Consider the following 115,343-nt stretch of genomic DNA (forward strand, 5'->3'; position numbering starts at 1 on the left):
CAGGTTTGTGCCTTTTTTATGGACTAAAGTATTGATTTTTCAAGGTTCAGCACACCAATCGGTGTGGGAAGTTTGAGTATTTTAATATATGCACCTCACTGAAGTGTCTGCACCATCCCAGAATTGTCCATTTCTCCCAATTCAGCAACCTCCATAGCCTTTCCAAACTTCCCAATTTCCCCCTGATACTTCTCATCCGCCACATGAGTATCAATGTCAATCGTTGTACTGTAATGTTGATCTCCATGATGCTCTGCACCACCTTCGGCTGCATATCTGCCTCAAAGCATCAGCTACAGAATATGTGACATATGGTCGGGAAATATAAATCCTCAGAACACAATGTTTTCATTACTAAGAAGTTTACTTCCAAATTTCTCCCCTGCCCATGCCCCGATATGGCATCTGCATTCTGCCAAGCGGGACAAATAAGCCGCTAATCCAAACGCCAGAACTTCCATTTTCCATCTGTCAGCCGTTCGTTTTTGTCAATCTTCCAACTGTCCTCTGTCTGTATGACCAGGCATCGGTACTGGCTGAGAACCACATCATCACTTTCGCTGTACACATAAAACTTTTTGCGGGTAATCTGTTCCACGTCAATCACCTGGTAACCTTGATAGGGCAGGACAGACGAATCGCTGAAAGAGACTTTCTGGCCCACATCCACGCCATTGTACCCGTGCGCCCTGCAGTAATCCAGATACCGCCCTGTGACCAGACTGGTTCTGCGCTGCCCGCCCTCCTGGCTCACCTTATAAAAGTGCCTGACTGCCTCCATCGCTTCCTCTACCGGTTCTGAATCAAAAACCAGCTCTTTCTTCCAGTTATTTCTCTGGGCAGCTCGAAACCTGGCAACTCCATTTCGGTCATGCCCACAGATGATATTGAGATTCCTGTTCACCGCCAACTGGGGCAGCGCCGCCCCGGTCACCTTCGTATCGCTGAGGTTCAGATATCCCAAACGCGGGAAAGACAGCAACAGAGGAATATCCTCATCCTGAAAGCCAGTCCCCTTTAAATCCAGGCGCTCAAGCGGCGATGCGTTAGCAGCTGCTACCACTGCGCCTGTGCATCCCGGATTTCCCGCCAGCACCAGGCCGCTCAGTTTAGGTGTCCCCCTGAACCAGTTCATATCAGTGTCTGATATCCCACAGTTTTCAAATGACAGATATCGGAGGGAGAACATCCCTGCCAGGACGGACAGCGCCCCTTCTGCGAATTCGCAGTCTTTCATTTCTATTGTATCCAGTGTTTTCACATACTTTGACAAAGGATAGAGATCCTCTGCCCTGAACCGAACCCTCTCGTATGTGATTCTCTTTAATTTTGCAGGCCATGGAATCTCCAAATCCTCTGCCAGCCCGCTTTTCAGATGCCGGATGATTAAACCGCCGCCGTTACAGCTGATAAATGTCTGCCAGCTGGGTGCTGCCTTTCCCATAATCTGTATTCCTCCTGCCGACTTTTCTACCTTGCTTTTAATATTTTCATGATCTATCATTCTATTGTTGTTTATCTGATCTCTTCTTTACATTTCCAGTAATGCGTTTCTCGTACTTATCTTGAAATGTTATAGGATCTGTGCCAACTTTTTCTTCCGTTATATCACAGGATGATAAAAACTCCATCTCCACCAGTCTATGGCATAACGCTTCATTGAATTCGGTTTTATGCAAACTATATTTGTGTCTTGTTCTGGAAGAGAACTGTCCATATACACCGCCCAATTCCCCAAATTTCTCTGCTATTTCATCCAAACTAAATACTTCCATTTGAACATACAGGAATTGATACTTGTCCTGCTTGTCAAGCACCTGCCATATTGCTTCTACATATTCTTTTGGCAATATAAAATTTAAATCTTTTGCTAACAACGCAAATTCCTTATCTACATCCATTGGCTCAACAAAGCTTAACACCCTCAGCAGATTTTCCTTATTAAGAATTTTAAGTTCTATAATCCCTTTTATATCTGTCAAATCTATATTGCATTGCTCCATACATGCAAGAAAAACTGAAACATTTTCACAAATAAACTCTATCCCTAAACTCTGAGAAATCCCTTTCATCTCCAGCAATTTCTCTGGAGTAAATTTGAAATAGTGATTTTGAACTAATATTTTTAATTTATTTTCTGAAAACTCACTAAGCTTATTTGTAAATTCGTCTAACCTGCATTTTATAATTAGCTTTTCAAAACTTATATCCGATAAATCTGCAGTTATCAACTCCTTAATAATTTCATCGTCAATCCCTTCACCGGCATCACTTCTTAATATTGTATCTACATTTTCGTCAAAATATGGCAAAAGGGCTTCGGTTAGTCCAAACAATGCATGATAGTCCAAATAATTATCCCACGATGCATCCGTTCTATTGTTTTGCAGAAGACAATCCCATATTTCCTGTTTGCATTTATCCTCAAAATCCTCTAAGCAATCCGTCAATTTGTTCCAATATGCCAAATGCTCCTTTTCAATTACTTCAATGCATAGAGTTGCATCTTCTTCGAATATTCTTTGCAGGATGGCATCTACAGATTCTTTTTCTTCCTCGGTATTGGATTCTTCACCGATAATAAAGACACGAACATATCCCGGAAACACATCATGCACATATTCCAACAAAGATTCATTATTTAATCCGCAAAGCCACTGATAATTACATTTAAATAACTTATCATCGCTGTCCTCATCTCCCAATGCCTTACATAGCGCTTCCATTATGGAATGAGTAAGTTCAATATACCTTTCTCTTATGATATCATCAATTATATTCTTCTCCAAGTCAGCCATATTAAGCTTATTAAATCTTATGCCTAATTCATCTATGACCTGCTTTATTTTGTTCCAGGGAACACCGGCCAATTCATGCAGAATATTCTCTTGATCTTCAAAATACTCTTTTACCACACCCTCACTATAAATTCCGCTCTCTTCATCTTCGTATCCTACATTGTTGTTTTCTATATCATATACATCACACGCATTAATCATCAGTTTAAAGTATAGATTCTTCTTTTTTAACGATAATTGTTCATCGTACATAAATTCTGTCCAAATAAGAGGACTTGCATGGCATAATAACCGAATAAATTGTTCTATATTTATTCCTCTGTCAATATAAGCCTTAATAAACTTTAAGCTTACCTTTGATTGATTTACCAATTGCTTTATAAAAGCTAGTTGTTTATCGCTATTGCAATCATGGCCTATCAAATAATCTGCCAAATCATAATTCAATGCTTCAACCTGCCCAAATTCATAGTCATACAAGCGGTCTGTTACATTGGCACAATGCTTTATAGCAAATGAAAAATCGTTCTCGCCTTTAAAGTTTCTAATCCATAAAATAAAATTTAACTCTTCTTTCGTAATACTTCCAGGATGGAAATAATTTATATAATCTGCGTAATTCTCGTTAATGTAGCCATGGCGAAGCATAAACATCAAAAGATTATTGGCCCGTACATTTTCTGGTAAAACTTCTTCTGGTGCATTGCTCTCAAGCAGCTGCTGCACTGTCTTTGCCCTAAGTGCTGCAATTGCTTTTTCAAGTTTCTCTATTTCTTTTTTTGTCTCTTCTGTAGGTTTGTTATAAAATTTTAATTGTCTATCGTATCTTGTAAATAACTCTTTCATGCGCTCAGTTAAATCCTGAACATCAGTAAAAACTTCCTCTTGTCTATCACTGTAATTATCCGAACTAATTGGATAATAATATACCCTAAGCTGCCCTTTTCTTATTTTTGCAAAATTAAAAGAATCCTCCAACATCTGATTATAACTAAAAGTATTATTTGAAACTTTAATTAGTGAAATAATGCCTCTATTTTTTATCAATTCAGACAATATTAAAATCTTGATCTCTTTGATTGATTTTGCAATATCTTGCCGTAACTGCATTATCTCTGTTTCGAAGTTTGTCTTTTCGGTATTAAGCTTGTCCTGCATCTTTTTACAAGCCTCTGCTTTATACAGAAACGCATCCTTCACATCTCCGGCTTCTGATTCCAGCAAAGCAAAATCCTTAGGAAATAAATTTTTATATATCACAAGAGCCAGCATATTTTCGTCATTTAATGACACATCCTGGCTTTCCTTTATTGTTTTCTTATAAATCCAAAATTCATTGACAATGCTAATCAGAATGCGCATATCGCCAATATATGGTGATACCAGCGTCACAAATTTTTGTGACACATCATGTTTCGGGTACTCTTTATCATCTTTTCTTCGCTCTCCCATTCCAAGCAGGTTACGCATTACTTCACCGGAATTAGTGGAATTGATAACAGGAATAACCGGTATCAAAAAATCAAAAAACTTTGTCCGCTCTGTCTCCTCCTGAAAAAGATCATCCCTCACAGCATATACAAAGGTAATTTTTCCCTTTTTCTTTATCACATCATACTGATTTAAGATAGTATTGATTTCCCTCAACTTAATAAAAATCGATGTGCTGTTAAAACGATCCAAGTCTTCTATAAAAACAACATCATATTTTGTTCTTTCAAAAAAATACAGCATCTCATCTATGTTTCTGTTGAGTACAGAATCATCCGAACTTTCTTCTCCTTGTGCACTTATATCACCAACGCTGATTTCTTTAATTGTAAACTTTGACATAATATAGCGGATGATATAGCCAACTCCTAAAAGAGCAATCACAAACGCTATGAAACGCGCTACTGCCTCTTTAATGGATGCGATTCCGTCTCTATATGTTGTGAAAACACTTACCACTTCATCAGGGAATAGCAAATATATTCCGGAAATAATGGCCATTACCAAAAACATGATTCCTGTTATGTATTTCCAAAGATTCACATGATGCAATTTCCGATAACGGCTTAGCGGTATTTTAACCGCATCGACTTTATAAAAAAGCTGCTTGAGTATTCCTCTTTCAAGTTCATCCTCAAATTCCTTTTTTGCATTTTGAGCATCAGTGTAGTTTTTCTCATCAAACAATTGTTGTACTTTATCCCATGATCTGCCATCAAAAGTGGCCAAAGAAAGGCCAATAGCTTTACACTTGAGGTGCCGTTTTAAATATGAATTAATGATACTGCTCTTTCCAGCACCGTAAGGACCTGTTAAAGCAATATTTTTAATCTTGGGATTTGATATAGCCCAATGAAGCGCTTTTAAGCTTTCTGCTTCGCTATCCAGACTATCTATTGGCACCAAATCAGAATATATTGATTTCTCATTATTTAAATCGGAAAACAACTTATTTTTTAACTTATTGAATAAATTTATATCCATGTATTTCTCCCATTTCCGTATATTCTACCCCTTATCACAATACTTTGCCTGCAGCGTCCCTCACCTATGCCACCCAGTCCTTCATCCGCAAAAAAACAGAACAGCATCTGCAGTCCCTGCTCCATATGGGGAGGACCGCCTGGCTTTTGCAGATACTGTAGCTTCCCCCAATATCTTCATTCTGAACCGCTTGCCTCTTTCCCACCGGCAATGCTTCCTGAACCGCCAGCTCCCTTATCCTGCTCAAGCAGCACCGGAAACGCCAGATTCTCCTGATGCACTGCCCTCTCTGACAAACTTTCAAAACTTTCAATGCCGGAAATCACAGTCCTGCATCTCTCCCTGTCATCCTCCTGATCCGAAAGTGCAGGAACGCCCTCCCCCATCAGCCCCACTTCATAGGCAAAGCCCCAAATCTTCCGCTCTGCCTGCAGACTGGCGGAACCATCATAAGGGAAGTAGCTTACATCGGTTACCCTACCGTTTCCCTCTTGCCAGTGCAGGGTAAAACTGCTGAAATGATTTTCCGCATCCAGCCGGAAACGCATCTTCGGGAACTGTCTGGACTGGCCTTCCCATGATGTTTCCTGATATTTAACAGTCAGCAGGTATTGACTGCCCGAGGCCATAGGGATGTATTTATACTCCACTTCTGTCGGATCCTGCGTAAGCAGCTCCATAACAAATTCCCATTGCTGCTCCGCATAGCTGTCAGCCTGCAGCTCATCCCAGCCCATCTCCCGGCAAGCCGCCGTCATAACAGTACAGTCGCCCCTGGTACCAGAGATATTTCTTTTCCACTCCCTCATGCCACGCCACGGTATACTTTTCCGTATGGTAGAAGTCGTAGCTCACTATGTCCTTGTCCAGTTCAATGTTGTATCCTCTCCAATCGGAAAAATCGGCCTGTGCCACCCATGCACAGACCTCCTCATAGACTGCCTGCGCTTCATTGCCGGAATAGCTCTGTTCACCAAAAGCCTCCTGCCTCGGTATGGCAACCATATGGCAGGCTGTGAACAAGCAGCATGCTACCATTATAATGAAAAAATATTTTCTTTTCTCTTTCATTTTTGTGATTATGCCGGGGCACAGCCCAGCTTTCCTCCTTGAGTTTCTTTGATTTACGCCCCGGCACAAACGATAATGAATGTTGGTCTCGCAAATATTTTCTTTTTGGGTGCTTCTGTTTCTCCATTTATTGTTTTATACTGGTTCTGGTATCGGTATACTACAAAGCACGTCATAACGTCTGGAGTTCCAGAAGCCGAATTTTTATAAGTTGCAGCCTTCTCTTTTGCACAAACGATTGGCGCTTTCAAGCCCGGATACTTATGACCTAAAATCCCGCTGAAAATTATAACAACACCCTACTCTGTGGGGAGGGCAACCCCAAAAGCTTCATAAATGAGTCTCTGTTCCTTTGTTACCGGATATAGTATCCGCCTGTTGTTAATATCCTGTACCCGCAGTTTTGCCAAAATATTTAGCACCTCCCTCATAGTATAGTTTTTATACATATCATGTTCCACCATCGTTTTATTAATCTCTGCCATTAGTATGGAAGCCAGAAATCCGACAAACAGTTTCCCCTGCATCGTGTTATCACTATGGACCCGCAACCTTCCTAAGTCAATGCTGTTTTTAAGACGCAGAAAACTTTTTTCCACAACATCCTTATCACGGTAAATGCACATTGCCTCTACAGCTTCCTTGATGTCATTGCTGATTAACACCACCCATCCCGCAGTATACAGGGCCTTTTCCAATACATCGCTGCGGATGCTGACCGTATATCCTGACGCCTGCTTTTCCGACTTCCTGATATTCAGATATTTCCGGCATTCCTCATCCGCTATGTATTTTTCAGGATGCATGACCGCCTTCTGTCTGAGCATGGAAACTTTTGCATATAGATCCTCCCGTATTCCAAAAGCCTTCTTTGCGTTATAGTAGATATGGGTATAAACTTTATGGTCTTTATTCCACGCCCGAACCTTTGTAACCGCCCGCAATGGATAGCCGTTCACAACAATGGTATTCTCTACACGGTCAATATCTTTGCGTTCGCTTTCTATTTGCTTCTTTGCGAATGCGCAAGTGAATGGTATGGAAATCAGAAAGTTATGTGCCGGCCTGTGTTGGCCGCCCAACAGAAAATTGACATTTGGGGAGCTGAAAAAGCCCTTATCCATAACAATTGTCACCGAATGCCTTCCTGTGGCAGCTTCAAACCGGGAAAGCGAGGTTATCAGAGTACGTACATCCTTATGGCTTCCGGCATACACCGTCTGATGGATTGGTAATCGGCTCGTCTCCCCCATCATCATGCATAGATTGATTTGGGGAAGCTGCTCATGGTCACGGTTATATCCCCACTCCACGTCTTCGATCAGTTCCGAATAAGAGGATTCCGACGTGATGTCCAGCGCCAGATATTCCTTGTCATCATGGGCAGCGTACCAGTTCCCATAAAAGGCTTCTCTCTCCTGCGCCGGGAGGGACATCAGCAATTCACTGATACGTTGGGACGAGAGGCTGCCGACCGGATAAGACTCCGTATCCATCAGCCAATCCTTACAATACATAAGAGGGTCTCCTGTGGATATCATGTAACAGGCCAGAGTAAAACACTCCATCCAGCAATCCGGAAGGGATTCCTTTAATGCCTGGAGCAATCCGTTCCGTTCAGATATCTTTGTATATAAATAGTAGGCACCATAAGAACGTATGGAGGATTTGCGGATATCTTTTACGGAAAACAGCTTTTCTGATTCCTGGCACTGCATCGGAACCTGTGCGCCGCCGCTCTTAAGCTGTTCCAGATATTCAGGTTTATATATTTTTTGACCGGTTACCGGGTCAAATCTTGCCGATTGGCTTTCGCTTTTGACGCGGCTGCCCGTTCTCATTGCGGTATCCTTCCGCAAGATAGATGTATTGGTATATGCCGACTATTTGAATCACCTCGTAACTCATTTGGACCTCCCATAATCAATGTTGTTATACACTATAACAACATTAAACAGAAGAAGCAAGCTATAATTGTACGAAAACCATATGAAAATGGTGTGTTTTCAGTATTTTTAAGGCAGACAGATGAGTTACGTGGCTGTTGTTATAATTTTTTCCGGGAGCCTAGGTTACTAGAGAGTTGAAAGTTCTGTTTTGCACGCTAGATGTTGTATTACTCAGAACAGCATATCTACTATATATTGTATAAATTTTCCGTAAACATGAGAACTTTCAACTCGCCAGTATACTTAGAAGAAATAAGCAAAGATTTCAATCCATAGCTAAATTTCTTCCTTCGTAGACAGTTTGTCCCAAAGAGACATATGCAAAGAAATCCGGAAAAGAAAATTTCCATTGTACATAATTTGAATCCCCATACATGTCAAGATTTGATAAAGTTAAGTCAAGAACCATTCCTCTATAAATATATCACTAATACAATTTGTCATTGAAATATCATCTAACTCAAGAAATTTTTTAACATTCACTTCTATAGGTACTTCTTTTTTTAATACTTTATCCTCTTCATCTATGTCCTCTATTATAAAGCCTAAGTCAATCCTATAAATGCTTTGATTTTTTAAATAACCACCTATATATTCGTACTTTGTATATTCAAAATAGACTCTTTCTATCTCTTGATAAATTTTTGCTGACACAATATCAGGATCAATATAAGTACCATATTTTTGTACTAGCTTTGGCAATATTTCAATAGCAGAATATGTATCATCTGCTTTATAATATGGTTTCTTTTTTTCATCATCAATCACTTCTATTGCTTTATCTATAGAAACTGCAAAAAATTCTCTCCTGGGATTTACTCTATAAGAATCCAGCTTTCTATGTATCTCTTTTTCAAATTCTATATAATTGCGAACATAAATTTCAGATAATTCTACTCAGAACTATCAAAAAACGAATTATTTCTTATCGTAATTTAAAACATAATCTTCATTTCTTGTTCATTTTTCATCTTCCATATAGCCATAGGATGCTCCCCTATATTCTGTATGATCTCATCATCCTCAAACAACAATTCCGGTCTATACTCCCCAGTTTCAAACAGTTCCCGATATTCCTTTTCCTCTGGTGTCAAAACCATAAGTTCCTTAATAAACTTTTTGGCTTCCTTCTTACGTTCATCTAAATTAAAATTATCTTTTTTCCGAAGCACTGGAAATAAATCACGCCTAATCTTAGAAAATTCCACTCCATCAATCGCAGATGTATTAAAAGTCTTATTGATCATATCTGCCGATATGGATGCATAAAAAATAATACATTTACGAAGTAATTCATATTCCGATCCGTCAAACAAGCCAAAATAAATCATATTATTGAAATCATACAAATCTCTGGCTGCTGCCCGACTCATAAGCGCATTTGCTTTTGCGGCAAAGATCTCTATAGGTTCCAAAGTCCGTACCATTACATCTTCCTCAAAAATATCCGTTACAACCTTTCTCTCTACTGGAGCAAAAATGTGAGATCACAGGGAGTAATTCAACTCCAATTTTATATTATCCCTGTTGCCGCCGGCATTTTGATATTGGAACAGCATAGAATCCAGGCTATGACTATACCTAGAAGATCCTGACAGAAAATATCCTTCCTCTGTCATATAGTTTTCCAGCATTTTTGTGATTTTCTCTCTGGCTTTTTCCATATCTCCCAATGGCAGATTAGGTGTAAAATCCAAGTCTAAGTCAACAGACAGTCTTGGCAGATTGAAAATAGTCATGTTGATCGCTGTTCCGCCTTTTAAAGCCAGATGTTCATGCAGATATTCATCTGTATTCAAATAGGTCAATATCTCTTTCAGCCTTAACACTTTTTCAAATGTGTCCCGAACAAATCCATACTGCTTTGCCATTTGTCCAAGTTGTCCCTTATTATAATTCATGCCTGACTCCTTCATTTTTCAAATAATACATCTGTTCCGGAACTACAAGCCGCCATATAGCATTATATTTTCCTTCCTTGTAATCTTTCGTCAAATAACGTTTACTGCGCCCAATCCTATCCTGACATGTCTGAAAGAACTCATTTGATAATCCAATGCGTTCCTGTTGACTTTTCAACAAAAATCCTGCTTTTTGATATAAAAACTGATTATCATAACATTCTAAATAGGCAAGCATACGTTTTTCTCTAAGAACAGATACTGCTTGAATATTATCAATCACTTCTTCCAGTCCTGCTATTTTATCCAAATCCTTAATACTGTCAATCACAGTCCGTTCCTTATCTGTTATTCGCACACCCCCACTGTATTTCACTGTTTCAACTCCCTCATTACATTTAGAACACACATAACAAAACGTGTATCCATCAAATTCAAAGTCCCGAAACATCGTATTGGAAGATACATAAACCTCATAAAAAATCTGGTCACTAATTCCATAATATTCCATTGCCGAATGATGAGAAAGATAAGATGTAGGTGTGATCGCTCCTGCAATTTGATAACGGTTCGCCAATGGTGCATCTGTTTCTCCACTAATGCATGTGTAAAGATTATTTCGTAGCAACGCTTAACAAGGGCACACAGGCCATAGTATAAAGCGCAGAGAGAAAGATTTTCAGATTTTCCACTCAAACGAAACGCGGTTGCTGGTGGCCTGGACTTGAGAGAGAATGATGTCCGTCACCTGCCGTCGGTCATCAAAGTCAATCGTGTTCCAGTTCTCCAGATGGGCAGACAGAAACTCAATTTTCTGTGGAGAGATTGTTTCCGCGTTCAGTGCCGCGATTTCCTTTATCAGCCGTTGGCGGCTGGCGTCCAGCTCCTCGATTTTCCCGTTGGCATAGGACAGCAGAACCGCATTGGCTCCGGTCAGGGTATTCAGCAGTTTTTCAATTTCGTTCTCCACCTGGGCCAGCTCCACATTCAAGGCGGTCAGCTTGGGATTGACGGTCGTTGCTTTTGCGGTCAGGGTTTGAAATTCGGAGAGCTTCTTCACCATCTCCCCATAGACAAATTGCTCAAACTCCGCCGTCCGAAGCGTCCCGCAGCCCTCACAGCTTTTGTTGTCCGCCCGCTTGGAACACCGAAGATACTGCGTCCCTGCCGGGTTGCCCACGCTCATAAGGGCATACCCGCAGCGCCCACATTTGATTTTTCCGGCCAGCCAGGTATTCCGGGCCTTACGCCCTCCCTGGAACGTGATATTTGCCAGCAGCTTCTTCCTGCACCGCAGCCAGGTATCGGCGGAAACAATGCCCTCACTGGGAGCCAACACAAGGATCTGTCCGCGCAGGTCCTTGTTTTTTCGCTCCTGCACGTCCCGGCCCTGGTAGAGATAGCAGCCGTTGGTCCCGGCGAAGTCCGCCGCGTCATTGACCACCACGGCCCCCTGACCCTTGAAAAATTCGTACAGCTCCAGGTCGGCCTGGGCGTAAATCGGGTTGCGGAGCAGTTGGGAGATAAAGCCCCGTTTCAATTCTTTGCCGTAAATCAGGATATTGTTTTCAGCAAAGTACCGGGCAATATCCCCGAACGACGTGGACGGCTCGGCGTACATTTCAAACATCAGGCGGGCAATATTCGCCGTGGCGGGGTCCGGGATCATCATTTTCGTGCGGATACCTTGGAGGGTGGTAGGCTCCAGCTTGAAGCCATAGGGGGCGGCACCGCTCATGTGGAACCCCCGCTGACATCGGGAATAGTAAGCGTCGGTCACGCGCTTTTGTATCGTCTCTCGCTCTAACTGAGCGAACACGATACAGATATTCAGCATGGCCCGGCCCATCGGGGTAGATGTGTCAAACTTTTCCGTAGAGGAAACAAACTCCACGTTGTACTCCTGGAACAGTTCCATCATGGTTGCGAAGTCCAAAATGGAGCGGCTGATACGGTCCAGCTTGTAAACCACCACCCGGCGAATTAAGCCCTGTCGAATGTCGGCTAAAAGTTCCTGGAATTTTGGCCTGTCCGTATTCTTCCCGGAATAGCCCTTATCTTGATAATCCTTGTGGTTCCCACCCCTTAACTCGTACTTGCAAAACTCGATTTGGCTTTCAATACTGATACTGTCCTTGCGGTCCACAGACTGTCTGGCGTAGATAGCGTCGATACGGTTTTCCATGATAGCTCCTTTCCTGTCGGGAAATGGAGCTGTCAACCTTTACAAGTATATTATACCAAAGACAGCCCCAGGGCACAAGGATGTGGGGAAACGCAGAAAGGCAGCACCCGGAAAAGTGCTGCCCTTCAACCTTGCCCCACTTCTGGTCACGGTGGCCAGAAGTCCAGCGAGGATAAATCCATTTCGATCCATGATTGCGCCGAATTTGCCACGCGCCCCGGCACAGGGGAGCATCCCAGGCCGCCGACGGCTCCGGCTGTCATAGCTCCGCAATACTGCGAAGCTCCCCCGCAAGTCCATGGGAGGGCGTGAGCAAGTTTCATTATCCCCCGCGCTGTCGTCGCGCCCGGCTTGCCAGGGCCGGGTCAAAGGTTCGCGCTGATCGCTCGGCCCACTTCTCTCACCTCCTTGAGCGGGCTGTCCTGGCGGCGCGCCTTTTGTCGCTGTTCACGCAGGTTTTGTGCCTGGAATACTGTGTATTCAGTTGTCCTCAGTGTATAAGTCTCCTCATACATCAGGCGGGTTTTGGCCGATTTCGGGTACACCTCAATGAAAATTTTTCAAAATTTCTGAAAGATTTTTTAAGCCCCGGCGGATACTGTCGCAAACGGCGCTCCCCTCTACATTTTCGGCCCTGGCAATCTCAGATTTTTTCTTGCCCAGAATGTAGTGGGCATACACCCTTCGAGCCTGGATGGGCGGGAGCTGGTCAAGAGCGGCGTAGAGTGCGGAGCGGTTTTCCTCGTCCAGAATGATTTCCTCCGGGGTCAAGGGTGGGAACATCACATCCGGCTCAAAGCCGGGGTCAACGTCCAGGGAACACTCGTTATGCTCCCGCTTGCGCCGTTTGTAGCTGTCACACTGACGGCCCCCGGTAGAGAGAACGACGGCGATTTCGTCGGAAACTTCCAGAATGATATTCTCGGTCAGGTGGGGATAGTAGCGGTTCAATTTGATGGTTGTCATATGTAACCTCCATTTCGATATTGGTGGAAGGGGACAGATCGAAATGGAGGGGCGGGGAGCGACAGCCGGGGCCGCCCCTGGCCTCTGGACACCGTGTCCAGAGGCTTCGGAATAGAGAAACGCCCGCACAGCGCAAGGCTACACGGACGTACCGGGGCGACAGGATATTACAATTTTCGCAGTTGCGGCCAGGGCTTCCCTTTAGAAGGGGAGGGCTTTTTTGACAGGTCAGGGAGGTGGACAATATAGAAAGACACGACAATACCTCCTCAACGGTTGCCGTATCTTTCAAACGGAAAGAGCCGATAACCGCATTTTAGTCTGCGTGTTATCGGCCCTGCGTCTATGCGTCTGGCTCTTTGATAACGCTTATTTGTAGATTTTTTGCACTAACTAAAGTTTCCTTTTTGCACTTTGGGCAGTAAAGGGGATAGTTTTTCAAAACACTGTCTTTTCTTATTTTATCACGTGTTTTGCTGCCGCAAATGGGACAATATATCCATTCGCTTCTTTTGTTATGTAATAGATTTCCCAAGTTCATAAGCGGCAGATACTTCGGGTTTTCCCTCAATATCTCCTATGTCTCCGTTTCCTCCGGCAAGAACATGGCCGAGATTATCCCACTTCAAATGCTCCATCAAGTGATTATAGTAAAGAAGAACATCATCAAAGCCGCAGCCTTCCGCAGCCATCAGCAGTGCAGAAGCCCTGCTGTGTCCCCGCAGAAGATTGCCGTCCCCCTCTTCCAAAGCAAACAGGCGGTCAACGGCAGTTCTGATTTGACCGCTCATGTTCCAGTAATAGAGCGGACTTGCCAGCACGATCACATCGCACTCCCGCACCGCCGGATAAATTTTGTCCATGTCATCCCGCTGGACACAGGGACACTCTTTGCTGCTATGTCCACCAAAGCAGCCTTTGCAGCCGTGGATGCTCATGCTATCCAGAAAAAATTCTGTTACAGTATGGCCGACGCTCTCCGCGCCATTGGTAAACGCTTTAACCAGCGCGGAGGTGTTTCCGTTTCTGCGGGGACTGCCATTGAGAATGACAATTTTCTTGGGCATGGTGGTTTTCCTCCTTAAAACTTCTCTGCCAGAGCCGCCGCCTGTTTACATCCGTCTGTCTTAGCAATATCACCGACATTCAGCACGCCCGGAACCAGAACCTCGCCCACCATCTTCCACTTCATCAGTGCGGCAGAGCGTTCTATGGGGACGCGCACACCGTCAAAGATGGACATATCATCTTCTTCACAGCAGGCAATCACAGCACACTCCTTGCCCGCAATATCCTTGCCGCCCACCACAAAAGAGAACAGGCGGTCAATGACGCCCTTAATCTGTGCGGGAATGGAATACCAGTAGACGGGCATGGAGAAAACCACTGCGTCGGCCTCCAGAATAGCGGGGGCAATCGCGTTGAAGTCGTCGTCAAAGGAGCAGGCTTTTCCAGTCTTAAAGCAGGTTTCGCAAGCCCGACAGCCGCCCACATTTTTCAGCGCGGCATCAAAGCGGGTAACAGTATGGCCTTTCGCCTCTACCGCCTGGATGAACGCCTCCGTCATGGCAAAGCTATTGCCCTTCTTTCGAGGACTGCCAGTAATAACAACAATTTTTTTGCTCATGCAAAATACCTCCTGATTTTGTGGGCTTGACTTTACCCACATCTGATAGTATTATTGTAGCAAGAATTAAACTGAAATCAAGTACGCACATATAAGTGCGATACTTACCTGGAGGAAAGTGTACTATGGGCGAACGCTGCATTTCAAAAGAGTGTCTTAACGATACAGGTTTCAGCTATACTCTGTCTTTGATCAATGGCAAATACAAAATGACAATCCTTTATACCTTGATGGAATTCAAGGTCGTGCGGTTTAACGAAATGAAAAAATATATTGGGGAAATTTCCTATAAGACGCTGAGTTCCACACTGAAAGAGTTGGAAAATGACCAATTGGTACATAGGGAGGAATACCCGCAAATTCCACCTAAAGTTGAGTATAGTTTAACAGAGCGTGGGAAGTCCCTTATGCCCATTTTGGATGGAATGTGCGAATGGGGCGAAAAAAACAGACTTCCGACCGCATGATTAGCGGCAAGCAGGGCAAGTGTATAACACTTGCAATTTTTGCTTCGCAAAAATGCTTGTTGGGGTGCCCCCAAACCCGCCGGAAGCCTCTGGACACCGTGTCCAGAGGCTTCCCTGTCTGCGGCCCCGTCGCTGACGCTCATGGGCCTTATGCCCTTACAGCGCCACCACCTCCGAAAGTTTCTCCAGCAGTTCAGAGAGAGGCCCCCATAAATCCGCATAGTCTTTTTGCAGGGTCTTGATTTCTTCGGGGTAAACTCCGCCACAAGTATTCACCCTGACGGCGATTTGATTGAGATTATTTGCACACCGCCTTTGCAGGGAAACGATCTCTTTGACTGGCGCAAGGTCAACATGGAGCACATAGCCGTTGAGAGCCATTTTTCTCATATATGCTGAAAGGTTGCGAATACCCACGTCTGCCATGCGCTCCTGGATTTTTGCCTGTTCATCCGGGGACAGCCAGACACAGACGGACGTGCTCCGAATACGCTTTTTCCCAGCAACCGGCGTTGACTGGTTTTCAGGGCTGCAAGGCATTGAATTTTGACCGCTCATAGATACCTCCCATAAATTCAGATGTTGACAGTATTTCGATAAATCGGGGGTGGGGAATGATACTATACCAGCCCCTACGAAACCGGATCTGGAAACCCTTGCGGGGTAAGGCGTTGAGATTGCTAATTTTCAACACATCAGCCGTGGAAAGACAGCGGTTTGAGAGGAAGCGGTTCGACCCTATCCCCCCGCCCTTTCCCTATCCAGGGAAAGGGGGCGGCTCTGGAGGATATATCCCCCGTCGCGCCTTAGGAGGTAGCACAGCCGGGACAGCCAGTCAAGGGTGCGGAGCACCGCCGCACGGCGGCGGCTTTGCCCTTGACAGGCAGTCCCGGCTGTGCTATGGGTGGCGCGGCGACGGGGGATACATCCAGCAGAGCCGCCGTGGACGAAGCGGGGGAAATGGGCGTGGTCACTTCTGGTCACGGTGTCCAGAAGATATACAAAAACACCGCTCCGATTTTTGTCGGAAGCGGTGTTTTGCGTAAGGTTGACAGTCCATTGAATTGTTGTGTTTTTGTGTGCTCTTGTTAAGGAAAGATATCTTTACTACAAGACCACTCTTTATCAAACGCTTTACCGCCGAACGCGCACTTTCAATGTTATCATAGTATTGACTTACATATTCCATTGTGAATACTGGATATTTTAGTAATTCAAAATATAATTTCATACTGCTTTACCGTTTATTTTTTATTTAAAATAGTTTGTTTTCAAACTGTTTTGCTACATTCTTAATTTATAGTATAATAATTTTTTCTTTCTGTCAAGTTTAAAATATTGTCAAAACAGTTTATTTTTAAACTATCTTTCACAAATACATGCATATTCTGCAATCCAAATCTCCATCTCCATAAAAGAAAAAGAGCCCCAGATCTCTCTGAAGCCCTCCAACTTTTCCTATTAAACTTAATTTGGCTATATTACATAGCCCCCATCTGCTTCGCCACTTCCTCCGCGAAGTTCTCTTCCTTCTTCTCCAGGCCCTCGCCCGTCTCAAAGCGAAGGAATTTCTTTACAGCAATCTTCGCGCCATTGGCCTTTGCCACTGCGGCAACATACTGACCTACGCTCTGTTTTCCGTCTTCCGCCTTTACATATACCTGATCCAGAAGGCAGATTTCCTTTAACTCTTTATTGATACGGCCCATCACCATACCGCTGATGATCTTGTCGTTCGCATCCGGCTTTTCGTTTTTAGCGGCTGCTGTGAGAATCTCTTTCTCTTTTTCGATGTAATCAGCGTCCACCTCGTCGCGGTTTGTGTACAGCGGCTTTAAGGCAGCGGCCTGCATGGCCACATTTTTAGCCATCTCCTTTACCGCGTCATTGACAACATCTGTCTCCACATCCACTAACACGCCGATCTTTCCGCCAGCGTGGATATAGGAGGCAATAAAGCCGTTCGCCTCTTCGAGCTGTGAAAATCTTCTGATCTTCATGTTCTCGCCGATGACAGAGATCTGGGAGGAAAGCGCTTCCGCCACGGTCAGGGACGGATCTTTCTCCCACTTTTCAGCCAGAAACGCGTCGATATCCGCTGCTGTTGTGTTCAGCGCCTGGGCTGCAACATCTGCAACATAGCTCTGGAATTTTTCGTTCTTTGCAACGAAATCCGTCTCAGCGTTTACCTCTACGACAACCGCCTTCTTCTCATCAGAAGACAGCGTTGTCATAACAATACCCTCTGCCGCGATACGTCCCGCCTTTTTAGCGGCGCCTGCGAGGCCCTTTTCTCTTAAAAACTCAACTGCTTTATCCATATCGGCGTCTGTAGCTGCAAGAGCTTTCTTGCAGTCCATCATACCGGCTCCTGTCATCTCACGTAACTCTTTTACCATTGCGGCTGTCACTGCTGCCATTTTCAATCCCTCCGTAACTATTCTGTTTTCCGGCGAGGAAAGGCCCGCGCCGGATTGTGCTGCCATTTAACAGGTTCAACTCTATATTATCTAAATCTCAGGGCCTTCCGCCATATCGAATTATTCACTGACATGCCCCGCCGGATACCGGCTCTTATACGTTCTGCTCGGAATCCGCGTCCATCTCGCCGTTGAATCCGTCAGCCTCCGCTTCGCCCTGTCTCGCCTCGATCACAGCGTCCGCCATTCTGGATACGATGAGCTTAACCGCGCGGATCGCATCGTCATTGCCCGGAATCACATAATCTAATTCTTCCGGATCGCAGTTGGTGTCAATGATGCCGATCAGCGGAATGCCGAGCGTGTGAGCTTCCTGAACACAGATTCTCTCCTTCTTCGGATCCACAACAAAGATGGCATCCGGGATTCTCTTCATCTCCTTGATACCGCCAAGGTTCTTCTCCAGCTTCTCCCACTCCTTCTTCAGAGCGATAACTTCCTTCTTGGGAAGAACATCAAAGGTTCCGTCCTCGGACATGGCCTCAATCTGTTTTAATCTGCCGATACGGCTCTGGATCGTCTTAAAGTTGGTCAGCATGCCGCCCAGCCATCTCTCATTTACATAGAACATACCGCATCTCTCAGCCTCTGTGCGGATCGCATCCTGCGCCTGCTTCTTGGTGCCGACAAACAGAATCGTACCTCCGTCAGCCGTGATATCTGCGACTGCCTTATACGCCTCGTCCACCTTGACTACAGATTTCTGTAAATCAATAATGTGGATTCCGTTTCTCTCTGTGTAAATATACGGCGCCATCTTGGGGTTCCATCTTCTGGTCTGATGTCCAAAATGTACTCCTGCTTCCAGTAACTGCTTCATTGAAATAACGCTCATATCTCTTTTCCTCCGTTTTGGTTGTTCTTCCGCTGTCATCTCATGCTTCCTCTGGGACTCCGCTCATGTAAAAATACGGGGCACCGTCCTTAAGAATCCGATCAGCGTGTTTTTTGACTGTTCTACTATAGCATACAGAGCGGTTTCATGCAAGCAATTTTTACAGAGGCAGGCCGTATGTAACCCCCCGCGGAAATAGATTCAATGGCTAAAAGCCGTTCTTTATTTCATGATTTATAAAACAAAAATACCATATAGCCAAAAAGCCTTTTAATAAAATAGATATAATGCACAATTTTTTTATGGATTTTTCATAAATCATTGATCTTCCATTAGGGATATGTTACAGTAAAATTGTAAAATATGATTCACTTTATGAGCGTATTTTCGTTTCAGATTTGTCTTTTTTAAGTATTTATCGCAGCATTTTATTTCACTGATTTTGTAATGAACAAATCGGCCATTCAAGCGCTGCCGGACTGGGAAACCAGACTCCTTATCATACATCTGCAAGCGAATCTGCGGATCAAATTCCGGAAGATCATTCCGAAGCAGAAACTCTGCCGCAGATCTGCGGCGACACCCCTTGCGTACCGGACGGCAGGCATACTCACATTGAATCCGCAGATTTAACGGTTCAGACAACGCCGGACGGAATCGCTGCTTTTATGCAGCATGCATACCAGCCGGACGGGATGTACAGAGGCTGATTCAGGACCAGCCTCTGTACATCCCGGCGCAATCGGGCTGGCTGGCAGCGGCAAAAAGAACCGTTCAGACACATATGCGCAGCAGGCGCGCCGGTCGGAACGGTTCCTTTTACTTTTAACACACGCTCTAAGCTTTCCGGAAGCCGGCGCTCCTTAAAAAGCGCCCAAACGCCTCTCTTCCCTCGGCGTTACACTTATAAACGCCCGCGTCCTCCAATACTCTCTCAAATACAAGGCCCACCTCTTTTTTGAGAATCTCATCCACATTGTCCGCTGTGATCTTCTCATATTGGGGAAGAAATTCCTCCACCCAGTCCGCATGCTTTACAAGCTCCGGATTTTTCCTGATATCCGCGCCTTTTACGATCGCCTCCCCCAGAGCGGCCAGCTCCTCCTTAAGCCTTGAGGGAAGCACCGCCAGGCCCATCACCTCAATCAGGCCGATGTTCTCCTTCTTGATGTGATGAAGCTCCTGATGGGGGTGGTAAACGCCCAGCGGGAATTCCTCTGTCGTGATGTTATTGCGCAGCACCAGATCCAGCTCGTAAAACTCCCCGTTCTTTCTGGCAATGGGTGTGATCGTATTGTGCGGCTCTCCGTCCGTCTCTGCATAGATAAAGGCCTCCTCGTCCGTGTAGCTTCTCCAGGCGGATAAAATCCTGTCGCCCAGCTCGATCAGGCGGTCCGGATCCTTGGCCCTTGTCCGGAGCACGGACATGGGCCAGTACACAATTCCCGCCTCCACATCCGGAAATTCATCGTTTGCATAATGCGCTTCGACAGGCGCTTTGGCCATGGCAAATGTATAATTCCCACCCTGGAAATGATCATGGCTTAAAATCGATCCGCCCACAATCGGCAGATCCGCGTTTGAGCCCAGGAAATAGTGCGGGAACAGCTTTACAAAATCAAAGAGCTTAATAAACGCCGCCTTCTCAATCTTCATCGGCGTGTGCATCCCGTTAAATACAATGCAGTGCTCATTGTAATAAACATACGGAGAATACTGGAAGCCCCACTGGCTCTTGTTGATTGTGAGCGGAATGATGCGGTGGTTATTTCTGGCCGGATGGTTTAAGCGGCCCGCGTAGCCCTCATTTTCCATGCACAGAAGACACTTGGGATACCCGCTCTGCTTCGCCAGCTTCGCCGCAGCAATGGCCGCCGGATCCTTTTCCGGCTTGGATAAATTGACTGTGATATCCAGCTCGCCGTACTTTGTCTCCACTGTCCATTTCATATCGCGGCAGACGCGGTAGCGGCGGATATAATCCGAATCCTGGCTCAGCTTATAGTAGTAATCCGTGGCGGCCCGGGGCGACTGCGTGCGGTAGATCTCCCAAAAACGATCCGTCACCTCGCCTGGCCTTGGCATCAGGCAGTTCATGAGCCTGGTATCAAATAAATCCCGGTAGGCGATGCTGTCTTCCGGAAGAACCCCCTCTGCGTGGGCGTAATCCATCAGCTCTTTAAGCGTCTCCTCCAAATTCACCTCGCCACATTCCGCTTGCGGCTCTTCGTACTCATCCATGTGAAGAACGTCAAGGATCTGGTTAGTGGCATAGATCCGATCCCGCTCTGTAATCAGACCTGTGCCGAGGCCGTATTGGATTAATTTTTTGATTGCTCCGTAAACCATTTTGCTCCTCCTGTTATGGGCTGTAATAGTAAGGAATTGTAACCGTCCGGCGGGCCGCGCAGGTTAGAACGCCATTCGCAGACTGTCCGGGGGGATGGTTACAGTGATTCATTTTTTGTAACAGTTCAGACAACCTGAACTGTTACGGCATCTGCCCGTGGAAATCGCTTCGCGATGGGACATATGCCTGCTGCCGCCACGTTTCCGTACGGTCAGCGCAGCAGGCGCGCAGACCTGCCTGAACTGATACCATTTTTTACAGTATAGCACAAATCAGGGGGATTTACATCTGCTTTCTTACAGGAATGAGGAATACCGCGAGAGCCGTTCCACCACGATCCCTCCCAGGCAGCCTATCACACAGCCCGCCGCCGTGCCAGCCGCCAGAAGCGCCGGAAGGTAGTACAGAAGGCTTGCGCTCTCCAGAACCAGGCACGCCACCGCGATCTGGCCGATATTGTGCGCCGCGCCGCCGGCTACACTGACGCCGACGCACCCGAAACGATCCGTTTTCTTCAGGATGGACATAACGAGAAGGCTGAGGGCCGCGCCTGCCAGCCCGTAGAGCATCATAGAGAGGTTTCCGAAGGTAAATCCTGTCAGGATCACGCGGACCAGCGAAATCCCTGCCGCCGCCGCCCCGCCGAGCAGATAAAGGCTCACAATGGCCGCCAGGTTCGCCAGTCCCAGCTTTACGCCCGGCGCGCCGAAATGGATGGGGATCAGGCTTTCCACATAGCCGAACAGGAAGGCCAGCGCTGTCATCATGCCGTACAGCGCCATTCTTCCTGCTTTGGTCCCCTTTTTTTTCGTATCAGGAGCCCTGTCCTGACTCCCCGGGCGCATTATAAAGACTCCCCGGGCGCGCTGTCCGGCGCATCGCTTCCGGACGGCTCCTGCGTTCCCGCTTCCGGCTCTGCGCCCTGCGCCGCGTCAGGCCGGGCCGCGTCCTCCGTGTCCGAGCCGGAAGGATCCGACGGCGCTCGGGAGACGTCTGTCCCGCTCCCATTATCGTCGTCCTCACGGCTGGCGCCGCTTTCCCTGCCGCCGTCGTCGTCATCCTCCCCGTCGTCCTCCGTCTCCTGGCTTTCCAGGAGCTCGTCTGCGATGTCAGGCGTGTCAAAATAGCCCCTGACGCTTCCGGTCGCGCCGCCTTCCCTCACGGCCACGCCGCCCAGCGTGAAGCTGTAGTCCCGTCCGCCCTCCAGCCCTTTGACGGAGATTCCGCAGGAATCCGGGCCTGTGTCTTCAATGCGGGCCGGATAGCTCTGGCCGTTCTCGTCCGTCACGGAAATGGTCGGATTTTTCCACTTGACCTTTTCACGGAATATGACGTTTAAATAGCCGTTCTCAAAGTCCACATAATCGATGCGGACGCGTTTTCCCCCTGTCTCGTCCTCCACAAAGCTCTCCGTAGTTTCCGGGAGCGTCAGGGCCGGCTCTGTGGCGGCTGTCTGCGACGCGCTTTCCGCTGGCGCGGATGTATCCTGCGCCGCGCTGCCCGGCTCCGGCGACGCGCTCTCAGAGGACGCCTCCGGCGTCTCCTCCCATGTCGTCTGCGATGCGGGCGGACGGCTTTCAAATGAGGATTCCATACCGGTTTCACCGCCTTCCCGCGCCCCGGCGTCCGCTTCATTGCCGCCGCGCACGCTGTAGGAGCGCTCCGCGATCTCCCTGGCAATCTCTTCCATGGTCATGCCGGAAAAGGCTTCCATCTCCTCATGGCTTAAATCATTTTCCTCGATCAGCTCCCAGAGGAAATACGCCTTCCCGTAGGAGATGCCGTATTCCTGCGCCAGCTCCTGCACCTCGCTTTTATCCAGGGCCTGCTGATCATAGACCACGGCCTGTACCTTGTGCTCCTCCAAGGACGCCTCGATGTCAATCACCACATCCTGGCGCAGGACAGCCGCTTTTTCCGTATCCTTATTCGCCACAGTCACCAGAATCGCATTGTCCAGGTCGTCTAAATAGCCATGGCGCACCATGGATCCTATCAGCGCGTTCACCGCAATATCCAGATCGACATTCTCCAGATCCATGTTGTCAAGCACCTCGCGGGCGTCTGCGTTCAATGCTTCTGCGCGCAGCACCTTATCCCTCCGGTTCACGGACAGCTCGATGCTGGGGTTCACGTCGATCCCGATCACGGAATCCACTCTCCGGTTCTGGTAGCCCGCTACGCCCCCGCTCACGACCGCCAGCGCCAGGCACGCGGCCGCCGCGAGCGCGGCTGTCCTCATCCTCCTGTAAAGCCTTACGGTTTTTGACGGCCCGGCGTAAATCTCCTGGGGCGTCGTGAAATCAATCCTGCTCAGAACATCCGGAGTCAGGGCTTCCACTGCCGATCGAAGATGCCCGGCTATCTCGTCATTATTCCATTTAAGGTCCGAATGATCGGTCAATGTCCTTCCTCCTCTCTCAAATGTTTTTGCAGTTTCTTCATGGCGCGATTGTACTTGGACAGTACGGTGGGAAGCGGAAGCTGCAAGGCCGCCGCGATCTCCCGGTGCTTCATCCCCGCTGTTGTATGTAACAGCACAATCTGCCGTTCCTCCTCGCCGAGGATACAGAGCGCGGCGTGAAGCACGAGCTTATCCGCCGCGTCCTCAATCTGAGGACAGAATTCCCCTGTCTCCATCTCCGATAAATCGGCAAGGCCGATATCGGCCACATGCTTCTGATCGCGGAACTTCATATAACAGAGATTTCTGGCGATGGTAAACATCCAGGCCAGGGGCTTTCCCTGCGACTTGTAGCTTCCCGCGCTGGTCCAGACCTTTAAATACGTCTCCTGCATGACCTCCTCCGCATCCTGCGGGCTGCGCATTATGGATAAAATGAAGCCGTATATCGTCTTATCTGTATTATGGTAGAGCCGCAAAAATGCATCCTGATCCCCTTTGGCGACCAGTAAAAGCAGCTTCTCGTCGCTCATCCTGTCATAAGCGGCCGGCTCGTCTAAGGCTGTCAATATCCCCATCAAAAACATGGACCATGAATTCCTTTCTACTTGTTTAATGCACCAAAACCGTATCTTATTGCATGCTTTGGAAATTTTTCCACCTGTGCGGTTGCAATCCAATGACTTGCCTGCATGTCATTTATAGCAATGCAGGCGAGACGTCGGATTAGCGCAGGTGGAATTTTAATAACGCACATCCGCCAGAAACAGCCCCTGCGGCGGGGCGGTAAATCCTGCCAGCGAGCGGTCCCCGCTCTCAAGAACCTCCCTGACCGATTCGGCGCTCCGCTCATGGAGCCCCGCCTCTATCAGCGTCCCGGCCATGATCCGCACCATATGGTAGAGAAAGCCGTCCCCCGTAAAGCGAAGCTCCACCCGGCTTTTCTCTGTCCGGATCTCCGGCAGATCCAGTGTGCGGACCGTGGATTTCCTGGTCCGCTTCAGGGAAGAAAACCCCCTGAAATCATGCCTCCCGGCCAGGAAGAGGGCCGCGCGCTCCATCGCGTCTGCATCCAGCGTCCTTCCCAATATGTAAACATATTTCCGCTGAAATACATCGGCCCGCTTTGCCGTCTCAATCCGGTACAGATACGTCTTTGACACTGCGTGCAGGCGGCTGTGGAAGCGCTCCGGAACATGATCTGCCTCCAAAACAGCGATATCCTCCGGCAGATACCGGTTCAGCGCATCCCGCGCCGCCTCCGGCGTCCATTCCTTCCCCTGACTGTCCGGGGGAAGATAGAAATTGGCCGTCTGCCGCAGGGCATGCACGCCCGCGTCCGTCCGCCCCGAGCCATACACCTCCACCGGCTGTCCCGTCATCCGCTCCAGGATGCGCTCCAGCCTTCCCTGTATGGTCCTGTCCGTATTCCCCTGCTTCTGCCAGCCGTCATAGCGCGTCCCGTCATACTGAAGGACAATCTTTATATTAGTTCCTCTCACAGTCTCCTCAAACCTCCCTGCCGCGCCCTCTTTAAATCCATCCGCCAGTAAGCCCGCGGCCGCTGCGTTTCGCACGGCCGGCGCGGTGAAGGCGCACGCCGATCTGAACGGTTACCCACGAAATACAAAGACCGGCCGCGACGCCGCACATATCGAGCCATACGTCGCTTATCTGCCCTGAACGGCCTTCTGTAAAGAGCTGAAGCGTCTCGTCCACAAAGGGAATCATAAACGCAGCGGCCTCATGGATCTTCCTCACTATTACTATCTTCCCGCAATCCAGTGTTTTCATACTCCGAAACAGCAGAATTCCCATCAGCGTGTATTCCGTAAAATGCGCTCCCTTGCGGATCAGATGCTCTGTCAGCCAGGACACGTCCCTCATCCCAATCGCCCCCAAAAGCGCATGGATCTTTGCCATCACAAAACCGCTCTCCGCCGAGGATCTCGCCGCCGGCGTGAGAGAATTTGAAAAAATAAACGCAATATAAAGGATCAGGACTGCCTGCCAGATATAGCGCCTCGCCTTACCCATTCCCTCATCTCCCCTTCAAAATGCCGCACGCGTCCACAGCCGCCAGCGCGCATTCGATGGCCTCCTCGTCCTGTACCAGCGCCATCCGCACATAGCCCTCGCCCGAGGGGCCAAACGCGCTGCCAGGCGTTGTCAGCACGCCGGATCTCTCAAACAGCTCCTGCACAAACAAAAGCGAGCTGTCAAACCCGGCCGGGAGCCCGGCCCACACAAACATCGTCCCCGCCGGCTTTTCGATCGGCCAGCCGATGCGGCCAAAGCCTTCGCAGAGCAAGTCGCGCCTTCTCTCATACGCGGCCCTCGTCGCCGCCACACACGCCTGATCCCCGGTCACGGCCGCAACCGCCGCCTTCTGGACAGGGAGAAACATCCCATAGTCCATATTGCTCTTTAACGTTTTCAGACGCCCCACTACTTCGCGGTTCCCGATACAAAAGCCCACCCGCGCCCCGGCCAGGCCGTACGTCTTTGACAGGGAATTAAATTCCACGCCCACCTCCTTTGCCCCCGGAAAGGCAAGGAAGCTCCCGCATGTACGGCCGTCGAACACCAGCTCGCTGTACGCGTTGTCGTGCAGCACAATGATCTCGTATTTCCTGGCAAAGGCAACGAGCTCCTCATAAAACGAATCCGGCGCCACGGCCGTTGTCGGATTATTGGGGTAGGATACGAGCATCAGCTTCGCCGCCCTGGCCGCCTCCTCGGGAATCGCCTTCAAATCGATGATATAACCGCGCTCCCTCTTCTGCTCCATATACACGAGCTTTGCCCCCGCCAGCGACGGCCCGTCGGCAAAGACCGGATAACAGGGATCCGGAACCAGAACCACATCGCCCTCGTCCACAATTGACAGCGCAATATGCGAAAGCCCCTCCTGGGAGCCCAAAAGCGAGCAGATCTCGGTTCCCGGATCCAGGGACACGCCATAGCGCCTCTGATACCAGGCGGCTGCCGCTTCCAAAAGCTCCTCTGTGTCATTGATCGCATACAAATAATTCTCAGGCACAAGGCATTCCTCGCTGAGCGCCTTTAAAATATGGGGCGCCGGCGGAATATTGGGAGCTCCGATGCTCAGATCCACGATCGCCCCTCCCTTTTTCGCCCGCTTATCCCTCATCTGGGCCAGCATGGAGAACACGCCCTCCCCAAACCGATCCATCCGTCTTGCAAATTTCACGTTTTTTCCTCCTGTATATTTCTGGATTTTTAAAAAAATAATAGGTGACAAAATCAAAATGATCAGGTATAATACAAAAGACGCAGTAATCACTGCCTGTCCGGAGACGTACCGAAGCGGCCGTAACGGGGCTGACTCGAAATCAGTTTACCGGCGTTGAGCCGGTACGAGGGTTCGAATCCCTCCGTCTCCGCTTTTTACATATCGAAAACTCCCCACAGCCCGCTGCGGGGAGTTTTTTTGTTGGTCTTTATTTTTTCACGGTTCATATCCCGATGATCTGTTATAAAATTAATGGCGGAATATGCGGGCCGGGGAAACCGTGAGGGAGCCGCCTTACTCCTGCGCCCCGTCCTCCGGGAAAACGACCGTGAGCATCATCTTAAACGCCTCCTGTGCATAAACTGCATGCGGCTTCTGTGCCGGCATGACCAGCGCCTCCCCGGCATGGACCAGATAGTCCGTCCCGTCCACCGTAAAGCGCCCGCATCCCTCCAGCACGGTTACAAACGCGTCTCCCTTTGAATCGTGCGTGGATATCTCCTCGCCCTGTGCAAACGCAAACAGCGTCACGCTGACCGCCCGATTCTGGGCCAGCGTTTTGCTCACAATCTGGCCCTGCGCAGCCTGAACCTGCCCGGCCAGGGAGAAGACCTCCTCGTGATGTACATTTTTAATGAACGGATATTTCATCAATGTCTCCTTTATTTCTTATTCTGCAAAATATGCGTCAATCCCGTTGGCAATTCCCCCTGCGATCAGCTCCTGGTACTCATCCTGGGCCATCTTCTGATCCTCCTCGGGGTTGCTCATAAAGCCCATCTCCACATGCGTGACCGGAATCTCGCTCCAGTTGATGCAGCTCATGGTGTCTGTCTCCTGCACGCCGCGGTTTTTAAAGCCGGTCGCCGCGCAGATGCTGTCCGTGACCTTTTTTGACAGGGAATAGCTCTGGCTGTGCAGATCGCCGTTGTACGGATTGTTCGCCGTCTGGCACATGGACAGCGTCCCGTGAACCGTGGCGTTGTCAAGCGAATTGGCGTGGATTCTCACCAGAACTGACGCGCCGCTGCGGTTCGCCATCTCCGCCCGCTTGGCATTGCTTAAATTCACGTCATTGCTCTCGCGGATCATCACCACCTGATAGCCCCGTTCCTCCAGGATCCGCTTTACCTTAAAGGCGACTGCCAGGGTCAGCTTATATTCCGGGATCCCGGTTGAAACGCCCTCTCCTCCGGCCTCGACCTTGGCCTTCATGGTCGAGGAGCCGGGGCCGATCGGCTCCTTTTCCGGGTTTGCCTTTGTCTGATGGCCTGCGTCGATGGCAATGATCCGCCCGTTGAACGCCGCCGGCGCTTCGATGGACCTTGCCGGCGCGGCCTCCCCGTTTTCAAAGGCGGATACGCTCTCCGCCCAGCCGTCGGCCGGCCCGGACGCGCCGGCCTTCATGACAAACTCCGACAGCACATAGCATGTCCGATCTTTATAGAGAATCCGGCTCCACCCGTCGCTGTAGCCGGTCCGCTTCACGCTGTCTCCGCGGTTTAGCTGTGTCACCACCTCGTACTCTGTCCCGCATCCGGCGCGCACATTTACGAGATCCTGCGTGATCACAACCGTCTCGTCCACCTCCGTGAACCCGTTTGCCATGGTGATGCCGCTGTCCAGGGAGCTCACATCCGCCACGGCCTCGCCGTCCGCGGCCATCGCGCTTCTCTCATCCTCCAGCGTTACGCTGTGCGTCACAATCCCGTCTCCCGGAGCGCCGGCGCTTTCGCCCTGCGCCGCCTCCCCGCCATTTTGCCTTTTTATATCCCCGGCCTCCCGGCCGCTTACCGTTTCCTGTCCATTTGTCAAATCAATCTCTTTATAGGCCGCGCAGCCGGAAAGGCCGGCCATGGCCAGACAGGCGCAGAGCAGAAGACCCGCCCTCCTGCCGCAGAATTCTTTTATCATAAGATGGTTCCTCCTCCGACCACCAGATCCCCATCGTAAAACACCACCGCCTGTCCCGGCGCAGCCGCCCTCTGCGGCTCGTCAAATATACACTCCACCCGTCCGTCGTCTGTCTCGCGGATCAGGCAGGGAGCGCCCTTATGGCTGTAGCGGATCCTGGCAGTCACCCGCATCTCTTCCCCAAACAGGCCCTCTATTGCCATCCAGTTTACATGGCTGCAGAAAAGCCTCTCTGAAAATACATCCTCATTTTCTCCAATCACCACCTCATTTGTCTCCGGGCGGATCTCTGTCACAAAGACAGGGCGTCCCATCGAAAGGCCCAAACCCTTTCTCTGCCCCACGGTGTAATGGGTGATGCCTTTATGCCGGCCCAGTATGCGGCCGTCTTTATCGATAAAATTGCCTTCCTCAATCCGGCAATCCGTGTTTTCCTGAATAAATTTTGCGTAATCATGATCCGGAATAAAGCAAATCTCCTGGCTGTCCGGCTTCCCGGCCACTGTAAGGCCCAGCCGTCCCGCCATATCGCGGATCTCCTCTTTTGTATATGAACCGACCGGCATCAGCGTGTGCGAAAGCTGACGCTGGGTCAGATTATAAAGCGCATAGGTCTGATCCTTGGCCGCCGTGACGGATTTCTTCACCGCAAAACGGCCGTTTAAAAGCTTCTCAATCCTGGCGTAATGGCCGGTGGCAATATAATCCGCCCCGATCTCCAGGCTGCGCGCCAGAAGCGACTCCCATTTCACAAAACGATTGCAGGCAATACAGGGATTGGGAGTCTTCCCCGACACGTATTCCCGCACGAAATAATCCATGACGTGTTCTCTGAACTCTTTTTTAAAGTTCATCACATAATACGGGATCGACAGGCGCTCGGCCACTCTTCTGGCGTCCTCCACGGCGCTTAAGCCGCAGCAGCCCCCGTTTTCCTCCATGGCCTCCGGGCTCTCGTCCTGCCAGACCTGCATGGTCACGCCAATCACGTCATATCCCTGTTCCTTCAAAAGCCAGGCAGCCACGGAGGAGTCTACCCCTCCGGACATGCCGACCACTACTTTTTTCTTATTCATCCAATTCCAATCAATACTCTTCGTCCGTCTCTTCTTCGCCGATATCGCTCTTTGGCTGTGAAAGCCCCTCTATCTCAATGCCATGCTTTTTCGCGTAATCCCACAAAGCGGCATGAATGGCTTCTTCTGCCAGCAAAGAACAGTGTACCTTAACAGGAGGCAATCCGTCAAGCGCTTCCATCACCGCTTTGTTCGTCACCTGCATGGCCTCGCGGATACTCTTTCCCTTCACCATCTCCGTGGCCATGCTGCTCGTGGCGACCGCGGCGCCGCAGCCAAAAGTCTTGAACTTCACGTCCCGGATGATCTGATTATCGTCAATATCCAGATAAATCCGCATGATGTCCCCGCATTTGGCGTTGCCCACGGTTCCCATGCCGCTCGCGTCCTCTATCTCTCCGACGTTCCTTGGGTTCTGGAAATGATCCATTACTTTTTCTGAGTACATATAAAATGGCTCTCCTCTCTGTCCTTTGATCCGTTATTGTCTGTAACGTCCAGGTTGTCTGAACAATTACTGTTTTTTCCCGTTCTTCTTCATATAATCCTCATAAAGAGGCGACATAGAGCGCAGGCGGTCCACAATCCGTTTGATGCTCTCCACCGTCGTATCAATCTGCTCCCGCGTAATCTCGTCGCTCACCGTCAGCCGCAGGGACCCATGGGCAATCTCATGCGGAAGGCCGATTGCCAGAAGCACATGGGACGGATCAAGGGAGCCTGACGTACAGGCAGAACCGCTGGAGGCGCAGATCCCGTCCATATCCAGCATAATCAGCAGCGATTCGCCCTCAATAAACTGAAACGCGAAATTGGCGTTGTTCGAGAGGCGGTCCGCCGGATGGCCGTTCAGCCTCGTGAAAGGCACTTCCTTCATCACCCGCTCAATTAAGTGATCCCGGAGCGCGCGCTCCTTTTTCGTCCTCTCCTCCATAGTCTCCATCGCCATCTCCACCGCTTTCCCGAACCCGGCGATCCCCGGCGTGTTCTCCGTGCCGCCGCGGCGTTTGCGCTCCTGCGCGCCGCCGTGAATAAAGGAACGGCTTTTTACGCCTGTGCGGATGTAGAGAAAACCCACGCCCCGCGGGCCGTTCAGCTTATGGGCGCTGGAGCTTAACATGTCAATGTGGTATTCATCCACATCGATCGGGACGTGGCCAAATGCCTGTACCGCGTCTGTGTGGAACAAAACGCCCCTCTCCTTTGCGATCGCGCCGATCTCCCGGATCGGCTCAAGCGTCCCGATCTCATTGTTTGCAAACATAATTGAAATCAGGATCGTATCCGGCCGGACAGCCTTCTTTAACTCCTCTAATTTTACAACGCCAAACTCATCCACATCCAGATACGTCACCTCAAAGCCGCGCTTCTCCAGGTATTCGCAGGTGTGCAAAACGGCGTGATGTTCGATTTTACTCGTGATAATATGCTTCCCCTTATCCTGGTACGCCTCTGCTGTCGCCACAAGAGCCCAGTTGTCCGATTCGGTTCCGCCGTTTGTAAAATATATTTCATTCGTCTTCGCGCCGAGCGACTTTGCAATCGTCTCCCTGGCGTGTGCAATCGCCCTCTTCGGCTCCGCCGAAAACTCATAGACAGAGGAGGGGTTGCCGTAAAATTCCGTGAAATACGGAAGCATTGCCCCGACAACCTCCGGCTTCGTCCTCGTCGTCGCCGCGTTGTCGAGATAAATTACTTCTTTCATGTTACAAATCCGCCTTTCTTCTTTTTTGTAGTAATAAAGGTAAAAGCTTCATCTACGGTTTCTATTATATAGCAATTTTTAGAAATTACAAGCAAGAACCATCAACGACTGTTAAAAAATTGTTCAGCCTGTGGAAAGCCGCCCGGACGGGGGCTTCCTGTTGTATCATATGAGGCGGCCTGGGATAAGGTGAGATGTAATGAATATTTCATATACATTTGGAAGATGTATTTCAGCAAAAAAGCATATCAGGCTCTCTGAACTGTTACCGCTCCAGCGACCTTTCGCCCGTTTTCTATTTACAAATCCCCCCTGTTATGATACTCTTAAAACAATAAAAAATAATCAATTCTGATTAAATCCGGAGGTAATGCATGAAGATTTCGACCCCAAATAAACCTGTTCAGACAATAACCAACAAAATTAAGCGCGGGAACATTTTGTTTACCCACAAGCTCCAGAGACGCGAGGGAGTGTGGAACAGTTCTCAGAAATCGCTTCTGATTGATTCCCTTTTGAGGGGATATCTTATCAATCCCACATACACCGTTATTGAGGACGGCAAGCAGTATGTGATTGACGGAGTTCAGCGCTTATACAGCATTGCCAGCTTTATTGCAGACGGCTACAGGCTTTCCAAGAATCTCGATCCGATTGTGATTGACAACGAGTCTTATGAGATTGCGGGCAGGAAGTTTTCCAGGCTGGATGAAAAGGTGCAGGATGAGCTGATGGCCGCGCAGCTTCAGGTGTGTGAAATTACGGATTACACGGATAAGGATGTACGGGAGATGTTCCGCCGTCTGAATTCCGGCAAACCGCTGAATGCGTCGCAGAAAATGACGCCCGATATGTCGGACGAGCTCAGCGACGCGATATCCGGGCTTGTCTCGCACCCGTTTTTTGAAAAGACCTTTTCCCCGACGCAGCTTAAAAATTCGACGGATCTGTTGGTTGTGATCGAGCTTTTGATGCTCACGGAAAAAGGCGGGGAACAGGCTCCTGTGTCCTTCCGCAAGGCGGACAGGCAGAAGTTTATTGCATCCTATAATGATAAGGTGAATGAGGATACGGTAAACCGGATCCGGCAGGCCCTTGACAGGCTGGACGGGGCATTTGAGGATTCGGTCCGCTTAAAGCAGACTTCTGTGCCCATGGCGTGCTACGGCATGTACCGCGTGCTGAATGAAAACAGAAACGCAGAGCGCTATCTTGAGTGGCTGCGCGAGTTTATCGATTCATATGACTCGAATGAGGAATACATACGGTTCTGTAACGGCGCAGGCACCTCCAGCGCGGATATGGTAAAGGGCAGGCTCGATTATTTTGACAATGCGGTCAATCAAATGTAAGGCCGCCGCCGCTTTGGCAGCATTTTTTGCCGCGCGGGCCTTTCTTTGAACGCCCGTGTGCAGACAGCTAAAAAAGGTACGTGCGCTATGAAGAAGCGCACGTACCTTTTTTAGCTGTCTGCACACGTTTCGGCGCGGAAAACCAGGCGGCGCAGACTGAAAGCTACCTATCAGGGATTACACCGCTTACACGGTTCATATCCCTGTGAAATCAGGCTTTCGCGGCTTTCGGACGACTTTTTCCGGTTGACGGCCGGAAGGGAATCGCACTCCGGCCTGTGAAACTTTTTGTTTTTTGTATTCAGGATATAGGCTGGCTCTTCCCCGCCGGACGGCCCGCCCCCGTTCTCCTCTTCCTCCGAACCGCTCTTTTCGCCTGCTCCCTTTTTCCCGGAAGCCGCCGAGCCTGTGGGCTCTCCTGCCTTCCAGGTTTCCGACGGCGGGACGTCAAAACGGATCTCCTTCCCGTCGGAGACGGCAATGATCGTTCCTTCCTCGTCCGTGCGGTAGACCTTTACCCCGTTCATGCGGAAGGTGTTCAGAGTCTGGGCATGCGGATGCCCGTAGGAATTGCCCTCCGCGCAGCTTATCACCGCGCACGACGGCCTCACACGTTCAAAAAATGCCTCTGAGGTGGAGGTTTTGCTCCCGTGATGGCCTGCATGGTACACATCGGCAGACAGGTCGCCGATGCTTTCCGCCATATCCTGTTCCGCCTCCTCCTGCGCATCCCCGGTGAACAGAAAACGGTTATCCCCGTTCTGAATCATCAGGGCAACCGACGCATCATTGGGGTTCCCATATTTCCCTGCCGGGCCCAGGATCCGGATGCTGGCCGCGCCGAGCGCATACTCGGAGCCGACCTTTGGCGTCTGATACGACAGCCGCTTGTATTCCAGGGCCTTTATGAGCTTTTCGTACGTCTTATTATCCTTTTTATAATCAGACATAAACACCTGTCCGATGTCAAATTTCGTGATAATGACCGGAGCGCCTCCGATATGATCCGAATCCGGATGCGTCAGCACCAGATAATCCAGCTTTTTTATACCCTGCTTCTGCAGGTAGTTCTGGATCGCGGTTCCCTGGCTGTCGTCGCCGGCGTCGATCAGCATCGTTTTGCCCTCACAGATAATCAGTGTTGAATCGCCCTGCCCCACATCAATAAAATGCGCCTCCATCCGACCCGGCTCGCGCGAAACAGTGTCGGCGGGGACTGCGCATGACGCGCAGCTTACCGCGAATACGAGCAGGAGAAACAGCGCGCAAAGCTTTTTTATATATCTCATAGCCGCATCAGTGATGGAACAGACGGATCCCGGTAAAGGCCATCACCATACCGTACCGGTTGCACGTCTCGATTACCTGGTCGTCGCGGACAGAGCCTCCCGGCTGGGCGACATAGCGCACGCCGCTCTTATGGGCGCGCTCAATGTTATCCCCGAACGGGAAGAAGGCGTCCGATCCCAGGGCGACATCCTGCATCCGGTCAAGCCAGGAGCGCTTTTCCTCCCTGGTAAATACAGGCGGTTTTACCTTAAAAATCCTCTGCCACGCCCCGTCTGCCAGGACATCCATGTACTCCTCTCCGATGTAGACATCAATCGCGTTGTCGCGATCCGCCCGCTTGATCCCGTCCACAAACGGAAGCTCCAGCACCTGCGGCGCCTGGCGCAGGAACCAGTTGTCCGCCTTCTGCCCGGCCAGCCGCGTACAGTGAACGCGGGACTGCTGCCCGGCGCCGATGCCGATCGCCTGGCCGTCCTTTACATAGCAGACCGAATTCGACTGCGTGTATTTCAGGGTAATAAGGGAAATCATCATGTCCACCTTCGCGCGGTCCGGAAGCTCCTTATTTTCCGTGACAATATTTTCAAGAAGCGCGCGGTCAACCCGAAGCTCATTTCTGCCCTGCTCAAAGGTGATGCCAAATACCTGTTTTTTCTCCGCCGCGGCCGGAACGTAATCCGGATCAATGGCAATCACGTTGTAATTTCCGTTTTTCTTGGATTTCAGGATCTCCAGCGCCTCATCCGTATAGCCCGGGGCAATCACGCCGTCCGAAACCTCCCTCTTGATAATACGGGCCGTGTCCGCGTCGCAGACATCGGACAGAGAGATAAAGTCCCCAAAGGACGACATCCGGTCCGCGCCTCTCGCCCTCGCATAGGCGCACGCCAGCGGCGAGAGATCCCCCATATCATCCACCCAGTAAATCTTTTTTAACGTCTCGTCCATGGGCAGGCCCACCGCGGCGCCCGCCGGGGATACGTGCTTGAACGATGCCGCCGCCGGCAGGCCCGTCGCCGCCTTCAGCTCCCTCACAAGCTGCCAGCCGTTAAAGGCGTCCAGAAAATTGATATAACCCGGACGGCCGCTCAGCACCCGGATAGGGAGCTCCCCGCCGTCCTCCATGAAGATACGCGACGGCTTCTGATTCGGGTTGCACCCGTATTTTAACTCCAGTTCATTCATATGGTTCCTCCTTGTCGTAGGTTAAACATTGGGGTTCAGTAACCGTACCGGTTGTCTGAACTGTTATGTGTTTGTAACCGTTTAGGTTGCAATAGCATTTGTTAAGATGTATGTGAGCTATGGTTCATTGCTAAGGGGCCGCCTGCGCCAGCTTCTGTATCCAACGGAACCCCGCTTCCGCTCGGAGAAAAGCGCAGCGGACGCTAAGCTCGAAAAGCCTCGCTAAGCGCCGGCGGTTTTCTACGGGTTCCTAATGGATACAGAAGCTGGCGCAGGCTACGTTATCAGCGGGCCTGGCGTCAATCTCATCCCGCCGAAAGCCTTGTAATACGTTTGTCTGAATTGTGACATACTTAACATAATTTTTTTAATATTCTGTTCTTAATAATAATTTAATTTTTATTGACAATCCGGGAATTTGTCTCCTGTGCGGCCAGATCGATATAGCGCACAAAAAGAGACACCTTATTTTCCGCATCCAGGCTGTCCCAGATAAGCTCAGTGAATTCGTCGATATCGTCCAGGACCGCAATCCGCTTCGGCTCGCCCTCAAAGCTTGGAAGGGGATCGCCGTCGTGCATATAGGTGTGGATGAAATGGCCCTCTCCCGCAACCGGATTCTCATAGGCAAAGGTATAACGGCAGCAGGAAGACGGATCGCCGTCGCTGCTCTTTAAAATGGACATGGCATAATTAAAGGCCCCGTTTTCCATATGCATGATCCCGGATATACGCGGCGTATAGTTCGGGGCGTCCGGCTCAAACTCACGGCAGCGCAGGGACTGTTCAAAGGTAAGCTGCTTATCCATCCCCTCATAGATCGTGTCCGTCTGATCGCCGTTGGTCACGATCGTCTTATTTCCCAGGACGCGGACCGGCGCATAGATAATCAGGCTCGGATCCGACAGCTTAGCCGGGTCAAACGCCTGGGTGCGGATCCCGTTCCCGTCCTCCACAAAGATGCGGTTTCTGCTGTTCTCGCTTCTGCCCATAATAAAATAAGCGGCCACGGCCTTCTTCCCGTCGGCAGAACGCCCCAGCACAATCCCCCGGCCGGGGTAGGAATTACGTTTTAATTCTTCTGCAATGGATAACATCTTCATACTGGTTTTAAACCTCCTACTCATGTCAAATGCGGTGCGTCAGCGGCATTCGGCGCTGAAAGCGTGTGGTTTCAGGCTTTGCCGTCTTTAATGATAGCATATTGGTATGTGGTTCTTCAAGGACTATTTGTGCGGATGGCGGAGGATGCGTGATAGGATGCGTGAAAGGGCCGCCGGGGATAAAACTTAAGAAAATTGCAATACTATTTCCCAACATTTTACGTTACAATGGAGATGCAGTTCAGATAAACCCCACCACAAAAGGAGGCCATATACATATGAGAAAAAAAACCATCCCCATCCTGATACTCGCCGCCCTGTCCGCCATGGCGATTTCCGGCTGTAAAAAAAGGGAGCCTGTGGATCTCTCCTCCCTGCACACCACGGAAGCTGTGGAGACGGAATCCATGAAGGAAACTTCCCCGGTTAAACAGACCGACGCCCCTTCCGAAGCGGTTTCTCAGGCGCCGTCTGACAGCGCTGCCTTAAAGACAGAGCTTAAAACCGAACAGATCGGCAGCTCTTCTGTGCAGTATCCGCAGATTTCCGGCATGAAGGACAGCTCCAGGCAGGAGGAGGCGAACGCGATTTTAAAGAACAACGCGCTGGCTGTCGCAAAGGCATTCCCGGATCAGACGTTTTCCGTGAGGGCGACGGTCGAGGCAGTCAATTTAAAGCGCGTCACGGTTTCCTACAGGGGAAGCGCAGCTTCCGGCTCGGGGGGAGAAGAGCGCTTCTTCTATACTAATACCCTTGATCTGGATACCATGGAAAATCTCGGGCTTCCCGACTTTACGGATGCGTATACCGTGGCCGGCTATATCGTGTCCGGCGATTATAAGCTGTCGGATGCGGCCGGGAATGAGGAGGGCATCCGCAGCGAGCTGAACGCGTCGGACCGCACGGTGGAATACTACTATAATAAGCTTAAGGCAGCCGATTTTTCCGCGGGCGGTGAGGGGTGGCCCGAGATATTCAGCTATGAAAAACAGGGCGTCGTGTATGTAAGCCTTCCGGTCAGCCAGGCCGCCGGCGGATATGTGCTCATCCATTACAGTCCTGACAACAAATAGAAAGGCAGGCTTTCCTATGAAAAATGTAACGATCCTTGATCACCCGCTGATCCAGCACAAGATTTCCATTCTCCGGAACAAGGCGACCGGAACCAATGAATTCCGTTCTCTAATCGAGGAGATCTCCATGCTGATGGGCTATGAGGCCCTGCGCGATCTGCCCCTGGAGGATCAGGAGGTGGAGACGCCGATTGAAACGTGCATGACCCCTATGCTGGCCGGCAAAAAGCTGGCCGTTGTCCCCATCCTCCGGGCCGGGCTCGGCATGGTGAACGGCATTCTGGCCCTGGTTCCCTCTGCAAAGGTGGGGCACATCGGCCTGTACCGGGACGAGGAGACGCACGAACCCCATGAGTATTACTGCAAGCTTCCGACGCCGATCGAGCTGCGCACCATTGTAGTCACGGATCCCATGCTGGCTACCGGCGGCTCGGCGGTGGAGGCCGTCCGTTTTATCAAGGAGCACGGCGGCCGGACCATTAAATTTATGTCCATCATCGCCGCGCCTGAAGGATTAAAGCGCCTTCACGAGGCGCATCCGGATATCCAGATCTACACAGGCCATGTAGACCGCTGCCTAAACGGCGACGCTTATATCTGTCCGGGCCTGGGCGACGCCGGGGATCGGATTTTCGGGACAAAATAGTCAACCGGGCGGCGGCAGCCATATCTTTTGCCGCCGCCCGATCCGGCCGTCTCTTCAATCTTCCTGATCCAAATTATCAAACAGCTCGCTGTCATAAAATTCCCGAATCGACATATTGAAGCCTTCTGCTATCTTCTGGATATTCACAATCCCGGGATTTTTGCTGCGCCCATTGATGATACACTTCAGTGTGGACGTTGGCATCCCTGTCTTATAGGCCAATGCATATAAAGTGAGCCGTTCCCGTTTAAGAAGCTCACGGATTCGTATAATTGTTGCCTCACGTACCTGCATGCTGCATCCTCCTGTCTTTCGTATGCACATAGTTTATACGAAAAACAGGAGAAAACCGGGCGATACATCGTCCTCAGCGTAATCTTATGGCAATTTTTTCCAGATTTTTTTTGCCGGCCCGTTTTGATCTGAACCGGCGAAACCCTTGTATTTACTGAAAAGTGTATTTTTAATGCTGTATACATCTATTATTCCAGCTCACTCATCCCCGTATACAGGCTGTAGTATCTGCCTCTCTGGCGGATCAGCTCTTCGTGATCCCCCCGCTCAATGATTTCTCCGTGTTCCAGCACCATAATGGCGTTGGCGCTGCGCACGGTGGAAAGGCGGTGGGCAATCACGAGCGTGGTCCGATCCCGCATCAGGCGGTCCATCCCATGCTCAATATGGCGTTCTGTTCTTGTGTCCACAGAGCTGGTGGCCTCATCCAGGATCAGGATCGGCGCTTTGGAGACAGCCGCCCTGGCAATGTTTAAAAGCTGCCTCTGGCCCTGGCTTAGGTTTGCCCCGTCGCCCTCCAGCATCGTGTCATACCCTTTAGGCAGACGCATGATGAAGGAATGCGCCGACGCTGTTTTAGCCGCCTCCACGACCTCCTCGTCCGTGGCCTCGAGCCTTCCGTAGCGGATGTTTTCCATCACAGTTCCCGTAAACAGATGCGTATCCTGCAAAACCATGGCGATATTGCGGCGCAGCTCACCCTGCTTCATCTTCCTCACATCCACCCCGTCCACGGTAATACAGCCGGACTGAATATCGTAAAACCGGTTAATCAGGTTGGTGATCGTCGTCTTTCCCGCGCCGGTGGATCCCACAAAGGCAATCTTCTGCCCCGGGCGGGCGTACAGGCTGATATCCTTTAAAATTACCTTTTCCGGATCATAGCCAAACGTTACATGCGAAAGCTCCACATCGCCCCGGATGGGCTCCAAAGAAACCGCGTCCGCCTCATCCTCTGGCTCCGGCTCGGCGTCCATCAGAGCAAACACGCGCTCCGCCCCCGCAAGAGCGGAAAACACGTTGCTCACCTGCATGGAAATCTCATTGATCGGCCTTGAAAACTGACGGGAAAAGTTTAAAAATACCGTAAGCCCTCCCACGTCGAAGCCGCGCAGGACGCACAACAGTCCGCCGATACACGCGGTCAGCGAATAATTGATCTGGCTTAAATTTCCCATAACCGGCCCCATGATCCCGCCAAAAAACTGGGCCTTTATCTGCTTATCCCGCAAATCCCGGTTCAGCCACGAAAATTCCTCTTCCGCGATCGCTTCATGGCAGAAGACCTTCACGACCTTCTGTCCATTGATCGTCTCTTCAATATAGCCGTTCAGCGCGCCGAGCGCCGACTGCTGGGCTGAGAAATATTTCTGGCTCCGGCCGGCCACATAGCCTCCGGCTTTCATCATCAGCGGGATCATGGCCACTGTAATCACAGTCAGGTACACATTCGTGTAAATCATCAGGGCCAGCGTCCCCAGGATGCTCAAAGCCCCGGAAAAGAGCTGGACCAGCGTGCCGCTGAGCATGTTCCCGATGGTGTCCACATCGTTCGTAAAACGGCTCATCAGATCCCCGTTACTGTTCGTGTCATAAAAGCGCAGGGGGAGCTTCTGCATCCGCCCGAACAGCTCCCCGCGGATCCGCTCCAGCGCATTCTGGGCAATGGTCAGCATAATGCGCGACTGTGCGTAATTTGCGCACACGCTTAGCAGGTACACGGCCGCCATCACCGTGAGCGCCCCAAACAGCCCCGCCGCATCGCCGCGGCTTCCGTCCACAGGCGCTATATAGCGGTTGATAATAGGTCTCAGCATATAGGCCCCGGCCAGATTCGTGACAGAGCCGATCAGTACGCAGAGGAAGGCCGCCGCCATTCCCGCCCGGTCCCGTTCCAGATAGGACATCAGCCGCTTAACGGTTTCCCTGCTGTTTTTCGGCCGTCCCCCGCCGCGCGCCGCAGCAGCCCTTCCGGGGCCGTGCTTTTTCATTGGCATACGCTCGGTACGGTTCCCATAACGCCGTTTCAGGCTTTGAATCCGTCTCTCATCCATTAATCTTTGCCCCCTTTCCCGCAGCTTCCGGCCGCACTTCCGCCGATTTCTTTGACGGCGCTTCTCCAGCGCCTTCTCCGGCCTCTTTCTCCGGCCGCGCTTTTCCGGCTGTCTCCTGCGGCGCGTTTTCCGACAACGCCCCGTACTGCGTCTCATAGATCTCCCGGTACGCGCCGCACGTCTTAAGGAGATCCTCATGGCTGCCCTGTCCCGTGATGCGCCCGTCCTCGAGCACGATAATCTGATCCGCGTCTTCAATTGAGCTTAACCGCTGCGCGATAATGAATTTCGTGGTATCCTTAAGAGCGCCCTTAAACGCGGCCCGGATATGCGCCTCGGTCGCGGTATCGACCGCGCTCGTGCTGTCATCCAGAATGAGGATCTTCGGCTTCTTGATAAGCGCCCTGGCAATGCACAGCCTCTGCTTCTGGCCTCCGGACACATTTACGCCGCCCTGGCCCATCTCCGTGTCGTATCCGTCGGAAAAAGACGTGATAAACCCGTCTGCCTGGGCGTGCCTGGCCGCCTCGCGCAGCTCCTCTTCTCCCGCTTCCTCATCGCCCCATAAGAGATTTTCCTCAATGGTCCCGGAAAAGAGGACATTTTTCTGCAGCACCATCCCGACGCCCTCCCGCAGATGCTGTAAGGAATAATCCCTCACATCAATCCCGTCCACCAGCACGCGGCCCGACACGGCATCGTAAAGCCTTGGGATGAGCTGTGCCAGAGATGTCTTGCCGCTTCCCGTCGGACCGATGATCCCCACTGTCTCGCCGCCCTGTACCGTGAGGTTAATGTGATCCAAAACCGTTTCCCCGCCCGCCTCATACGAGAAGCAGACATCCTGAAACTCGACCTTCCCCTCTGTCACCACCGCGTCCTTCCTCGCCGCGCCCTCATCCGTTAAGTCAATGGGAGCTTTCAGCACCTCGTCAATCCTCCGGATCGAGGCTGCCGCGCGGGAGCTCTGCAAAAATACCATGGACAGCATCATGAGCGACATCAGGATCTGCACGATATATGTGGTGAACGCCGTCAGATCTCCCACCGGCATATCGCCGGCAATGATTAAATTCCCCCCGTTCCACACCACGGCAATGGTTGTCACATTCATGGCCAGCATCATCACAGGCATGGTGGCAATCACAATCCGCATCGCTTTAAGGCTGCTCTCCTTTAATTCCCCGTTCATGCGCCCGAAGCGCTCCTTCTCATAGTCCTCCCGGACAAAAGATTTCACCACCCGGACATTCGTCAGCACCTCCTGGATCCCGTTATTTAGGGCGTCCAGCCGCTTCTGCATGAATTCAAAGCGCGGGTATGCGGTCGTAAGGATCGCCGCGATTGCGGCTGTCAGAAGCGGGATCACGATCAGAATGATCACCGCCAGACGGGCGTTCATGATAAACGCCATGATCAAAGCCCCCGCCAGCATGCCGGGCGCGCGCAGCATCATCCGCAGGCCCATCATCATCACATTCTGCACCTGCTGGACATCATTCGTCAGCCGCGTCACCAGAGAGCCTGTGCTGAAATCGTCAATATTTTTAAATGAAAACTGCTGCACTCTGGAAAACACATCCTGGCGCAGATCGCTGGTAAAGCTGATCGACGCCTTGGCCGCAAAATAAGCGCCTAGAACGCCGCCCGCTGCCATAAAAACCGTGGTCACGAGCATCAGAAGCCCGATCTGCAGCATATAGCCCACATCCCTCTGCGCGACGCCGCGGTTGATAATAAAAGACATCAGCCTGGGCAGCATAATCTCCCCAAACACCTCTGTCAGCATCATCAGAGGGCCGATGATAAACGCGCTCCGGTACGGGGCCGCATATTTTTTATATCGTTTCAGATTCATATCATAGCCTCCGTCTTCTATTCCTGCAAAAGATGTTCCAGATTCAGGCGGAGCCGATCCAGATATCCCTCAAACCGTTCAAAATCCTCCTCGCCAAAGCCCTCAAACAGGGCGTCCTCCAGCTTATGAAAGACCTGGCAGCTCTCCTCCACCACCGCCCGCCCCTTGGGGGTAATGCAGATCTGGTTAAAACGGTTGTCGCTCTCATTGGAAACCCGGCTGATATAGCCTCCCTTTTCCAGCTTCTTGAGCGAAACCGCGATCGTCGCGGTCGAGACATTCTGATGGCCCGCAATCTCCTTCTGCGAGGCGTTTGGAAACCGCGCAATATACATCAAAATCTGATGCTGGCTCCTGTAAACGCCTGATTTGTTCAGCTCGCGGTCCAGATACATCCGGTGAAGCTTGTTTGTCATCATGTACTTCTTTACGAGCCGGTAATTCCTTGATTCATAATTCATCAGGCCGCCGCACATGTTAAAACCTCCTCTCTTTGAGCGCCGAAACAGGGTGAGCCTGATTCGGCGGAAATAATTAACTTTATAATAATTAGTTAGTTAATTTTTGTCAAGGGGTTTTGGGAGCAAAATGGGCTCTCGGGTTACGTAACCGTAATAGTTCAGACAACCCGAACTGTTACACGTAACCGCCATTTTTCTTTTGTTATATTTATTTTAAACAGTTCCAATCGCAACCCGTCCGCGCTCACATCAACCGCCCCATATTGAACGGTTGATAGGAACGATACAAACCGCTATAATAAATCCTGATACCGTGAGTCATGATTATATCAGCTCATACAACCTGAACGGTTACTCATGATTTACAGGAAACGTTATAACTGTCCATGAAAGGAAGGATACGGCAATGCAGGAAAGCAGGCTATTTAAAATCATATACCATTTACTTGACAAGGGGCAGGCCACCGCCCCGGAGCTGGCAGAAAAGTTTGAAGTATCCGTCCGCACTATTTACAGAGATATCGACGCCTTAAGCGGGGCCGGCATTCCCGTTTACTCCGAAGCCGGCAGACATGGCGGTATCCGCTTAATGAAGGATTTTGTCCTGAACCGGGCCGTGCTGTCAGAGGGAGAAAAGCAGGAAATCCTCACGGCATTGCAGAGCATGCATGCCGCCGGGAATGCGGACGGCGGCCAGACCTTGCAGAAGCTTTCCGCCATGTTTCATCTCCACGCGGAAAACTGGCTTGAAGTCGATTTTTCCAGATGGGGGAATGCCGGCTCTGACAAGGAAACCTTTGAGCTGCTAAAATCCGCCGTCATCCACTGCACAAGCGTCAGAATCCGCTATGCGGGCTCTTACGGCGCCATAAGCAGACGGACCGTGCATCCGTATAAGCTTGTCTACAAATCAAAAGCATGGTATCTGAAAGCGTTCTGCACGGAAAAACAGGGTATGCGGATCTTCAAATTAAACCGCATTATTGATTTAGAGATGTTACATGAATCTTTTACACGCCGCGACATCCCGGAACCGGCCGACGCCTCCGGGCCGGACTGCCATCCGATCACGCTGCGTTTTCCGGCGGAAACAGCATACCGCGTTTACGATGAGTTCGATCCCGCGCAGATACAGAGACTGGAAAACGGCGATCTCATCGCCTCCGCCGACATGCCCGCAGACGCGTGGCTGACCGGATTTCTGCTGTCATTCGGAACGCAGGTGGACATCCTCTCACCCGCTTATCTGAGGGAGGTCATCGCCGAACAGGCAAAGCAGATCTATGAAAAAAACAAACCCTGACAAAAGGTGTCAGGATATATATGCTATCATCCATACTGTAGTCAGACATAACCGTTCAGACAGCGGGAGGAAGACGCCACGCCTGAACCGGCGTACCGGCAGAGCGCGTCTGAAAAACGCTCTGCAGCAATACACAGAATATACACGTAAAAACGGAGGTAAAGAAATGAGTGAAATGAACCGGAAATTTTGTCAGTGCTGCGGCATGCCCTTGGGAGACACGGACGGGCTGTACGGAACCAACGCGGATGGCGGCAAAAATGACGAATACTGCTGGTATTGTTTTCAAAACGGCGAATTTACGTTCAAGGGTACGATGGAAGAAATGATCGAGCTGTGCGTCCCCAATATGGCTGCCGCCAACCCCAATATGACCGAAGAGCAGGCAAGAAACGCCATGCGTGAATGGTTCCCGACCTTAAAGCGCTGGAGGTGAGAAAACAGCGGCATGCATTATGTAAGGGCAAAAGGAATCCTGTCTTCCAAAAACGGAATGAACCTGTACCGCGGCTGCACCCACGGATGCATCTACTGTGACTCCAGAAGCAGATGCTATCACATGGAGCACGCCTTTGAAGACATCGAAGTCAAGGAAAATGCGGTTGACTTATTAGAAAACGCCCTCAGGCGCAAGCGGAAAAAATGCATGATTGGCACAGGCTCCATGACCGATCCCTACATCCCTCTGGAGATGGAAACAGGACATCTCCGAAAAGCGCTGCATCTGATCCTGCAATATGGATTCGGATTTACAGTCATCACAAAATCAGACCGCATTTTACGCGATCTGGATCTTCTGCAAAAGATCAATGAAACGACAAAATGCGTTGTGCAGATGACTGTAACGACCGCGGATGAAGAACTGTGCCGGAAAATCGAGCCGAATGTGAGCTCCACACGAGAGCGTTTTGAGGCCTTAAAGCGGCTGCGTGACGCGGGCATCCCCACCGTTGTATGGATGACGCCGATTCTGCCGTTTATCAATGATACAAAAGAAAATATTTCCCGTATCCTGGATATGTGCGGGGAGGCAAATGTATACGGCGTTATCTGCTTCGGCATGGGACTGACGCTCCGGGACGGGAACAGGGAGTATTTTTATGAACAGCTTGACCGCCTGTTTCCGCGGTTAAAGGAGAGATATATACGGGTATTTGGAAATCAATATGTGGCCGAAAGCCCGGACAGTTGTTGTTTGATGAGACTGTTTCATCGGATGTGCGGGGAACGGGGGATTGTTCATGATAATGAAGAGATATTTCGGTATGTGAACAGGTTTGAGGAGAAATGTGCGGGAAAGCAGTTGAGTTTTTGGGGGTGAGGTTTTCTGGGGGATTGAGCGGCAGAGTTATGCGGGCCGTGGTTTGTTGTGAACGGGCCGCCAGAGTCAGCGACTATATCCAACGGAACCCCGCTCCCGCTCGGAGAAAAGCGCAGCGGTACTAAGCTCGAAAAGACCTCGCTAAGTACCGGCGGTTTTCTACGGGTTCCTTATGGATATAGTCGCTGCCTCCGGCTACATAACCGGCAGGCCATGTATCTTTGATCGCATCGTTCGGTTACGGCAGAATAATCAAAAAGTATACTCTTAAGCTTAAGTAAATTACATTGCTGTCTGAACCGCTACTGAACAGTGATATTCTGTAATATTTCCATATTCAAATTGCAATAGACTTTACTCTTTGATTATGATATACTATTGAATATGATACTCCGCGCACGGCCTGATTTGACGACCGGAAACGCAACTTCATGATCGATATTCCACAATATGGGAGGTATATATGCCCAGTAATGCTGAGATTGCCAAAGAAACGATTGAACAGTTCAAGAAAATCCAACGATATATGATAGCAGCAAAAAAGGAAGACGCCAAAGAAACCTATGCTATCTTGAAAGAGGAGTACCTCTCCTTAAAAGCCTTACTGAATGTGATTGGTGTAAATCTGATCGATATTGATATAGTGAAAGAATAATTTATTTATAATAATTCAATGAATATTTAACCGTTATATTTTATGATTTTGTCAACAAAAAATTAGTTCTTTCCAAATTTGTTAATTCGACAAACATTTCATGGTATGAATGCAATTATATCATGTTTTTACATGATGGTAATAATCTTTTTAACTAAGTTTTGGAAAGAAGCAAAAAATTGTTTTTATGCTATAGCCATGATGAGCCATATTATTTGTTGTTTTTATTATAGCGTGGCGTGTATGTAGCCAGAGTCCGATTCCAAACCCATAAGGAACCCGTAGAAAACCGCCGGCGCTTAGCGAGGTCTTTAAAGGGCTTAGCGTCCGCTGCGCTTTTCTCCGAGCGGGAGCGGGGTTCCGTTGGGTTTGGAATCGGACTCTGGCGGCCCTCTCACAACAGACAACGCCCCGCAGCAGTTCCCTTCACTTAACTAAATCTTAAAATTCTATCATTTTTGCGCGCTTTCGCCGCGGGGTGCTTGTCGTCTGCTTTTGGATAGCCTAATAAGAGCTGCATGACAGCATAATAATCTGTGCGGATTTCCCATTTACGCAAAATTTCCTGTCCGTAGCTGTCTGCAAAAGCTGTCCAGCCTTGCCCGATATAACAGGAGCCAATCCCCAAAGAGTCCGCTGCCAGCATCATATTTTCAGCGGCAACCGCACAATCATCTGCGGAAAAGAGAAAATTTTTCGGGGCAAACATTGTGATGACAGTCGGCGCGTCATAAAAAGTATTTACCAGCCCAGGGTCGTCTGCAATACTTGGCTGTTCTTTAGATACATAGTTTTTCGCCGTTGCCATATGGGGATTGGAGTTTGCCCGTTTGATTTTCCCTAACCGTTCATTCACTTCTCTGTCCTGGCATACTGCAAAAATCACTCCCTGTTTCCCGCCCGCGCTGGGAGCATAAAGCCCTGCCTGTAATATCTGCTGTAAAAGTTCTTCATCTATCTGCCTTTCGTCAAAACGCCTGATTGCACGGCGGTGTAAAATAGTCTGCATTGTTTCATTCATCATCAAACAACCTCCTTCCAGCATTGCGGATCAGCCGCATAAAAATTCCCGCCTTTACCACTTGCGACCGCGGGACAGCCGCGGCAGAATGCGAGCAGCTCACACTTGGAACACTTCTCAAATTTTGTATAATCACGATATGCTTCCATTTGACAAACCCAGATATCCGCAAGACGGTCATTCAATACATTTCCGACTTTGCTGCCCTGTACCCGGCGGCAGGCGTAAACATCTCCTGTTGGTAAGATTGTCATGTGACAGTTGCCACAATTACAACCGCCGTATATCATGCCGTCCTGCGCGTCCTCCGGGATTTTGAAAATCTCTTTTTCATACTCATAAAGCGTCCAAAGGTGGTCTTTTTTGTTAAAATAGGTGTGACAGCCTTCCGCCTCATATTTCTGAAATTTGTTATAACATATATCAAGCAGTTCCCGGTATTCAGGCGGAGAAATACCAGTATCTTTTTCTTCATTAGTAGGGCAGTAACGGGCAAAAGCAAACACATCGGCGCCAGCAGAGACAACCGTATCAATTATATCGGGAACTTCCCTGATGTTCGCGCCAGATACCGTAGTCATAATGACAGAACGAATCCCCGCCTTTTTAATACAGGCAATTTTTTCAAGAGTACAGTCAAAAGAACCCGGTTTGCGAAACCAATCGTGGGTATCTTTCATCCCGTCAAGGGAAAGCTGGTATTTTTGACAGCCATATGATTTTAATTTTTGGCAAGCCTCATCTGTTAAATGAAACGGATTTCCTAAAATCGTAAATGGGATTTCATGCTCTTTTATCAGAGAAAGAAGCCGCCAAAAATCCCGGTGCAGAATAGGGTCGCCGCCGGTGATATAAAAATAAGGCAGCCTTCCATAAACCTCACAAAAATCAAGACAGTTATAAAAAGTTTCCTTCATTTGCGCCCAATCCATTGTATCCGGCTTTTTACAAGGATCCCCGGAAAAAATGTAACAATGTTTACAGCGCTGGTCGCACTCGTCCGTAATATGCCACTGAAAAGCAAAGTATTGTTTCATGTTGTTTCCTCCGTTTGACAGCCTTTCATATTTATCTAAAACCGATAATATCGGATTTTGTTTGAAAGTATCCCCGACAGGACAACAGCCCCGCAGGCAGAACCGCAAGCAGCGGGCTTTTCTTCCGGCTTATCGCCAGCTCCGCAGGCAGATGCAGCAGATTTTTCATTCCAACCAGTTAAATTTGAGAGCGCCATTTTCAATACCTCCATTGTGAATTCAGGAACCTTCCTGTTCCCTGAGTACATTGTACGGCATGATGAAAGCGAAAAAAAGTACGCACAAATCTATTACTTAGTCACCTTTTTGTAACCCCTCTTGAACGAAATCGATTGTTATATTATAATTGGGATGCAACATTCTTTTTTAAACTTTTGAAGGGAGTTATTTTATGCTGACAAAGGAAGAACTGCCGGAATGTCCGGTAGCAACAACTGTACAGCTTATCGGAAGCAAGTGGAAACTGCTTATCCTGCGTAACCTTTTACAGCGTCCGTGGCGTTTCAATGAACTAAAAAAATCTTTAGAGGGTATCAGCCAAAAAGTTTTAACAGATAGCTTGCGCTCAATGGAAGCAGACGGAATTATTACCCGCACTGTATATCCGGAAGTGCCGCCCCGTGTGGAATACGCCTTAAATGATCTAGAGCGTGTTTGAAAATTGCCTTCTGGTAGCTGTGCGTGCCACTTTGTGGGAGATTTGTGCCAAATGAACGCGGCGTAGTGGGCTACGTTAAGTGAATTTGGCACAAATATACCGCGAAGTGGGGCGTGCAGATGCCAGGAATGAATTTTCAAACACGCTCTAGGACGGTCTATGCGCCCTATCATCATGGCCATGGAAGAATGGGGGATAAACTATAAAAAACAACTTCTCTAAATGATAGTACAGCATTGCATTAATCCGCGAGTAAAAAACACTCGTGAATTAATGCAATGCTGTACTAAAGAATTGTAAAAAATAAGGAATTACCACAAAATAACCTGTAGTAAACCGTGATGCTCCCGGACTACCCGGGCCATACTACATACGAATACAAAGCCTCCGGCACTCCTCCTCCAGCTCCCGGATTGCTTCCCGTCCTTCCACTACGCTAAACTGCAGCTCATTCACATATGTCCCAAACGCCTCCAACACCTGCGCCTCCCCCGCGCGGCCGTTTAATCCACAGTTTGCAGGCTCCAATGCCATGGCGTAGTCGCAGGACGCGCGGCTCTTCCACTGGGTCATGAAGGGAAGGCTGCGGACATTCCAGCGGATGCAAAGCGCCAGCTCAAGACCGTCGTTCACGACAGCGCCAAAGGTATTCCCCTCGGCGTCAGCGGCCAGGGTGTACTGGAACACCTGCTCCGGGCAGCCGTCCTCTGGGCCTTCCATGCGCAGCCTGTCCTCCATCCCCCGCTCCGCCTCGCTGTCCCTCGGCGCGCAGGAGAGCTCCGGCACAAGGATCCGCGCTCCCGGGCTTAAAAAAGGATATCCGGCGTTGCAGTGGTACAAAATCAAAAGCGGCTGCGGCTCAGCCCCCTGATTTTCGATAACATCCACAAACCGTATCCAGGGCGATCCGTATACGGTTTCCACACTCCGCCTCAAAACCATATTTTCCCCAAACAGCCGCGCCTCGCGCATCTCGCCCGTAACGCGGATCCGGTATTCCCCGCCGTCCCAGAAAGCATCCATACTCACCTTCTCGGCCGGAGTCGTTCGGATCCGGCCATGGGTCGGATAATCCGTGCCCCCGATTCTCCTGCATCCGTGCACATTCCCGAGCCCGCACGTAAACATCGCCCCGCCCATGATCGAATAGACCGCCTCCTCGCCTGCCGTATCATAGGCATTCCTCCCCTGAAGGCCGGGCTTTGAGAGAAAGCTCATATTCATCCCCCTGTACCGCAGCCACGCCGGATCCAGACATTTATCCAGCATCAGCGGAAACTCCAAAACACCGTTTTCCACCAAAACACACCGCAGCCCCGAAGCCCGCCCGTCCTGATATTCAATCCGCCTCACGCCCGCAAGCTGTTCCATATTTCCACAAAGCTTAAGCAATTCCTTCCTTTTATCCACCGGATCATCCCCTCCCGTCCTCTGTATTCACAACCCCTGTACACACTGAGAAAACCGCCAGCCACCATCACATGGCCCGCGATAACATAGCCCGAGGCAGCTTCTGTATCCATAAGGAACCCGTAGAAAACCGCCGGCACTTAGCGAGGTCTTTTCGAGCTTAGTGTCCGCTGCGCTTTTCTCCGAGCGAAAGCGGGGTTCCGTTGGATACAGAAGCTGCCTCTGGCGGCCTTCCCACGATGGAACCACGGCCCGCACACATTTCGCTGCCGGATTCCTCAAATAAATAACATGATGTTGAAGCCAAAACGCCTTTCGATCCCTGATGTCTATGAAATATACAAATCACTCCGCATCCGGATACTCATTACAAAGCAGACGATACGGCGCCTCATCCTCCTCAATCTCCGGAAAACGCCCCATTTTCTCATAAAACCGATTATCCGTATTGTCATCGTTACACTGACTGACCTCTCCTAAGAGAACCGGTCCGCCGCCCTCTTCCACCTCAAAATCATGGTACAGATACGGATAAATCGTGATGCTCTCCCCAGGCGTAAGCCGCACCTGCGTCCCGGCCGGAACCACCATTTCCCGGCCGTCCACATGAACATGCACCTCGCTCTCCTTATCCAGGTCCTCATCCTTTGTGGAATTATACACGCGGATCAGCACATTCCCGCCGCCGCGGTTGATGATATCCTCCATTTTGGACCAGTGGAAATGCATGGGGGAATACTGGCCCTCTTTGATATATAAGAGCTTTTCCGCATACGTTTTTGTATATTTATCCCGCATGGCCAGGTTTCCGTTGCGGATGGTGATCAGGGAAAAACCCACCTTGTTGAAATCCCCCAGGCCATAGTCCGTGATATCCCAGCCAAGCATATTATCGCGGATTTCGTCATAGTCATGGCCTTTTTCCTTCCATTCCTCCGGAGTAAAATGGCAGAACGGCGGTATCGCAAACCGGTATTCGCCTATCATGGCCTCCATTTCCTTCAAAGCCGCGTTGATCTCACTTCTCTTCATCGAATCATTCTCCTTTCATCGCTTCACTTCATACGGAATCAGCAGAAACGCCGGCTTTACAACTCCGGCGTTTCGCTGTGTATCCATTAAATTCGGGTCAGGCTGCCATCAGCCGCCCCATCATTTCGTCAGTACGGAAACTCCCGTATCCTGTACGGCGCCGCCCAGGGACTCGCCCTCTAAGGCTTTTACAGCCGCCTTCACACCCTCTTCGCCCATCACATCCGGGTTCTGGGCCATGGTGCACAGAAGGTATCCGTCGCCAATCAGGTTCATAATCGCATCAGACTTGTCAAAGCCCACGCCGACGATGTCGGACTTGCCGGAAGCTTTGATCGCATTTCCGGTTCCGGTCGTGGATCCCTCGTTGCAGCCGAAGATTCCCACTACGCCCTGCGTGATGTAGTTCTCTGCGATGGTCTGGGATTTTGCCGCGTCGCCCTCGCCGTACTGAGTCTCCATCAGTTCAAAATCGGTTCCCTCAAAAGCCGAGCGGAAGCCCGCTTCTCTCTTTACCGTCGAATCCGTCGCTGCGTTTACATTTACAATGCCGATCTTGCCGGATGTGATGCCCGCTGCCGTTAAGGCTTTGATCATTTCCTCTCCGGCCGTCTTTCCCGCCGCCTCGTTATCAGTGGAGAAGGTTGCCTCTGCGTCTACGTTTGCCGGAGAATCCACGTAAACCAGCTTTACGCCTGAGGAAGCCGCCTCTTTAAGGGCAGAGGAGATGGCGTCCGGTCCGTTGGCCGCCACGATGATGGCGTCATAGCCGCCGGCTACCGCATTGTTCACACACTCGATCTGCTGCGCGTCGTCCTTGGTGTTCGGGGACATGAAGGTTACGGATACGCCAACTTCCTTGGCTGTCGCCTGCGCGCCCTCGTTTAAGGTTACCCAGTGCTGGTCAATGGAGTCCATGGTGATTAAGGCAATCTTCCATTCCTTGCTGGCTTTCACATCCCCATCGGAGGTCCCGGCCGCCGCAGCCGCCGCGCCGCCCGCCTTGATGGCAGATACACCGGTATCTGTTACCTTGCCGCCTAAGGATTCGCCGTTAATGGCCGCCACGGCTGCCTTCACGCCCTCTTCGCCCATCACATCCGGATTCTGGGCCATGGTGCACAGAAGATATCCGTCGTCAATGAGATTTAAGATCGCGTCGGATTTATCAAAGCCCACGCCCACGATGTCGGACTTGCCGGAAGCCTTGATCGCGTTTCCGGTCCCGGTCGTGGATCCCTCGTTACAGCCGAAGATTCCCACTACGCCCTGCGTGATGTAGTTCTCTGCGATGGTCTGGGACTTCGCCGCGTCGCCTTCGCCGTACTGAGTCTCCATCAGCTCAAAGCCGGTTCCCTCAAAGGCCGAGCGGAAACCCGCTTCTCTCTTTACCGTGGAATCCGTCGCCGCGTTTACATTTACAATACCGATCTTTCCGGAGGTAACGCCCGCCGCCTCTAAGGCTTTGAGCATCTCCTCGCCGGCCGTCTTTCCGGCCGCTTCGTTGTCAGTGGAAAAGGTTGCTTCCGCGTCCACATTGGCCGGGGAATCGACATAGACCAGCTTTACGCCTGAGGAAGCCGCTTCCTTAAGCGCAGAGGAGATAGCGTCCGGCCCGTTGGCGGCCACGATAATCGCCTGGTAGCCGCCGGCCACCGCATTGTTCACGCACTCGATCTGCTGCGCGTCGTCCTTGGTGTTCGGGGACATGAAGGTTACGGTCACGCCCAGCTCCTTGGCCGCCTTCTGAGCGCCCTCGTTTAAGGTTACCCAGTGCTGGTCAATGGAGTCCATGGTGATCAGGGCAATCTTCGTATCGCCGGAAGCCGCCGGGGCCTCTTCCTCCGCCGCCGCGGCCTGTGTCTCGGCCGGAGCCGCCGATGTCTCGGCCGGCTTGGAGCTGCTGCAGCCGGCCAGGGAAGCCGCCGTAAGCGTCAGGCATCCCAGGAATGCAAGTAACGATTTCTTCATAAAAAATTCCTCCTTATAAAATTTATAATCAACCGCCGCATCACGGAGGCCAACTATTCAACGATTCGCTGCCGCCGGGCGCGCGGCCCGGAAATGGCGCTCTCTGGTATCAGGACGATTTCTTCCCGAAATTGCCGGAGCGCACCACCACGTCCAGAAGCACGGAGAACACTACGATAATACCAATCACCAGGCGCTGGATGCCCACCTGCGCGCCGATCATGTTCAAGCCGTTTTCCAGCGTCTGCCATACGGCCGCGCCGGCGAAGGTGCCGAGAAGAAGGCCCGTTCCGCCCAGGGGTGAAATGCCGCCGATTACGCCGGCCGCCACGCCGTACATCTCATACATGTTTCCGGCCTCCATATTGCCCATGCCGGCCTGCGCGCACAGGATTAAGCCAACCACACAGGCGCATACCGCGCTGACCAGGTACGCCTTGATCGTCGTGGCAACCACATTCACGCCGGACAGCTTCGCCGCGTCCACATTGGAGCCGATCGCGTAGATGTGGCGTCCGGTCCTTGTCCTGGACAGCAGGAAGAAGAAGATAAGGAACAGGATCAGCGCAATCCAGAAGGTATTGAAGATCCCGAACGTCTTGCCGTAATAGAAGAAATTCTGGAAGCTGTCGCCCGCCTCTTTCCCGATACCGGTGGCAATGGCGTCCGTGTTGCGGTTATTGTTTACCATATAGGCCGCGCCCCTTGTCACGAACATCGTGCCCAGCGTGGCGATAAAGGGCGGGAGTTTGAATTTTCCCACCAGGATCCCGTTCACAACGCCGCAGCACAGGCAGCACGCCAGCGCCGCCAGCATGGCGACAACCGGGGAAATCCCCATGGTCATCAGCGTGGCGCTGATCATGGCGCTCATGCCGACCATGGAACCGATGGAAAGGTCGATATTTCCGGTGATCAAAAGGTAGCTCTGCCCCACGCCGATCAGAAGATATTTGGACATGGAACGCAGAAGGTTCATCACATTCTGTCCGGAAAATACGTTCCGGTCAATGAGCCCGAAGGCTATGTAAATTATCACCAGGCCGGCGAATGCCGTCACAACGGCGCCCATGCCCCTGGCGCTCAAAAAACGCTTTACCGCGCTCTGTTTGTTTTCATTCATCACTTTTTCCTCCCTTTAGCCGACCTGCTTCTTCTCAAACTCGGTCGCGTACTTTAAGACCTCGTTCTGCGTGGTTTCACGGGCCATGACCTCCCCTGTGATCCGGCCGTCGCACATCACGATCACCCGGTCCGCAATGCCCAAAACCTCCGGAAGCTCGGAGGACACGAACATAACCGCGATCCCCTCCTGTTTCAGTTTGTTCATCAGGTTATAGATCTCCACCTTTGCGCCCACGTCGATTCCCCTTGTGGGCTCGTCAAAGATCACCACCCGGGAATTTCTGGCAAGCCATTTTCCGACCACAACCTTCTGCTGGTTTCCGCCGGAAAGATTCGCTGCGTTGATCTCCACATTGGGCGTCTTAATCATCAGGTTTTTCACCGCCTCCTCGCAGAGCTTATCCTCGCGGCTGTTGCGGATAACGCCCAATTTGTCGCACACCAGGTCGAGATTTGGCAGCGCCAGGTTGTGGCGGATGCTGAGCTTTGTGCAGAGCCCGTCCTTTTTCCGGTCCTCCGGCGCGAGCACAATGCCCGCCTTAATCGCATCCATGGGACAGCTAATCCGCACCTCTTTCCCGTCCAGGAAAATCTGGCCGCCGGTCTTTGGATCCACCCCGAAAATCGCGCGCGTCGTCTCCGTCCGCCCGGCCCCCATCAGGCCGGCAAAGCCCACAATCTCCCCCTCATAGAGAGAAAAGCTGATGTCGCGGACCTGCCTTCCGGCATTTAAATTTTTTACCTCAAAAATCTTTTTCCCTTTTTCGCACTCCACCCTCGGGAACTGCTCCTTGATCTCGCGCCCTACCATGTTTGCAATGATCTGATCCATGGTCATGCTGTCAAAGTCGCCGTCCGTGATATACTGGCCGTCGCGCATGATGGTCACGCGGTCCACGATGGCCTTCAGCTCGTCTAAGCGGTGGGAAATATACACAATGCCGCACCCGTCCTCCTTGAGCTTGCGGATGATGCGAAACAGCTCGTCGATCTCCTTGGCCGTCAGGGCTGAGGTCGGCTCATCCATGATGAGGACTTTGGCGTGGATGGAAAGCGCCTTGGCAATCTCCACCATCTGCTGTCTGGAAACCGGCAGCTCGCCCACAATCTGGCGCGGATTGATATCGATCTTCAAATCGTTCAGAATCGCGGCGGCCTCAGCCTCCATCTCGGCATTCTTAAGCATCACTGTGCCTACCCGCTCCCGGCCCAGGAACATATTTTCCGCCACAGACAGATGACGGCACATATTTAATTCCTGATGAATGATCGCCACGCCCACCTCCTGAGCCTGCTTCGGCGTCAGGTTATCATATTCCTTCCCAAATATGGTCATGGTCCCGCCGTCCTTTGTATACACGCCGCTGAGAATCTTCATCAGCGTGGACTTTCCGGCGCCGTTTTCCCCCAAAAGAGCCATGACCTCCCCGGAACGGAGCTCAAAATTTACATTGTCAAGCGCTTTCACGCCCGGGAAGGTCTTGACAATGTTTTTCATTGATACGATTACTTCTTTCATCCGTTTTCCCGCTTTCTTACCTGTTTGGAACTGTCGCAGCAGTTCAGGCGCGCTGAACTGTTTTGAAATTCCTGATTATACGGAAATTTCCGTTTGTTTCACGTTGTTGTCCCTTCACCGCGGCTCCATCGCGACGCTTAAGGCCGCCATATCGCCCAGCGACTCCCCGAGCATGGCGGGCAGCACCTGGCAGGCCCGGCGGCTTTTTTCCAGCGCCTCTCTTTTCAGGATCTCCTGCATGGCTTCCTCCATGAGATGCCCGGCCCTTGCGTAGATACTTCCGATCACGATCCGCTCCGGATTGAGCGTGTCGATCAGCATGGCTAAAAGACGTCCCAGGTACGCCCCGGTCTGCCTCCAGAGGGCCAGCGCCTTCTCATCCCCGTCCGCCGCCATGCCGGCCAGATCAGCCGCGCTTCCGAGGCCGTACTGGGCCATGCCGCCGCCGCTTAAATAGCCCTCGTACGATCCGGCCTTCCCATAGCCTGCATGGCCCTCTTCAAAAAGCCTCACATGGCCGACCTCCCCGGCCATGCCGCAGGTCCCCTCGTAAAGCCGCCCGTTCAGAATCAGCCCGGCGCCGAGCCCTGTCCCGAAGGTCAGGAAAACCATGTTTTTACAGCCCCTCCCGGCGCCGAACCTCCACTCCGCCACTGCGCAGGCGTCCGCGTCGTTGCGCAGGTTCGCAGGGACTTGAAACCGCTCCTTAAGCATCGCGGCGATCGGAACCTCATCCCACCCCGGAAGGTTCGGCGGCCCCAGAATCACGCCCTTTCTGCTGTCAAGCGGCCCTCCGCAGCTCACCCCAATTGCGGCGGCGCGATCCGCGCGCAGCTCATCCGCGCTCTCAAAAATGCGTTTCAGCGTCTCATCGCGGCCCTGTGTGGGAAAGCGGAGCTTTCTTACGATCTCTCCCCTCTCATTTCCCAGGACCACCGCGCATTTCGTTCCTCCGATGTCAATTCCAATATATTCTTTCATAAGCTTTTCTCCGTTGTATTTAGTATAACATAACAAAAATGCCCCTTTAAGGGGGCATTCTTTCGGTTAATGTAGACAATCTTTTGATCTTGAAATGGCAGCTTTACTGCTGGCTGTCGTTTCATGAAAATAAATCGGAATGTGTTCCTGTCCTGTACAATCCCAAATATTCATTATTCTGGCAGTATATTAACAGCCAATCCGGGGATATATGACATTCTCTATATCCCGCATTATTTCCCGTTAAATTGTGATCCCTGTTTTTTACGTGCAATGGTTCAGGTATCTGCAATTTGGAAATAATATGTTCCAATAAAGAGAAATCCTATCCTCTTCTCTGACAGATTTTTAAATCTTTTTTTATTTTACCTGAGTATTTTATTTTCAGCATTGTATCAATCCTTCAACATCACTTATAAAAAATCGTGTGCCGAACCATCAAATACCTCCCCTCCTCCATTTTTTAATTCCTCTATTGCTTCCACAGTTTCTTTATTCGGGATCTCCGCATCCGGTATCGCCGCGCCTTCTAAAACTCCTATGATATAGTACATTTTGCTTTCCGGCACTCTGTCTAAAAGTTGGATTGCTAGTACAGCATTGCATTAATTCGCGAGTGCTGTTTACTTGCGAATTAATGCAATGCTGTACTAGTTCTTTACTGCTCATAAATCAGCCCTTTTTTCCTGTTACTTTCTCAAATTTTAAATGCGTATCACAATTGAAATACCCTGACAAATTATATTCTATTTCGTGGATTTTACAAGCCGGATCCAAAAACAGCCCTACCACTCCACCTCCCCAAACTGATCCTTCTCATATGACGCCGCGCACGCCCCATGCTCCGCCACCAGCAGGCGGTCCGATATTTCCAGCGTATCCGATATATTCGCCGTGAGGATCAGGACCGCTGTCCCCATCTTCAAAATCTGGCGCAGAAGCCCCAGGATCCGCATGCGGACAAACATATCCCCCTTGGCAAGCGGCTGCACGCACACCAGCGCCCGCGGCTTCAAAAGCTGCATGCGGTAATACACTAAAGCGATCTGTTCCTCAGGAGGCAGGCTGCCGACTGAAGACTCAAACAGCGACTCCCCCGCCGCGGCCGCATACTCCCGCCGGACGCTCCTGTAAATTCTTGCGGGAATGATGCTCCGCCGAAGCTTCCGGTCCAGGAGAAAGGTCAGGTTTTCCATATACGTCCTCTCCGGAAACAGGAGGGACTCCGCCGCATTTTTCGGGACAATGGCAATTCCCGCATCCAGATAATGGGCCGCCCTTTTCGGCGTATAATCCGCCTCATCCAGTATGATCCGCCCCTGGCGGCACGCCAGGGCGCCGGTCAGAAGACGCGGGAGGTCCTCTGTAATCCGGTTGTCCATATCTAAGATCGTCACGCATTCTCCTCGGTGCAGGACAAAATCCAGCCCGTTCAGGCTTCCCGCATACACATTTTGAAACTGCAGGACTCCTTTCGCAGCATCCGGCGCGCTCTCACCGCGCGGAACAAACCATTCCGTAATATACGGCGCGATGGCCGCGTCGGTCATTTCGTCCCGCTCAAACACCTTTATAATCCGTCCGTCAGAAAACAGGGAGGTCCGGTCCGCGATTCGGAACAGCTCCTGATGATGGTTTCCGACATACAGAACCGAAACACCGCCGCTCCTCACCCTGCGCAGCACCCGCTGAAACTGCGCCAGCTCATACCGGCTTAAAAAATTCCCCGGATTATCGATGATCACCAGGCGGTAACCGAGCAGAAGGGCCTTACCCAGCTCCACCAGGCACCGCTCCAGGCAGCTCAGCTCTGCCACCCGTTTTCTCAAATTCACCTCAAGGCCATGTTCCTTAAAAAGCACGTCCGCCTGCTCGCGCAGGACGCGCTCATTGATGAAATACTTCTTAAAGCCCCGGCGCAGCACAAACAGGTTGTCAACCACGCTCAAATCCTTGACCAGATGGCTTTTCTGCTCGATTACGGACACCCGGTTCGCCGCCCCGTCGCTGGACGAGTAGCTGTTGACAACGCGGCCGTCATACCACACGGTCCCAAACGAGACAGGGTGATTATGGCAGATTAAATCAATGAGCTGATCATGGCCCTTATTGCTGCGGGATATCAGCCCCATAATCTCCCCCGCAAACATCTGGAAATTCAGGTTGTCAAGGAGCGCCTCGCCGTTCTGAATCAGGCTGATGTGATCCATGCGGAGTAATTCATATTTCATGGGACTCCTCCAGAACCAGGGGCAGCGTGATCAAAACATCCGTCCCCACGCCCTCCCGGCTGTAAAAGATGATCCCGTACTCCTCGCCAAACAAAAGCTTTAACCGGTTATTGACATTAACCACCGCAATGCCTCCCTTTTGGGCCGTGTCCCTGCTCACATCATCAAGCGTCAGACGGCGCAGCTTTTCATTGAGCTGCTTTACCTTTTCCTCCGGCATGCCCAGCCCGTCGTCCGATATGCGGATCCGCATCCGCTGATCGCTTACGCCGATGCGGATGGTTAAGCATCCCCTGCCGACTTTTCTCTCGATCCCGTGATAAATGGAATTTTCCACAATCGGCTGCAGCGTCAGCTTCGGCAGCCGGTACCGCAGGATATCCGGGTGGCTTAGGTCATCGTCGTGCTCATACTCAATGCTTAAGGCCAGCTTATCCCCAAAGCGGAACTGCTGGATATAGTAATAATTTTCCACGTTGGCAAGCTCATCCTCCAGCGTCACCAGATGCTCTACCTGGGAAATGGTATAGCGGAAAAAGGTGGCCAGCGCCTCCGTCATCTCCGCCACGCTGTCAAGCCCCCCGATCAGCGCCTCGCTGCGGATCCCCTCCAGCGTATTATAGAGGAAATGCGGATTGATCTGGTTCTGCAGCGCCAGATATTCCGCCTGTTTCTTAGAAACGCTGATCAGATTATTCTTGTCAATCATTTCATTTAAGCGCAAAACCGCCTGCTCGCTCTCCGGGGTAAGCGGATGGCGCATATGGAACAGATCATTTAACACATAGCCTCTGGAAAACTGCTCGTAAATCTTCTTTGTCTCCTGATACGGCCTCACGATCATGCGCAGGCAAAGCGCTGTCAGGACAGCCGCAAAAAGGCTCAGAAGCGCCGCCGGAAAAAGCCCCAGGCCGCGCTTAAGGCTCATGCCCCATATGACGCCCAGGCAGGCAAAAAGAAGCGATATGCCGGCGCAGGCGGCCAGATACATCCTGTAAGACAGATAGCGCATCTTATTCATGAATACAGCTTTCTATACTCATTCGGCTTAAGGCCCGAGTATTTCGTAAAAGATTTGGTAAAATAGCGCACATCGCTGTACCCCACGCTCGTGCAGATATCCGCGACCGTGCGGTTCGTCTCCTTAAGGAGCCGCCTCGCCTGATCCATCCTCACCCTGGACACGTATTCCAGAAACGTAAAGCCCGTGTTTTTCTTAAACACCGTTCCAAAATACGCCGGGGACAGACCCGCCAGGCCGCTGGCCTGCTCCAGCGTCAGGGATTCGGCGTAGTGCTCGGCCACAAACTGCTTAACAATGCGGATCGGCCGGTTTTCGTCCTGGCGCTTCATCTTCGCCGCCTTTTCATAGGAAACCGTGATGCTGCGGATCAGGTAATCAAACAGCTCCGAAGCAGAGGCGCAATTTTCAGCCCCGCTTACAAAGCGCTCCAGAAAGTCATCCTCCACGGGAAGGCGGTAATTCCTCATAAAAAACAGGTAAAGATTGCAGGCTTCCTTTGTCATCTGCAAAATCTCATGCCCTGTAATCCCTTCCATGGCCAGCATCCCGGTCTTTAACTCCATCATCGCGTCCCGCACGGAAAAGACCTCCAGGCTTTCCAATGCCTTAGACATCCTGTGGTTAAACTCCGCAAACTGTTCGCTCCCTGCAAACGCTCCCCCGCCCTTTGACTTCCCCTCCAAAAGCTTTCCCACGCCCGCCACCAGGCGTTCCTCAATCAAAAGCCGGGCATTTTTAAGCGACTCGTCCAGGGACGCGATCGCCCCCTGCGCCTCCCCCAGCGCCATGGTAGCCGCAAAATCCCGCAGGATCCCGCCCTGAATCCGCATCTCATCCATCAGAAGCTTCATCTGACGCCGGACGTTCCCCCTCTGCTCCCGCTCATAGTTCAAAAGGGCATAAAACGAGCTGCCAATCGCGGCGATCTCATAATCCCGGACCCACTCTTTCAAAAGCCTTGCCGCTGCGCTCTGAACCTTTTCTTCCATGAACCGGAGATTCTTCCTGTCGTTAAACACCTGCCCGTCCAGCTTTAAAATGGCCATGCAGAACTCCTCCGGTAAAAAGGAGAAGTGAAACTCCTGATTGATCCGCTCCAGCGGATATCCCAGCCTCTCCCGGTTTCTCCGGCAGGCCACATCGCCCACAAATGCCTGGCGCAGCGCCTCGCCGTCGTTCTTAAGCGTCAGCCTCACCTGCTCTTCACGGCTCAGCCGCTGCGTCGTCTCCGTCAGCTTTTCCCCAAGCTTTCTGAGAGCCTCCGTAAGCTCATCCCTGCGTATGGGCTTTAAGATATAGGCCCCGACGCCGTAGCGGATCGCGGTCTGGGCGTATTCAAAATGCCGGTACCCGCTGATGATAATAAATTCCATCCCGGGATTGCATTCCTTCCCAAGGCGGATCAGATCCAGCCCGTCATACCCCGGCATCCGGATATCCGTGATCACAATATCCGGCCGATCCCGCCGGATTTTCTCCAACGCCTCAATCCCGTTCTCCGCCGTCCCCGCCACCCGCATCCCCAGCCCGGGCCAGTCCACCAGCTTTTCAATGAGCTGGCAGATCTTTCGCTCATCATCTGCAATCAACACGTTTAACATCTAAGATCCCTCTCCTGGTAACAGTTCAGATAGGTCTGCGCACCTGCTGCGCTGACCGCACGAAAACGCAGCGGCAGCAGGCATCCGCCCCATCGCGAAGCGATTTTCAAGGGCAGATGCCGTAACAGTTCAGGTTGTCTGAACTGTTACCTCTCCTATCCTATAACTCAGCGGATAATCCGCTCCGCTCTGCCTCTTGCTCTGAAACCTTTTCTTTGTTTATGATAACATGTGAAAAAGGGGAATGCAAGAAATTACTTTTTATCATTTCCTGCATTCCCCGGGGATAACGCCAGCTTCCTACCACTCCTTCACAAGCTCGGTTCCCCAATCCACCGAAAACGGCCCGTTCGCCTGTCCCGCAAGCGTTTCCACGAGCCCGGCCCTCTGCGCCGCTCTGCTGTCCGGATCCTCCAGCGACTCTTCCGCCCAATACGCATAGCCATACAGATAACTCTGATTAAAGCTGTCCCAGGAATCATATAACTCCTGCGCCTTCACAGCCGCCTCAAGCATCTTATCCATCGCTTCCTCATATGTACAGTACCCGGCCGCATAGCCAAATCCCATAATTGTTCCCACGCGGCTTAAATCCCATGCGGCAACGGCAGACTCTCCATACGCGGACCAGGCGTCGTATGCCGCCATAAGGCTTTCCCTTTTTCCCGCGCCCGCCTCCTGCGCCTTCACGGCAAACTCCTCGCGGCTGGCTGCGTCCGTCCCGCCGTACTGCTTTAAAAACTCAACCGCATCCCGGTTATGCCCCTCTGACATCAGCCAGTCCGCCGTCTCATAGAGCTCCTCCGCGCTGTTTATTTCCCAGCTTTCGGAAAGCAGTGCTTTCGCCTTCTCGGTAATCGGTCCGGCTCCGGCCCCGCCGCCCAGGGCCCGGTACGTTTCCACCACGCTGGCCCCGTTCGTCGCGTCGAGAACGGCTGTCATCGCGCTCAAAAAGGCTTTGCTTCCCTTTTCCTGCGAGGACGCGCTGTCCAGAAGCGTTACAGAGAGAACCTGCTTAGCCTCCCCGATATCGGCGTCCCGGCCGATCAGGATCACCGCAAAGTAGCTGTCCTCTGTCTCCATATAGACTGCATAGGCCCGGCCCTTCGCCCCGTTCATTCTGGCAATTCCCTCCCTGGCAATGGTCCGCGTCATCCCCGGCGCGTTCTCCGCTTCCGCCTCCTGCCAGTCCACCTGCATCCCGGTTCCGTCCAAAGCCAGATGCGCCACGTGATCCGCATAATCCTCCAGGCTTTCCATGCGCTCCGGATTTCCCGGCACGCTGCTTTTCACGCTTCCCATGGAGACGGCGGAAAAGCCCGGGCGGCCCGCGGCGCTGTCCAGGCCCATCATGCTTCCGTTTGCCTGGAGCGGCACATCCGTCTGCTCAAACCCCTTTAACATCGTAATACTGTACGATCCGTCCGCGGAAATGTATTCCTGCGATTCCACTGACGGCTCGCTCTCTTTCTTCTCCTCTTTGACAGCGCTCCCTGCCTCTGCGGCCTGAGCGGCCCCTGTCTCTGCCTTTGTCTGCGCATCCCCCTTTTTCGCGCCCCCGCAGCCTGAAAGCGTCATGCTCACAGCCGCGGCGGCCAGCAATACAAGTCTCTTTCTCATACGATTTCCCATCCTTTCTCTGTTACGGCATACGGCCATTTAGAATCGCTCCGCGATGGGCCGCTGCACGTTCGTACGGTCAGCGCAGCAGGCGCGCAGACCTATCTGAACTGTTGCTGTAACGGTACAAACAGCTTAAACGGCTGCCCTCTCTTCCCCTGACGCAGACGCAGGCCCCGTCCCGTCATTCCGGCAGGAGGCGGCCCCCGTCCAATATGGCCAGGAGCTCCTCGCGGCCAAGGGCTCCGAGCGAAACCATGCCCTCTGTCACAATCTGATCCGCCAGCAGGCGTTTGGACTCCTGAAGCCTTAAAATATTTTCCTCTATCGTATCCTTCATGATCAGCTTATACACCGTAACCGGGCGATCCTGCCCAATCCGGTGGGCGCGGTCCGTGGCCTGGTTCTGCGCAGCCATATTCCACCAGGGATCATAGTGAATCACAATATCCGCCGCCGTTAAGTTTAAGCCCGTGCCCCCTGCCTTTAAGGAGATCAGAAACACCGGGACCGAATCTTCCTGAAACGCGGTCACCATGCGGTTTCTCTCCTCCTTTCGCACGCCGCCGGTCAGAAGATGGCAGGAAATCCCCTCTTTTTCAAGCCTCTCTTTTATCGTCTCCAGCATGGAGGCAAACTGAGAGAACACAAGCAGCTTGTGTCCGCCCTCCACGGCAGAGCCGATCAGCGATACGGCTGTCTCCAGCTTGGCTGACCCGCTGTTATAATTTTCATAGCACAGCGACGGATCGCAGCAAATCTGGCGCAGCCTGGTCAGCATGGCCAGAATCTCAATGCGCGCGCTTTTCATCTGTTCCTCCCCGGCCTGGCAAAGACGGGTTTTAAGCCTTAGGGCTTCCGCCCGGTAGAGCGCCTGCTGGCGCCCCGAAGCGGCGGAATATACCACCTTTTCCTGTTTTCCCGGAAGCTCCTGCAACACGTCTGACTTGAGCCTGCGCAGCACAAAGGGGCGGATCATGCGGCGCAGCTCTTCCAGGGCCGCGGCGCTCTCCTCCTTTATGATCGGATCCTCGTACCGCTCTTTAAAGGCGCGGTAGCTGAACAAAAAGCCGGGCATCAGGAAATCAAACACGCTCCACAGCTCTCCCAGACGGTTTTCGATCGGCGTGCCTGTCAGGGCAAAACGCGCCGCCGCCCTGACCGACTTCACCGCCCGCGCCGTCTGGGTGGCGGCATTTTTGATAAACTGCGCCTCGTCCAGGATCAGAAAGGAAAATTCTATCTCCTGATACGCGGCCAGATCCCTTTTTAACAGATCATAGGAGGTCACGATCACCTCATACTCCCCGGCCTTCTTAAGGAGCGCCTGCCGCTCCTTAAGGGAGCCCGCGACCAGCAAAACGCGCAGGCCCGGCACAAAAACTGAGCACTCATGGCCCCAGTTATAGATGAGCGAGGCCGGGCACACTGCCAGGGACGGCCCTCTTTGCCCTTTTTCTCCGTAAACAGAGGCCAGGAGCGTCAGGATCTGCAGCGTCTTTCCCAGTCCCATGTCGTCCGCCAGGATCCCGCCAAAACCGTAATGCCAAAGCGTTTTCAGCCACTTAAAGCCGGCTTTCTGGTATTCCCGCAGCACCCCCGCAAGCTCCCCGGGCGGCTCCTCCCGCACATCCTCCACAGCGCCCAGCTCGCGGATCATGGCATCGAATTTCTGGCTGCGCAGCAGGCGCGCCTGCGTATTCCCGTCAAATAAGCTGTCCACATAGAAGGCCCTGTAGGACGGCAGGCGCAGCCGTTTTGACTGAATCTCCTCCTCTGAAAGGCCCTCTGTCAGGCGCGACAGCGCATACAGCCCGTCTCCTGAAAGCGTCACAAATTCCCCGTTTTTTAAACGGTGATACTTCTTCTTAAGCCGGTACTGCGAAAGAATCTCCATCAGCTCCCGGCCGCTTACGCCGCCTGTATCGACATCCAGCTCAAGCCATCCGCCGTTTAACGATACGCTTAAACCCAGACGCGGGGGCGGCGAGACCGCAAGCGAACGGAATGCCCCGGAAAACTGCGTCTCCCCCGCCTGTTTAAACCGCTCCATTCCCTCGCTCAAAAAATGGTAAACAGCCGCCTCGTCCCCCCGGATCGCCGCCTCCCCCGCCTCCCCGTCGCGGTACTGGAAATACTCGGCAATCAGGTAGCTGATCCGGTACTCTCCCGCCACATCCCGGCAGAGCCGCTGGGGGACCGCCTCCTCCGTCAGAGGATTGTACGTAAAATCCCCATACGAAATGGACGGCCTTACCGTTATCTCATCCGGGCCGCTGCTCTCAAAGAAAAAACGGGCCTTAAGCTCCAAAGGGCGGTATTCCTGCCAGTCCACGCCTTCGTCGTCCAAAAGGCCCGCCTCCTTAAGCGGCTTTAATACCCTGCCATAGAAAAGAGGAAGATCCCGCTTGTGAACCGTCACCCGGTACTGCCTGCCGGACAAAAATCCCATTTTCTTTTCCTTATCCGATAACATCCTGGTCAGAAAAGGCCCCATAACGTCCGTGTACGCGCTGCCGCACCGGTAAAGAGCCTGCCAGTCGGCCACATAGAGGTCCGTCTCCCCGTAAAACGCATACAGGGCGGAAGGAATGGCGACGGAGATCCCTTCCGTCCCCTCGGGCCGCGCCTCTGCCGAAAACGGCGGATTCCCGCGGATCAGCCGGAGCGAAAAGCCTACCTGGCCGTTTAACTCCGCTTCCAGCCTGCCGCCCTCCAGAATGTCAAAAAGGCGGTCCCGGCCCGCCCGATCCAGGGGAAGAGCCGGCGTATAGGGCATCACCCCGTTCTTCCTGACCGCCTCCCGGTACCGCTCCACGCACGCGTCCGCCTGCTGCAGAATCAGGGCGAGCAGAGGCCGGCTTTTCTCTGAAAACGCATCCGGCGTGTGTGTGAACGCCAGATCCTTTCCGTATTCCTGCCATAAGCCATCCCGGACCGCCCCGGCAAACACCGCCAGATCCCGGATCTTATACTCCTTCTTTCCCCGAAACCGGCACGTCAGGGCCGCCTTCCCATGATCGATGTGAAGCGTCGGAATCAGCTCTGCCGCCGCCTTCTCCAGCTCTCCCGCCGTCCTCGAAAGCGCGCGCTTTTCATACTGCCGGATCAGCTCGCGCACCCCCACGGAGGTGGTCACCTGCCTCACCGGATCCTTCTCACGCTCCGTCAGAAAACGGCTGTAAAGCTCACGGCAATGGGGACAGCACTCTGCCCCTGATAAACCGCCCTCACAGGAGCAGGAATAATCCTGCATCCGGCCGTCCCTCAGAAACACCGCCGCGTCATACAGGCTCTCCCCATCCTGCACGCTCCCAATAACGCGCGCTTCTCCCTTCCAAAAGGAATCAATCTGAAAATGTTGAATCATCATAAAACCGTTCTAATCTCCCCTGTCCGTTCAGGCTGCCGGACGCGCTTTTAACTGCCCGGACATGCGCCGCCGCATCTCCATACAGCCGGCGCGGCTGCAGGTTTCTACATATGCTCCGGAGAATCCATCCCCAGAAGATCCATGCACGTATTCAGGATATCCTTTGCCAGCGTAATCAGGCGGATCCAGCCGGCCTGCCGTTTTTTGTCCTCCTCGGCAAGGATCTTATTTTCCTGGTAAAAATCATTGAACGCATCCGCCACAGCCGCCATATACTGGCAGATCTTATGGGGCGCTGTCTCAATAAAGGCGCTCTCAACCGCCTCCGAAAAGCCGCAGAGCTTAAGCTGGAGTTCCTTTTCCGTCGCGGAGCCGGCCGGAAGGATCCGCATCATCTCTGCATCCTCTCCCGCCCCGTACTTCTCAAGAATGGACTTAATGCGCACAATCGTATACTGGATATGGGGCCCTGTATTTCCCTCAAATGAGATAAAGCGGTCGATATCAAACACGTAATCCTTGGTGGCCTGGTTCGACAGATCCCCGTACTTTAAAGCCGCCAGGCCGATGATCTGCGCCGTGCGCTGCCGCTCATTCTCCGGAACCTTCTGTTTTTCCTCGATCTTTTTGTAAACTGCTTTGACAATCTCGTTAATCAGCGTCTCCAGGCGCATCACGCCGCCGTCCCGCGTCTTGAAGGGGCCGCCGTCCTTGCTGTTCATGGTCCCAAAGCCAAGGAAAGCCATCGGCGTCTCCTCTTTCACAATCCCGGCCTTTTTCGCCGCACGGAACACCTGGATAAAGTGAAGCTCCTGGCGCTTGTCCACCACATAGATATAGCGATCCGGCTTAAAATCCTTCTCCCGCTCGATCAGCGTAGCCAGATCCGACGTCGCGTACAGCGCGGCCCCGTCCGATTTGCGGACAATGCACGGCGGGTATTCCTTTGCGTCCCCTTCCTTTGCAATGTCAACCACCAGGGCCCCCTCGCTTTCGTAGGCAAGCCCTTTGTCAACCAGATCCGCGATCAGTCCCGGAATATAGCTCTGCGCGTCGCTCTCCCCCTTCCAGAGATCAAAGGAGACATTCAGATTCGCGTAATTCTTCTTCAAATCTGCCAGAGAAACGGACATGATGTGCTCCCAGATGGCGCGAAACGGCGGATAGCCGCTCTGAAGCTTAAGGGTCGCCTGCTGCGCCCGCTCGCGGAACGCCTCATCCTTCTTTGACTTCTCGCTGGCCGCCGGGTAGATCTCTTCCAGCTCGGAGATCGTAAACGGCGCTTCCTGGGGGAATTCTCCCTCAAAGCTCTCGTCAAAATAGGGGAGCTCCGGCTGACGGTCGCGCAGCTCCTCTATGATCAGGCCCATCTGCAGTCCCCAGTCTCCCAGGTGTACGTCGCCGATCACGTGATGCCCCATATAGCGCCCGATCCGCTTCATGCTCTCGCCGATGACCGCGGAGCGCAGATGGCCCACATGGAGCGGCTTCGCGACATTGGCCCCGCCGTAGTCCACGATGATCGTCTCCGGCTGCGCGGCTGTCTCCAGCCCGTATTTTTCATCGCCGGCAACCGCGCCCGTGTATTCCGCCAGATAGTCTGGATCCAGACGGATATTGATAAAGCCTGGCAAAGCGGCGCTGATCTCGGAAAACATCCGGCTCCCCTTTGCCCGCTCTGTCACCTCGCCCGCAATCTCAATCGGTTTTTTCTTATAAGCCTTTGCCGCCGCCATGGCCCCATTGCACTGAAACTCGCAAAGATCCGGGCGGTTTGAGCGCGTCACGCGGATATACTGCCTGTCATAGCCGCATGCCTCAAACGCCGGCGTCAGCTCCTCTATAATCAAATCCACAATTTTCTTCATGGGTCGTCTCCCTGCCTTCCTGCTTTTACCGCATCGCTTTTTTCACATCTTTCTTAAACTTCTCCCACGCGTCCTCGTGATCCACAAAATATTTCGGGCAGATCTTACCTGTCACGTCATAATGGCGGATCAGATCCTCTGACGTCAGATGAAGCTCTTTGCACAGCCAGGCCGTAAGGCGGACCAGGGAATCATACGTCTCCTCCGTAAATGATCCGTCCTCTGTGCGGTGGCAGCACTCGATCGCTACCGTGTCCCAATTCCGGTCATTTGACGCAAACGCCTTCTCGTCCACCGGAATACACTGGATGACCTCGCCGTCTAGGCCGACGATAAAATGGCTGCTGCGCTGTTCCGGGCTGCTTCCGCTCTGGTTTTTCAGCCCCTCAAAATAATCGCGGTTGTTCTGGGCCGTTGTCATCGGGTTTGCCACATAATGGATCACGATATTATTCACCACCGCCAGCTTCGTTCCCGGCCGGGAATTCGGATTCTCAGTCAAAAGCTGCTGCTCCACCCAGTTCGGCGGCTCTATGGAGCTTAAATCCACCGGCTTTCGCACCCTTCTGCCGCGCGCGGCCCATCCTGCGCCAAAACCGAATGAAAATGCCACAATCCCTATCACACAGCGGAGCAGCAGGCGTCTCCGGCTTAAACGCCTGCGCTTCATCTGCCTGATCTGCTCTGCCCGGCGGACGTCGCGCCGTCTTTCTTCCATCTCCATACTATGATTGGCTTCCTCCTTCGCAGCGTTATACAAACATACAGACAAAAGGACTGCTGTAAAACCCGCCTGCTCCGGATTTTACGGCAGTCCCGCTCCCAGCGCCGAACCGTTTTAAACTCTGGACAGATACTCGCCTGTACGCGTATCGATCTTGATCTTGTCCCCCTGATCAACGAATAGCGGAACGTAAACCGTAGCGCCCGTCTCAACCACCGCCGGCTTTGTGGCGCCCGTGGCCGTGTCTCCCTTAAAGCCCGGCTCCGTGTCCGTAATCTCAAGCTCTACGAACAGAGGCGGCTCAACGGAAAATACCTTGCCGTTATAGGAACAGATCTTGCACATCTCATTTTCCTTTACGAACTTTAAGGCGTCCCCGATCGTGTCGGCGTTTAAGCCCACCTGCTCGTACGTGTTCACATCCATGAAATTGTATAAATCGCCGTCCGAATATAAATACTGCATGTCCACCCTGTCGATTCTCGCCGCCGGGAACTTCTCGGTCGGGCGGAACGTCTTTTCCACCACGCCGCCGCTCATGACGTTCTTGATCTTGGTCCGCACAAAGGCCGCGCCCTTGCCGGGCTTCACATGCTGGAATTCCATGATCTGGTAAACGTTTCCGTCAATTTCGAGTGTGACGCCGTTTCTGAAATCACCTGCTGATATCATAAATGTTATTCCTCCTTGAGTAATCTGTCTTGATCTTTTTTATTCTATACTATAATATGTTGGTTTTCAACTACTTTTTAGCGAAACATGGCGGTTTCCAGCTACTTTTTGCCGGAACTTCCAGTCCTGAACTTGAATTGCAGGCGTTCATATCGTCTGAATGGTCACCCATTTTTTTCCAAATCCTGCCAAATCCACGCCAATTTGCGCTTGCGGATCTTTTTTATTTACGTTAAAATATAAACAAAGAGGGCTTCACGACGTTACGTTTACGGTAACAGTTCAGACTGGCCGGCGTATGTTCGGCGCTGACCGTACGAATTCCGTGAGCATTCAACAATGACAGGAGGACAAATGATTGAAATGCCCATTTTGCAATGCAGCGGATACCAAGGTGATTGATTCGCGGCCGGTGGATGACAACAGCTCAATCCGGCGGCGGCGGCAGTGTGAGACATGCGGGAAGCGTTTTACCACATATGAGAAGCTGGAGACGCTCCCGCTGATGGTGATAAAAAAGGGCGATACGCGGGAGGCTTACGACCGGTCCAAGCTGGAGGCCGGAATCATCCGTTCCTGCCATAAGCTGCAGGTATCGCCGCAGCAGATAGCAGCTCTGATTGACGACATTGAAAATCAGATTTTTAACCGGGAGGAGCGGGAAGTTCCGTCCTCTGTGATCGGCGAGCTGGTGATGAAGAATTTAAAGGAGCTGGATGAGGTCGCCTATGTCCGGTTTGCGTCTGTGTACCGTGAATTCAAGGATGTCAATACATTCATGGAGGAGCTGGGAAAGATTTTGGAGAGCAGGCAGGGCGGAAAGGATGTATGATGCTTAAACAGTTTTATCCGGGCAGATGCGCGGCCTCCGCGTACGGGCTCCCTTACGGGGATTTCTACAGCAGGGGGATCCGGGGCGTGATATTTGACATTGATAATACGCTGGTTCCCCACGGGGCCCCGGCCGATGACCGGGCCAGGGCTCTCTTTAAGGAGCTTCAGGAGATGGGGATGAACACCTGCCTGATGTCAAATAATAAGGAGCCAAGGGTGGCGTCCTTTGCCGGGGAGGTCGGTTCCGGTTATCTGTTCAAGGCCGGGAAGCCGCGGCGGCGCGGATATGAGGAAGCGATGAAGCAGATGGGGACGGCGCGTCAGGCCACGCTCTTTGTGGGCGATCAGATTTTTACGGACATTTACGGCGCAAACCGCGCCGGAATTAAGTCCATTCTGGTAAAGCCAATCGACCCAAAGGAGGAGATCCAGATTGTGCTGAAACGCATTCCGGAACGGATGGTTCTGTGGTTCTATAAAAGAGGGCGGCAGAAAGTAGCGCGAGGGTAACAGTAACATATAAGGCCGTCCGCACGATCCGGCGGAAATGACTTGCCAAAAGGAACAATCGTAACCGTCCCGAAATTATCTGAACGGATACGCCCGAGTCAACAACCCCGCTGCAAGCAACGGGGCGTCAAACTTGCAGCGCTGCAGGGCAGCGGGGTATTTGACCCTCGCGGCAGCCGCCAAATGTGCATGCAGGCATGCCCGCTTGGCTCGTTGCCCGCGGGAATAAAAGGGCTCTGAAATATAAGGAGAGACAGCGATATGGATGGAAGAACAAAAGTTTACGGGATCATAGCCAATCCGGTAGAACACAGTATGTCCCCGGTTCTGCACAATCTTTACGGAGAGCAGACAGGAGTTGATCTGGTCTATGTGCCGTTTAAAGTAAAGGAAGAGGCGCTTCAAAAGGCGGTGGAGGGCGCGTTTGCGCTCAACGTACAGGGGATGAGCGTGACGGTTCCGCACAAGCAGGCCGTGATGCCGTATCTCGCGGAGATTGACACGGCGGCGGCCGATATCGGGGCAGTCAACACCCTGGTGCGGACAGACAGCGGCTACAAGGGCTACAACACCGACGTCCCCGGCCTTTTAAGGGCTGTCAGGGAGGAAGGCATCATCATGCAGGGAAGGAAATGCATCGTCCTGGGAGCCGGCGGAGCGGCCAGGGCGGCATCCTATATGCTGGCCGGAGAAGGCGCAGAGGAGATCTGGATTCTCAACCGCAGCCTTGATAAGGCCCAGGCGCTGGCCGGATGGCTGAACCGCCTGACCGGAAAGGATACGGCAAAGCCCCTGGCCCTGTCAGACTATGCCAGCATACCGGGAAGCGGTTACTTTGCCATCCAGTCAACCAGCGTGGGAATGCACCCCAATATAGACCATGCGCCTATAGAGGCCCCGGCTTTTTACGAAAAGATCAGCGAGGCTTATGACAGCATCTACACCCCGGCCGAGACGAAATTCATGAAGTATGTAAGCGCCGCCGGGGGCCGCGCCTTCAACGGCCTAAACATGCTTCTGTATCAGGGCGTGGCGGCATTTGAGCTCTGGAACCCGGGCGTCCGGGTCGAAGCCGCCGCCATAAAAGCCGCCCGCCGCCGGATACAAGAGCTTTTAGAGAAAGGAAAAGCATGAAAAACCTTATTTTAACAGGCTTCATGGGGGCCGGCAAAACCAGTGTGGGAAAAGCCTGCGCACAGGCTTTCGGGATGTGCTTTAGCGATACGGATCAGATGATTGAGACGCAGGAGGGCCGCGCCATAAGCGAGATCTTTTCCACCCAGGGCGAGGAAGCATTCCGCCGCATGGAGACAGCGCTTTTAAAGCGTCTCATAAACGCCCCGCGTCCCGCTCCCGCTGCCTGCCCGTCTCTGGCTGACTCTTCGGGCGGGCTTGTTGTGTCCGTTGGGGGCGGACTCCCCGTCCGGCCGGAAAACAGACGCCTCCTGAAACAGCTCGGCCAGGTCATCTGGCTGAAGGTTTCAACCGAAACCGTCCTGAACCGCTTAAAAGGCGATACGACGCGCCCCCTTCTCCAGGGCGCAGATGTCCGCGCGCGCGTGGATGCCCTGCTGTCGCAGCGAAACGCGCTGTATGAGGAAGCGGCGCATGCCGTAATCTGCGTGGATGGAAAAACGGTGGGGGAGATTGTGGACGAGATCAGGCGGCTGTTAAAAAAACCGGAACCGATCGCGATCCGGGCCGCAGCGCCGGACGATGCGGGGGAGCTCCTTGAAATTTACGCCCCATACGTGACGAAAACAGCCATTACCTTTGAATATGAGATCCCGGCCCTGGAAGAATTCAGGGGCAGGATCGCGGACACGCTGAAAAAATACCCCTACCTCGTCGCAGAGCATGAGGGCAGGCTGATCGGCTATGCCTATACTCATCCGTTTGTCGGAAGAGCCGCCTATGACCGGGCGGTTGAGACAAGCATTTACGTGCGGGAGGATCAGCGGAAAACCGGAGTGGGAAAAAAGCTTTATACCGCCCTGGAGGCCGTTTCCAAAGCCCAGAATATCCTGAATATGAACGCCTGTATCGGCTATCCGGAGACAGAGGATCCGTATCTGACCAAAAACAGCGTGCAGTTTCACGCGCACATGGGCTACCGGATGGTCGGAGAATTCTACAAATGCGGGTACAAATTCGGGACGTGGTATAACATGGTGTGGATGGAAAAAATCATCGGACGCCATACGCCGGATCCGGCCCCGGTGATTCCCTTTCCCGATTTAAAACCGGATGAGATCGCGAATGTACGCTTGTAGTTTCGGCGGAATTCCATAAAATGTACTCTCGGAATCTCACAAAATCAGGCGCGGCGGGATTCCGAGAGTACATTAAACACAAAAGGAGGACAAGCATTATGCAGTATCGTATCATAGGAGAAACCATGCCCGCCGTCGAGGTTCAGTTCGACGCCCCGGGGGAGAGCATGTTCACACAGTCCGGCGGCATGGCCTGGATGACAGACGGAATTGAGATGAGCACCAACACAAAGGGCGGCCTTATGAAGGGCCTTGGCCGCATGTTTGCCGGGGAATCCCTGTTCATGGCTACCTACCGGGCTTCGCGGGCCGGCGCGCAGATCGCCTTTGCCTCCACAGTCGCTGGCCGCATCCTGCCTGTGGATGTCGGCGCCAGAGGCGGCCTCATCTGCCAGAAAGGCGCGTTCCTGTGCGGGCAGGACAGCGTCCAGCTCAATGTAACCTTCACGAAAAAGCTCTCCTCCGGCCTGTTTGGCGGCGAAGGCTTTATCCTGCAGGACATCAGCGGAAGCGGCATGGTCTTCCTGGAGATCGATGGGGATATGGTGGAAAAGAATCTCGCTCCCGGCGAGATCTTAAAGGTTGACACCGGAAATGTGGTCGCATTTGAGAGAAGCGTCGAATACGGCATTGAAACCGTAAAAGGGCTGGGAAATATCTTCTTCGGCGGAGAGGGCTTATTCCTCACCACCTTAAAAGGCCCCGGAAAGGTGTACTTACAGACCCAGAATATCGCTGAATTCGCCGGAAGAATCGCAAGATTTATCCCCACCAGCGGAAAATAACGCAGGCGGCGGGCACGCTTTGACAGGAAAGACAGCGCAGGCGTGTAAAATAAAGCGGCGCAGCAGGCTCTTCCACACGGGACAAAAGGCCGGTATACGTCTGCATGCGGACGTGATATCGGCCTTATTTGCTTTGTATTACTGTAACCGTCCAGGGTTATCTGAACGGTTGCGCATTGCTGTGCCCTGCGGGCGGTAACCTTAACGTTTCATATTGACTAACTCGTTTAAAACCTCATCGCTGACCGTAATCAGCTTTGAATTGGCCTGAAATCCCCTCTGCGTGGTGATCATGTCCGAAAACTGCTGGGCCAGATCCACATTGGAAGCCTCCAGGTAACCAGTCATCAAATCCGACGTGGAGCCGCCGGGCTGTGTGACCGAAAAGGATCCGGTGTTATCGCCGCCGGTCGCGCCGTAATAATAACCGCCCTTTTTCGTAAGCCCCTCCGGGTTCTGGAAGGTGGCAATCGCCACCCAGCCAAGCGTGACAATCTGCCCGTCAATTTTGTCCTTATCATCCGCTTTGGGATCATCCTGATGCTTGATCTTTGCCGTCAGCCTGCCCAGCTTATCGATCTGTATATCAACCACCTCAAGCGCAGTATCGCCTTCAAATCCGATAGAAGGGTCGGCTCCGCCCGTGCCGTCATCCGCAGGCGGAACCGCTTTTGTATAAGCGGCCGGGGCCCGCAGCGGCTCAAGGCTCTTTTTGGGTTTAAAATCCTTATCGGCAGCGTTTTGTCCGATCTGGCCATATTCCGTCTGGAACCCATAGACAAAATTTCCCATCCCGTCAACCAGGTATCCATTGCTGTCCAGCTTAAACTGGCCTACCCGGGTATAGTCAAAGCTCTGGCCTTTTATACCGGAATCTGCATCATTTGGATCATCGACTTTGATTATCTGAGGGTATGTGATAAAAAATCCATCCCCGTTGATACTGGCGTTCAGCCCGCCCACATAAGTAGGCGTGGACGCCGTCATATCCGTAGCGATTGTCCCCATCAGGGAGCCGTATCCAAACTGGGCCGCATTCGTGCCGCCAGCAGTGGACGTGCCTCCCGTGGACGCGCTCGTCGTCTGGTACATTGCCTCCTGGAAGCTGTAGACCTGCGATTTAAAGCCAAATGTATTGACATTCGCAATATTATGACCAATCACATCCAGCCTGTTCTGGTGCGCGCGCAGCCCTGCGACTGCTGAATCCATTGCTCTTAACATCCATTTTTCCTTTCTGCTGCTGTTTGCTTTCCGTCCGCGCGGCAGGCCTGCACTTCGCTTTAAACGGAGGTAAAACGTGCCTCGCAGTGCGAAACATCGTTTAAATCATTATACCCCCCCCCGAGCAACTTTTGTCAACCGGAAATCCTGCAGGGAGCGCGGGCATCCGGGCAGATGGAGAGGATGAGGCTTTTACGGTCATGTCAGCTTATTCGCGCCGGGCCTCCATACATTTAGACTTCGTCAAATTACATCCATATTTGATATCCCTCGCTTCGCGATACACACAAACCGCAAAAAACGCGGTTTAGCGCTGCTACCCCCGGGTTTTCTGTGACTTCCGCTACGCTGCACTCACAAAAAACACCTCGCAGAATACTACCTGTGAATGGTAACAAAATTTTTTTAAATTTCAAAAAATACTCTTGACAATTTTCCTGTTATACAGTATAATATAAATCGTTCATTCCAATGGGCTATCGCCAAATGGTAAGGCAACGGACTCTGACTCCGTCATTTCAAGGTTCGAATCCTTGTAGCCCAGTATAGAAAAGCCTTAAATCAAGATTTTATCTGATTTAAGGCTTTTTGCATAATTAAATAAGGAAGACTTTTCTTCCTATTCGCCACGCGGCCCGTGCGCCGCATTAAGACACAAATAACGAAAAGAAAAATAAAACTACTTTTTTCATACACAAAACCTACATGTTATGATTGTATCCGAATGTTATTAACTTTAGATTCCATAAGAATCTCCTGAGCATGCATCCCACCCCACCGGCCGATATTTATTGACAGGGCCTCCTTCTCACAATTCCCTCACCCGTCCTTCCCGGATCAAAACCTGCTTCCCCTCGAAAGCAAATCCATACGTATAGATCCGATGCATTCCAATTCCCTCCGCTTCCAGCGACGCCTTATAATTTTGGCGTTCAATCTGTGCCAACGCTTCCCTGGCCGTATCTTCCAATGTCTTTTCCCCATCCGGCTCCCGCGCTTTAAATTCCAGAATCACTGCCGCATCCTCCGGATAACGCGGTTTAAGCATCACATCATACCTCCCAAGGCCGCTCTCCCTGTTCGACGTAACCACATAGCGATCCGCCAAATCCACAAGAAGGCCCAATACAAACCCGTGATAAAACCGCTCCGGCTGCGCATCATCCGACGGCTTTTTTCCGCTGTCAAAATAACTGAACATAGCCATTGCCACCTTATTCATATATACATTCATGGAGCGGATATCCCCGGCCCGTATAACGCCCCCTTTCAGAAGATGCTCCATATCCATCTTGATCCCCCGATCGCCCCTGCGGATCAGCCGGTCAGCCAGGCTGTTGCTGCTGGTGCTGGCCCAGTATGCCGACAGCCGCTTTTTATCCAAAAAGTTTAAGATGGACCATGGATTATAGATATCGTTTTTTTACCAAAGGTAAATCCGTCATACCAGTCCTATAATAACCTTCTTTCCCTCAAAGTTAATCCATCCCGTCCTTCCGCCTCTCTCCCCCCGCAAACGCGCTGTGATTCACCACGAAAATCCCGCCGCTGACCAGCAAAAGAGCCGCAACATTGCGCGCTGAAAACGCCTGTCCTCCCTCGCCCAGTAAAAGCGCGGACAGCACCACGCCCACGACCGGGTTGGAAAAGCCGTAGATCGACACCCGCGACACCGGGTTATATTTGAGTAAAAGCCCCCATACCGTATAGGCGGCGGCTGACAAAAAGCCCAGGTACAAAAGCATCGCCGCCGCCGGATATGAGGCATGGCGTATACTCCCCCCAAGCGCCAGGCCGCCTGCTGCCAGGACTGCGCCGCCTGCCAGAAACTGCCAGCCGCTCAAAAGAACGGGATCCGAATCCGCGGAGTAACGCTTAATTAAAGCAGAGGAAAACGCATACGACACAGCGGATAAAAAGACGAAGCCCTCTCCCAGTAAGCTGGCATTTTGATGCATCCCGCCGCCGGTTAAGTTCGCCGCCGCCACGCCCAGAAAGCCCAGAAGGCAGCCGGCCGCCTTCGCAGGCGTCAGCTTCTCCTGCCGGAACACAAGGCTTGACATCAGGATCGTCAAAAGGCTGTTGCTCCCTGTGATAATCGCGCTCTTCACACCGCTGGCGTGTGCCAGTCCAATATAGAAGAAAAAATACTGAAAAACCGTCTGAAACGCGCAGAGCTTCGCGATCTTTGCGATATCGTCTCTCTGCGGAACCAGCCGCCTCCCCTGCAGCGCGCTTCCGGCCAGAATCACCATGATCCCTGCCAGCGCAAAACGCAGGCCGGCAAATAAAATCACCGACCCGGTATCTCCCGCTGATATCTGAAACAGCCTGTATCCAATCTTAATACAGGAAAATGCGCTCCCCCACAGGGCGCAGCAAAACAACGCCAGCAGCCCCATCACGACAGGCCGGGATAACACATCCTGCATCCCTGTCAATTTCTCTCGTTTCATCATCCATCTCCCCGTGGCAGACGCCAAATCTGCAGGCCGGCCTGTCTGCAGCGCGTCTGAAAAATCATTCCTGCAAAGTCAAACGCACATCCGGCAGAAATCATTTTTCAAACACGCCCCGGTACAGCATTGCCCGCGCCAATCACCGCCTCATATTCCGGATCACCGCATAAATCAGCCAGGCCACAATCAGGACAGGGGCGAGGTGAACCAGAAGTGAAAACACGCCGCCCACAATGGCGAATGTAGCCCCAATCACAATAAAAAACAGAATCACTCCAAGGAGCTTCCAGTACCACTTATTCAGATCCACGTAGTGAAAATACGGATTTCTCCGCTCATTCGGATCCTTCCCGGCATAGCGGCTCTCGAAGCTTCCCGGCGCTTCCGAAAAGCCGCCTCCAGTCCCTGTCCGTCCGCCCCCCGCGGCGCTGCTGTCTATAATCGTCCTCGCAATCAGCCTTGGGCTTCCGATCTCCCGGATGACCTCCTCCTCACTCCGCCCCTTTAAACACTCCGAAGAGATATACTGGCTGTAATAATTTAAGTTTTCCCGCATCACAGCCGCCGAAACCTCCCCGGTCAGCGCATCCTCAAGCTCCTTTAAAAATTCTGCCTTTCTCATATGCCTCTCCTCTGTTGGAACCGTTCCTTCAGAACGCCCTTGCGGTACGCCTCCAGAAGCTCCTTCAAATCTTCAATCCGGCCCGCCAGCTCGCGCCCTTCGTCCGTATCCGCCACGCGTATCCTCTTGCGCATCTTTTCCACAATACTCACCCGCGGCGTCAGCTCCTGGCTGGGATCAAACGGCTTGTGCTCTGCCAGCGCCAGATGCCTTGAATTAAAAATAAGCGTATAACCGGCGATGCCCGTCTTTCCCTGATACGCCTTTGACAGCCCTCCGTCGATAATAAACAGCTTCCCGCCCGCCTTGACCGGCGTCTCCCCGTCCTTAATTTTCACCGGGACATGGCCGTTGATAATATGCGAGCCCGCCGTGGAAAAACCGAATTCCTCCAGAATCCGGTCGCAGTGCTCCTCCTGCACGCTCAGCCTGTAATACGGGTTCATCCGTTCTTTCTTAAGCTCCGGCTCCGCCAGGAAATAGTTCTCAAATGTGGCCATCTTATCCTTTCCAAACACCGGTGATTTCGAGCCGCACCACAGGTACCACATAAAATCACAGCTCTTTTCCTTCTCCGGCGTACCTTTCTCCAGAAAATACGCATTCTGGATCTGTCCGTCGATAAAATCCATCAGCGCCTTCCCCTTATACGCCTGTCCGTCAATCACAAGCTCATCAAAGCGGCCGTCCTCCCGCATCGGGATACAGCCGTGATACAGAAGGTTGGAATTACAGCACTTATACATCCCGCCATTGGAATATAAAAACTTAATATGCCTGTGCAGAAGCGCGCTGTGGCAGAAGGAGAGCGTCAGAGTGTGCAAAAGCTCCTCCTCCTCCTGCGAAAGCTTCAGCGGATCCGCGGGATCTACAGTCGGGAAATTCGTATCCAGAAGCTGATACTCCTTTCCCCCTATGCGGACCGTTCCCTTCTCAAAATCAATAGCCTTTAACAGGATCCGGCTCTCCATCCCGTACTCCGGATGGCGCAGGATAATCTGCCCTTCCATCTTAAACTGCATCATGGCAATAGCTTTGTGCATCTTGGCCGCCAGCCCCGGATCCACGGCGTCATAAATATTCTCATCAAGAATATGCGGCATAAACCGCGTGCACGGATCATCCTTGTACACCCTGGCCGCAAACATGGAGAGCGGGCGGATATTAATCCCATACCCGTCCTCCAGCACATCAAAACCATTGTAGCTGATCGCGATGCGCAGCACATTGCAGATGCAGGCCGGATTGCCCGTCGCGGCCCCCATCCACGAAATATCATGATTGCCCCACTGGATATCCACATCATGGAAATGCATCAGCTCCTCCATAATAATGTCCGCCCGCGGCCCCCTGTCAAAAATATCCCCGATGATGTGCAGATTATCAATCGTCAGGTTCTGGATCAGACGGCACAGCGCAATAATAAAGCTGTCTGCCACATGGATATCAATGATCGTATGGATAATTTCACTGTAATAGACCTTCTTATTCTCGTCATTATAATCCACATGGAGAAGTTCATCAATGATATAGGCAAACTCCGCGGGCATCTTCTTGCGCACCTTGGAGCGCGTGTATTTGGAAGAAACCTCCTTGCAGATCTGCACCAGACGGTAAATGGCAATCTTCTGCCAGTCCTCCGTCAGCTCCCCCGCCTGCCTAAGCTGCGACAGGATCCGATCCGGATAATAGATCAGATTCGCCAGCCTTATCTCATCCTCCTGCGAGATAATATGCCCGAATGTCTCCTTAATCTTTTCACGGATAATTCCTGAGGAGCTGCGCAGCAGATGGATAAACGCCTCATACTCGCCGTGCAGGTCGCTGAAAAAATACTCCGTTCCCTTCGGAAGGCCGCAGATAGCCTTCATATTAATAATCTCGCTCGACGCTGCCCGGATATTCGGGTATTCCCTTGCAAGCAGCTTTAAGTATGCCAGATCTCTCATTTCAATTCCCCCATATATACGTTTTTGCTGACAGTTGCCCCTTTGATTTTGTCTGATTCAACAGGAATATAGTATCACAAGATGGGGGAAAAGGGAAGATGTTACTGAATGCTTGCGGAGGGGATCCTTATATTCTGGATGAGGGATGTCGTGAAAGGGCCGCCGGAAGCAGGCGGTATATCCGACGAAACCCCGCTGCGCTTTTCTCCGAGCGGGAGCGGGGTTCCGTTGGATATGGAAGCCGCTGCTGGCGGCCCTTTCACAGTTCCTTAGCATCTCAAAAGAATCTCAAAGAACTCAAATCGCCTTTCCCTCCGCCTCAGGCGGCATCAGGTGGAAAAAAGTCATCGTCGTGGTAGCCAGCAACTCCCCTTTATCATCATAAATCTTGCAGACGCAGACCGAAAAATTCCTCCCGTTTTTGATCTCCTCCGCCTCTGCGGTGATTTTCTCCGTATTTTTCCCGGCCTTTAAGTAATTGATGCTCCCGTTTACCGTCGGCACGGCATAGGGCCTTCCGGTGGAGGCCGCCGTGCCGGAGGTGGTGTCCGCTATGGTAAACAGGACGCCGCCGTGGATCACGCCCAGCACATTCAAATGGCAGGGCTTTACTGCGAGTTCTCCTTTTGCGTAGCCCATCCTGCGCTCTACAATCTCAAAGCCCACCAGTTTCCTGAAATCCTCCGGGCCTGTGCCCGGCTCTTTGCCGTTTTTCCATGCGTCCGCAAATGTGCCTCCCGCTGCCGCGCTCTCCGGCAATCCTGTGCGATTCTTTTCATTCATTTTATTTACTGCCTTTCTGTCAATATTACGATTTATCGATTGATACCCCGGAAGCGGAACGCCGTAACCGTTCAGATAACTCGGAACGGTTGCGGAACGACTGCTCTTCCGCATAATCCCCGCCTTGTCTTCATATGATCATACAAAAACACAAAATGGTTCGCGCCCAAAAGGCATTGGCGTTGCCGCCGCGGGGGCTGAACCGCTGTATCTGACAGGAGGGACACGATTTGAAACGATTCCGGAATCATTCAGGGGCCGGGCCGGACCGGCTCCTTTTATGGCTTTACAGGCGGCGCATCCAAATCGTCATCGGCCTGGAAGCCCTGGCTGTCTTTTTTCTTCTGGCCGCATACATAACCGGGCCCGCCCGCCCGGCTTCCCGTACGGGGATCTTCCCCGGCCGGCCCTCTCCTCTTTCCGGGCAGGAAACGGATCCCGCGCAGTCCGGAAAGGATGATTTCATCAAATGGGTAGATTTTGACGTCACCAGCGACGCTATGACGCAGGCGTTCCGCTTTGATGTCGCTACCTGCCAGCAGGAAATCCATTTAAACTGGGTGCAGCTTCTGGCCGTCCTCGGCGCCCGGTACGGAGGGGATTTTTCGAGGTATAAACCGGCGGATATGGAAACGCTCGCAAAGCGCCTGCAAGACGGCGAGACGATCGAGGCTGTCACAAAGGATCTCAAATACTATCCTTACTATCTTGAGGCGTATGGAGCCGTCTTAAACGGCATGGTCGGCTATTATGAAATCCAGATCCCCGAATCTGAGGCGCCCGCCTTTGCCCTTGCGCAGGAGCAGGATAACGCCGGCGGAGAGAGCCGCGCGCAGGGAGAGGAAGGGCAGGGCAACGACGCTCCGGAAAGCGGCGGACAGAAGGACGCGCCCGAAACAAAGGAGGAAGCCCTCACGCCTTCCGGCGAGCGGAAGATCTGGGTGACCAAGTACGGGCTTAAAGCCTTTCATCCCCTGGCAAAGCATTTTCCCTACAGCCATTACAACGATTTCGGCGTCTCCCGCTCCTACGGCTACCGCAGGCAGCACCTGGGCCACGACATGATGGGGCAGACGGGCACTCCCGTCATCGCCGTGGAATCCGGTTATGTGGAAGCCATCGGCTGGAACCAGTACGGCGGATGGCGGCTCGGCATCCGCAGCTTTGACAAAAAACGGTACTATTATTATGCCCATCTGCGCAAGGATTACCCATATCAGAGCGTGCTGAAGGAAGGCAGCATCGTCACCGCCGGGGATGTCATCGGATATCTCGGGCGCACCGGCTACAGCGCCACGGAAAATACGAATAACATTGATGAACCTCACCTGCACTTCGGCCTGCAGCTCATTTTCGACGAGTCCCAGAAAGAAGGAAACAATGAAATCTGGATTGACTGCTATGAGCTGATTAAATTTTTAAGCGTCAACCGCTCTGAGTCGGTGAAGGTGGACGGGACAAAGGAATGGACCCGCATTTATCAGATGAAGGATCCGGCTGTCGCGGAGGAGAGCCGGTAGCATAAGGGGAGCTTGGGCCAGACTGTGCCAGGGAAGCATGAAAAGAAAGGCACGCCGCGGGGAACAGACGCAATTGTAAGGCAGGCGTCTGTTCCCGACCCGCCCCTCAATCTTCCTCATGAATAAACAGCCCGCTACGCAGCTTCGGCTCAAACCATGTTGATTTCGGCGGCATCAAAAGCCCTGCGTCCGCCACGGCCAAAAGCTCTTCCATGGATGTCGGATACATGGAAAATGCGACCCGCATGTCGTCCCCGCACCGGCGCTCCAGCTCCGCGCTTCCCCGTATGCCGCCGATAAATTCAATCCTCTGATCCGTTCTCGGATCCTCCACCCCCAGAACCGGAGCCAGTATATAATCCTGCAAAAGCGAGACATCCAGCCCCCGGATGGGATCCTCTGACCGGATCTCCTCCCGCGCCTCAAGAACATACCACGTCCCGTCCAGAAGCATCCCCATCCTGCCCTTTTCGGACGGATGCTTTGCCTCCTGCGCGCCATCCGGTTCCACAATCCGGAAATGCTCCTGAACCCGCTCCAGAAAAGCCTCTGCCGACAAACCGTTCAAATCCCTGACCACACGGTTATACGGCAAAATCCGCAGCTCCTCGTCCGGAAACAGCACGGAAAGGAAATAATTAAACTCCTCGCTCCCGTCATAATCCGGGCGCTCCTTCCTGCGCTTTAAGGCTACCTTCACAGCCGAAGCCGCCCGGTGATGCCCGTCTGCAATGTAAACATCCCCCGCCTCCCCGATCTCCTTTATAAGCGCCGTTATCCGCTCCGCCTCCCCAATACGGAATACACGATGGCGAATCCCATCCGCCGCTTCAAAATCATAAAGCGCTTCCCCTTCTTTTATCTCCTCCAAAAGCGCCCGAAGCCCTTTCCTCGCCCGGTACGCCAGGAAAATAGGCCCTGTCTGCGCATTCAGCGCATCCACATGGCGGATCCGATCCCGCTCCTTATCCTCCCGCGTATTCTCGTGCTTTTTCACTACCCCGTTCAGGTAATCATCCACCGCCGCACAGGCCGCGATCCCGGTCTGCGTATGGCCGTCCATCGTCAGCTCATACAAATACATACAGGGTTCTTCTTCCCTGATCAGAACCCCCTCCCGCTCAAAACGCGCCAGCGCCTCGCGCGCCTTCTCATACACCTGCCCGTCATACGCATCCACCGTATCCGGAAGCCCCGCCTCCGCCCGGTCAACACTCAGAAATGACAGCGGCTCCCTCTCAATCTCGCGCTTCGCCTCCTCGCGGCTATACACATCATAAGGCAGCGCCGCCACCCGCCCCGCCAGCTCCCCCGCCGGCCGGATGCAGCAAAATGGTCTGATTACAGCCATACAAGTCTCCTCCTTTTACACAACTATGTACTCTTGGAATCCCGCTGCACCTGATTTTGTAAGATGATTTTTTGTCAGATGTGCACAAATTTATGAGGCGTACGCGGAACGTACGTTGATTAAATTTGGGTGCGTCTGGCGGAAAATCAGCCGCAAAGGCAGGTGCAGAGAGATTCCGAAAGTATCAACTATACCAGTGAAAAAAGAGCCCGGCCCCCCGGACTCCTTTTCCAACCTCTGCCGCGCCAACATGCGCTACTTAATCACGCGCACCCGCATAACCCCTTTAATCGCATTCAGCTTTTCAAGCGTCGCCTCATCAATATCCGTCTCCAGATCCACCATGGTATACGCATACTGTTCCCGGCTCTTATTCATCATATTCGCGATATTCATATCCGCGGACGCCAGTATCGAGGAGATCTGCCCGATCATATTGGGCACATTCATATGCAGCAGCGCAATCCGCCGCACCGAGGCGCATACGCCCATATCGCAGGCCGGATAGTTGACCGAATTGCGGATATTTCCGTTTTCCAGATAATCCTTCAGCTCCTTCACGGCCATCACCGCGCAGTTATCCTCAGACTCCTCTGTGGAAGCCCCCAGATGCGGCGTCACGATCACATGCTCCATCTGCATGACCTTCGGGTTCGGGAAATCCGTCACATAGCGCTTCACCTTTCCGGAGGCGAGGGCCTCTGCCATATCATCGTCATTGACCAGCAGATCCCGTGCGAAATTTAAGATCACCACGCCGTCCTTCATCTGACCCAGGCTTTCACGGTTTATCATCCCTCTCGTTTTGTCCGCCAGCGGAACGTGAACCGTGATATAATCGCATTCCTGATAAATGCTGTCCACAGCGGTAATATGCTTTACATCCCGCGACAGCATCCAGGCCGCGTTCACGGAAATAAACGGATCGTAGCCGTAGACCTCCATGCCAAGGGCCGCCGCCGCATTGGCCACCTCGGCGCCGATCGCGCCAAGGCCGATCACACCCAGCTTCTTTCCCTTAATCTCACGGCCGGCAAAGGCTTTCTTCGCCTTCTCCATGTCCTTTGCAATCTCCGCGTTGTCCTTCTGCTCCCGGCACCAGCCGATGCCGCCCACAATGTCGCGGGCCGCCAGAAGGAGTCCTGCCAGAACCAGCTCCTTTACGCCGTTTGCATTCGCGCCCGGCGTGTTAAATACCACGATTCCGCGCTCCGAACAGGCTTTAAGCGGTATATTATTCACCCCGGCCCCGGCGCGGGCGATGGCCCGCAGGCCGTCCGGAAGCTCCATCTCATGCATGGATGCGCTCCGCACCAGGACGCCGTCCGCCTCTTTTAAGCTGTCCGTCATTTCGTACTGCTCCGTAAACAAATCCGTCCCCAGGCTGGAAATCGGATTCAGGCAATGTATCTTTCTCATAAATCGGTCTTCGCTCCTTCAGTCCCGTATCTGCCTCCATGTTTCCCCGCCGCCCGCGCAGGCATCTGCGCAGGCCGTTTTGGACAGCAGCGGTTATTTCACATGCTTTTCTTCAAATTCACGCATGAATTTCACCAGCGCCTCCACGCCCTCGACGGGCATTGCATTATAAAGGCTGGCCCTCATGCCGCCCACGCTCCTGTGGCCCTTTAAATTCACCAGGCCCGCTTCCTTTGCCTCTTTTACAAATAAGGCGTCCAGATCCGCGTCCCCGGTCACAAAGGGCACATTCATCAGGGAGCGGTCTTTTTTCTCCACCGTACCCTTAAACAGCCTGCTTTCGTCCAGGAAATCGTAGAGAAGCTTTGCCTTTTCCTCATTCCTCTCCTTCATGGCTTCCAGGCCGCCGTTCTTCTTCAGCCACTTGAACACCTTGCCGCACATGTAGATAATGTATGTGGGCGGCGTGTTGTACATGGAGCCATTGTCCGCGTACGTCTTATACCGGAGCATGGTCGGCGTCCCGGGCAGCACATCCTCGCGGATCAGATCCTCGCGGACAATCGCGATCGCCACCCCGGCCGGGCCGACATTTTTCTGCACGCCTCCCCAGAGGATGCCGAATTTGCTCACATCCAGCGGCTCGGACAAAAAGCACGAGGAAATGTCCGCCACCAGATCCTTTCCCTTGGTGTTGGGAAGCTCGTGGTACACGGTTCCATAAATTGTATTGTTCAGGCAGATATACACATAATCCGCATCCTCATCGATCGGCAGATCCGAGCAGTCCGGTATGTAGGTAAAGGTCTTATCCTCGCTGGAAGCCACCGCGTTCGCTGTGCCGAACATCTGCGCTTCTTTCCAGGCCCGTTTTGCCCACAGGCCCGTAATAATGTAATCCCCCACCTTGTTTTTAAACAGGTTCATGGGAACCATGGCGAACTGCGTGTGGCCGCCGCCCTGCACAAACAGCACCTTATAATTGTCCGGAATGTGCATCAGCTCCCGCAGATCCTTCTCCGCCTCGTCGATAATATCCTGATAATCCTTTGAACGGTGGCTCATCTCCATTACAGACATGCCCGTGCCGCGGTAATCCATCATCTCGCGGGCCGCCTCCTCTAAGACCTCCTCCGGCAGAACCGCCGGGCCGGCCGAAAAGTTATAGACTCTGCTCATTCTTCGTCTCCTCCTCAAATCAGTTTTCGTGAAAATGTATCTCAGCGCCTCTTGTCTGAACTTTCGCAATCATCCTGAAAAATGCGGCTGACGCATCTTTACAGTGTACTCCAGGAATCTCACAAAATCAGGCGCCAAGAGGCTCCGGGAGTACATTACATGGATTCAATCCGCAGATCGATCTCATCAAACGCCTCCTCAATCGGCTTGCCGGCCGGAACCATGGGGAATACCTTGTCGTCGCTTCCGAGCTGGCAGTCCAGCACCACCGGGATATTCAGGCTAATGGCCTCGCGCAGCGCCGGTTCCACCTCCTCGCGCTTCGTGATCCGCATGGCCTTGGCCCCCATTCCCTCAGCCACCTTCACAAAATCCACCTGGTCATACAGCTCGGTCTGGGAATACCGCTTCCCGTAAAACAGGGTCTGCCACTGGCGGACCATGCCCAGCACATGGTTATTGAAAACCACCTGGATAACGGGGATATTGTAACGGGTCGCCGTCGCAATCTCATTCATGTTCATGCGGAAGCAGCCGTCCCCGCCGATATTGATGACGACCTTATCCTTACAGCCCATCTTGGCCCCGATCGCCGCCCCCAGGCCGTAGCCCATGGTGCCAAGCCCCCCGGAGGTCAAAAGCTGCCTGGGACGCCTGAATTTGTAATACTGCGCGGCCCACATCTGGTGCTGGCCCACATCGGTGCTGATAATCGCGTCCCCTTCTGTCACTTCGTAAATCTTTTCCATAATATACGGCCCCGTCAGCGTATCCTTATTGTAGCGCAGCGGATACATATCCTTAAACCGCTCAATATGGTTCACCCACTCGTCGTGCCGCATGGGATCCAGGCGGGCCGCCAGCCGGCGCAGGATCACCTTCACATCCCCGATGATGCTTGCATCGGTCATGATATTTTTATTGATCTCCGCGGGATCCACGTCAAGCTGAAGGATTTTCGCATTGGAGGCAAACCGCGAGGAATCCCCCACCACGCGGTCGCTGAAGCGCGCGCCCACTACGATCAGCAGATCGCATTCCGCCACACCGAAATTCGAGGTCTTGGTGCCGTGCATGCCGAGCATCCCGGTATACAGCTCATCCGTCCCGTCAAACGCGCCCTTGCCCATCAGGCTGTCCGCCACCGGGGCGTGGATCTTATGTGCAAAGGCCGAAAGCTCGTTCGCCGCCTCTGAGGCCACCGCGCCTCCGCCCACAAAGATAAAGGGCTTCTGCGACGCGCGGATCATGGCCAGCGCCTGCTCGATATCCTCCTCCCGGATCGTGTCCGACTGGCGCTCCGGCGCCTTCTGCTCCCTAGGCTCATACGCGCACTGCGCCGCCGTCACATCCTTGGTGATATCCACCAGGACCGGGCCCGGACGGCCGCTCTTTGCGATGACAAAAGCCCTGCGGATCACGTCCGCCAGCTTTGTCACATCCTTTACAATAAAATTATATTTCGTGATCGGCATGGTTACGCCCAAAATATCAATTTCCTGAAAGCTGTCCTTTCCCAAAAGGCTGGTCGTCACATTGCAGGTAATGGCCACGATGGGAACGGAATCCAGGTTTGCCGTGGCGATCCCCGTCACCAGGTTGGTCGCGCCCGGCCCGGAGGTCGCAAGACAGACCCCCACCTTCCCCGTAGCCCTCGCATAGCCGTCCGCCGCATGGGACGCTCCCTGCTCGTGTGACGTCAGAATATGGGTAATCTCATCCCGGTGCTTATAAAGCGCATCGTAAATATTTAAAATAGCCCCGCCCGGATAGCCAAATACCGTGTCCACGCCCTGTTCCTTGAGGCATTCAATAACGATCTCTGCTCCTGTCAGTGTTTTCATTCTGTCTCTACCTGCTTTCCAAACATAAGGTATAGTAAACGTCAAACATACTATAGTCAACAGCCCCGAAGCATGCCCGCCCGGCTCGTTGCCCGCGGGAATCAGCCGCGCTTTGGAAGCTCCAGCACCGCGCCGCGGTTGCCGCTCGTCACCAGGGCGGCGTAGCGCGACAGATAGCCGCTCGTAATCTGCGGCGTCCTGGGCTGCCATTTGGCCCGCCTCGCCTCAAGCTCCTCATCCGAAACCAGCACATTCAGCGCATGACTATCAATGTCAATGGAAATGATATCGCCCTCTTCCACCAGCGCAATCGGGCCGCCGACCGCCGCCTCCGGGGATACATGGCCGATGGACGCGCCCCTGGACGCGCCGGAAAAGCGTCCGTCCGTGATCAGGGCCACCGTGGATCCAAGCCCCATGCCGGCGATGGCCGATGTGGGATTGAGCATCTCCCGCATGCCCGGGCCGCCTTTCGGCCCCTCGTAGCGGATCACCACCACGTCGCCCGCCGCGATCCGTCCGCCCTTGATGGCGGCAATCGCGTCCTCCTCGCAGTCAAACACGCGGGCCGGGCCCTCGTGCTTTAACATCTCAGGCGCTACGGCGGAGCGCTTCACCACCGCTGTATCCGGAGCCAGGTTGCCCTTTAAGACCGCAATGCCGCCGGTCTGGCTGTAGGGATCCTCCACCGGCCGGATCACCTGCGGATCCCGGTTTACGCAGTTCTGAATGTTCTCTCCCACACTGGCCCCTGTCACGGTCATGCAGTCCAGATGCAGAAGGCCCTTTTTCGACAGCTCGTTCATCACCGCGTACACGCCGCCCGCCTCGTTTAAATCCTCCATATAGGTCGGGCCCGCCGGCGCCAGATGGCACAGGTTCGGCGTCCTGGCGCTCATCTCATTCACCAGCTCCATGTCAAGCTCCACGCCGGCCTCATGCGCGACAGCCGGTAAATGCAGCATGCTGTTCGTCGAGCAGCCCAGCGCCATATCCACAGTCAGGGCGTTTAAGAACGCCTCGCTGGTCATGATATCTCTGGGACGGATATTTTTCTCATACATCTCCATGACCTTCATGCCCGCATGCTTGGCCAGCTTCAGCCGCTCCGAATACACGGCCGGGATGGTCCCGTTGCCCTTAAGGCCCATGCCGAGCGCCTCGGTCAGGCAGTTCATACTGTTCGCTGTATACATGCCCGAGCAGGAACCGCAGGTCGGGCAGGTCTTATTTTCAAACTCCTTCACGTCCTCCTCGGTCATGGTTCCCGCCGCATAGGAGCCGACCGCCTCAAACATGCTTGAAAGGCTGCGCTTCTGCCCCTTCACGCGCCCGGCCAGCATGGGGCCGCCGCTGACAAACACCGTGGGCACATTCACGCGCGCCGCAGCCATCAGCAGGCCCGGGACATTCTTATCGCAGTTCGGAACCATCACCAGCGCGTCAAACTGATGCGCCAGGGCCATACACTCCGTGGAATCCGCGATCAGATCCCGCGTCACCAGCGAATACTTCATCCCGATATGCCCCATGGCAATCCCGTCGCAGACCGCAATAGCCGGAAATACGATCGGCGTCCCGCCCGCCATGGCCACGCCCAGCTTTACCGCCTCCACAATCTTATCCAGGTTCATATGACCCGGCACAATCTCATTATATGAGCTCACAATGCCGACCAGGGGCTTATGAAGCTCCTCTTCGGTTAAGCCCAGCGCATTAAACAAAGAACGATGGGGCGCCTGCTGCATCCCCGTTTTAACCGCATCACTTTTCATTCTGTCCGTCTCCTTTTTTCGTAACAGGCCCGAAAGTCTTTATCGCCGCAGCCGCCGCTTAAGGCGGGGTCTGTTGCAGCGCTTGTTTTATTCTAACGCATTTTCTGTGGTTTTTCACCTGTTTTTTACATGTTTACGGGAAAAATATTTTCCATGCTGGCGCGGATGCTATGATTGGCAGCCGTTTTATGGCGTGCGCCGGCCGATTTATTCGTTGCTGGCCGCCTCTGTGTACTATGCCTTGGTTCATAATTGTGAAAAGGCCGCCAGAGTCAGGCTTTATATCCATAAGGAACCCGTAGAAAACCGCCGGCGCTTAGCGAGGTCTTTTCGGGCTTGGCATCCGCTGCGCTTTTCTCCGAGCGGAAGCGGGGTTTTGTTGGATATAAAGCCCGACACTGGCGGCCTTCCCACAATAAACCATGGCCTGCTTACACTAAATCCTCTCGCAGATCAAACGCCCCATCTGCGCAGTCCCTACCTGGATCCCCCCTTCAGCCATGATATCCGGCGTCCGGTAACCTTCAGACAAAACCTTTTGCACCGCCTCCTCCACAGCGGCCGCCTCCCTGTCCAGATCAAACGAATACCGGAGCATCATAGCGGCAGACAGAATCGTGGCAATGGGATTCGCCAGATCCTTGCCCGCAATATCCGGGGCGGATCCGTGGCTCGGCTCATAGAGGCCGAATTTCCCCTCATTTAAGCTCGCAGACGAGAGCATGCCGATCGAACCGGTGATCATGCTCGCCTCGTCGGAGAGGATATCCCCAAACATATTTTCCGTGAGGATCACATCAAACTGGCCCGGATTCATCACAAGCTGCATGGCGCAGTTATCCACCAGCATATGCGCAAGCGTCACCTCCGGATAACCGGCCGCGACCTCCTCCACTACCTTTCTCCACAGACGGGAGGAATCCAGCACATTCGCCTTGTCCACGCTTGTCACATGCTTTTTCCGCTTCATTGCAATCTCAAACGCTTTCACCGCGATCCGGCGGATCTCATGCTCGCTGTATGTCAGGGTGTCCACTGCGGTCAGCGCGCCGTCCACCTCCTTTGTATACCGCTCTCCGAAATAAAGCCCTCCTGTCAGCTCCCGCAGGATCACCATATCAAAGCCGTCCCCGATGATCGATTCCTTCAGCGGGCAGGCGGACGAAAGCTCGCGGTAAAGGTACGCGGGCCGGATATTCGCAAAAAGGCCCAGCCCTTTCCGGATCGCCAGCAGCCCCGCCTCGGGGCGCAGGTGCGGGGCTGCGTCATACCACCTCGAATTGCCCACATTTCCGCCCACAGCCCCCAAAAGGACGGAATCGCTGCGTCTCGCTGTCTCCAGCGCTTCGTCGGTCAGGGGAACTCCGTGTACATCAATCGAAGCGCCTCCCATCAGAACCTCTGTGTAATGGAAAGAATGGCCGAACACCTCCCCCACACGGTCAAGCACGCCGCAAGCCTCCTTCACAATCTCCGGTCCGATCCCGTCTCCCGGGATCACTGCAATTTCGTATTTCATTTCCGCATCCTCCTCTATCATTCATTCAACTGCCATAACCGCTCAGACGGCCTTGGCCATTACTTAATTCTCATACTGAGGTTCCTGAGCAGCCATCTTTTCCGGAAGGGCCTTCAGATAACGTTCCGCCTCTTCCTGCGTCAGGCTGTAATTATTCATAATCGCTGTTTTAATCTCTGCATCCGCATGGCCAAAATCCCTCAGGGCCGCCACTGTGCCCTGAATTCCTTTTTTCATCCCCTCTTTTATCCCTTCCTTCATCCCTTTTTTTAATAACGCCTGTTCCAATGCCTTTTCCCTCTTTTGAATCTGAGGCTCCAAAAGCTCCATCAATGCCTGACACATACTCTCATCTCCTATCAGCTCTTCGACTATCTCTTTATTGGCTCCAATGCTTACTTCCAACACAGAATCCGCCAGATCCCGGTCTGTTTCTTCTTTCAGCGTCCGGATGTTTTCTAAAAGCTTTTCCAGATCCGCTCTCTCCATCCTATCCGATAAGGCCCCAAGCCAGATATGGCTCTTTTTGTCCAGTTCCCCGCTGACAATAAGCTGCGTTTCAAACAACACAGCGCCTTTGATATAATAGATTCCCCTGCCGCCTTTTTGTACCTGGCAGCCGTTTTCCTCAAAATAACGAAACAGCCCTTTGGGCCTTGCCTCGCGCACAAGCGTAACCGTTATATCATCCGCCTTAATAGCGTCCACCGTTTCCCCATACGATTTATACAGGGCCGCGTATGCCTGCGCCTTATAGAAGCTGTCGATATTCAGATGATCCTCCGGCGATTTGTACTCAAGTATGTTATGCCCCCTGAATATATGTCCTATTTCATTTTCTACCCGGGTCGTTTTATCTTTTCTGATGATCAGCAAGTCAATTTCCAGTGGTTTTGTGTTTAAATTGTATTCTCTTTCAAATACCAGCCCGTCCCGGCTCTCCATCAGTTCCAGATTCATAGCCGCCGCAAAACCCGGATGCCACTGTACCTTTGTATCCTTCATCCCGCTCCTTTTATCCTGTCAAATACACGCGCCGCCGCATCCAATTACAAAAAAGTGCATGGACGTAAACTCTCACGTTCCATGCACCTTCCGGTTATCCTTCCGCTCTGCATCGCCTGCACAGCATCCGGCCAGGGCCTTACAGCTCCGGCTTTTCCACCTGGACAATGGCGTCCTTGCGCATCGGTATCCGGCAGTTCTTATTGCTTCCAAACTCCACGATCACAGTGTCGTCCGTCATATCGATGATCACGCCGTAAAAACCGCTGGATGTCAGAACGCTGTCGCCCACCGCAACGCTGGCCATCAGCTCCTGCGCTTTTTTCTTTTCCTTCTGCTGAGGTCTGATTGCCAGTAAATACATCAGTCCTATAATAAAGATAAAATAAATAATCCATCCCATTGTATTCATGCCTTTTCCTCCTTTCGCCACCTGCGCCGCCTCGCCGCGCTGTGTCTAATCATGATTCGGCCTGATTCTCCCCGGCGGCCATGCCGGCCAGCTTCTGCTCCTTGTACTCCGCAAAACACTGATGTTCGATGGCGTCGCGAATCTCCTCCATCATTTTATTATAAAAATATAAATTATGCAATACACATAATCGCATGCCGAGCATTTCTTTTGCCTTAAACAGATGCCGGATATAGGCTCTTGAGTACGAACGGCACGCCGGACAGCCGCACCCCTCCTCAATCGGGCGGGCGTCCAGCTCATATTTGGAATTCAGAAGGTTCAGCTTCCCATGGTTCGTGTATACATGGCTGTGGCGCCCGTTTCTCGACGGATAAACGCAGTCAAAGAAATCCACCCCGCGCTCCACGGCTTCCAGGATATTGGCCGGGGTTCCCACGCCCATTAAGTACACCGGCTTGTCGCCCGGAAGGCAGGGAACCACCGCGTCGAGGATCCGGTACATCTCCTCATGGCTCTCCCCCACGGCCAGGCCGCCTATGGCGTAGCCGTCTAAGTTCATGCGGCTGATCGCCTCCGCGTGGCGGATGCGGATATCCTCATAAATCGCGCCCTGGTTGATGCCGAACAAAAGCTGCTCCCGGTTGATCGTGTCCTCCAGGCCGTTCAGGCGCGAAAGCTCCGCCCGGCACCGCTCAAGCCACCTCGTCGTCCGATCCACGGATGACTGCACGTAATCCCGGTCCGCCAGGCTCGGAGGGCACTCGTCAAAAGCCATGGCGATGGTAGAGCCCAGATTGGACTGAATCTGCATGCTCTCCTCAGGCCCCATAAAAATCCGGCGTCCGTCGATATGGGACTGGAAATAAACGCCCTCTTCCTTAATCTTCCTAAGGCCCGCAAGCGAAAACACTTGGAACCCGCCCGAATCCGTCAGAATCGGCCGATCCCAGTTCATAAACCGGTGCAGGCCCCCAAAGCGCTTAATCAGCGCATCGCCCGTGCGCACATGCAGATGATACGTATTGGACAGTTCCACCTGCGTCCCGATCTGCCTTAAATCATCCGTGGAAACCGCGCCCTTAATGGCCGCCACGGTTCCCACATTCATAAACACCGGCGTCTCAATCATCCCATGCACGGTTTTCATCCGCGCCCGTTTGGCGCGCCGGTCCCTGTACTCAATCTTATACTCCATCCGTATTCTTTTTCTCCTTCTTCTGGCTGAATACATACCACATCGCGCCGGTCAGGAACACAGAAGAATACGTTCCGCACACGATTCCGACCATCATCGGAAGCGCAAATTCGCGGATGGAGGACACGCCCATCACAAACAGCACAAACACCATGATAAAGGTCGTCAGGGAGGTATTGATGCTTCTCGTAAAGGTCTGGGTTATACTTAAGTTCACCACATCTTCAATGGTCTGGTTATACTTTTTCAGCTTCATGTTTTCGCGGATACGGTCAAAAATCACGATCGTCGCGTTGATGGAATAACCCACGATGGTCAGCATACAGGCAATAAACGTAGAGCTGATGGACCATTTAAGGGCCGCGTAGAACGTCAGCACCACCAGCACGTCATGGACCAGGGCCAGAACGGCGCTCGCCGCAAAGGTAATATTGCTGAAGCGGAACCAGATATAGATCAGCATGCAGATCGTCGCGATCGTCACGGCCACGATGGCGTCGCGCTTCATCTCCGCGCTGATCGCGCCGGAAATGCTGTCCGCGGTGATAAGCTCCGGATCCACGCCGAATTTGTCCGCCAGCGCCGTATCCAGCGCCTCCCTTTCCTCCATGTTCAGGGTTCTTGTCTTGATAATCACCTCATTTGTCCCGGCCACCTTCTGCGTCTGCGTGCCGGCCTCGCCCGTGATCTGCTCCACCACCGGAACCACCTCGGAGGAGATGCGCTCCAGGGATAAATCCTCATTAAAGGTCACATTGGTGGATGTGCCGCCCCGGAATTCCATGCCGTAATTGAGTATCGCTCCCGTGGAGGCGCGGTTCACGCCCATAGCCGCAAAGCCGGCCACAATAAGGAGCAGGGAAACGCCGAAGAATGCCTTTCTTGGTTTTAAGAACGGCCTGGCGGCGATATCCTTGCGGACGCCGTAGAATTTCACATCCTCAAATCCCGCCTCATAAAGGCAGTTCAGCGCAAACTTCGTGATAAACAGTGCTGTCACCATAGAGAGCACAATACCCAGCGCCAGCGTGGAGGCAAAGCCCTTCACCGTGCCGGAGCCTCTCCAGAACAGAACCGCCGCCGCGATCAGGGTGGTGACATTTCCGTCGATGATCGCGGACAACGCCTTGGCAAAGCCCGTCTTGATCGCAGACTTCACCGTCTTCCCCACGCCGATTTCCTCTTTAATACGCGTGAAAATAATGACGTTCGCGTCCACGGCCATACCGATGGAAAGAACGATACCCGCCACACCCGGAAGCGTCAGGGTGATCTCAAACGCCTTTAAGAGCACCAGGATCAGGCCCACATACAGGCACAGCGCCAGAGAGGCGGCCACGCCCGGGATCAGGTACACGGCAATCATAAATACCACTACAATGGCAAAGCCGATCGCGCCTGCCTTTAAGCTGGTGGAAATCGCCTCCTGGCCCAGCTTTGCGCCCACCACATTCGAGCGCAGCTCCTCAAGCTCCAGGGAAAGCGAGCCGATGCGGATGTTGGCCGCCAGCTCCTCCGCCTCTTTTAAGTCCGCCATGCCGTCAATCCGGCACTGTCCGCCTGTGATGGGCTCGCGCACCATGGGATAGGAAATGATCCGGCCGTCATAGATGATATAGATCGGCTTCCCCACTCCGTTTGTCGTGGCGTCCGCAAAGGCTTTGGTCCCCTCCTCGTCAAAGGCGAGCTGAACCACATACTCCTTTACGCCGTTCTGGTCAATGATACCGCCCTTGGCGCTGGTCACCTGCCGTCCCTCGAGGATCTGGTTCCCCTCAGAATCCATGAACACCAAGGAACCCGGCTGCCCGAGATCCTGTAAAATCGCATTTGCATCCGATACGCCCGGGATGTCCACGTTAATGCGGTTGACGCCCTCCTGGTATACCTCCGCCTCGCTGCTGTAATTCTCCACCCTCAGCCGAAGCTTGTAGATCGTGTCAGACATATCCTCAGCCGACGGATTGGCCTCCTTGGCCTGGTACGTGATGCTGACGCCGCCCGCCAGGTCAAGGCCCAGCTTGATCGCGCCCATGGTCGAATATCCGAAATACCCGAACAGGCCGATCGCCGCGATCAGGAGCGCCAGTCCCAAAAGGCTCTTTCCTTTCTTGTTTTTCATTGTTTTCTCCTTTATTCATGCATTTTCATCTGCCGCGCGGATCCCGCGCCGCGCCGCCGAAGCCTCGCCGGCGGCTCTGTCACTCCGCGGCCTCCTCTGCCAGGGCCGCCTGAATCATAATCGAGCATTCGATGCGTTTCTTTTGCATCTCGCACCCGATATCATAGGCGTCCGTGATGGAGCCATGGAAATTCCAGGAATTCGCCGCGCAGCCTCCGCTGCAGTAAAACCTCGCAAAGCAGTCCCTGCATTTCTCCTTTGCATAGACATTGCAGAGCTTAAATTCATCGCGGATCCGCGTGTTCACAACCCCGTCCTCCACATTCCCGAGCAGGAACTTTTCCTGCCCGACAAACTGATGGCAGGGGTAGAAATCGCCCCAAGGCGTCACCGCCAGATATTCCGTACCCGAGCCGCAGCCGGACAGGCGCTTGGCCACACACGGGCCCTGTCCCAGATCCAGCATGAAGTGGAAAAAGGTAAAGCCTCTGCCCTCCCGGCGGCGCTTCACATACTCCGCGGCCAGCAAATCATACTGCGAAAGGATCGGCTCCAGATCCTCCTGTCGGATCGCGTACTCCTCCTCAGGAGGGGCCACGACCGGCTCAACGGAAAGCTTTTCAAAGCCCAGATCCGCAAAATGCAGCACATCCGCGGCAAAATCCAGGTTATGCCTCGTAAACGTACCGCGCACAAAATAGTCCCTCTCTCCCCGTTTCTTCGCAAACTCCTGAAATTTAGGGACAATCCGCGCATAGCTTCCGCTTCCGTCCCGGAAGGGGCGCATGCGGTCATTCACCTCCGGACGGCCGTCCAGGCTTAGGACCACATTGCTCATCTCCCGGTTGCAGAACTCCATGATCTCTTCATTTAATAATACCCCGTTCGTGGTGATCGTAAACCGGAACTTCTTCTGGCGCGGCGCCTCCTGCGAACGGCCGTATTCCACCAGCCGTTTTACAACATCCCAGTTTAAAAGCGGCTCGCCGCCGAAAAAATCCACCTCCAGATTCCTTCTCGAACCGGAATTTTCAATCAGGAAATCCAGCGCCTTTTTCCCGACCTCAAAGCTCATCAGGGCCCGGCGGCCGTGGTACTCGCCTTCCTCCGCAAAGCAGTAGCGGCAGGCAAGGTTACAGTCATGCGCCACATGCAGGCACAGGGCCTTTACCACCGTCTCCCGCTTCTTAAAATCCGTCACATAGTCCTGATAGACATCCGCCGCAAAGAGCTCCTCCCGGTCGATCAGCTCCTGGACATCCGCAAACGCCTCCTCAAGCTCTTCTTCGCCGTAGCGCCCGGAAAGCTCCTGCGCCGCTCCGGCCTTTGCCTCCTCCGAAAGGGGAGCGGGCTTTCGCATATCCGCCACGCGGCCGGAAAGAGCCCTGATTGTATCATAAAGAAGCGGATCCACCTCATGAACGGAACCGCTGTTGACATCCAGTACCATATGATAGCCATTGTTGATAAATTGATGAACCACCCGATCTACTCCTTATCTGAACACAGGCAGGCAGACAACGCAAACGCCCCCGCCTTCCAGGGGATTTGCCTTGCCTGCCTTCCCGATCATTCCCGTATCAGTTGTCACGCGCTGTTTCAGAGCGTGTTTGAAAAATGCTCTAACGGTTTTTGTTCTCACAGCTCTGGTTTCCCACCGTACAGGAAGTCTTGCACGCAGACTGGCAGGATGTCTGGCACTCGCCGCAGCCGCCCTTCTTCATGCTGTCCTTCAAGGTGTTTTTGCTCAATGTCTTTACATGTTTCATCGCCCTATATCCTCCTGATTAAAATTAAATACATAACTAACCGCCCTGTTCTCCGTGACAAGGCCGTAAGAAATTATATCATATGTTTCTCACATGTGCAAGCTCTGAAAAAGTCAATATTGCAAACTTAAATTCAGATGACATTAACCCCTGAAGCATTACTACGGCTCCGACATTTTAACAACAATCACATCATCCCCCATTTTCCTGACGCTCCCCTCTGCCGGCCAGTCCGGCGCGCCTTCCATATATGCGATTGCCTCAAGATACCTGTCGCCTTCCTCCGCGCCCATCACCCTCATATCCATGCCCAGGGTCAGAAGCCAGCTTCCAATCCGCCCCGATCCCCCGAGCTCGGTGTGCGCCTCCACTTCAAAGAACGACCGCCCGGAGAGCTCCTCAGCCGCCGCCTGCCCGGCCAGGCCGGCATCGCGTTTTCCCACAAATATCACCATGCATTCTGACACATCCGCGCTGCCAGCGGTCTCGCAGATGTCCGCGTACATACGGTTAGCCGTAATCAAATCATTCCGGTACGCCTCCCATGCGCTTTCATAGAGCTGGATCGTGCGCACCCCGTTTCTCTCCGCCGCAGCGATACAAGCCGCCTGTGCAAGTACAATTCCAAGGGCTTTCCATCTTTTCGCGCCGCTCCTGCCGCGCTCCCGCACGGTTAAGTGGGCCAGAAACAGCGCGGACACCGCCGGGTATGCGAGATGCGCGCGGATCATCTGCAGGTTTCCTGTCGCCAGGTTTAATAAAAACGGGGACAGCGCCAGAAGCGCCAGGCCAAACAGAAAGCAGAGGTAATCCCGGATACTCTTTCTGTGTTTCCATCCCCGGCGCATCATCTGCAGCCCGCACAGGCACATGGCAGGCAGGTATAGCTTGCCGAAATACAGGGATTTCCCCTTCAGTACGCGCACAAGCTCCAGCCGGATATGAAACAGGCAGTTTCGGATACCGTCCGCTCTCCAGCGCACCATGCCTGAAATATAGCCGGAATCCGCCCCGGCCGCATATTTTGTCGCTTTAACAAGAATCATGTACAGCAGACAGCCGGCAAAAAAGGCCAGCGCATGTTTTATGCCGCACCGCAGCGCATCCTCCGTCCGGCCATTGATATAGGAGAGCACAAAAGCAGTCAGCGACAGCGACAGATACAGGGGAAACATGGCCTGATAGGATCCGAATCCCCATACCATAAAAATTACGCCCAAAACCAGAAAGACCGGCTCTGATTTCTGAACCCAGCGGGAGGTGCAGAACGCGGCGGCCAGGCAGAGCAAAACCGCAAACGCGATCTCAAACGCCTGCAGAAGGAATAAAAACTGTTCGGTCCATACAGGCGCGGAAACAAACAGCAGCGGGAACAGATAGTGGAAAAAGCGGTATTCCCTGTTGCGCCCGCTCCAGTTGTACACGCAGTACGAGGAAATGATCCCCGCCCAGTACATGGTAAAGGCTGTACCCCCCCCCCCCTGCAAATAAGGAACCAGACGCCCCATGCCAAACAGCCGGCTCGTAAGCACAAGCCCAAACCGGCCGCTCCCCAGCCATACGCCCTGCATAAACTCCGGCCGGAGAATCATCAGCTCACTGTCAATAAAAATATGATCGCGGAATATGCGCAGCCCATAGACAAAAAAGACAAACGCAAGGCAGATCCACAGCAGATTCCTGTATTCCCTTAAAAACTGCCTCCATTCCCGCCACACATCGCAGAGCGGCTCTTTTATACCAGATATCATACGGGTTCTCACGCGCCTCCAAAAAATCCCGGCGTGGACAGATACCGTTCCCCGGTATCCGGCAAAAGCGCCACGATCATCTTTCCTTTATGTTCCGGCTGTTTCGCGAGCCGGATCGCCGCCCAGAGCGCCGCGCCGGAGGAAATGCCGGCCAGCACTCCCTCTTTTTTTGCAAGCGTTCGCCCTGCCGCATACGCGTCCTCACTCTCCACAGCGATCACCTCGTCATACACGTCCGTATCGAGAATCTCCGGGACAAAGCCGGCCCCGATCCCCTGAATCTTATGCGCGCCCGCTATCCCTTTACTGAGCGCCGGCGAATCCGCCGGTTCCACGGCCACAACCCTGACCGCCGGCTTTTTGCTCTTTAAATACGAACCTGCGCCGGTGATCGTGCCTCCCGTGCCTACGCCGGCCACAAACATATCCACCCTGCCGTCCGTATCCTCCCATATCTCCGGCCCGGTCGTCGCGCGGTGCGCCGCCGGATTGGCCGGGTTCACAAACTGCCCCGGTATAAAGCTTCCCGGAATCTCCTTAGCCAGCTCATCCGCCTTTTCAATCGCGCCCTTCATGCCCTTTGCGCCCTCAGTCAGCACCAGCTCAGCCCCGTAAGCCTTCATAAGCCGCCTGCGCTCCTCGCTCATCGTCTCCGGCATCACAATGATCACCCTGTATCCTCTGGCCGCCGCCACAGACGCCAGCCCGATCCCGGTATTTCCCGATGTCGGCTCAATAATCACAGAGCCCTTCTTCAAAATCCCTCTCTCCTCAGCGTCGTCCAACATCGCCTTCGCCACCCGGTCCTTTGCGGAACCCCCCGGATTAAAGCCCTCCAGCTTCACCAGAAGCCTGGCCGCAAGCCCTTCTGATCTCTCAATATTCGTGAGCTCCAAAAGCGGCGTCCTGCCAATCAGATCATCGACAGATGTATAAATCATTCCCATATTCCTGCGCTTCCTTTCGTCAAAGATTGTGCTTCAAACGCATTATAACTCGCCTTCCCGGGTTTGTCAAAAGCGCTCTGTTTTCACGCCCGCCAATCACGCAGCCGGAGGCAGACAGCAGACGCCCCCGGATCCAGTCTCCAAACCGGCGCCGGGGGCGTTTCTTTTTAAGCAATTTCTATGTACAGCCTGCTTTCACAAATTATATTACATCGCTTCTCTAATCTTAAACTGCTTCACCAGGTTCTTCAGCATCTGAGCCTGCCCTGACATCTCCTCGCTGGCAGCCGCGCTCTCCTCCGAAGTGGCGGAATTGGTCTGAACCACGCTGGAAATCTGATCGATTCCCTGCGTCACCTGCTCTAAAGACGCCGCCTGTTCCTGCGAGGCTTTGGAAATCTTATGCACCAGTTTGGCCGATTCCTCGGAGGAAAGGACGATGCGCTCCATGGACGCCGCCGTCTCGTTTGCTATGCCGGCCCCTTCCTGTACGGAATGAACCGTCGCCTCAATGAGCGCCGCCGTATTCTTGGAGGCTTCCGCGGACTTGCTGGCTAAATTGCGGACCTCATCCGCCACCACGGCAAAGCCCTTTCCCGCCGAACCGGCGCGGGCCGCCTCGACCGCCGCGTTGAGGGCCAGAATATTGGTCTGGAAGGCAATATCCTCGATCGTCTTGATAATCTTACTGATTTCAGAAGACGAATTGTTAATCTGATCCATGGCGGAAGTCATCTGCTCCATCTGCTTTTTGCCAAGCTCCAGCTCTGATACGGTCGTCAAAGCCTGCTCGCTGGCCAGCTTTGCATTTTCCGCATTGCTCGCCACATGGCTGTGAATCTCACTGATGGTAGCCGCCAGCTCCTCCACGGACGAAGCCTGTTCCATGGTTCCCTGGGAGAGGGCCTGAGCGCCGCTCGCCACCTGCTCGGAACCGCTCGCCACCTGCTCGGCGCTCATGTTCAGATTCCGGAACGTATTATTCAGCGTATGGATCGTGCGCTGGAAGGACTCCTTGATGGGGGCAAAATCACCCGCATACTCCATATTCATCTCCAGGCTGAGATTGCCCTTGTCAAGCTCTGCCAGGCATGACGATATATCCCCGATGTAATTGCGCCACGTCTGCACCGTCTTTGACAGCGCCCGCGTCAGATCGCCGATCTCATCCTCTGCCTCGAATATCTCCACATCCGCTTTCAGATCGCCCAGGCTGAGCTTGGTCAGACGCTCAGATGCCTGCTCAATAGGATCCGACATTTTTTTGGCTATCGCTGAAATGATCACAATGCCAAAGACAAACACGGCCAGGCCGGCAACGCTCATAAGGAGTATCGCCAGGTTGCTGGATCGGTTGCAGGCGTTCAGCTCATCCTCGATGATAGGCAGCATATCTTCCTCATAATTTCCTGTTCCGATATACCAGCCATAAGGCTCAAACTTCTGGATAAAGCCCCGTTTCGCTTTGGCCTCGGATTCCCCGGGCTTTGCGAAATAAAAATCAATGAAGCCGCCGCCCGGCTTATCACCGGCGGCAATGGTATCCCGCACAAAATAATTTCCCTTTTCATCCTGCGAATTATAGCGGTTGGTTCCTTCCACCTCGGGCTTAATATGCACCGCATTTGTCCCGTCCGCCATGTCCGCCCAAAAATAGCCGGCGCCGTTGTTATATCTGGCAGTACGCACAATATACTTGGCATTTTCCAAAGCCTCTTCCTCTGTTACCAGTCCGCTCTGATACTTGTCATATTCCGCCTGCAGCACCCCGATCATGCACTCTACCTGGCTCCGGATGATCTGATCCAGTTTTTCCTTCTCGGCTTCAATCGTTTTGCCGTATGCGCTCTTCAGAGACAGATACGACAAAAAGGACAGCAAAAATACGGCTGCAAAGGTAAGCATACCTATACTTAAAATCAATTTCCCACGCAGTTTCAGCTTCATAAAAAAGTTTCCCCCTTATTACATAATGTACTCTCGGAATCTCGCTGTGCCTGATTTTGTGAGATGATTTTTTGTCAGATGTGCACAAATTTATGAGGCGTACGTGGAGCGTACGTTGATTAAATTTGGGTGCATCTGGCGGAAAATCAGCCGCAAAAGCAGACGCAGAGAGATTCCGAGAGTACATCATATTACCCTTAATCATTTTTCGACAAAAACAGGTGTAGAATAGATGCTGGTTTCATTATAAGCCATAATATTCAAAAAGTCCATGGCGCACAGTCACTTTTGTCATAAATTTCTGACTTGTCAGAAATTTTTCCGGCTGGCCGGAGTATGGGCGTATTGCCCCAGTCAGCGCTCAATTTGTCATATATAAGGAGAAAGGCGTGCACAGGAGAAGCGTCCGACAGCATACGCCAGCCGCTTCCCATGCCCGTCATTTTATTTAAATCGTTTCGTCTCTTTCATCACCGGGCGCAGAAAATAAAATGCCCGAGCCTTGTCTCAAACAGCAGGCTGCAGGGATAGCGGGTCATAAAATCCCTGCGGAACTCGTCTCTGGTCAGCAGCTCCTCACCGGAAATCCGGTATTCGGCATCGGATTTAAACATCTTTCCCAGGTGATGGAAAAACTGTTCCAGAATCTGCACGGAAGCGTGCCTGACCATCTCAGTCTGCTTCAGGGCGGACAGCCCCAGCATCAGGCCGACGTTATGGCGCGCCAGGTGCTCTTCAACTCCCAGGAGAAGCTGTATCTTCCCTCCATGAACAATGTCATAGCACAGACGGTAATAATATCCGTTCCGGATGCTCTTCCCCTTATATTCCGCGTTGACAAGCTCTGCATCTAAATGGAACACATCCCGCATCGCATGGTTCACCGCACGGGATACCACCTCTGTATCCGGCAGCTCCTCATAAACCTTCCTGGTAACTACATTCCCTGTAATCGCCTGATCCTCTGTCATGATATGGCCGGTCAGCCACCCGAGCAGAACGCCCAGATAGCGATGTACCGCCTGCTTCGCGTATTCTGATGTCTCCAGTTCCTTTTTCAGAGAAACCAGTGTGATGTCCCTGAATTGATCGTGTATTCTTTTATGCTTTGCGTATCCCTCATATCCTACGGAACGCATGTACGCTTCTTCCTCCGAAAAATGTGTCATCGTGTAATCTTCTAAAAATTCAATACTTTCCTCACACGCAGTCCGGCAGTTCGGCTTATATTCGACAAGATCCATCAGCCTTTCCACCATATGAAACAGCCGGGCATGCGCCCGGTCCACTACCTCGACGCCTATATTCAGCGTCTCATTCCACAGCAATTTCTTCATGGCCTGCATACCCCTTCCCGTTTTATTTTCTGTTTCCTGTAGGAGACTTAGTCAACAACCCCACTGCAAGCAACGGGGCGTCAAACTTGCAGCGCTGCAGAGCAGCGGGTATTTGACCCTCGCGGCAGTCGCCAAATGCGCATGCAAGCATGCCCGCTTGGCTCGTTGCCCGCGGGAATAAAAATCGCTTTGTCTTTTGTCTATTCATAATATATTCCGGAAAAAGACATGCGTGAACAGGCACAGCCGCCTGACATAATAATCGGGCAGGCCGAAGACGTCCGGCCTGCCCGAAAGAAATTCACTTGTTACCGCTGAGGAACTGCATAGTTTCCATTATTCATGTATCTCAATGGGAAGCCCGTCCGGATCGTGAAAGAAGGTCATCCGTTTCCCGGTAAATTCATCCACCCTCACCGGCTCGCAGGCGATTCCCTTTTCTGCGAGCTGCGCGGCAGCCTCCCCGACATCCTCCACATAAAAGGCAAGGTGGCGCAGCCCCTGGGCCTCCGGATAGGAAGCCCTGGGCGGGCAGCCCTTGATGATGAACAGCTCAATCTCCTGCTCCCCGCATTTCAGATCGATCTTATAATCATCCCGTTCCTCCCTGTAATTCTCCCTTACCACCTCAAAGCCCAGAAGATCCACATAAAAATGCTTTGTCTTTTCATAGCTGCTTCCTATAATCGCAATGTGATGTATTTTATTGAAATTCATGAATATCCCTCCATATTTGCAGCCGTTCAGACAATCCTGAACGGTCACCCATATCTGCGTCTGTTCAGATCATCTGAGCCCATGCCTGCATACAGCATCCATCAGATCCGGACGGACGCTTACTCCCAGTTCATCCTCCCATACCGCTTTGTGACAGCCAGTATCTCCTCCTTCAGTTCCTCCGAAAGCTCGCTCTGCGTAAGCCTCCACCTCCAGTTGATCCCCACCGTGGACGGCTTATTGATACGGCATGCATTATCATACCCCAGGTAATCCTGCAGCGGGATGATGCACGTCTTCGCATTGCTGCGCATCGCCAGGGCGACAAAGGATTTATAGAGCAGCTTTTCCGGCGTAAAATGGTCGCACAGGTAATCCCGGGCCATCTGCCGCTCCTCCTCTGTGATGGATGTAAACCACCCGGCGATTGTCTCATTGTCATGCGTCCCGGTGTAGGCCACGCAGTTTTCCGTATAATTATGCGGCATATAGTCATTGGCCGATCCCGAATCCCTGGCGTCAAAGGCAAACTCCAGGACCTTCATTCCCGGGAATCCGCTTTCCCTTACCAGGCGGCGGACCGAATCCGTCACATAGCCGAGATCCTCTGCGATCACCTCATGCCAGCCCAGCCGCTGCTCCACGGCGCGAAACAGCTCCATCCCGGGCCCCGGCTCCCAATGCCCCTCCTTTGCCGATTCCGCGCCGCAGGGGATGGAATAATATTCGTCAAAGCCGCGGAAATGATCGATCCGCACCACATCGTACAGCTTAAAGCAGTATTCCAGCCGCGAAATCCACCACGCATAACCGGTCGCGCGGTGGTAATCCCAGCGGTACAGGGGATTTCCCCAGAGCTGGCCGTCCGCGGAAAAGCCGTCCGGCGGGCAGCCCGCCACGGCGCAGGGCATATTATGTTCATCAAGCTGAAACAGCTCCGGATGCGCCCAGGCGTCCGCGCTGTCCATTGCCACATAAATGGGAATGTCGCCGATCAACTGAATCCCTTTCCCATTGGCATATGCCTTTAACGCATACCATTGTTCAAAAAATTTGAACTGCATATATTTTTGGAATTCGATATCAAAGTACAATTCCTTCCGGTAATAGTCCAGCGCAAAGCCCCAGCGCAGGCGGATATCCTCCGCCCACTCTGTCCAGCAGACGCCGCCGAAGCGCTCCTTGACCGCCATGAACAGGGCATAATCTGAAAGCCACCAGTCATTTTCCTCTGCAAAACGCAGATACGACGGATTCTCCGTAACCCGGCTGCGCTCATAGGCCACGCGGAGCAGGGGGTAGCGCTTCCTGTAAAGCGTCTCATAATCTATATCATCTGCCCTGCTCCCGAAATCCGCGCCCCCGCATTCCTCTTCTGTCAGGACTCCCTCTGAAACCAGCGCCTCCAGGCTGATAAAATAGGGATTCCCGGCAAAGGTGGAAAACGACTGGTACGGGGAATCGCCGTAGCTGGTCGGGCCAAGCGGCAGGATCTGCCAGTAGGTCTGCCCCGCCTCCTTTAGCCAGTCAATAAAATCATACGCACTCTGCGAAAAACAGCCGATGCCATACCTCGACGGCAGGCTGGTAATGGGAAGCAAAATACCCGCAGCCCGTTTCATGTCTCATTCCTCCTCTTATCTCAATCATAATGCCAAAGCAATCTATGTTTATGCAACACAATGCGCGCTCAATCTTTATTTGCATTCTGTTGCGTTATTTTTACGCAACACAACTATACATCCTCCACAAATAAAATACAACACCATTTTGCCTGTCCTCTGTATTTTCTACACATTGCATAAAATTTTCACTGCTGCTTTGTGCAAGTATTCCACTATTTCCATAAATACGTATCCTTTCCTTTTCTAATAAGACCCGTATCCGTATTGAGTCAACACCCCCGCTGCAAGCAACGGGGCGTCAAACTTGCAGCGCTGCAGAGCAGCGGGGTATTTGACACTCGCGGCAGCCGCCAAATGTGCATGCAGGCATGCCCGCTTGGCTCGTTGCTCGCGGGAATAATCTCCTCCTGTGCAAAAATCTGTCCGATATCTGCTCCGGCAGGAGACGGATTCCGGCAGCCTTCCCACATTTCCCTTTAACATAGGCCGCAGTTTACCATAAGAAACACCCGCAAATTGACATTTTCCCGGTTATTACTTATAATAATAGCCAACCACAACATTTTCAGCAATTTTCGGAAAAAGGAGTGCAATTTATGGCGGTTACAATCCGGGATGTCGCCGCGCTGGCCGGCGTATCCCCTTCCACGGTCTCCAGAACCTGCAAGGATCACCCTTCTATCAGCAGAGAAACCAAAGAAAAAGTGCGCCAGGCCATGGCCCAACTGGGCTATGAGCCTAACGTCCACCCCGCCGCCCCGGCCGGGCAGACGCCGCAGCTTATCAGCATTATCCTTCCCCCCTCGTCCAGGGATGTCTATGAAAATTCCTTCTATCTGGAGGCTGTCCGGGGCGTGAGCCAGTTCTGCAACGGGCGCGGCTACACCAGCGTCGTTGTCACGGGACAGGACGACGAGGAACTTTTGGGGGCTATCCGCACCCTATCAAAGGATGAACGCATGGGCGGCTTTATCGTCCTCTACTCCAGGCAGGACGACGCCGTGATTGATTATCTCTATAATGAGGGACTCCTCTATGTCCTGATCGGAAAGGCCAGACAGTTTGTAAACCAGACCATTTATATTGACAATGACAACCTCCTGGCCGGACAGGAGGCTACGGAATATCTCTTTTCACTCGGACACCGCCGGATTGCTTTTGTGGGGAGCGGATCGAATATGTATTTTTCCGCCGAACGCAGGGCAGGCTACCGTCTGGCTTTAAGCAGGCATGGTATCAGGCAGAATCCTGCCTACTGCATGGAAATCGCCGGTCCCTCCAGAGAAAGCGCGCAGGCTTTCCAGGCTTTGCTCGGGCAGGACGAGCCTCCCACCGCCGTGGTCGCCAGCGACGATATTCTGGCCGTCGCCCTGGAACAGGCGTGCGCCAGGAGAGGGCTCTCCATACCGGATGATCTGTCCATTGTATCCTTTAATAACTCCCTTTTTGCCCGCATCACCTCCCCGCAGCTTACTTCCATTGACATAAATTCCCTGCAGTTGGGCATAGAGGCCGCCTCCCAGCTCATTAATCACATAGAAAACCCGAATCTGCTGGCCACCAAAATTATCGTCCCCCACTCGCTCATTGTGCGGGAGAGCTGCAAAAAACTATAGAGGCAGATATGAGGGCTGCCACAGAAGCCAAGCCATATGCAGGCCGGCAGTTGCCAGACAGCCTGAAATCTTTTTAAAAGGAGTTTTATACGTTATGTTATGGTTAGAGGAACTGATTGAAGCGTACGCAGACGAATACCGGAGCGAGAGCAAAAAGCGCAGGAAAAATGCCCGGCGCCCCGGCGATTACAAAAACCGGCTTTCCAGGCTTTATACAGCCCTAAAGCGCTCAAAGGAGCATCAGATGACCACCCGGCATCTCGAGGACTACCACCGCCAGGTAAAAAATCTGTCCTATTTCGCCTTCCGCTCCCAGGACGCGGCAGTCATCGGGCAGATCTGCGGACAGATCCTTCCGGAGCTCGCGCGCCTTGACCTGGCTCTGTTTCTGCCCGGACAGAGAGAGCATCTCAGCCGCGATTTCCTGGATTATATGAAAACCGAGCAGTCCGGCGAAATCTGCTCCAGGCCGTTAATCGAACTGTATCAGGCGTACAGGCATTATGTAATCCAGTATAAGATCATGGATCTCGTCCCCTCCCGCCCGGAGATGGAATTCCCGGAGACCATGGCCATGAACCGCCGCTTCATCCTTCATGTGGGCCCCACAAACAGCGGGAAAACCTTCCACGCCCTTGAACGGCTGAAAGAAGCCTCCTGCGGCGTCTACTTAGGGCCCCTGCGGCTCCTGGCCTTAGAGGTGTATGAGCGGATGCTGGAATTTCATGTCCCCTGCACCATGCTGACCGGGCAGGAATGCATCGCCTCCGAACACAGCCGGGTGACTGCCTCTACCATCGAAATGGCGGATTTTACGGCGGACTACGATATTGCGGTCATCGACGAAGCCCAGATGGCCGCGGATCCGGACCGGGGCCACTGTTGGACCAGGGCCCTTCTGGGCATAAAAGCGCGGGAAATCCATGTCTGCATGAGTCCCGCCGCCGAGCCGGTCGTCCGTCATTTAATCAGCCTGTGCGGGGATTCCTCTGAGATCCGCCGTTACGAGCGCAAAACAGAGCTCCTGTGTGAGGATCAGCCCTTTTCCTTTCCGGACGATGTGCGCCCCGGCGACGCCCTGGTGGTATTTTCCAAAAAAGCCGTCCTGGATATAGCCGGACGCCTCGAGGAACACGGAATCCGCGCCAGCGTCATCTACGGAAGCCTCCCGCCGGAGATACGCCGCCGGCAGATGCGCCTCTTCACCAGCCGCAAGACAAATGTGGTGGTGGCCACGGATGCGATCGGCATGGGCTTAAATCTCCCTGTCCGCCGCATTGTGTTCATCCAGACCGAAAAATTCGACGGCAACTGCCAGAGGGGCCTGTCCGTGCCGGAGATCCGGCAGATCTCCGGGCGCGCCGGCCGCTACGGCATCTTTAACACCGGCTACGTCACCGCCATGGGAGCCGATTCCCTGGCCTATATCAAAGAGCGTTTTAACGCCCCGGAAGCCCCGATCCGCATCGTCAGCCTCGGCTTCCCTCAGATCCTCTTAAACCTCGAGGAACCGCTGGACGTGCTTTTACAGGTCTGGAAATCTGTTGAGCCGTCGCCGCCATTTGAAAAAATCAACATCGAAGAGCCGCTGGCCCTCTATGCCCAGGCAGAACGCCATAAGGAGGACATCTACGGGTTTGAGGACAAGAGGATACTGTACCGCATGATTACCTGCCCGATAGACGTCAAGGACTGGCAGGTGGTGTCCCAGTGGCTTGACTACTGCAAAAACTATCCCGCCTCCCCCTCCCTGTGCCACCCGGATCGCAATTCCGGCAGCAAAAAGGGGATACAGAAGTTTGAGACGTATTATAAAAAGCTGGATCTGTATTATCAGTTCTCCCATCGGTTTGGGAAAATCATTGATGAGGCGTGGCTTCATAAGGAGCGGGAAAAGACGGAGGCGGCGATTATGCAGCTTTTGTCAAAAGGGAAAAAGAGTTATATTTCAAGGTGTCAGTATTGCGGGCGGATGCTTCCGGTGGGGTATGGGTATCGGATTTGTGAGCGTTGCAGGGGGCGTTGAAACAGGGGATTATTGGAAACTTTATTTAATGTAAGCTAATATTAAATATTGTTTTGTATTTATTATATGCAAAATATAATTTTAAATATATGGTTAATTTAAATCTGAAACGAGATATTTTGCCATGATATCGGCTATATAAATTGATGGCAAAACGGCCAAAATGGCTTGAAAAGCATTCGTTTCTATTGTTAGTGTGATTATTCGTAAATAGGCCGCCAGGAACAGGCCATATATCCAACGGAACCGCGCTCTCGCTCAGTGAAAAGCGCAGCGGACACTAAGCTCGAAAAGACCTCGCTAAGTGCCGGCGGTTTTCAATGGGTTCCTTATGGATATATGGCCTGTTCCTGGCTACGTGACTGGCGGGCCATATGATGTTATGGCTATAGTCGTACTAAATGTTACCAATTGTAGGCATAGAGGGCTGTGGCAAACATATGAGGGCTGTAAAATTTACGATATGACTTGGCCCTACGTTTCATTGGGGATTAGATTATACGCCTACTCTCTCCCATAATCAGGATATCCGTTACCCTGAAGATCCATGGCCAGATGGCGCATGCGCTCTTTATCCGTATCCTTTTTTAACTTCTGTCCTGCGCCGCATTCATAGCAGCCGTGAGGTATCGTTTTAATCTCTTCCTGATCTTTTGCTTTTCTCATCCAGTCGCTTCCTCCTTTCGCGTTCCTTCCCGAATAGTGTCTCCGTATATACAGGAGTTCATAATAGGAAACGAATGGCTGATAGATTGTCTGTTTTTATCGATTCGGCTCAATTGAGAGCAGGATGAAACTATGCGTTCTTCTTTCTGTTGCGTTGAGCTATGGAGCATCTAAATGCCTTGAGCATTGCAGGAGACAGCTCAGGAGAATCTTCATCAAATTGAATTTCCCGCTTTGCCGCCGCCCTGACTTCCTCCAACTGCTCCTGCGTAGGAGTCTGACCATTTTTAATTGTAAAAATTTTGGTCATAGTAAAACCTCCGTTCACTTTCCGTTGCCAATCTTGCAGAGATTAACCGGATATTTTCTTACGCTCGGTAAATACAACGAACAGCAAATTGCCAACCATACCAATTGCAACATAACGGTCTTCCTTCATACTATGCTCAAAATCATACATCTCTATGATATCAAACAAACGTATTAACAAGGCTTTTGGCAGGATGAGGCCAGGTTCCAGGCCCGCTGATAACGTAGCTGTCGCCAGCTCCTGTATCCATAAGGAACCCGTAGAAAACCGCCGGCGCTTAGCGAGGTCTTTTCGAGCTTAGCGTCCGCTACGCTTTTCTCCGAGCGGAAGCGGGGTTTCTGTTGGATACAGGAGCTGTCGACGGCGGCCTCCCCGCGATAGTCCTAACATGCCAGCGCGCCAAATGAGCTGTACAGATGGCATGATTGATTTTTCAGCCACGCCCTAAAAAAGCGCTTCCTCCACCTCAATCCTCGCGCTCACCATCTCCTCCCCGCCGCCCCCGCTCAGACGCTTTGCGCGCAGGTACTGCATCCCATTGCGTAGTCCCGCCGCGATCAAATGAATCACATATATATTGTCAAACCGGTTATAGATCGACTCCCCTCCCAGCCCGGTTAAACACAAAAGCTGCGTATTCGTCTTTCTGGCCATATCCATCAGCGGTATCAGCAGATGGGAGGCGTTTGTCTGGGCAAACGGGTTGTCCATCACCAGAACTTTTCCCTCGTTTTTCTCTGCAAATATATCGCTTTCATCCTTGCGCATGTAGTCAAGGAGGCTTGACAGGATCACGAACGCGGACAGGAAGCCTTCTCCCCCGGAGTTTCTGGAAACCTCGGCCCAGGTGATGGGATATTCGCGGTGCTCCTCGATTTTGAATAAATGGATCTGCACGTTTCCGAGCCCGATCGCTGTGTCGTACAGATTCCTGGTTGTGATGCGGGTTCCGAAATATTCCTGGGCATTTTCTCCCTTTTCAAACAGGGCTACGCCCCTGTGAGTTACCTCGTCCAGAAGATCCTGCATCCTCATGTGGTAGAGTTCGGCGTTGTCCTCCCACGCCGGGATCTGCAGCCTGAGCATTTTTACAGGGCGGCTGCGGACCGTGATCGTTGAATTTTTGTCAATCCGGCCCATATGCCGATGGACCTCATGGACGTATTCCTCCAGAATATCTACCAGACGGTCCCGCTCCTTTTCCACGATGGAAATGTCCACCTCCAGCTTTTCAATCAGGCTGTCATAGGATGCGATCGTGGTGTCAAGCTGTTCCAGCGCCAGGGAAACCTCGCCTGTCAGCTCCAGCATGGATTCCAGGGGCTTCCGGTAAAAATCGTCCTGGAACTCGTCTCTGCGGATCATCCGGTTTAAGGCCGCGGTCAGGCGCTCCCTGCCCTCCTGGAGCGCTTTGAGGAGATGATGGTAATCGCGGATCAGGATTCCTTTAAAATCCCTTAAGCCTTTTGCGGACAGCTCTGCGATGTCTGTGTCCCAGCTTATTTCCTCCCGCGCGGGGAGCGCGTCGTATTCGGCCAGGGCGGTCAGGATCTCGCCAAAGCATGTAAGGCGCTCTGAAAGCGCCGCCCGCTCTGTTTCCTTCTCCCGCTCCAGATACGAGAGCTTCTGTATCCGGGCGTCAAAGTCCTGGCTTTGTATCTCCTCTCTGGGAAGGGCGGCGGACTGGCCGCATTCCCGCTCCATCCGGCTCTGCACATCCTTTATCTCATTTGCCGCGACCGCCGTATGCTTATCCTCCTGTCCCCACAGCGCTTCCTTTTCGCGGATTGTCTTTTCGCGCTCTTTAAGGAGCGCTTCCTGATGGCTCTCCTCCTCACGGCTGTAGCGGATCGCCTCCCACGCGCCGTCGGGAAGGCTGTATTTCTCCTGCAGGCGCTGTAAGGCTTTTTCTGCCTTTAAAAAACGCTCCAGACTCTTTTTACTCTGCCGCTCCAGCTCCCTTTGTTCCATGGAAAAGCCGGCTGTGATTGCCTCAAACCGCGCCTCCATTTCATGAATCCGCTCTTCTGAATCCGCTTTGGGGGATGCGTCGGCGTCTTTATGCCCGGCCGCCTCTGTCTGTACGCCGTTTTCACCTTCGCCTCCCTCTTCCTCCTTAAGCCGCCTGTCTCCTCCCTTTTCCTCTTCCTCCTTAAGCTGCCTGTCTCCTCCCTTTTCCTCTTCCTCCTTAAGCTGCCTGTCTCCTCCCTTTTCCTCTTCCTCCTCAGGCCGTCTGTCGTCCCCTCCTTTTTCCTCTTCCTCCCCCGGCCCGCCGCAGCCCTCGTAGCGGCAGAGGCGCTCTTTTAAGCGTTCGCTCTCCCGGTTCAGCAAATGGGATTCGGAGTCCAGTGTCCTGGCCTCTTCCTTTAAGCGTTCCAGGCGCTCTCCCGACAGTTTTTGCTGTTCCTCCAGACGTCTGCGCTTTTGTCTGAGCGCCTCCAGCGCTTTTTTATCCTCCTCATAGCGGGCAAAGGCGCTGCAAAGACGGTCAAAGTCCTCCATCCTCCTGTTCTGCCGGCTGATGTTCTCGCCGCACAGGCGGATCCCGTTCTCCAGGCGCCCAATCCCGGCCTTTTCCTCTGTCAGCGCGGCGCGCTGCTGTATGAGGGCTTCCCGGAGCCCGGCAAGTGATTCCCGCAGGGTTTCCAGCTCTTTTTCCGTCTCTTTCCACACCTGCTCCGTCACGCTCTGGGCGCGCAGGCGTTCCTGGCGCTCCATATACTCCCGGTGCTCCCTTTTGCGGACGGCGGCCGCCTCCTCCTTTTTCCGGATCTGGCGTTCCTTTTCCTCTGTCAGGCGCTCAACCTCCTCCTCATTCAAGAGGCCCTCGTTAAACAGCACATAAAAGCTGACGCTCTGGCATGGAATGAGAGGGCCCTGTCCCTCCCGCCCCGGCTGTTCAAGCTGCCCTCGCTCAATGATGGGGATCGGGAAGGAGGTGAACATGCCCCCCAGCCCTGTTTTCAGCCCTGCAATCTCCTGCCTGGTCATAATCAGGGCATAGGGGAGGAAGGGATTGTTCTGTATCAGCTCCCGGTTTTTGCTCTCCCCGTACCCGTTTTTCTTAAGCCACTCCATCCCGTAGACCAGATGGATCCCCGCGTCGGCAAATGCCTGTTTCATTTCCTGTGAAAGCTCCGGGCACTCTCCGCTTATCAGGCGCTTAAGCTCTGTCTCCAGCCCATCCCTCTCCCGTTCCAGGCCGCGCCACAGGGCCTCGATCTCCAAAAGCCGGCGCTCCGACGCATTCAGAATCCCTTCTCTGTCAAACAGATGCTTTTCCTCCAGATCCAGATACTTCATGATCACGCGCCGCGCGGAGAGCTCCTCCTCATACTGCGCCTTCCTCCTCTCCTGCTCGGAGAGCGCTGCTGTACGGCGGAGCTGCTCTTCCTTTCTGTCTTCCAGATCGCGTTCCAGCTTCCTCACCAGCTCCCTTGAGGCATCAAGCTTCTTTTTTAAGTCCGCCCGTTCGCGCGCCGACGCCTGAAGCTCCTTTTCATACTCGCCGCGGCGGATCTCAAGAAGGCCCGGCGGGTATTCGCCCAGCATGTTCCGGGCCAGGCTTTCCCCGTAACGGCCGTTAAATTCCCGCTCCGACGCGTCAAAGCTCTCCACGCGGCTTTCAAGCGCCCCCTGCCCCGACGCGGCCTCAAGGGCTTTTTCCATGAGCCGGGAAAGCCGTTCCTGCTCGGATCCGGTCCGCTCTGCGTTCTCTTTTCTCTTATCGCGGTTTTGTGTAAGAAGGCTCTCCGCGCGATCCCATTCCTGCCGGTAATACCGCCGCAGGCTGCGGCCCAGGCTCATCCGCTCCGGCTCCAGATCCGCGTTCCTTCTGGCGCACAGCTCCAGGCGCGAAGCCGCAAAATCGCGCTCGCGCCGCTCCTCCTCGACCGTCTCCTGCTGCCCCGCGCACGACAGGAGGTGA

At 52.7% G+C, this 115,343-nt stretch carries 97 protein-coding genes, 2 tRNA genes and 5 pseudogenes (1 of these 104 running past the window's edge); 21 read left to right on the forward strand and 83 right to left on the reverse strand.

All coding sequences use genetic code 11. The features are described 5' to 3' along the window. Positions 1 to 436: 436 nt before the first annotated feature. From NFS31_RS06220 to NFS31_RS06280, 14 genes and pseudogenes are all read right to left on the reverse strand, one after another. Positions 437 to 1,444 (reverse strand): NTF2 fold immunity protein, encoded by a 1,008-nt coding sequence (locus NFS31_RS06220; protein ID WP_251492678.1) that lies wholly within the window; start codon positions 1,442 to 1,444, stop codon positions 437 to 439. A gap of 61 nt (positions 1,445 to 1,505) precedes the next feature. Continuing rightward, entirely contained in the window at positions 1,506 to 5,273 is a 3,768-nt protein-coding gene (locus NFS31_RS06225; protein ID WP_251492680.1) for a YobI family P-loop NTPase, read from the reverse strand. Between the two features lie 176 nt (positions 5,274 to 5,449). Next, positions 5,450 to 6,031 carry a hypothetical protein gene (locus NFS31_RS06230; protein WP_251492681.1) on the reverse strand — a complete coding sequence of 194 codons (582 nt, stop codon included), beginning with the start codon at positions 6,029 to 6,031 and terminating at the stop codon, positions 5,450 to 5,452. After that, positions 5,997 to 6,344, reverse strand: coding sequence for a hypothetical protein (locus NFS31_RS06235; protein ID WP_251492683.1), 348 nt, complete (start codon positions 6,342 to 6,344; stop codon positions 5,997 to 5,999). The genes NFS31_RS06230 and NFS31_RS06235 overlap by 35 nt, the downstream gene beginning before the upstream one ends. Before the next feature lie 299 nt (positions 6,345 to 6,643). Beyond that, positions 6,644 to 8,185, reverse strand: coding sequence for an IS1634 family transposase (locus NFS31_RS06240; protein WP_465223428.1), 1,542 nt, complete (start codon positions 8,183 to 8,185; stop codon positions 6,644 to 6,646). 501 nt (positions 8,186 to 8,686) lie between these two features. Continuing rightward, the gene (locus NFS31_RS06245; RefSeq protein WP_251492687.1) at positions 8,687 to 9,061 is read right to left on the reverse strand and encodes a hypothetical protein; all 375 of its coding nucleotides are present in this window, start codon (positions 9,059 to 9,061) and stop codon (positions 8,687 to 8,689) included. 3 nt (positions 9,062 to 9,064) lie between these two features. Next, positions 9,065 to 9,175: pseudogene (locus NFS31_RS28230) on the reverse strand (GIY-YIG nuclease family protein); the annotation flags it as partial. A 53-nt stretch (positions 9,176 to 9,228) separates the two neighbouring features. Further along, positions 9,229 to 10,209 (reverse strand): annotated as a pseudogene (locus NFS31_RS06250) (nucleotidyl transferase AbiEii/AbiGii toxin family protein). Beyond that, positions 10,184 to 10,771, reverse strand: a complete 588-nt coding sequence (locus NFS31_RS06255) for a type IV toxin-antitoxin system AbiEi family antitoxin domain-containing protein (protein ID WP_251492689.1) — start codon at positions 10,769 to 10,771, stop codon at positions 10,184 to 10,186. The pseudogene NFS31_RS06250 and the gene NFS31_RS06255 overlap by 26 nt, the downstream one beginning before the upstream one ends. Positions 10,772 to 10,873: 102 nt before the next feature. Continuing rightward, positions 10,874 to 12,379 carry a recombinase family protein gene (locus tag NFS31_RS06260; protein ID WP_251492691.1) on the reverse strand — a complete coding sequence of 502 codons (1,506 nt, stop codon included), beginning with the start codon at positions 12,377 to 12,379 and terminating at the stop codon, positions 10,874 to 10,876. Between the two features lie 546 nt (positions 12,380 to 12,925). Continuing rightward, on the reverse strand, positions 12,926 to 13,345 hold the full coding sequence (locus tag NFS31_RS06265; RefSeq protein ID WP_251492693.1) for an RNA polymerase sigma factor: 420 nt from the start codon (positions 13,343 to 13,345) through the stop codon (positions 12,926 to 12,928). A 343-nt stretch (positions 13,346 to 13,688) separates the two neighbouring features. Continuing rightward, a complete protein-coding gene (locus tag NFS31_RS06270; protein ID WP_251492695.1) occupies positions 13,689 to 13,886 on the reverse strand; it encodes a cysteine-rich KTR domain-containing protein in 198 nt (65 codons plus the stop codon). Further along, the gene (locus NFS31_RS06275; protein ID WP_251492697.1) at positions 13,861 to 14,412 is read right to left on the reverse strand and encodes a flavodoxin family protein; all 552 of its coding nucleotides are present in this window, start codon (positions 14,410 to 14,412) and stop codon (positions 13,861 to 13,863) included. The genes NFS31_RS06270 and NFS31_RS06275 overlap by 26 nt, the downstream gene beginning before the upstream one ends. Before the next feature lie 14 nt (positions 14,413 to 14,426). Then, positions 14,427 to 14,972 carry a flavodoxin family protein gene (locus NFS31_RS06280; protein WP_251492700.1) on the reverse strand — a complete coding sequence of 182 codons (546 nt, stop codon included), beginning with the start codon at positions 14,970 to 14,972 and terminating at the stop codon, positions 14,427 to 14,429. A 125-nt stretch (positions 14,973 to 15,097) separates the two neighbouring features. On the opposite strand from NFS31_RS06280, the gene NFS31_RS06285 reads away from it, so the two are divergent. Continuing rightward, positions 15,098 to 15,439, forward strand: a complete 342-nt coding sequence (locus NFS31_RS06285; RefSeq protein ID WP_023347503.1) for a winged helix-turn-helix transcriptional regulator — start codon at positions 15,098 to 15,100, stop codon at positions 15,437 to 15,439. Between the two features lie 156 nt (positions 15,440 to 15,595). Here the strand turns inward: NFS31_RS06285 and NFS31_RS06290 are convergent, their stop codons facing one another. The 10 genes from NFS31_RS06290 to NFS31_RS06335 form a co-directional block, all read right to left on the reverse strand. Next, positions 15,596 to 15,979, reverse strand: coding sequence for a plasmid mobilization protein (locus tag NFS31_RS06290; RefSeq protein ID WP_416389433.1), 384 nt, complete (start codon positions 15,977 to 15,979; stop codon positions 15,596 to 15,598). Between the two features lie 941 nt (positions 15,980 to 16,920). Beyond that, a complete protein-coding gene (gene tsf, locus NFS31_RS06295; protein ID WP_251492704.1) occupies positions 16,921 to 17,859 on the reverse strand; it encodes a translation elongation factor Ts in 939 nt (312 codons plus the stop codon). 154 nt (positions 17,860 to 18,013) lie between these two features. After that, positions 18,014 to 18,754, reverse strand: a complete 741-nt coding sequence (gene rpsB, locus NFS31_RS06300) for a 30S ribosomal protein S2 (RefSeq protein ID WP_251492706.1) — start codon at positions 18,752 to 18,754, stop codon at positions 18,014 to 18,016. 837 nt (positions 18,755 to 19,591) lie between these two features. Beyond that, the gene (galT, locus tag NFS31_RS06305; RefSeq protein ID WP_251492708.1) at positions 19,592 to 21,103 is read right to left on the reverse strand and encodes a UDP-glucose--hexose-1-phosphate uridylyltransferase; all 1,512 of its coding nucleotides are present in this window, start codon (positions 21,101 to 21,103) and stop codon (positions 19,592 to 19,594) included. Between the two features lie 297 nt (positions 21,104 to 21,400). Beyond that, on the reverse strand, positions 21,401 to 21,949 hold the full coding sequence (locus tag NFS31_RS06310; protein WP_251492710.1) for a Gx transporter family protein: 549 nt from the start codon (positions 21,947 to 21,949) through the stop codon (positions 21,401 to 21,403). Next, the gene (locus tag NFS31_RS06315; protein ID WP_251492712.1) at positions 21,949 to 23,508 is read right to left on the reverse strand and encodes an anti-sigma-I factor RsgI family protein; all 1,560 of its coding nucleotides are present in this window, start codon (positions 23,506 to 23,508) and stop codon (positions 21,949 to 21,951) included. Before NFS31_RS06315 ends, NFS31_RS06310 begins: the two co-directional genes overlap by 1 nt. Further along, positions 23,505 to 24,095 (reverse strand): RNA polymerase sigma factor, encoded by a 591-nt coding sequence (locus tag NFS31_RS06320; protein ID WP_251492714.1) that lies wholly within the window; start codon positions 24,093 to 24,095, stop codon positions 23,505 to 23,507. Before NFS31_RS06320 ends, NFS31_RS06315 begins: the two co-directional genes overlap by 4 nt. Positions 24,096 to 24,251: 156 nt before the next feature. Beyond that, complete coding sequence (gene truA / locus NFS31_RS06325) at positions 24,252 to 25,010, reverse strand: tRNA pseudouridine(38-40) synthase TruA (protein WP_251492716.1); 759 nt, start codon at positions 25,008 to 25,010, stop codon at positions 24,252 to 24,254. A gap of 31 nt (positions 25,011 to 25,041) precedes the next feature. Beyond that, positions 25,042 to 25,545, reverse strand: a complete 504-nt coding sequence (locus NFS31_RS06330; protein WP_251492718.1) for a VanZ family protein — start codon at positions 25,543 to 25,545, stop codon at positions 25,042 to 25,044. Positions 25,546 to 25,549: 4 nt separating this feature from the next. After that, positions 25,550 to 26,722 (reverse strand): aminotransferase class I/II-fold pyridoxal phosphate-dependent enzyme, encoded by a 1,173-nt coding sequence (locus NFS31_RS06335; RefSeq protein WP_251492720.1) that lies wholly within the window; start codon positions 26,720 to 26,722, stop codon positions 25,550 to 25,552. Between the two features lie 102 nt (positions 26,723 to 26,824). On the opposite strand from NFS31_RS06335, the gene NFS31_RS06340 reads away from it, so the two are divergent. Then, positions 26,825 to 26,915: transfer RNA gene (locus NFS31_RS06340), tRNA-Ser, on the forward strand. Positions 26,916 to 27,058: 143 nt separating this feature from the next. Here NFS31_RS06340 and NFS31_RS06345 read toward each other — a convergent pair. From NFS31_RS06345 to nifS, 5 genes are all read right to left on the reverse strand, one after another. Further along, on the reverse strand, positions 27,059 to 27,415 hold the full coding sequence (locus NFS31_RS06345) for a cupin domain-containing protein (RefSeq protein WP_251492722.1): 357 nt from the start codon (positions 27,413 to 27,415) through the stop codon (positions 27,059 to 27,061). 18 nt (positions 27,416 to 27,433) lie between these two features. Next, positions 27,434 to 28,678 (reverse strand): N-acetylmuramoyl-L-alanine amidase, encoded by a 1,245-nt coding sequence (locus NFS31_RS06350; protein ID WP_251492724.1) that lies wholly within the window; start codon positions 28,676 to 28,678, stop codon positions 27,434 to 27,436. After that, positions 28,675 to 29,754: a tRNA 2-thiouridine(34) synthase MnmA gene (gene mnmA, locus NFS31_RS06355; RefSeq protein WP_251492726.1), complete on the reverse strand. Its 1,080-nt coding sequence runs from the start codon at positions 29,752 to 29,754 to the stop codon at positions 28,675 to 28,677. Before mnmA ends, NFS31_RS06350 begins: the two co-directional genes overlap by 4 nt. A gap of 10 nt (positions 29,755 to 29,764) precedes the next feature. Next, positions 29,765 to 30,202: a Fe-S cluster assembly scaffold protein NifU gene (gene nifU, locus NFS31_RS06360; RefSeq protein ID WP_251492728.1), complete on the reverse strand. Its 438-nt coding sequence runs from the start codon at positions 30,200 to 30,202 to the stop codon at positions 29,765 to 29,767. 66 nt (positions 30,203 to 30,268) lie between these two features. Beyond that, entirely contained in the window at positions 30,269 to 31,459 is a 1,191-nt protein-coding gene (gene nifS / locus NFS31_RS06365; protein WP_251492730.1) for a cysteine desulfurase NifS, read from the reverse strand. A gap of 374 nt (positions 31,460 to 31,833) precedes the next feature. On the opposite strand from nifS, the gene NFS31_RS06370 reads away from it, so the two are divergent. After that, positions 31,834 to 32,811 carry a DUF262 domain-containing protein gene (locus NFS31_RS06370; RefSeq protein ID WP_251492732.1) on the forward strand — a complete coding sequence of 326 codons (978 nt, stop codon included), beginning with the start codon at positions 31,834 to 31,836 and terminating at the stop codon, positions 32,809 to 32,811. A gap of 170 nt (positions 32,812 to 32,981) precedes the next feature. Here NFS31_RS06370 and NFS31_RS06375 read toward each other — a convergent pair whose 3' ends face one another. The 3 genes from NFS31_RS06375 to NFS31_RS06385 form a co-directional block, all read right to left on the reverse strand. Next, positions 32,982 to 34,100 carry a ComEC/Rec2 family competence protein gene (locus NFS31_RS06375; RefSeq protein WP_251492734.1) on the reverse strand — a complete coding sequence of 373 codons (1,119 nt, stop codon included), beginning with the start codon at positions 34,098 to 34,100 and terminating at the stop codon, positions 32,982 to 32,984. A gap of 7 nt (positions 34,101 to 34,107) precedes the next feature. Beyond that, complete coding sequence (locus NFS31_RS06380; RefSeq protein ID WP_251492736.1) at positions 34,108 to 35,286, reverse strand: phosphoribosylaminoimidazolecarboxamide formyltransferase; 1,179 nt, start codon at positions 35,284 to 35,286, stop codon at positions 34,108 to 34,110. Positions 35,287 to 35,678: 392 nt separating this feature from the next. Continuing rightward, a complete protein-coding gene (locus tag NFS31_RS06385; RefSeq protein WP_251492738.1) occupies positions 35,679 to 36,389 on the reverse strand; it encodes an IMP cyclohydrolase in 711 nt (236 codons plus the stop codon). A gap of 278 nt (positions 36,390 to 36,667) precedes the next feature. On the opposite strand from NFS31_RS06385, the gene NFS31_RS06390 reads away from it, so the two are divergent. Then, positions 36,668 to 37,462 (forward strand): hypothetical protein, encoded by a 795-nt coding sequence (locus NFS31_RS06390; protein ID WP_251492740.1) that lies wholly within the window; start codon positions 36,668 to 36,670, stop codon positions 37,460 to 37,462. A gap of 16 nt (positions 37,463 to 37,478) precedes the next feature. Next, complete coding sequence (gene upp / locus NFS31_RS06395) at positions 37,479 to 38,108, forward strand: uracil phosphoribosyltransferase (RefSeq protein ID WP_251492742.1); 630 nt, start codon at positions 37,479 to 37,481, stop codon at positions 38,106 to 38,108. Between the two features lie 54 nt (positions 38,109 to 38,162). Here the strand turns inward: upp and NFS31_RS06400 are convergent, their stop codons facing one another. The 4 genes from NFS31_RS06400 to NFS31_RS06415 all read right to left on the reverse strand — a co-directional run bounded on the left by NFS31_RS06400 (position 38,163) and on the right by NFS31_RS06415 (position 42,790). Beyond that, the gene (locus NFS31_RS06400; RefSeq protein WP_160226175.1) at positions 38,163 to 38,402 is read right to left on the reverse strand and encodes a helix-turn-helix domain-containing protein; all 240 of its coding nucleotides are present in this window, start codon (positions 38,400 to 38,402) and stop codon (positions 38,163 to 38,165) included. A 188-nt stretch (positions 38,403 to 38,590) separates the two neighbouring features. Beyond that, positions 38,591 to 40,456 carry an ABC transporter ATP-binding protein gene (locus NFS31_RS06405; protein WP_331482536.1) on the reverse strand — a complete coding sequence of 622 codons (1,866 nt, stop codon included), beginning with the start codon at positions 40,454 to 40,456 and terminating at the stop codon, positions 38,591 to 38,593. Then, entirely contained in the window at positions 40,449 to 42,308 is a 1,860-nt protein-coding gene (locus NFS31_RS06410; protein WP_251492882.1) for an ABC transporter ATP-binding protein, read from the reverse strand. The genes NFS31_RS06405 and NFS31_RS06410 overlap by 8 nt, the downstream gene beginning before the upstream one ends. A gap of 23 nt (positions 42,309 to 42,331) precedes the next feature. Further along, the gene (locus NFS31_RS06415; RefSeq protein WP_251492744.1) at positions 42,332 to 42,790 is read right to left on the reverse strand and encodes a MarR family winged helix-turn-helix transcriptional regulator; all 459 of its coding nucleotides are present in this window, start codon (positions 42,788 to 42,790) and stop codon (positions 42,332 to 42,334) included. 391 nt (positions 42,791 to 43,181) lie between these two features. On the opposite strand from NFS31_RS06415, the gene NFS31_RS06420 reads away from it, so the two are divergent. From NFS31_RS06420 to NFS31_RS06435, 4 genes are all read left to right on the forward strand, one after another. Next, positions 43,182 to 44,078 (forward strand): helix-turn-helix transcriptional regulator, encoded by an 897-nt coding sequence (locus NFS31_RS06420; RefSeq protein WP_251492746.1) that lies wholly within the window; start codon positions 43,182 to 43,184, stop codon positions 44,076 to 44,078. A gap of 166 nt (positions 44,079 to 44,244) precedes the next feature. Further along, a complete protein-coding gene (locus tag NFS31_RS06425; protein ID WP_331482538.1) occupies positions 44,245 to 44,514 on the forward strand; it encodes a zinc ribbon domain-containing protein in 270 nt (89 codons plus the stop codon). 12 nt (positions 44,515 to 44,526) lie between these two features. After that, positions 44,527 to 45,399 (forward strand): SPL family radical SAM protein, encoded by an 873-nt coding sequence (locus NFS31_RS06430; protein WP_251492748.1) that lies wholly within the window; start codon positions 44,527 to 44,529, stop codon positions 45,397 to 45,399. Positions 45,400 to 45,862: 463 nt separating this feature from the next. Continuing rightward, positions 45,863 to 46,054 carry a hypothetical protein gene (locus tag NFS31_RS06435; protein ID WP_251492750.1) on the forward strand — a complete coding sequence of 64 codons (192 nt, stop codon included), beginning with the start codon at positions 45,863 to 45,865 and terminating at the stop codon, positions 46,052 to 46,054. Between the two features lie 430 nt (positions 46,055 to 46,484). Here the strand turns inward: NFS31_RS06435 and NFS31_RS06440 are convergent, their stop codons facing one another. Genes NFS31_RS06440 through acgA form a run of 3 tightly spaced genes read right to left on the reverse strand, consistent with a single transcriptional unit; the run spans position 46,485 to position 48,360 of the window. Then, positions 46,485 to 47,099 (reverse strand): nitroreductase family protein, encoded by a 615-nt coding sequence (locus NFS31_RS06440; RefSeq protein WP_331482539.1) that lies wholly within the window; start codon positions 47,097 to 47,099, stop codon positions 46,485 to 46,487. Next, positions 47,078 to 48,112: a radical SAM/SPASM domain protein, ACGX system gene (gene acgM, locus NFS31_RS06445; protein WP_251492752.1), complete on the reverse strand. Its 1,035-nt coding sequence runs from the start codon at positions 48,110 to 48,112 to the stop codon at positions 47,078 to 47,080. The genes NFS31_RS06440 and acgM overlap by 22 nt, the downstream gene beginning before the upstream one ends. A 35-nt stretch (positions 48,113 to 48,147) precedes the next feature. Beyond that, entirely contained in the window at positions 48,148 to 48,360 is a 213-nt protein-coding gene (acgA, locus tag NFS31_RS27370; protein ID WP_334303049.1) for an ACGX-repeat peptide, read from the reverse strand. 143 nt (positions 48,361 to 48,503) lie between these two features. Between acgA and NFS31_RS06455 the strand changes: the two are divergent. After that, a pseudogene (locus NFS31_RS06455) lies at positions 48,504 to 48,758 on the forward strand (winged helix-turn-helix transcriptional regulator); the annotation flags it as partial. Between the two features lie 44 nt (positions 48,759 to 48,802). Here the strand turns inward: NFS31_RS06455 and NFS31_RS27375 are convergent. After that, positions 48,803 to 48,862 (reverse strand): annotated as a pseudogene (locus NFS31_RS27375) (hypothetical protein); the annotation flags it as partial. Between NFS31_RS27375 and NFS31_RS27380 the strand changes: the two are divergent. Beyond that, positions 48,854 to 48,976, forward strand: coding sequence for a DUF6783 domain-containing protein (locus NFS31_RS27380; protein WP_334303050.1), 123 nt, complete (start codon positions 48,854 to 48,856; stop codon positions 48,974 to 48,976). The pseudogene NFS31_RS27375 and the gene NFS31_RS27380 overlap by 9 nt on opposite strands. A gap of 160 nt (positions 48,977 to 49,136) precedes the next feature. Here the strand turns inward: NFS31_RS27380 and NFS31_RS06460 are convergent, their stop codons facing one another. From NFS31_RS06460 to efp, 16 genes are all read right to left on the reverse strand, one after another. After that, positions 49,137 to 50,180 (reverse strand): aldose 1-epimerase family protein, encoded by a 1,044-nt coding sequence (locus NFS31_RS06460; protein WP_251492756.1) that lies wholly within the window; start codon positions 50,178 to 50,180, stop codon positions 49,137 to 49,139. Between the two features lie 345 nt (positions 50,181 to 50,525). Continuing rightward, positions 50,526 to 51,212, reverse strand: a complete 687-nt coding sequence (locus NFS31_RS06465) for a D-lyxose/D-mannose family sugar isomerase (protein ID WP_251492758.1) — start codon at positions 51,210 to 51,212, stop codon at positions 50,526 to 50,528. A gap of 120 nt (positions 51,213 to 51,332) precedes the next feature. Next, complete coding sequence (locus NFS31_RS28235; RefSeq protein WP_251492760.1) at positions 51,333 to 53,183, reverse strand: ABC transporter substrate-binding protein; 1,851 nt, start codon at positions 53,181 to 53,183, stop codon at positions 51,333 to 51,335. A gap of 109 nt (positions 53,184 to 53,292) precedes the next feature. Further along, on the reverse strand, positions 53,293 to 54,306 hold the full coding sequence (locus NFS31_RS06475; RefSeq protein WP_251492762.1) for an ABC transporter permease: 1,014 nt from the start codon (positions 54,304 to 54,306) through the stop codon (positions 53,293 to 53,295). A 15-nt stretch (positions 54,307 to 54,321) separates the two neighbouring features. Then, positions 54,322 to 55,827, reverse strand: a complete 1,506-nt coding sequence (locus NFS31_RS06480) for a sugar ABC transporter ATP-binding protein (protein WP_251492763.1) — start codon at positions 55,825 to 55,827, stop codon at positions 54,322 to 54,324. Between the two features lie 114 nt (positions 55,828 to 55,941). After that, positions 55,942 to 56,808 (reverse strand): ROK family protein, encoded by an 867-nt coding sequence (locus NFS31_RS06485; protein WP_251492765.1) that lies wholly within the window; start codon positions 56,806 to 56,808, stop codon positions 55,942 to 55,944. Positions 56,809 to 56,929: 121 nt separating this feature from the next. Further along, complete coding sequence (locus NFS31_RS06490) at positions 56,930 to 57,121, reverse strand: type II toxin-antitoxin system YafQ family toxin (RefSeq protein WP_331482541.1); 192 nt, start codon at positions 57,119 to 57,121, stop codon at positions 56,930 to 56,932. A 100-nt stretch (positions 57,122 to 57,221) separates the two neighbouring features. Next, complete coding sequence (locus NFS31_RS06495) at positions 57,222 to 57,362, reverse strand: hypothetical protein (RefSeq protein ID WP_251492767.1); 141 nt, start codon at positions 57,360 to 57,362, stop codon at positions 57,222 to 57,224. 231 nt (positions 57,363 to 57,593) lie between these two features. Next, a complete protein-coding gene (locus NFS31_RS06500) occupies positions 57,594 to 59,039 on the reverse strand; it encodes an ATP-binding cassette domain-containing protein (RefSeq protein WP_251492769.1) in 1,446 nt (481 codons plus the stop codon). After that, positions 59,029 to 60,060, reverse strand: a complete 1,032-nt coding sequence (locus NFS31_RS06505; RefSeq protein WP_251492771.1) for a sensor histidine kinase — start codon at positions 60,058 to 60,060, stop codon at positions 59,029 to 59,031. The genes NFS31_RS06500 and NFS31_RS06505 overlap by 11 nt, the downstream gene beginning before the upstream one ends. Then, on the reverse strand, positions 60,057 to 61,664 hold the full coding sequence (locus NFS31_RS06510) for a response regulator transcription factor (RefSeq protein WP_251492773.1): 1,608 nt from the start codon (positions 61,662 to 61,664) through the stop codon (positions 60,057 to 60,059). Before NFS31_RS06510 ends, NFS31_RS06505 begins: the two co-directional genes overlap by 4 nt. A 300-nt stretch (positions 61,665 to 61,964) precedes the next feature. Beyond that, complete coding sequence (locus NFS31_RS06515) at positions 61,965 to 63,284, reverse strand: DUF1266 domain-containing protein (protein ID WP_251492775.1); 1,320 nt, start codon at positions 63,282 to 63,284, stop codon at positions 61,965 to 61,967. 184 nt (positions 63,285 to 63,468) lie between these two features. Beyond that, positions 63,469 to 66,657: a DEAD/DEAH box helicase gene (locus tag NFS31_RS06520; RefSeq protein WP_251492777.1), complete on the reverse strand. Its 3,189-nt coding sequence runs from the start codon at positions 66,655 to 66,657 to the stop codon at positions 63,469 to 63,471. Positions 66,658 to 66,761: 104 nt separating this feature from the next. Further along, positions 66,762 to 68,525 (reverse strand): arginine--tRNA ligase, encoded by a 1,764-nt coding sequence (gene argS / locus NFS31_RS06525; RefSeq protein WP_251492779.1) that lies wholly within the window; start codon positions 68,523 to 68,525, stop codon positions 66,762 to 66,764. A gap of 25 nt (positions 68,526 to 68,550) precedes the next feature. Further along, complete coding sequence (locus NFS31_RS06530) at positions 68,551 to 69,249, reverse strand: peptidoglycan recognition protein family protein (protein WP_331482542.1); 699 nt, start codon at positions 69,247 to 69,249, stop codon at positions 68,551 to 68,553. A 114-nt stretch (positions 69,250 to 69,363) separates the two neighbouring features. Next, positions 69,364 to 69,921, reverse strand: a complete 558-nt coding sequence (gene efp, locus NFS31_RS06535; RefSeq protein WP_251492781.1) for an elongation factor P — start codon at positions 69,919 to 69,921, stop codon at positions 69,364 to 69,366. Positions 69,922 to 70,279: 358 nt separating this feature from the next. On the opposite strand from efp, the gene nrdR reads away from it, so the two are divergent. The 6 genes and pseudogenes from nrdR to NFS31_RS06565 all read left to right on the forward strand — a co-directional run bounded on the left by nrdR (position 70,280) and on the right by NFS31_RS06565 (position 74,323). Next, entirely contained in the window at positions 70,280 to 70,753 is a 474-nt protein-coding gene (gene nrdR / locus NFS31_RS06540) for a transcriptional regulator NrdR (protein WP_251492783.1), read from the forward strand. After that, on the forward strand, positions 70,753 to 71,265 hold the full coding sequence (locus NFS31_RS06545; protein ID WP_251492892.1) for a YqeG family HAD IIIA-type phosphatase: 513 nt from the start codon (positions 70,753 to 70,755) through the stop codon (positions 71,263 to 71,265). Before nrdR ends, NFS31_RS06545 begins: the two co-directional genes overlap by 1 nt. 261 nt (positions 71,266 to 71,526) lie before the next feature. Then, positions 71,527 to 72,399, forward strand: coding sequence for a shikimate dehydrogenase (gene aroE, locus NFS31_RS06550; protein ID WP_251492785.1), 873 nt, complete (start codon positions 71,527 to 71,529; stop codon positions 72,397 to 72,399). A gap of 74 nt (positions 72,400 to 72,473) precedes the next feature. Further along, a pseudogene (locus NFS31_RS27395) lies at positions 72,474 to 72,875 on the forward strand (shikimate kinase); the annotation flags it as partial. Positions 72,876 to 72,932: 57 nt separating this feature from the next. Beyond that, positions 72,933 to 73,538 (forward strand): GNAT family N-acetyltransferase, encoded by a 606-nt coding sequence (locus NFS31_RS27400; protein ID WP_251492894.1) that lies wholly within the window; start codon positions 72,933 to 72,935, stop codon positions 73,536 to 73,538. A 98-nt stretch (positions 73,539 to 73,636) separates the two neighbouring features. Beyond that, a complete protein-coding gene (locus NFS31_RS06565) occupies positions 73,637 to 74,323 on the forward strand; it encodes a TIGR00266 family protein (protein WP_251492787.1) in 687 nt (228 codons plus the stop codon). Positions 74,324 to 74,524: 201 nt separating this feature from the next. Here the strand turns inward: NFS31_RS06565 and NFS31_RS06570 are convergent, their stop codons facing one another. Further along, a complete protein-coding gene (locus tag NFS31_RS06570; RefSeq protein ID WP_251492789.1) occupies positions 74,525 to 75,547 on the reverse strand; it encodes a flagellar hook-basal body complex protein in 1,023 nt (340 codons plus the stop codon). A gap of 472 nt (positions 75,548 to 76,019) precedes the next feature. On the opposite strand from NFS31_RS06570, the gene NFS31_RS06575 reads away from it, so the two are divergent. Then, positions 76,020 to 76,091: transfer RNA gene (locus NFS31_RS06575), tRNA-Gln, on the forward strand. A gap of 264 nt (positions 76,092 to 76,355) precedes the next feature. Here NFS31_RS06575 and NFS31_RS06580 read toward each other — a convergent pair. From NFS31_RS06580 to NFS31_RS06600, 5 genes are all read right to left on the reverse strand, one after another. Further along, positions 76,356 to 76,931: a PD-(D/E)XK nuclease domain-containing protein gene (locus NFS31_RS06580; protein ID WP_331482545.1), complete on the reverse strand. Its 576-nt coding sequence runs from the start codon at positions 76,929 to 76,931 to the stop codon at positions 76,356 to 76,358. 94 nt (positions 76,932 to 77,025) lie between these two features. After that, entirely contained in the window at positions 77,026 to 78,006 is a 981-nt protein-coding gene (locus NFS31_RS06585) for a DMT family transporter (RefSeq protein WP_251492791.1), read from the reverse strand. A gap of 139 nt (positions 78,007 to 78,145) precedes the next feature. Beyond that, entirely contained in the window at positions 78,146 to 78,628 is a 483-nt protein-coding gene (locus NFS31_RS06590; RefSeq protein ID WP_251492793.1) for a DUF1700 domain-containing protein, read from the reverse strand. Further along, entirely contained in the window at positions 78,625 to 80,577 is a 1,953-nt protein-coding gene (locus NFS31_RS06595; RefSeq protein WP_251492794.1) for a fructose-1,6-bisphosphatase, read from the reverse strand. The genes NFS31_RS06590 and NFS31_RS06595 overlap by 4 nt, the downstream gene beginning before the upstream one ends. Before the next feature lie 297 nt (positions 80,578 to 80,874). Next, positions 80,875 to 81,360, reverse strand: a complete 486-nt coding sequence (locus tag NFS31_RS06600) for a PaaI family thioesterase (RefSeq protein ID WP_251492796.1) — start codon at positions 81,358 to 81,360, stop codon at positions 80,875 to 80,877. A 299-nt stretch (positions 81,361 to 81,659) separates the two neighbouring features. Here NFS31_RS06600 and NFS31_RS06605 point away from each other — a divergent pair, with 299 nt between their 5' ends. After that, a complete protein-coding gene (locus tag NFS31_RS06605) occupies positions 81,660 to 82,880 on the forward strand; it encodes a M23 family metallopeptidase (RefSeq protein ID WP_416389434.1) in 1,221 nt (406 codons plus the stop codon). A gap of 106 nt (positions 82,881 to 82,986) precedes the next feature. Here NFS31_RS06605 and NFS31_RS06610 read toward each other — a convergent pair whose 3' ends face one another. The 18 genes from NFS31_RS06610 to malQ all read right to left on the reverse strand — a co-directional run bounded on the left by NFS31_RS06610 (position 82,987) and on the right by malQ (position 106,794). Continuing rightward, positions 82,987 to 84,231, reverse strand: coding sequence for a DUF1015 domain-containing protein (locus tag NFS31_RS06610; RefSeq protein WP_251492800.1), 1,245 nt, complete (start codon positions 84,229 to 84,231; stop codon positions 82,987 to 82,989). Positions 84,232 to 84,486: 255 nt separating this feature from the next. After that, positions 84,487 to 85,650, reverse strand: a complete 1,164-nt coding sequence (locus NFS31_RS06615; RefSeq protein WP_251492802.1) for a phosphoglycerate dehydrogenase — start codon at positions 85,648 to 85,650, stop codon at positions 84,487 to 84,489. A gap of 93 nt (positions 85,651 to 85,743) precedes the next feature. Next, complete coding sequence (gene serC, locus NFS31_RS06620; protein ID WP_251492804.1) at positions 85,744 to 86,829, reverse strand: 3-phosphoserine/phosphohydroxythreonine transaminase; 1,086 nt, start codon at positions 86,827 to 86,829, stop codon at positions 85,744 to 85,746. A 155-nt stretch (positions 86,830 to 86,984) separates the two neighbouring features. Then, positions 86,985 to 88,673 (reverse strand): biosynthetic-type acetolactate synthase large subunit, encoded by a 1,689-nt coding sequence (gene ilvB, locus NFS31_RS06625; RefSeq protein ID WP_251492807.1) that lies wholly within the window; start codon positions 88,671 to 88,673, stop codon positions 86,985 to 86,987. Positions 88,674 to 88,774: 101 nt separating this feature from the next. Continuing rightward, positions 88,775 to 90,448, reverse strand: a complete 1,674-nt coding sequence (gene ilvD, locus NFS31_RS06630) for a dihydroxy-acid dehydratase (RefSeq protein WP_251492809.1) — start codon at positions 90,446 to 90,448, stop codon at positions 88,775 to 88,777. 436 nt (positions 90,449 to 90,884) lie between these two features. After that, entirely contained in the window at positions 90,885 to 91,967 is a 1,083-nt protein-coding gene (gene leuB, locus NFS31_RS06635; RefSeq protein WP_251492811.1) for a 3-isopropylmalate dehydrogenase, read from the reverse strand. A 63-nt stretch (positions 91,968 to 92,030) separates the two neighbouring features. Continuing rightward, positions 92,031 to 92,972, reverse strand: a complete 942-nt coding sequence (locus NFS31_RS06640) for a hypothetical protein (RefSeq protein WP_251492813.1) — start codon at positions 92,970 to 92,972, stop codon at positions 92,031 to 92,033. 139 nt (positions 92,973 to 93,111) lie between these two features. After that, entirely contained in the window at positions 93,112 to 93,384 is a 273-nt protein-coding gene (yajC, locus tag NFS31_RS06645) for a preprotein translocase subunit YajC (protein WP_160226217.1), read from the reverse strand. A 49-nt stretch (positions 93,385 to 93,433) separates the two neighbouring features. Further along, entirely contained in the window at positions 93,434 to 94,582 is a 1,149-nt protein-coding gene (gene tgt, locus NFS31_RS06650) for a tRNA guanosine(34) transglycosylase Tgt (RefSeq protein ID WP_251492816.1), read from the reverse strand. Beyond that, the gene (gene secD, locus NFS31_RS06655; RefSeq protein WP_251492818.1) at positions 94,572 to 96,704 is read right to left on the reverse strand and encodes a protein translocase subunit SecD; all 2,133 of its coding nucleotides are present in this window, start codon (positions 96,702 to 96,704) and stop codon (positions 94,572 to 94,574) included. Before secD ends, tgt begins: the two co-directional genes overlap by 11 nt. A 79-nt stretch (positions 96,705 to 96,783) precedes the next feature. Further along, positions 96,784 to 98,187: a thioether cross-link-forming SCIFF peptide maturase gene (gene scfB / locus NFS31_RS06660; protein WP_251492820.1), complete on the reverse strand. Its 1,404-nt coding sequence runs from the start codon at positions 98,185 to 98,187 to the stop codon at positions 96,784 to 96,786. 139 nt (positions 98,188 to 98,326) lie between these two features. Further along, positions 98,327 to 98,473, reverse strand: coding sequence for a six-cysteine ranthipeptide SCIFF (scfA, locus tag NFS31_RS06665; protein WP_160226221.1), 147 nt, complete (start codon positions 98,471 to 98,473; stop codon positions 98,327 to 98,329). Positions 98,474 to 98,634: 161 nt separating this feature from the next. Further along, the gene (locus NFS31_RS06670) at positions 98,635 to 100,224 is read right to left on the reverse strand and encodes a glucosyltransferase domain-containing protein (RefSeq protein WP_251492822.1); all 1,590 of its coding nucleotides are present in this window, start codon (positions 100,222 to 100,224) and stop codon (positions 98,635 to 98,637) included. 8 nt (positions 100,225 to 100,232) lie between these two features. Further along, positions 100,233 to 101,171 (reverse strand): cysteine synthase A, encoded by a 939-nt coding sequence (gene cysK / locus NFS31_RS06675; RefSeq protein ID WP_251492824.1) that lies wholly within the window; start codon positions 101,169 to 101,171, stop codon positions 100,233 to 100,235. Positions 101,172 to 101,378: 207 nt separating this feature from the next. Further along, on the reverse strand, positions 101,379 to 103,118 hold the full coding sequence (locus NFS31_RS06680) for a methyl-accepting chemotaxis protein (protein ID WP_251492826.1): 1,740 nt from the start codon (positions 103,116 to 103,118) through the stop codon (positions 101,379 to 101,381). 470 nt (positions 103,119 to 103,588) lie between these two features. Continuing rightward, a complete protein-coding gene (locus NFS31_RS06685; RefSeq protein ID WP_251492828.1) occupies positions 103,589 to 104,455 on the reverse strand; it encodes a bacteriohemerythrin in 867 nt (288 codons plus the stop codon). 336 nt (positions 104,456 to 104,791) lie between these two features. Then, positions 104,792 to 105,172, reverse strand: a complete 381-nt coding sequence (gene gloA2 / locus NFS31_RS06690; RefSeq protein WP_251492829.1) for an SMU1112c/YaeR family gloxylase I-like metalloprotein — start codon at positions 105,170 to 105,172, stop codon at positions 104,792 to 104,794. Between the two features lie 119 nt (positions 105,173 to 105,291). Next, entirely contained in the window at positions 105,292 to 106,794 is a 1,503-nt protein-coding gene (gene malQ / locus NFS31_RS06695; protein WP_251492831.1) for a 4-alpha-glucanotransferase, read from the reverse strand. A 599-nt stretch (positions 106,795 to 107,393) separates the two neighbouring features. On the opposite strand from malQ, the gene NFS31_RS06700 reads away from it, so the two are divergent. Together NFS31_RS06700 and NFS31_RS06705 are read left to right on the forward strand one after the other, a co-directional pair. Further along, positions 107,394 to 108,413 (forward strand): LacI family DNA-binding transcriptional regulator, encoded by a 1,020-nt coding sequence (locus NFS31_RS06700; RefSeq protein WP_251492833.1) that lies wholly within the window; start codon positions 107,394 to 107,396, stop codon positions 108,411 to 108,413. A 94-nt stretch (positions 108,414 to 108,507) separates the two neighbouring features. After that, positions 108,508 to 110,439, forward strand: coding sequence for an SUV3 family DEAD/DEAH box RNA helicase (locus NFS31_RS06705; RefSeq protein ID WP_251492835.1), 1,932 nt, complete (start codon positions 108,508 to 108,510; stop codon positions 110,437 to 110,439). Positions 110,440 to 110,943: 504 nt separating this feature from the next. Here the strand turns inward: NFS31_RS06705 and NFS31_RS06710 are convergent. The 3 genes from NFS31_RS06710 to NFS31_RS06720 all read right to left on the reverse strand — a co-directional run. Next, positions 110,944 to 111,105, reverse strand: a complete 162-nt coding sequence (locus tag NFS31_RS06710; RefSeq protein WP_251492836.1) for a hypothetical protein — start codon at positions 111,103 to 111,105, stop codon at positions 110,944 to 110,946. 130 nt (positions 111,106 to 111,235) lie between these two features. Beyond that, positions 111,236 to 111,415 carry a hypothetical protein gene (locus NFS31_RS06715; RefSeq protein ID WP_251492837.1) on the reverse strand — a complete coding sequence of 60 codons (180 nt, stop codon included), beginning with the start codon at positions 111,413 to 111,415 and terminating at the stop codon, positions 111,236 to 111,238. A gap of 444 nt (positions 111,416 to 111,859) precedes the next feature. After that, positions 111,860 to 115,343, reverse strand: the 3' portion of a protein-coding gene (locus NFS31_RS06720; RefSeq protein WP_251492839.1) for a hypothetical protein. The gene runs 1,130 nt beyond the window's last position; only the last 3,484 of its 4,614 coding nucleotides appear in the window; the start codon falls outside the window, past its right edge — the gene reads right to left on this strand; it ends in the stop codon at positions 111,860 to 111,862.

Source organism: Otoolea muris, assembly GCF_943193115.1.
Taxonomy (GTDB): Bacteria; Bacillota; Clostridia; order Lachnospirales; family Lachnospiraceae; genus Otoolea; species Otoolea muris.

Coding starts and splice junctions, on each gene's coding strand:
- NFS31_RS06220 (WP_251492678.1), bottom strand. CDS start 1,444: ATGGGAAAGGCAGCACCCAGCTGGCAGACATTTATCAGCTGTAACGGC.
- NFS31_RS06225 (WP_251492680.1), bottom strand. CDS start 5,273: ATGGATATAAATTTATTCAATAAGTTAAAAAATAAGTTGTTTTCCGAT.
- NFS31_RS06230 (WP_251492681.1), bottom strand. CDS start 6,031: ATGACGGCGGCTTGCCGGGAGATGGGCTGGGATGAGCTGCAGGCTGAC.
- NFS31_RS06235 (WP_251492683.1), bottom strand. CDS start 6,344: ATGAAAGAGAAAAGAAAATATTTTTTCATTATAATGGTAGCATGCTGC.
- NFS31_RS06240 (WP_465223428.1), bottom strand. CDS start 8,185: ATGAGAACGGGCAGCCGCGTCAAAAGCGAAAGCCAATCGGCAAGATTT.
- NFS31_RS06260 (WP_251492691.1), bottom strand. CDS start 12,379: ATGGAAAACCGTATCGACGCTATCTACGCCAGACAGTCTGTGGACCGC.
- NFS31_RS06265 (WP_251492693.1), bottom strand. CDS start 13,345: ATGACAACCATCAAATTGAACCGCTACTATCCCCACCTGACCGAGAAT.
- NFS31_RS06270 (WP_251492695.1), bottom strand. CDS start 13,886: ATGAACTTGGGAAATCTATTACATAACAAAAGAAGCGAATGGATATAT.
- NFS31_RS06275 (WP_251492697.1), bottom strand. CDS start 14,412: ATGCCCAAGAAAATTGTCATTCTCAATGGCAGTCCCCGCAGAAACGGA.
- NFS31_RS06280 (WP_251492700.1), bottom strand. CDS start 14,972: ATGAGCAAAAAAATTGTTGTTATTACTGGCAGTCCTCGAAAGAAGGGC.
- NFS31_RS06285 (WP_023347503.1), top strand. CDS start 15,098: ATGGGCGAACGCTGCATTTCAAAAGAGTGTCTTAACGATACAGGTTTC.
- NFS31_RS06290 (WP_416389433.1), bottom strand. CDS start 15,979: ATGCCTTGCAGCCCTGAAAACCAGTCAACGCCGGTTGCTGGGAAAAAG.
- tsf (WP_251492704.1), bottom strand. CDS start 17,859: ATGGCAGCAGTGACAGCCGCAATGGTAAAAGAGTTACGTGAGATGACA.
- rpsB (WP_251492706.1), bottom strand. CDS start 18,754: ATGAGCGTTATTTCAATGAAGCAGTTACTGGAAGCAGGAGTACATTTT.
- galT (WP_251492708.1), bottom strand. CDS start 21,103: ATGGTTTACGGAGCAATCAAAAAATTAATCCAATACGGCCTCGGCACA.
- NFS31_RS06310 (WP_251492710.1), bottom strand. CDS start 21,949: ATGCGCCCGGGGAGTCAGGACAGGGCTCCTGATACGAAAAAAAAGGGG.
- NFS31_RS06320 (WP_251492714.1), bottom strand. CDS start 24,095: ATGTTTTTGATGGGGATATTGACAGCCTTAGACGAGCCGGCCGCTTAT.
- NFS31_RS06330 (WP_251492718.1), bottom strand. CDS start 25,545: ATGGGTAAGGCGAGGCGCTATATCTGGCAGGCAGTCCTGATCCTTTAT.
- NFS31_RS06345 (WP_251492722.1), bottom strand. CDS start 27,415: ATGAAATATCCGTTCATTAAAAATGTACATCACGAGGAGGTCTTCTCC.
- NFS31_RS06350 (WP_251492724.1), bottom strand. CDS start 28,678: ATGATAAAAGAATTCTGCGGCAGGAGGGCGGGTCTTCTGCTCTGCGCC.
- mnmA (WP_251492726.1), bottom strand. CDS start 29,754: ATGAATAAGAAAAAAGTAGTGGTCGGCATGTCCGGAGGGGTAGACTCC.
- nifU (WP_251492728.1), bottom strand. CDS start 30,202: ATGTACTCAGAAAAAGTAATGGATCATTTCCAGAACCCAAGGAACGTC.
- nifS (WP_251492730.1), bottom strand. CDS start 31,459: ATGAAAGAAGTAATTTATCTCGACAACGCGGCGACGACGAGGACGAAG.
- NFS31_RS06370 (WP_251492732.1), top strand. CDS start 31,834: ATGAAGATTTCGACCCCAAATAAACCTGTTCAGACAATAACCAACAAA.
- NFS31_RS06375 (WP_251492734.1), bottom strand. CDS start 34,100: ATGAGATATATAAAAAAGCTTTGCGCGCTGTTTCTCCTGCTCGTATTC.
- NFS31_RS06380 (WP_251492736.1), bottom strand. CDS start 35,286: ATGAATGAACTGGAGTTAAAATACGGGTGCAACCCGAATCAGAAGCCG.
- NFS31_RS06385 (WP_251492738.1), bottom strand. CDS start 36,389: ATGAAGATGTTATCCATTGCAGAAGAATTAAAACGTAATTCCTACCCC.
- NFS31_RS06390 (WP_251492740.1), top strand. CDS start 36,668: ATGAGAAAAAAAACCATCCCCATCCTGATACTCGCCGCCCTGTCCGCC.
- upp (WP_251492742.1), top strand. CDS start 37,479: ATGAAAAATGTAACGATCCTTGATCACCCGCTGATCCAGCACAAGATT.
- NFS31_RS06400 (WP_160226175.1), bottom strand. CDS start 38,402: ATGCAGGTACGTGAGGCAACAATTATACGAATCCGTGAGCTTCTTAAA.
- NFS31_RS06405 (WP_331482536.1), bottom strand. CDS start 40,456: ATGGATGAGAGACGGATTCAAAGCCTGAAACGGCGTTATGGGAACCGT.
- NFS31_RS06415 (WP_251492744.1), bottom strand. CDS start 42,790: ATGTGCGGCGGCCTGATGAATTATGAATCAAGGAATTACCGGCTCGTA.
- NFS31_RS06420 (WP_251492746.1), top strand. CDS start 43,182: ATGCAGGAAAGCAGGCTATTTAAAATCATATACCATTTACTTGACAAG.
- NFS31_RS06425 (WP_331482538.1), top strand. CDS start 44,245: ATGAGTGAAATGAACCGGAAATTTTGTCAGTGCTGCGGCATGCCCTTG.
- NFS31_RS06430 (WP_251492748.1), top strand. CDS start 44,527: ATGCATTATGTAAGGGCAAAAGGAATCCTGTCTTCCAAAAACGGAATG.
- NFS31_RS06435 (WP_251492750.1), top strand. CDS start 45,863: ATGCCCAGTAATGCTGAGATTGCCAAAGAAACGATTGAACAGTTCAAG.
- NFS31_RS06440 (WP_331482539.1), bottom strand. CDS start 47,099: ATGCTGGAAGGAGGTTGTTTGATGATGAATGAAACAATGCAGACTATT.
- acgM (WP_251492752.1), bottom strand. CDS start 48,112: ATGAAACAATACTTTGCTTTTCAGTGGCATATTACGGACGAGTGCGAC.
- acgA (WP_334303049.1), bottom strand. CDS start 48,360: ATGTACTCAGGGAACAGGAAGGTTCCTGAATTCACAATGGAGGTATTG.
- NFS31_RS06465 (WP_251492758.1), bottom strand. CDS start 51,212: ATGAAGAGAAGTGAGATCAACGCGGCTTTGAAGGAAATGGAGGCCATG.
- NFS31_RS28235 (WP_251492760.1), bottom strand. CDS start 53,183: ATGAAGAAATCGTTACTTGCATTCCTGGGATGCCTGACGCTTACGGCG.
- NFS31_RS06475 (WP_251492762.1), bottom strand. CDS start 54,306: ATGAATGAAAACAAACAGAGCGCGGTAAAGCGTTTTTTGAGCGCCAGG.
- NFS31_RS06480 (WP_251492763.1), bottom strand. CDS start 55,827: ATGAAAGAAGTAATCGTATCAATGAAAAACATTGTCAAGACCTTCCCG.
- NFS31_RS06485 (WP_251492765.1), bottom strand. CDS start 56,808: ATGAAAGAATATATTGGAATTGACATCGGAGGAACGAAATGCGCGGTG.
- NFS31_RS06495 (WP_251492767.1), bottom strand. CDS start 57,362: ATGTACTATATCATAGGAGTTTTAGAAGGCGCGGCGATACCGGATGCG.
- NFS31_RS06500 (WP_251492769.1), bottom strand. CDS start 59,039: ATGAAATATGAATTACTCCGCATGGATCACATCAGCCTGATTCAGAAC.
- NFS31_RS06505 (WP_251492771.1), bottom strand. CDS start 60,060: ATGAATAAGATGCGCTATCTGTCTTACAGGATGTATCTGGCCGCCTGC.
- NFS31_RS06510 (WP_251492773.1), bottom strand. CDS start 61,664: ATGTTAAACGTGTTGATTGCAGATGATGAGCGAAAGATCTGCCAGCTC.
- NFS31_RS06515 (WP_251492775.1), bottom strand. CDS start 63,284: ATGAGAAAGAGACTTGTATTGCTGGCCGCCGCGGCTGTGAGCATGACG.
- NFS31_RS06520 (WP_251492777.1), bottom strand. CDS start 66,657: ATGATGATTCAACATTTTCAGATTGATTCCTTTTGGAAGGGAGAAGCG.
- argS (WP_251492779.1), bottom strand. CDS start 68,525: ATGAAGAAAATTGTGGATTTGATTATAGAGGAGCTGACGCCGGCGTTT.
- NFS31_RS06530 (WP_331482542.1), bottom strand. CDS start 69,249: ATGGAGATGGAAGAAAGACGGCGCGACGTCCGCCGGGCAGAGCAGATC.
- efp (WP_251492781.1), bottom strand. CDS start 69,921: ATGATATCAGCAGGTGATTTCAGAAACGGCGTCACACTCGAAATTGAC.
- NFS31_RS06545 (WP_251492892.1), top strand. CDS start 70,753: ATGCTTAAACAGTTTTATCCGGGCAGATGCGCGGCCTCCGCGTACGGG.
- aroE (WP_251492785.1), top strand. CDS start 71,527: ATGGATGGAAGAACAAAAGTTTACGGGATCATAGCCAATCCGGTAGAA.
- NFS31_RS06565 (WP_251492787.1), top strand. CDS start 73,637: ATGCAGTATCGTATCATAGGAGAAACCATGCCCGCCGTCGAGGTTCAG.
- NFS31_RS06570 (WP_251492789.1), bottom strand. CDS start 75,547: ATGTTAAGAGCAATGGATTCAGCAGTCGCAGGGCTGCGCGCGCACCAG.
- NFS31_RS06585 (WP_251492791.1), bottom strand. CDS start 78,006: ATGATGAAACGAGAGAAATTGACAGGGATGCAGGATGTGTTATCCCGG.
- NFS31_RS06590 (WP_251492793.1), bottom strand. CDS start 78,628: ATGAGAAAGGCAGAATTTTTAAAGGAGCTTGAGGATGCGCTGACCGGG.
- NFS31_RS06595 (WP_251492794.1), bottom strand. CDS start 80,577: ATGAGAGATCTGGCATACTTAAAGCTGCTTGCAAGGGAATACCCGAAT.
- NFS31_RS06600 (WP_251492796.1), bottom strand. CDS start 81,360: ATGAATGAAAAGAATCGCACAGGATTGCCGGAGAGCGCGGCAGCGGGA.
- NFS31_RS06610 (WP_251492800.1), bottom strand. CDS start 84,231: ATGGCTGTAATCAGACCATTTTGCTGCATCCGGCCGGCGGGGGAGCTG.
- NFS31_RS06615 (WP_251492802.1), bottom strand. CDS start 85,650: ATGAGAAAGATACATTGCCTGAATCCGATTTCCAGCCTGGGGACGGAT.
- serC (WP_251492804.1), bottom strand. CDS start 86,829: ATGAGCAGAGTCTATAACTTTTCGGCCGGCCCGGCGGTTCTGCCGGAG.
- ilvB (WP_251492807.1), bottom strand. CDS start 88,673: ATGAAAACACTGACAGGAGCAGAGATCGTTATTGAATGCCTCAAGGAA.
- ilvD (WP_251492809.1), bottom strand. CDS start 90,448: ATGAAAAGTGATGCGGTTAAAACGGGGATGCAGCAGGCGCCCCATCGT.
- leuB (WP_251492811.1), bottom strand. CDS start 91,967: ATGAAATACGAAATTGCAGTGATCCCGGGAGACGGGATCGGACCGGAG.
- NFS31_RS06640 (WP_251492813.1), bottom strand. CDS start 92,972: ATGAAGGATACAAAGGTACAGTGGCATCCGGGTTTTGCGGCGGCTATG.
- yajC (WP_160226217.1), bottom strand. CDS start 93,384: ATGAATACAATGGGATGGATTATTTATTTTATCTTTATTATAGGACTG.
- tgt (WP_251492816.1), bottom strand. CDS start 94,582: ATGGAGTATAAGATTGAGTACAGGGACCGGCGCGCCAAACGGGCGCGG.
- secD (WP_251492818.1), bottom strand. CDS start 96,704: ATGAAAAACAAGAAAGGAAAGAGCCTTTTGGGACTGGCGCTCCTGATC.
- scfA (WP_160226221.1), bottom strand. CDS start 98,473: ATGAAACATGTAAAGACATTGAGCAAAAACACCTTGAAGGACAGCATG.
- NFS31_RS06670 (WP_251492822.1), bottom strand. CDS start 100,224: ATGATATCTGGTATAAAAGAGCCGCTCTGCGATGTGTGGCGGGAATGG.
- cysK (WP_251492824.1), bottom strand. CDS start 101,171: ATGGGAATGATTTATACATCTGTCGATGATCTGATTGGCAGGACGCCG.
- NFS31_RS06680 (WP_251492826.1), bottom strand. CDS start 103,118: ATGAAGCTGAAACTGCGTGGGAAATTGATTTTAAGTATAGGTATGCTT.
- NFS31_RS06685 (WP_251492828.1), bottom strand. CDS start 104,455: ATGAAGAAATTGCTGTGGAATGAGACGCTGAATATAGGCGTCGAGGTA.
- gloA2 (WP_251492829.1), bottom strand. CDS start 105,172: ATGAATTTCAATAAAATACATCACATTGCGATTATAGGAAGCAGCTAT.
- malQ (WP_251492831.1), bottom strand. CDS start 106,794: ATGAAACGGGCTGCGGGTATTTTGCTTCCCATTACCAGCCTGCCGTCG.
- NFS31_RS06700 (WP_251492833.1), top strand. CDS start 107,394: ATGGCGGTTACAATCCGGGATGTCGCCGCGCTGGCCGGCGTATCCCCT.
- NFS31_RS06705 (WP_251492835.1), top strand. CDS start 108,508: ATGTTATGGTTAGAGGAACTGATTGAAGCGTACGCAGACGAATACCGG.
- NFS31_RS06710 (WP_251492836.1), bottom strand. CDS start 111,105: ATGAGAAAAGCAAAAGATCAGGAAGAGATTAAAACGATACCTCACGGC.
- NFS31_RS06715 (WP_251492837.1), bottom strand. CDS start 111,415: ATGACCAAAATTTTTACAATTAAAAATGGTCAGACTCCTACGCAGGAG.